Source organism: Commensalibacter melissae, assembly GCF_009734185.1.
GTDB lineage: Bacteria > Pseudomonadota > Alphaproteobacteria > Acetobacterales > Acetobacteraceae > Commensalibacter > Commensalibacter melissae.
Map to the genome: position 1 here is coordinate 1,628,943 of NZ_CP046393.1, position 115,343 is coordinate 1,744,285.

Sequence of the window (115,343 nt, forward strand, 5' to 3'; positions counted from 1 at the left end):
AGCAAATGTTCCGGTTGGGGCAAATAGGGATTTGTTCTCTCTTTCTGCATTCTTTGGATATCAATACGGTTACTTTCTGCACGACTAACAGCTGTTCTCCATCCACCACTACTACCAGCCGGAATCATGTGCCAATCCGTTAACTCATCATCATATTTTCGATTTTGTTCCAAAGAATCTGTTTGTGAATTTTGAGCATGAACAATTAAATTATTATTTTCTAATTGTATAAAAATAACAATTAAAGAAAAACATAATAATTTAAATATTTTTGATAATAAAATATCTTTATTAAATATTTCTTTCATGTTTTCCCATAATTTATTTATTTTTTATTACATTTAATAATAAATAAATATTATTTTTCAATATAAAATACTTGGTATGTATTTTAATTTTAAATCAATGTATTTTATTTACAGCTAGTTTAATATTAATTCTTGTTTTTTTCACATTTCATATTTAGAATTTAATAATAAATATTTTAAATTTATGAATTCTAACGGTAAATTTTCACTATAAATCAAATATCATCACTAAATATGTCAAACAGAATATGTCTTTTTGCCTCTTATAATTTAACAGATGAACTTCTTCCCGACACAAAACATTTTTTAAGGCAACTTTATTTATGCGGATGGGAAACACATTTAGCCCTTTCCGGGAAAGAAAAAATTTCAAAGGATATACACGATTTTTGCCAAAAACATTTAATAACACCCCATTCTCGTCCTAATCAGGGACTGGATTTTGGAGCATGGCAAGATTTAATAATAAAAAAAGTTACCGATCATGCTGATTATATCCTACTAACTAATGACAGCATTTTTGGCCCCATATATCCCCTACAGCCTGTTTTTAAAAAAATGTTTACCAAAAACTTGGATATATGGGGGATGGTTGATAGTTTTGAAGTGAACTGGCATTTCCAATCATGGTTTCTGTGTTTTAACCATACCACATTTTTTAATCCAGCAATTCAAGACTTATTTATGCAACCATTCAAACAAATGGACAGACAGGCCATTATCCAGCAAGGTGAATTAAAGCTAGGACGCATTTTGCAATCAAATCCGGAAATTAAATGCAAGGCAGCCTGGTCACCAACAAAAACAAGACTTTTTAGAAATAAAAAAAACGTCAATCCCATGCACCTGGATTGGTATACTATCCTGCATTCTGATAACGTCCCTTTTATTAAAAAAGAGCTCATCCGTGATAATCACTTTGGAATTTTCTGGCTGGACTATTACCGTACACTTCTGAAACACAATCAATTTTTCAAATTAAACTATATTGACACCTATTTAAACGACCATATTAACCGACCGATGATCCCCCATACCGTATGGTGGAAACGGTTGAAATATCTTGCCATAACTTATGATACAAAACTTGCCTGGACATATTTCATAAAACAGGGTGTTTCTTGTTCTCCGCCACTTTAACACTGTTATAGATTTCAAATAATTCATCAGCCTGTTGTTCATAAGTCATAATATGATCCTTATATGGATTAAGATAGGCATCCAAAAAGGATGGTTGTTTCAGAAATCCTTCAATAACCTTTTTTAATTCTTCCGAACCATCATATAATGAAATATAGGTACCATTTATACCATCTATAACATCCTCTGACTGACCACCAGGATGGGTACACACAACCCAAACATCTCGTAGCAAAGCTTCCCTGACTGTCAGCCCATAGCTTTCTTTCCATTGGGAAGGAAAAAGCAATATATCTATTTCATTAAAGAAATCATCCTTTGAATTTTCATCATAGGGTGGAATAATGATAACCTTATCCTGCCCCTTCCAGGAATCTATATCAAATGATGAATATCCAAGATTGCTTTTGCTATCTACAATCGTCAATTTCCAGTTTTCATGTTTTAATGATGTAAATACGTCAAAAATGAGATTATAGCCTTTTATTATCTCATTTCCGGCAACGAAACCAAACCTCAAGACAGAACCTGCCATACGCTTTTTACGCAATTTTCTTGGACGGGAAACTCCGTTACGATTTACTATAATTTTATCGGGATCAACATCATTCACTATATAAAGCTGACGATGTGTTTCACTTGGACTTAATAATAACGAGGCTCCTTCGAGTGATTTTTTCATCATTTTCATTCGTTCTCTTAAATAGAAAACCTGGGGTTCACATGCCTGACAAATATTCAGGTCTATTTTTTCCTGAAAACAATATTTATGATTATTTTTGACCATAAATGTACGGTCACAAAGCCACCACGTGTCATGAAGAGTAATAATATAAGGAATATCTTTCAGTTGACATGAAGCAATCAAATGCAGTCCAAGATTTTGAATTGCATGAAAATGTACAATATCTGGTTGAACAGCCTGTAAAACCATTTCAAATGGATCCACAATTTCTGTATTATTGAATTCTTCCGATGGATATGATTGCGGTGAAATCTCTACTGAATAGACCAAGAATCCATTATCACAATAACGCCTTAATCCTTTATGTTGTGAAAAAGGTCGGGAGGTAAAAATTGTTATTTCAGTATTATCTTTTTTTTGTATCCGACGGGACATTTCCTCTGCAACCATGGTGGCACCACCGTAAGAATATGGTGCATAATAAAGATTAACCACCAAAATCTTTAATTTATCCCTGACTTGTTTATTCGGTATTCCAAAAATAGGTTCAACCTGTTTTTTTAAAATTGTATCGGGAGAATAATCCTTTAAGACATCATAATAAGCCTGTCGTCCTAAACGTTGACGTAACTGGGAGTTCCCTGCCAGTAAACATATTTTTTCCTTCCATTCAGATGTCGAATTAGCAATAAAGCCATTTTCACCATCCCGAATTATTTCTTTGAAATTTTTTCGGGGAGAACAAACAGAGACAATACCTAAAATGGATGCCTCTAAAAATTTAATATTGCTTTTGGCATCATTAAAGGCAATATCTTCCAACGGTGCTATAGCTATATCAGCATGTGCCAATAATTTCATGTATTGATCATAGGACCGAAAAGAAAAATAACAGACCTGATTTTTGAAATCCCCAAATTGATTTGGTAATTCAAGTTCCCCTATTATCCACAATCTTAATTTTTTTTCATGAATAAGTGCCGAAATAATTCCATCGGCCGCAATCAGAAAATCAGCATTATGAGTTTTAGTCCCTGATCCATAAAGAACAATTATTTCATCTTTTTTCTTAAGATCACCATCTATTTCCAATTTACGTGGATAAAGGTCTGAAGCAATTCGTAAAGTATTTTGATCCAAGGCATTTTCTATAACCTTAACTTCATAAACTCCAACCTGTCGTATATTTTGTGCCAAAGCGGATGTAGAAGCAATTGCATGATCACAAGCCAATAACGCTTTACGGAATAATCCTGATCCAAAAAGTAATAAATCCAACTCCCCTTTGGGTAAATACTTCATAAACCCGCATTGTAAATATAATTTTTTGTCAAATATTAAATCATCAACTTCCCACCAGGTTTTTAAACCCAATCGTTTAGCCTCAGAAATCTGATCCAAAACATTTTGAAAAGCAGGAACCCTATAAAAAATCACTTCTTTACAAATTTGTAAGACTGATAAAACCTCACTTTGATTTCTCCAGTCAACAATTCTGCATTGCCATCCCAGTTTTTCAAAATATTCTTTTTTTTGCTGTACGCGATATTTATAGCATTGTGGTAACGTGACTTCCGCAACAATTAAAATTAAATGTGATTGATTAAACTGTTGGTTCTCAAAAAATTTGTAATGAAAAATAAAATTATTTTTTTCATTTATTATAAATTGTCTACAATTAATTTTTTTAAAAATTTTTTCAAATATATTTACACAACGATCAATTCCAAAATAAACGATCTTTATAAACTTTTTTACTGGAATAATATTTTCCAGCCGATCTATGACTTTCCTATAATATTCTATACGAGCATGTAAATTTGAAATACGATTTTTATAATGCTGTAATTGAGCAATTTGTAAATTCAATATCCTGAAGGTTAAATGATATTCATCAATAAGCCGGTTTTTTTTTTTAATTTCAGCCTTTAGATATTCAATATCATTTTCTTTTTTATACATAAATTACAACTGGCTAGTGAAAATAATGATCATTATAACAGAAAAGCTTACTATTTATAAAATAGCAAGCTTTTCGAAAAGACCAAATATAGATTTAGTCTTTTATTTTTTTACTGGATCATTGATATAAGTAAACTGTGTTCCATTAAGATCCTTAACTGAAACACCTTGCAGAATCAATTGATGGTTACCAAGATCAAGAACAGCATTTCCTTTATCATCCTGATGCGCATTCTGAAGAATACGATCAACATCACTTCTATTAAATCCGTAGTTGAGGAATTCAACCATATTATTTTTGGATTTGGAGAAGTCAGTAATTAATGTCTTACCACCCTGATCTGTATCTTTAGTAAAGATAAACAAGTTGTTACCTTCACCACCAGTCAATGTATTTGAGCCAACACCACCAACCAAAGTATCATTACCAGCACCACCAACACCGAGCAGTTGTGTTGTAGCACCCTTGGTTGAATCAGAGTAAATCAAGAGATTCGAAGAAGATGTCGAACCATCCAATGTCTGGTTTCCACCACCACCAGCGACAAGTAGAACTGGATTGTTTGGATCATTAACATCTTTTGCTGTCAGGTGGAAGTTTAATCCATCCGCACCAAATATTTGAGTTTGTGTAGTTATATTCTGCCCACCAGTTAGGGTAACATTCGTATTGCCTGTACCATTGAAGAACTTGAAACTACCATTGATATTGAATGTATTGTTAACACCATGAATTACATCAAAATTATCCGTAGAAGCTGTAATCGTGTTATTTTGACCACCCAAAAATTCGTTGCGGTTATGATTGTTATTATGGCCATCATTAGAAGCGGCATTAAATGTAACATTGCCTGCATTACCACCAATAACGGTACTTCCACCCCCAACAGTGATAACGTTATTGCTACTTACATCATTGATAAGACTGTTGTCACCAATATTGATCAATGAATGACCGCCACGAATGGTAATAGAATTAAAACCACCATTAGGCGCGGTGATTGTATCCTGTCCATCCGAAGTAACCTGGTTATTACCTGTTCCCAAAGTTATCTTATTCTTGCCGGCACCCGCATTTATGACATTATTTCCTGAACCGGAGGCAATGGTATCATCTCCGTCACCAGTTGCTATTTGCCATCTACCACCCTCTTGATCGTTACCGATAAAATTGATTGGATGATCCTTGGATCCGCCAGCAAATTGCCCACTTTCCTTGCCCGCCTTATAAGTGACTTGAGCATCAATCCCCGCCAATACACGAACGTACTGATTGGCGCTCATTGCTGAATTTACCGTTACGGGTTCATTTAGGAATCTAAAGTTATTTGCATCAAATTTATCATTGGCATCAAGTTTCTGTCCGTCCTTGATTAGCGTTCCAACGGTAATGAAATTAACGCCATCCTTAACGTTATAAACACCTCCGTTCCTGATAACGCCGTCAAATAAAAGATTTGATCGTGATGCTAATGGAGAAATATCATCCCCGTTATAAAAATTAGTAACATCAATATCTCTGTCAGTTTTATAATAATGACTTACAATATCATCTCTGATTTGATTAGCCAGTGCTAAGGCCTGAGAACCATCTACAGTCACAGCTATAGAAGAATCTGAACCACCTGGAACCGTTATAATTGCCATCTCTACTTTACTCTAAAATATCCAAATTATTATAATTTATCAAAATTAATTCTACTTTGTTAAAAAAGTAAAATATTACTTAAAAATTGTCAAATTTATTTTTTACTTGCAACATTGTATGTTGTAACAAAACACTAATGTTAAATCAAACTTAAAAACAAATCGTTTATTCAATTTTATGATAGGATTATGACCTTAAAATCATACTTTGTATACTTCAAATATACAATATTATTATAACATAATTCATATAGTTAATCAATTCCAGGCTTATATATCATGATAAAAAATCAACCTTTACAAGAAAAAGAGACGAGTTCATTAAAAGATCTCTTAAAAAACGATAATGAGAATCTGTTTTTTCATATTCCCTTTCTAAAAAATGAAATTCATCACCATTATTCTATTCTCGTATGGTTGATAACAAACCTAAAACCAAAAAAAATTGCAATATTTGATAATGATATTGAAAGAATCATTCATAAGAATATATGCGAAATTATTGATAGTTTTGAACTATCCAGTCAATGTTTCAGTGAAAAACAAAAGAAAGAAAGCCCCTATTCATATCCGAACACCTTGCTACCCATCAAACCTGATATTTCCGATTACGATTGTATTTTCATCAACAGTCTGAACCAATCCCTTAAAAAAGCACCCATTATAAATTCGCTATATGAAAAACTTCCTGAGAATACCACGATTGTTATTGATAATATCTTTAGCGATCATTCAATTGCCAAGGAAAACTCCTCGATCATAACAGCATGGCAGACACAATATCCCCATTTTGATTTTTATCATTATTCTGGACTGACCATTCTCTACACTGGTACAGCGGTTCCTTTTTCGTTAAAAAATCTCTTTGACCTCAGTTACTCACCTGTTCTGGCACAACGATTCCAAAAAAAATGTGCTTTTTTTGACCAATATTGGTCGATGTATAACTCATTGGATAAAAAAAACGAAGCATCAACGCCATCTCTATTTCTGGAATCAAAAATTGAACAAAATTTATTGGGCAGAAAACTTCAATATTCTGAAAAGGAAATTGCAAATCAAACCCAAAAAATCAGGGAAAAAAACAAGATATTAAAAGATTTAACCAATCAGGTTGCCAAAAATGGATGTAATAAAAAATTAATATCTATTAAAAATTTATATCCAAAAAGTATATCGGAAATAATCTATAGACAATTAAAAAGAAAAACTCCTGTATTCGTCAAAAAATATATCAAAAACAAAATAAAAATGTATATAGATGCTCCTAATTTTATAAATGTAATTAAAAGAAAATTTTATAAAGAAGATAACATTATCGGAAATTCCCCTCAAAGTTCTAATTCTTTACATTCAATGGATAGCCTGAATTACTTTGCCAGGCCTGATTACAATTCCTATAATCCCATAAGAAAAATTCTTTTTGTTGCTGGAGAACCCGATACACCGGGTGTAATTTATCGTTGTTATCGTAATGCCAAAGCTTGCATTATGGCCGGTCATGAAGCTAAGGTTTCAAACGCAGCTGATGTTAGCGTTAACGATATACAATGGGCTGATATCATCATTTTATGGCGTGTTGAGTTTAGCGGTCACATTGATGGAATTCTGAAACTAAGCAAGGAATATAATAAATTAACCGCCTTTGATGTCGACGATATTGTCTTTAAACCCCATTTTGCCCATATTGAGATCATAGATGGTATACGTACCATTGGTACAACCGAGGCAAAAACGGCCCATACATTTCACAACATGCGTCAAACCCTCATGCGTTCAGACTTTGCGATTGCAACTACAAAGGAAATGCGTGAACATATGGCGCAGGAACTTATTCCTAGACATGCCGGCCCATTAGTATATACCCTACCCAATATTTTTGATGATGAATGCGTAAAATTATCACGATTTGCCGCCCGTATTGTTCAAGCAACAAAAAATGATGATTACATCCGGATTGGCTATGCAAGCGGCACCCGAACACATCAGCGTGATTTTGCCCTTGTCATACCTGCACTCATTTCAATTTTTCAACAACGTTCCAATGTACGCCTTGTTTTATTCAGGGAACCCATAAATCACCGTCCCATTTTGCATATGAATGAATTTCCAGAACTGAAAAATTATGAAAATTTCATCGAGTGGCGCGATACCGTACCCCTGGAAAAACTTCCCCAAGAGTTGGCAAGATTTGATATCTCAATTGCCCCATTGGAAATTGACAATGTTTTCTGCAATGCAAAAAGTGAGCTTAAATATTTTGAAGCTGCATTGGCAAATGTCTGTTCAATCGTTTCACCAACCCAACCATTGAAACGATGCATTCAACACGGTGTTACTGGATATCTGGCATCTACCGCGAAAGAATGGGAAGAATATTTACTATCGCTTATTGACAATAAAACACTTAGAAAAGAAATGGCGCAAAATGCATATCATGCCGTTTTATGGAATTTCAGTTTGCAACGTCAATCCAAACTTTGCGATACAATGCTTTTAAGTTTGGTTAATGAAAAAGGCGCAGCACAGGCAGCGGAAACTATTATTTCACGCAAAAACTATAACCTTCGCAATTTACCCGTCATTCCACACAGCAACATTCTTTTTGAACATGATAACTTGCGGGAATCTGAGGTAACGGTTGTCATTACTTCCTATAACTATGAGCAATATATACTGGAGGCACTCGAGTCCGTTTTTATTCAGACATTAAAGGATATTGATTTGATTATTGTTGATGATGGTTCGTCTGACGAATCAATCACCCTAATTCTTGAATGGTCAATAAATCACAAGCATCGATTCAATCGATTGCAAATCCATCAATCAGTAAATAATGTCGGTTTGGGAGGCGCACGAAATATTGGTATTGCAGCCAGTGAAACACTGTATTCCATGCAATTGGATGCGGATAATCGTTTAATGCCTGACACATGCGAAAAATTATTACAGGCCATACAGAATACGAATATTGGTTATGCCTATCCAGAAATACAGCATTTTGGCGCAGGAGAGGCCATTGGAGGGCACGTTCCCTTTAATCCCCTACGCCTCACCGTTGGAAACTATATTGACGCAATGGTTCTTATTGCCAAATGGGCCTGGGCTGCAGCTGGTGGATTTTATGTAAAACGGGATGCAATGGGGTGGGAGGATTTTGATATGTGGTGCTCCCTTGCTGAAATGGGTATCAGCGGAAAACAGGTAACCAATACTATTGCTGAATATAGGGCACATTTTGCATCAATGACCAATGTACTCACTGAACAAAATACCCACAAACCCAAGGTTGTTTCTCATCTTGAAAATAGACATCCTTGGCTTGACCTGGTTTATCCCGAAATTTCACCCTGGAATAAAAAACAATAATTTCTTAAACTCATTTAATATTATTAATAAATAGTTAGTAACTACATTAAATTACTTTATAATATTTTAATATAAAATCACTAAAATAAAATATTACATTTTAGTGATTTTAAAACAACAAATAAAAAAAATAAAATTATTGAATAGATAAGATTTTTATTTACGCTAATATTGTTTTTAATAAATAACTATTAAGGAGCGTAATAATGGATTATCAAAATAATAATATAAATAAAAAAAGAATATGCTGGGGAAGTATTATTGCTGGTATTTTTACAGTTATGGCAGTATTTTTTCTTCTTTTTATTTTGGGAAGCAGCCTGGGTGTTTCAATGCTGTCTCCTAAATCCGATGATATTATTAATGGTGCAGGAACAACAGTTTTAATCTGGACTGTAGTTTCAATTATCCTCAGCCTTGCATGTGGCGCTTTTGTGACTGGACGCTTGGCTGGCGTAAATGGCCTCATTCATGGATTCCTTGTTTGGGCCACTTCGCTTATTTTATCCATTATTATTGGATGCATGATTTTAAGTTCCATCCTTACCATGATCGGGGGAACAATCGGAACAGTGACCTCATCTACAGGTTCCCTATTAAGCGGCATTGGTTCTGCATCACAAAATGGTATTTCAGGAATTTTTGATCTTAGCAAAAACACTCTGAAAAATTTTGATTTCAAATCAAATGCGAATAATCAACAACTTAATCAAAATGTGATAGAGGCTTTGAAAAAAAGTGATATTCCAGCTTTACATCCAGACTATCTATCCTCACAATTTAAGGAAGTTAAAAAAGAAGCCAAAAATGCTATCAAGGAAATTAGCATCAACCCAAATAATTCCGACAAGATTCTTTCTGATTTAATAAGCCACCTTAAAACCCGTACCGAAAACATCTATCAGTCCATTGATCGTAATGATGTAGAAAAGGCAATTGCCAATAATACTAATTTAACCCCTAAAGAGGCAGAACGTTCGGTTGACAATATTATTGCCATGCATAACCAGGCAGTACAAGAAGCAAACAATAAATTGAATGATTTGCAAAACAATCTTCAGGAAGCAAAAGAACAATTAAACACATGGAAAGAACAGGCTAAAGAAAAAGCGGATATGACTGTCAAAGCCATCGCACGTCTTTCATTCTGGTCTTTTATCGCCTTGCTAGTTGGTGCACTGGTTAGTACCGCTTGTGGATTATTGGGGCAAAGAACCGTTTGCAGAAAACTAGAAAATCAAACTACTGATAATGAGCATCATAATTATAATCACTAAATAACAATATCGCTTAATCTTTAAAAAATAACCAAAAAACTAGTATTTCCAAAAATACTAGTTTTTTTACTTTTTAAACCTTTTGAACAAAATCAATCGAAAGGAACATTTTCAAGTTCTCTTAACCATATATTCGCATTTCCATCTGAAGGGGCACGCCAATCTCCCCGTGGAGAAAGACTTCCTCCTGCAAGAATCTTGGGACCATTTGGCATGGCTGATCGTTTGAATTGGCTAAAAGCAAAAAACCGTTTAATGAATATTTCCAGCCAATGCCTAATTTCACATAAATTATAATCGGTTTTTTTTGTATCAGGATAACCTGCAGGCCAGCTCCCCTTGCATGAATTTGACCATATATGATAGGCCAAAAAAGCAATTTTTGAAGGTTTTAGACCATATCTTAGAAAATAATATAAATTAAAATCTTGCAATGCGTATGGTCCAATTATCGATTCAGTACTTTGAATGGATTTTGCATCTTTTGCAGGAATGAGTTCTGGCGAGATTTCAGTATTCAAGATTTCCTGCAAAACCCTGCCAGTTTCCTCTGAAAAAAATCTGGATTGAACAACCCATCGTATCAAATGTTGAATTAATGTTTTGGGTAATCCAGCATTGACATGATAATGGGACATTTGATCCCCTACACCATAAGTACACCATCCCAGCGCCAGTTCTGATAGATCCCCGGTCCCAACAACAATACCATTATGCAGATTGGCCAAACGAAACAGATAATCTGTTCTTAATCCCGCCTGGACATTTTCAAAGGTGATATCGTATACAGGCTTATTTTCTGCATAAGGATGTCCTATATCTTTTAACATTTGTCTGGCTGTATCAGAAATATCCAAGCATTCCCAATGAATACCAAGGCTTTTCATCAATGATTCGGCATTATTTTTCGTCTCTTTGCCTGTTCCGAATGCCGGCATTGTATACCCATAAATAGACTGTCGATCCATTTCGAGATCGTCAGCAGCCTGTACAGCAACCAGCAAAGCCTGCGTCGAATCAAGTCCTCCAGAAACACCAATGATCATTCGCTGGGCTTTGCTGGCTTGAATACGTTGTTTCAACGCTGAAACCTGAATCATGTAGGCTTCATAACAGTCCTGTTCCAACCGATGGACTTCCGAAGGGACAAAGGGAAAACGTTCCAAGGGACGTTGAAGCCCTATGGTGTCATTTGAAGGTTGCAATTTGAATGCAATCAAACGATAAGGTGGGTGTTTTGCATAGTACTGATGAAATGTTCCTCGTTGCAACCGTTCCTGACGTATCAAATCAAGATCAATATCTGCATATAGAAAATTATCGCCTTTTGGAAAACGTTCTGTTTGCGCCAGAAGTTCACCATTTTCAAAAATTGACAGTTGTCCGTCCCAGGCAAGATCCGTTGTAGATTCACCATTTCCTGCAGCAGTATATAGATAAGCGCAAATTCCACGTGAAGATTGCGTTTGACACAACAAAGAACGCTGATCCGCTTTACCTACAGTTATGTTACTTGCCGAAAGATTAGCAATCACGGTGGCACCAGCCATACAGGCATAACTACTTGGAGGAATTGGTACCCACAAATCTTCGCAAATCTCCGTCCCTATAAGCAAATCGGGATAATCCTCTGCTTTAAAAAGCAGATCAACACCAAAAGGAACATTCTGTTTGTTAAAAACTATGGACTCATTGACAATTAATTGCCCATCAACAAATTGCCTGGCCTCATAAAATTCCCGGTAACCAGGTAAATAGGATTTGGGAACAACTCCCAGAATCTTACCTTTATGAATAACAACCGCACAATTATACAAAGCACCCTTAAAAACAACAGGAGCTCCAAATATGAGAACAGGCATAAGTGATTGGCTTGCATCACATATCAGTTCAATAGTTTCCTTAACAGCATTTGACAGGCTGTCCTGTAACCTGAGATCCTCAATTGAATATCCCGTCAGAGACAATTCAGGAAAAACACAAAGTGCAACGCATTCCTGATGGGCCTTTAAAGCCAGTTGAATTATTTTCTCGCTGTTCGAATAAGGATCTGCCAAACAGACTGTAAAATTGCATAGTCCCACCCGGGCAAGGTTATGTTCATACAACGAGTAAAAATTTTTCAAGAAGAATCTCACATACTAAATATAATTTAAGGATCTAGAAATATATTCTACGATTATGTCTTTCTTCAACCAACCGCCAAATCAATATAGCAAATAGAAAGAGGGAATATAATCCGTTTAGCATTGTCAATGAAACTGGCAGCCAAGAAAAAGGATAAGAAGCGATATCACAGGGTTTGCCTGGACGATCCGGCATAGCGCCAAGTCGATCGGCAAGATTGTCCGTTGCGATAAGATTGGCGTTACACTCAGGTAACGGACTGACCCACCATCCCTGTTCTACCCCAATATGTAAACAGGAAATACCAATACTCATTAACAAAACCATAAATCCAACCCATAAAATCAAGGTCAAATATCGTGTTGGAATAAAAATACCCAAAACACCCAAAATAATCAGAAAACGATATGGCCATCTTTCCAATAAACATAAACCACAGGGAACCATATGCAAAACATGCTGTAAAAACCATGCCGCACCAATAGCGAATGCGCCTGCCAATATAAAGAAAATTGCGGTAATCGTTTTCATATAATATTTATTATAATTGGTCACGACTGATACCTAGACTGGTTTATATATGAATAATAAACGGTTAAATATGAAATAAACTTTATAAAAAAGCGAGTTTACCATATTTTTTTTAATGTTGCGATTGCAAAGACTTCTCTAACGAATTTTCAATTGATTCTGAAGATTGCTCAACAGGGTGCTGTATATTTTTTTCCTCTTTTTTTTCAACCTTTTTGGGATCATTCATTGGAGTACCCGCACAACCAACAACACTTATATTATATAGAGGATGCTCAAAAACAGCTATTCCAGGTTCAGATAAAAACATCCATGAGGCAAAATGAATAGATGTTAATTTTGTATCTGTTACTTGAAGAAAGGCGGCACTATCAAAAGGTGTTGAGGGAGGACGTATTACACAATTAAGAGCCTCGATTGTCAGGGTCTGGTATCGCACTGATTGTCCAACCGGTATATTTAAAATTTCAGTATGAGCTTCAAGTTTATTCAAAATTCGAACAACAGCTTCGGATTGTCTTATCCACTGTTCAGCAACATTGGAATTTTGTTTTGCTGATTTACTGGTTTCAGCCAAACTGTTTGAAATATTACCTATTCCCAGTATGGCAACAGCTAAACAGCAAAAATATTTTTTCATTTTACCGGACTCCGTAATTGATCAACCATATCTTTTAGAAAATCCCGCATGAATTCTTCGTTTACTCCAATCAGCAATGCGTCCTCAAATACATCCTGCATAAATTGTGTTAACTCGGTTTTATTTTCTTCCAGAATTTTTAATTTTTCTTTGCAGGTTACAGGTTTTCCATCAGATTGAGGCCAGTTTAATGAAGATGTTTGCGCTTCTGTTTTCATCTTAACCAACCCTTAAATTCTTAAACTAGTCAATGTAATTCATTATTATGAAATTGATCAGCAGAATTGTCCGCCTTTTTCTTTTCATTCTTACTCATATTATCTGTAACAGAGAAAATAAATTTGCTTAAAAGCTGTTGCAAACTGATAGCCCCTTGGGTATGGGTCAGAAACTGACCAGGTTTAAGAACTGTTTCATCACCACCTGGAGAAAGATCAATATATTTTCCACCTAGCAAACTATCACTTGTAATAATTGCCGCCGTATCAACTGGTAATTTTACATCTGGCCGAACCGTAAAAGTTACAACTGCATTAAATTTCTTTGGATCAACCTTTTCCTGAATAACCTGACCTACGCTCACCCCTGCCAATTTTACGTCTGAACCAACTTCCAGTCCGTCAATCTGGCTAAACGATGCGCATAACGGATATCCCCCAACATTTTTCTGCCCATGTCCAATAATAGCCATGATAACAGCAACAACAAAAACAACCAACACTATCAAACCTGTGACAAGTTCAATTATTTGTTGTGTTTTTTGAGAGGGCGTCAATACCATGAACTATCTTTTCAACTAAACCTCAGGAATCCAGCTTTCATAATCACCCGTAGCCTTGGCTCGTTGACCACCGGCATAATCGCTCCCTTGTGGATGATAAGCCTTGGCTGTTCCGGTTAAATTGGAATGATAGGGAATTTGCCAAGGATGACGCTTTGATACCGGAACTGGTGCATCCGCCTCATAATGTAGCCAGACCCACCACTCTGGGGGAACTGCAGAGGGATCATCACCTTTTTTATAAATAACCCACCGCTCACGACGACGTTCACCTCCGCCAAGACGGTTTAGTTTGCGAGATTCATAATAGGAACGTCCATCAGAATCTTTCCCGACCAAACGTCCTTTTAAAAGTGTGTGTAAACGCGTTCCAAGTGTTGTCATAATATAATTCAAACAAAATAATTATGTAGTATCTTTATCAAATAACTTCTAACAACCATATACCTTTTTTCCATAAAAATCACAAAAAAAATTAAATTGGATTCTAATTAAAGCGAACAATCAAAAGATTACATCCTAAGATAAATAAAAAATTGAAAACAAACTAAACCGGAATTTTATCCACAATATCCACTGAATACAGATACCTGTATAACTTTTTACCTATTTATTCAGCTTATCGACATTCCAAAAAAAATGTAAACTTGATTATTATGAACACAAGACATATTTGGAATGGCGTCAGGATGCGTAATCTGCAAGCCGCGATTGATCCCGACGCATCTCTTTATTCAGTAACCATGCCCGCTCGATGGGAGGATCAAACTGCAACAGCGATCCTACAGTTATGCTCATCCTATCAACTGGGATCCTCCTCTGTTAAAACAGATCAAATCACTGCCAACTGGTTACTGCCTCTTTGTGATCATGCGGCAAATGCAGGGATCAAAAATTGGACAGTTTATGACTGGGAAACAATTCTGCTAAACCAACAGGCCTGTCCCAATCAACGTATTTGGCAAAATGACAACAGTCAAAAACCCGCCTTTACCATAAATTTGGCTACCTTTGCGTCAACTGAAACAGGGTTTGACGCGCATTCTTATCGGAAAGTTCTGCAAATTGTTATCGATAGTATCCGTATTCTCTATAAGCAACAGTTCAATTTCATTAACAGTGAACTCCCCTTTCCAGATTTGCAGATTTCCCCAAAGCAAAAGCCTGTAAATTCTGAAAATGTAGAATCATATCACAATATTGCCGGGACAATTTATCTTACCAATTTAGATGCCTGTCTTGCACAACTCGGTCTGGAATATGACAGTATCCAAGGACGGGATGTGGCTTGTTGCCTTACCTGTTTTGCAACCTTACTCTCAACTGCAGGTTGTGGATCTGATTATCTTCCCTTGTCACCAGACTGGAATGCATTACCAGAATTAACTACCCTTGCTAAAGAAATATGGAGTCTTGCTTCTGAGGAAAAAACTTTACCTCTACCCAGAATAGAAACCAGTTTCTCAATCCCCGGACCTGAAGACCTATTTCTAGGATCAGAAGCATGTGGACTTGCCCCCATATTTTCCCCTGTTACCGAAGACGGACATCTGGCAATAAGTACTATTGCACGAATGGCAAAACAAAAACTAACTCCTGAAAGTGCACTGGCTGCAACCCTATCGGGAAATTTGATACTTCAACCCCCTTCTCATCAGGCGCATTGCGCAATGCATCAGGCATTGATCGGTTTTACAACTTCAATGCCCCCCCGTCCCCATCCAATGGAATATCCCCTCGCTTCAAAAACCATATTACCCCGGGGAATTCGAGAACCTCTTCCACCACGTCACAAAGGAATTACACAAAAAGCGAGCATTGCTGGACGTGGATTGTTTTTGCGTACAGGTGAATACGAGGATGGCAAGCTTGGTGAGATATCAATTACGCCTTTAAAAGAAAATGCCATGGTTAAAGGTTTGTTAGACAGTCTTGGCCAGGCTGTCAGCATTGGTCTGCAATATGGGGTTCCTTTAAAGGAATTCGTTTCCGCATTTGCCTATAGCCGCTTCGGCATTGCCGGAACCGTTGAAGGGGATCCAGGAGCGATTTACGCGACCTCGTTTCTGGATTATAGCTTCCGGCTATTATCAGATGTTTATTTAAAGCAGCCTTTACCTGACGCACCTAATAATTTACAGTCTGATGAGGAAAAACTCCCCATGCTGCCTTTGGATCTACCAGAGGAAGAAATGAATCAATCTCACTCTTCCCCACGGAAACATTCAAAATTCAAACTTGTAAGCTGAGAAAGGATCAAGACATGTCATCTATTGAGGAACGCATTGCCAAACTTGGAATTCAACTTCCTACCCCGACAGCCCCTGTTGCAAATTATCTTCCTGCAATCAAAACCAATAATTCCCTGATTATTTCTGGTCAACTTCCTTTTATAGACGGGAAACTTTTTGCAACCGGAAAGTTGGGCGCTACCATTGACCTTAAAACTGGGCAACAAGCAGCCCGCTATTGCATGATCAATATTTTAGCACAGGCCAAGGCCGCTATTGGACAGTTAAATGAAATCAGCAAATTAATCCGCCTGGGGGGGTTCATTGCCAGCATACCGGAATTTACCCAGCAGGCTGTTGTCATGAATGGAGCATCAGATCTAGCTGTAGAAATTTTTGGAGACAAAGGACGACATGCACGTTCTGCCTTTGGTGTAGCATGTTTACCAATGGATGCCTGTGTTGAGGTTGAAGCTTGGTTTGAATTGAAATAAATCTATTCTGCCAGTTAATCTACACGAGTATAATAGTTAATGATACTCTGTATATATATCTAGTATGCATTTAAATATATTATCCAGAGTTTCTTGCAAGTATCATGTTTCTGTTTTTTTCTCATCAAACAGGATTATACTTATATTTAAAATGCAATCAGCATACCGATTTATGAATATTATCTAATAACAATATCAAAATAACTTTTTATATCTCGACATACAATTCTTTTTAGAGCTACAATTTGCTGAGAGATTACCTTTTAAATATCGAAACAATTCATTATTCATTTTATCAGGTGCATCTAAATTTGCAAAAAATCTATATACCCTGCCATTTGCAAGAATGACTATACGAGCTTCCGTTACTGAAAAATACCGTGAAGTTGTGAGGCCTGTATTTATATTAAGATCATCGCCAATTTTTTACATTCAATTAAAATTTGATTTTTTTCATCTTTTAAGGTCACAAAATCCATCTTTTCATCCATTTTAACACCGTATCTGCAATTATATTCTGGCGTAACCCCAAGATGACTGAATACGTCATGCTCCTGAATCATCTGGGCAAAGGGAAGGATAAAAAAGTTTTTAGCGAGTTCTTCTGTCTGCGTTAATAAACCCTGCCACTTAATTTTATTCACATTCCATTTTTAATTTTCTCCATTTAGATCATTTGAATGCAACATTTAATAATCATAAACTATTAAATTTATCAATTTCTATACAACAAATTGATAAATGAAGAAAATTAACAACTATAACTAGCTATCTCACAAATCATCAGTGCCGATAGCCATATCATCCATCGAGCCTTCACCAATAATACCAGAATGCTCACGAATACGTTGCTCAATAACCTGACTTATCTCCGGATGCTCTCGCAAGAACTGCTTTACATTTTCCCGTCCCTGACCAATACGCTGACTGTCATAAGAAAACCATGAACCCGCTTTTTCAATAATCCCTGCTTTTACACCCAGATCTATCAATTCTCCCATCTTACTAATTCCTTCTCCATACATAATGTCGAATTCAACCTGCTTGAAAGGAGGAGCCATTTTATTTTTAACCACCTTAATCCGCGTCTGGTTTCCTGTGATTTCGTCCTTTTCCTTCACCTGACCGATACGACGAATATCCATACGTACAGAAGAATAGAACTTCAATGCATTTCCGCCTGTAGTTGTTTCTGGCGATCCAAACATAACACCAATCTTTTGACGAATTTGATTGAGGAAAATCAGACAGGTATTAGAACGAGAAACAGATCCGGTCAATTTTCTTAAGGCCTGGCTCATCAAACGGGCATGTAATCCAACATGATTGTCCCCCATATCCCCTTCCAACTCTGCACGGGGAACCAATGCCGCCACACTGTCCACTACCAAGACATCAATAGCGCCAGAACGAACCAAAGTATCCGCAATTTCCAATGCCTGTTCCCCGGCATCAGGTTGAGAGATGAGCAAATTATCAATATCAACGCCGAGCTTACGCGCATAAATGGGATCAAGAGCGTGTTCGGCATCCAAAAATGCACATGTACCACCTTTTTTTTGAGCCTCGGCTATAATATGCAACGCCATTGTTGTTTTCCCGGAACTTTCTGGACCATAGATTTCAACTATACGTCCACGAGGAACACCACCAATTCCTAAAGCAATATCCAGACCAATCGAGCCTGTTGAAATTGCTTCCACTTGAACGACAGACTGCTCTCCCATCTTCATGATTGAACCTTTACCAAAGGCACGTTCAATCTGAGACAAAGCTCCTTCTAATGCTTTATTCTTGTCCATTATTTTTAGAATTTCCTTATAAATAAATAACGTGGGGACCGTAAATCCTCAGATTAACCCCAGTTAAACATTTATTGCTGCTTTTGAAGATTTTAAAAGATAAAAATACAATATTTACATTTACAATATTGGTATTTTTATCAAAATATCAATGATCCATAACAGCAATAATTATCTTAACGGCTAATTGCCAATCCCATACCGTTTGGATCTGTATAAGCATGACATTGCCTGTCATTTCCTGGCAACCCATCAGAACAATAAACGGCATTTACCCGTCCTTTTGAGCCGCTCGAATTCGGTAATGAAACACCCTTTTCCCGTTTATTTCCTTGTTTGTTCAAAAAAGAATTCATGGTCACGGCAGCCTCTTGCGCTGCATCATTCTGTCCAGAGGCAGAAACTCCTGCAATAAAACGCTGTTTATATGTTGAAATCGATCCCGTTAACAAAGGTGGCGGCAACTGGCGAGGAGACGCAGCCATAACTATACCGGTTGTTCCAGAAATACGTCCTGTACCAAATAAATTATTCATGGTTAAGGCACAAGAAACGGCTCCCCCATCACGATCAACAACTACAAAAGATGTAGATGCAGGCAATGCTGGCAAACTGCCGGTGCCCGCCTTCCCATTATCAAGCCAGTCTTGAGCTTTTTTTGTCATTCCTTCAATGGATGACTTCAAATAAGTAGAACTGTTTTCTGCACGCCATTTTGCAACTGTACCCTGGGCAACATTATCCATATTTTGTCCATTATGCATCGCCATTGCCATACCCAGACCTCCATCTGCAGGAGGAGATAAAAAATATGTAATATTTTGTCCTTGTGTCAAAGACAAAGCTGAGGTTTGAACAGCCAGGGCATTTCTAAAGTCCTCGTTATACAGACCACCCCCAGCAATCTGGGATCCCAAGGCATAACTTCTTGCAAGAGAACCAATATAAAGATCTGCAATACCTGCACTAATCAATCGGTCATAAATAATCTTTAAACGAGGCTGATATAGAATATCCCCAGCCTTAAGAGGAAGTCCATTTGCGTTTGTAAATGCTCTCTGCATGGCAGAATCTTCAAATAAGGGCTGCTGAACAGCTGCCAGATCACTCGCCAACGTGTCAGAAACAGGAGCACCATTTCCTGCCAAATTACCAACCAACCGTAAAATATCATTAATATCTGACTTGCCGTAACTTGCTTGTAATAAATATAATCCTCTTGCCATCATTGGAATCGCAGCTGGACGATCACTATTACTGGAAGGTTTTCTTCCTGCCTGAGGAAGGAAAATAATTGACTGTGCCGGCTGTCCTGGATGATACGCCAGACATGCTCCACCTCCTCCCAGCGAGGCACGGGAAGGCAATGTTACTGTCAATGCCATACCTAGGGCCGTAGCTGCATCAGCCGCATTTCCCCCACGAATCAGGATATCCCGCGCCAACATGGCGGCTTGTGGTTCATCTGCAGCAACGCTCCCCACATATCCTGTTACACGATGATTCAAATTTGCAGATTTTGATAGTTTTTTCTCGTGATGATCCCCACCACATGCCGTTATTGAAAATGCCAAGGCCAAACCACAAACAGCCTTCTTAAACAAAACTATCTTTTGCCTTGATCCGTCCCTGAATTTTTGAGTAAATTTTGTTGTCTTTGCCTCAACACGACCTTTTGAAATTTGATAACGTTTTGACACGTGGCAGCGCTCCACTTAAAAAATCAATAATACCATAATAGGGTTCGAAAGTTATATTTAACTCAAATTATCAAGCCATACTCTATCGAGATTCATTTTATATCACAACAATTACAATTCTGTATAATATTATCCATCCATATGATAAAATCCCAATTTTACCAATCGGAAAACGCTTTATGAAAAAATTATCCTTTCGTCCTTTGATGACAGGTTCATTACTCTCCTGTCTTATCTCTTTCCCTGTCATTGGTCATAGTGAAGATCCAGCAGCAACTTTCTCATCCCAACAACGTAAAGAAATCATTTCCATTGTCAGACAGGCTCTAAAAGATGATCCAACCCTATTAGAAACTGGAATTCAAACCCTGATGAAAAAGAAAGAGCAACAACGCGCTTCACTTTCTACCCAGACAATAAAAGAGAAAAAAGGATTACTGTTACGTCAGCTACCCACTGACGGACTGATGGGCGATCCAAACGCAACTACAACCATTACTGAATTTTACGATCCAAATTGTGGATACTGTAAAAAAATGCTGCCTATTTTAATCGATCTGGTCAAAAAACATAAGGATGTCAAGATAATCTTAAAAGTCATTCCCATCCTTTCTGAAAACAGCAAATTGCAGTCTCAGGCCATAATTGCGGCAACTAGACAAAACAATTATGTTGCAATGATGCGCTCCTTGATGACCAGTCAAGAAGATATCAACCTTAATACAATCAAATCTATTGCACAGAAACTTAAACTGAACGCCGATCAATTGGTAATCGATATGAAAGCGGATTCCGTCACCAACGCTTTAAACGGCAACCTTCAATTAACTCATGATCTTGGTATTGAAGGTACTCCAGCCTTGATCATTAATGGTGAACATATCATTCAAGGTGCAATAAGCTATGACAATCTTGAACAAGTTATTGATAAACTTAATAAATAATATCATAGCCAAACTAAAGGCGACCCGCAAATCGCCTTTAAAATTCATTTTTTAGGTAACAAAGCTTTCAAGGCATCTACCATATCATCCATCATTTTATCCGTATGATAAGGATTGGGAGTCAATCGCAATCGTTCCGTTCCTTTGGGCACGGTTGGATAATTTATTGGTGGTGCATAAATTTTGTATTCATCCAATAAACGTTGACTTATTTTTTTGCATAACTCAGCCTCTCCAATAATTACGGGTACAATCTGGCTTTTTGTCTCGATAAAAGGAATATTGGCCTGTCTCAATTTTTCCTGAAACGTATGAATACGCTCAAACAATTTTTCACGACGCCAATTCTGCTGACGAACCAAACGAACACTTTTTAATGCCGCTGCCACAACAGATGGGGGTAGGGAAGTCGTAAAAATAAATCCAGCCGCAGCCAATCGTAAATACTCAATAATTTCACGTTTCGCCGTTACATATCCCCCATGTACACCAAAGCCCTTTGCAAGGGTTCCTTCAATGATATCAACCTGATTCGCTACACCATCCCTTTGAGAAACACCTCCACCCTCTTTTCCATACAAACCGACAGCATGTACCTCATCTAAATAAGTTAAGGCATTATATTTGTGTGCCAATGCACAGATGGCCCCGATATCCGCAATATCGCCATCCATAGAATAGACACTTTCGAAAGCAATCAGTTTGGCAACATTTTTTGGAGCATTTGCAAGTTTATGTTCAAGATCCTGCAAATCATTATGTTTGAAAACCACACAATCAGCATTTTTAGCTCCTTTTATACCAGCAATCATAGAATTATGATTTTGCTGATCGGAAAAGGTCATCCAGTTCCCGGACATACTCGTTAGGATAGTTTGCAAACTCGCCTGGTTTGATACATAACCTGATACAAATAACAAACCCGCCTCTTTACCATGCAAGTCTGCAAGTTCAGCCTCGAGCGCTTCATGCAAGGGATGGGTTCCGGCAATATTTCTTGTCCCACCTGCACCTGCACCATATTTTTGAATAGCCATAATGGCGGCATTCATGACTTCAGGTTCAATTCCCATACCCAGATAATCATTGGCTGACCAGGCTATAATCGGGGTCTCCTCTTTTGCATTAATCTTTCTATCATAAACAGGATAATGCATTGACTGACGACTTAATGGGGTAAAACGCCGATACCGTCCCTGTTTCTCTATATCTCCAAGCGCCTCTTTGCAATAGGCATAAAAAGGATGTGAAGATATTATGGGTTCTGACACAATCTATTCTCCTATTTTAAATCCCTCGGGATTTAAATGATTCAACATGACAAAACATTGTCTGAATAACCAATCCATTACGTCCTCATATAGAACATATTAAAAATTATCCAATAACCTTATTGTATAGTGACTTGGACAACATTTTTCTTGACTCCACCATCTGCCTTGGCATTCATTTGAATTTGCTCCGCCTTGGCACCCGCTCGGATTATTTCATTTGCAATTGCCCTGCCTTCTTGCGCTGCAATATTAGTCATTTGCTCCTGCTGCATTACAGGATCAGATGAAATTGGGGTGACAGAAGTAATAACAAACAAGGCATCCGCTTTTCTTGACAACGCATCCTTTACCAAATTTGTCAAAGGTTTTTCCCATTGATCCTGGGGCGTTCCCTCTACAATTTCGATCGGTGGTGCGGGCGGAGGAGGTGGAGGTGGAGAAGGCGGGGGAATATAAGGAGCGGGCCTACGTCCTGCACTCGGGTTAAAAGTCCTTTGATCAACCAGCTTACAAGAACTTAATAAAAAAAAACCACTTAATAACAAGGAAACATAACGCAAATGACTGATCATAAAATTGACTTAAAGTGCAAAGTTGGAAAAGAACGCTAACAATCTCAATTAAACCTTAATAATTGATTTTACAATATAAAGAAATCCTTTACCCTTATATTTCTGTTATTCAATAATCGAATTTATTCAATTACCCGAAATAAACCGTAAACTAAGGCTGCTATTAACATGAAAATTTCATTAAAAAAATTTGATCCTACACTTGATTCATATAAAAGATTGATAATTCTGTGCAATCACAACCTCATTTAGCATATTGTTAAAAAAGCTAACAAAAGATCAAATTTGTGGTAAATTATTAAGATTAATATTCACGTTATCAAAAAAACGTGATTAAATAGAGTTAAAGACGAAGAAAAGTTTTTATATTAATTTTCACAAGACGATTCGCCTTGGAAAATCTTTTTAACCTTAAAGGGAGATTTAACAATCATGGCTATTAAACTTGCAATTAACGGTTTTGGACGTATTGGTCGCTTGGTACTACGCAGCATCATTGAAACCGAACGCACTGATGCGGAAGTCGTATTGATTAACGACCTTGGCAGCCCAGAGGCCAATGCTCACCTTCTCCGTTATGATACGGTTCACGGTCGTCTTCCTGCAGATGTTAAAGTCGAAAATAATACAATGACCATTACAACACATAATGGACGTAAAATTGGCCCAATCAAAATTACAGCCGAAGCAGATCCAACAAAACTTCCATTACAAGGTGTTGATGTTGCAATGGAATGCACAGGACGTTTCACAAGCAAGGAGGCCGCAAGTGCATTGCTTCAGGCTGGTGCCCGTAAGGTTCTTGTTTCCGCCCCCGCAAAAAATGTTGATGCAACCATTGTTTACGGTGTTAACCACAAAATTATCAATGGCAACATGACTGTCATTTCCAATGCATCATGTACCACAAACTGTCTTGCTCCTATCGCAAAGGTTCTTCAGGATACAATCGGAATTGAACGGGGCAGCATGTTGACCATCCACTCTTACACAGGTGATCAACGCACGGTTGACACATTACATAAAGATCTCCATCGTGCCCGTGCCGCTGCACAAAACATCATTCCGACAACAACTGGTGCCGCAAAAGCCGTTGCATTGGTTATTCCCGAATTAAAAGGGAAACTGGATGGAATTGCCATTCGTGTTCCAACACCTAATGTTTCTTATGTTGCTTTGGACTTTGTTCCCACCAAAACACCCGCCTCTGTTGAAGAGTTAAATGCCTATTTCAAAAAAGCGGCCGAAGGCGAGCTAAAGGGTATTCTTGGCTATAATGATGAACCACTCGTAAGTTCTGATTTCAACCATTGCTTTAACTCCTCAACCTTTGATGCAACACAAACCGGATTTATTGACAATGGTAAATTGATCCGTGTTGCTGGCTGGTATGATAATGAATGGGGTTTCTCAACCCGTATGACTGATACAGCTGTTGCCCTTGGGAATGCAAAATAATGGTTGAACAGAAAACTTTCAAAACCCTTGATGATCTTGATTGCAAAGGTAAGAAAGTTCTCTTGCGCGGGGATCTGAATGTCCCCATGCATGATGGCAGAATTACCGATACAACGCGTCTGGATCGTTTGGTCCCCACCATCAAGGAACTGGTTAAAAAAGGTGCAAAGGTTATTCTGTGCAGCCATTTTGCCCGTCCAAAAGGCAAGGTGGTTCCAGAAATGTCTTTAAAACCAGTCGGTGAAGCTTTATCCAATATCTTAAAACAGCCTGTGGCTTTTGCTGATAATTGTGTTGGCCCTGATGCCCAGAAAGCTGTCACGTCAATGAAAGACGGTGATATTCTCTTACTTGAAAACACCCGCTTTCATGCTGGTGAAGAAAAGAATGATCCAACGCTTTCTAGAGAGCTTGCTTCTTTGGCAGACGTTTATGTTGATGATGCTTTTTCAGCCTCCCATCGTGCCCATGCATCAACCGAGGGTGTTACCAAATTCCTGCCTTCATTTGCAGGTCGTCTAATGGAGGCTGAATTAAATGCATTGAATGCCGCCCTGGAACATCCTGACCGTCCAGTTGGTGCCATTATCGGCGGGTCAAAGATTTCCACAAAGCTTGATTTGCTTTCCAATATGATCAATAAGGTTGATGTATTGATTATTGGTGGGGCTATGGCCAATACCTTTCTTGCCGCTCAAGGTGTCAAGACTGGTAAATCCCTGCAGGAAGCCGACATGCATGAAACAGCTCGTGACATCATGGAAAAGGCAAAAGAACAAAATTGTAAAATTCTATTACCTGTAGATGTTGTTGTGGCCGCTGAATTAAAAAATAATCCAGCGACACAAACTGTTGATGTCCATGCCGTTCCCGATAACCAAATGATTTTGGATGTTGGGCCAAAAACGGTGAAATTACTTAACAAGTATCTAGCTGAGCTCAAGACCTTGGTATGGAACGGGCCTTTGGGTGCTTTTGAATTCACACCTTTTGATAAGGCAACCAATGAAGTGGCTCAAGAAGCTGCCAAATTAACCAAGGCTGGCAAGCTTAAAAGTATTGCTGGCGGCGGTGATACGGTTTCTGCCTTAAAACATGCTGGCGTTATCAATGAAATGTCTTATGTTTCAACCGCTGGTGGCGCATTTCTTGAATGGCTGGAAGGTAAAGCTCTTCCAGGTATTGTCGCCCTAACAACATTAGCTCAAGAAACAATGCCTTTATAGGTTTTTTAAAAAAACTTTTGAAACAAAAAAGGCTGATTTTTCAGTCTTTTTTGTTTTTCTACTTGAAATATGACAATCATATTCCCGATGAATTTTTTAATATCAATAGCAGTTTTATATTTTTCATAAGTATAAGTATAGGTTTTATAACTATCAACATCTGTTAAACCTCTATGAAAATTATGCCATTTTAACATAACAAAAATATTTTGTTTTCCATGAATTGGAAAAAATGGAAATATAAATAATCCTAAAATAATTTTTGCGATCTTGTTAACTGAAATCTTTTTACTTAAATCTATTGACTAGCCTTGGTTAACCCTAAATAATCTGCCAAACGATTAAATGCATTCAATCTTGCCTGATAACCATTTTGGCCTCCATTAACTTTACGTGTTACGGCCTTGACTGTAGCATCTGCTGAAATTGCAAGATCATGAACATTTGCAATATCAAACCAGTAAACAAATGCTGTCTCCACAGCATATTCATAATGATTTCTATCTGCAACCAAATCAGGATTGTTTAATAAATTATTAATATCATCGGGAAATTCTTGATGATGATAATCCTGCATTCTTCTATACAGATTTTTGCCTGTTATTTGAAGAAACCCCCTGCCTCTATATCTATATCCATCGCCACTTGCTTCATCACCATTCCCCATACGATCAGCATATACATAGTTACCTAATGCTTGTGGATGATGAGCATAATGAGAAGTTTGTGTCCACAATTTATCTCTTCGGACTCTTATTTTTTTGCATAATTTTTTTTTACACATCCGTAATGCTTGGTAACCAAATTTATCGCGCATTGCACTTACACGGTAATTTAAATTTTCCGCTATTGGTTGAAGTCCACTTTCAGCAGATATCTGAGATAGGAAATAAGCAATTTCCCGCTTATCTGTCATATTAAAATGATTGGCATTTCTATTAAGGTAAGGCAATGCTGTAGCGTTAACTCCATTCTTTCCTTTACCTGATGGATTTACAGCATCCAGCATACCAATCGTTATAATTTGAGGATAAACGGCATTATTGTTGCCTCACTTGCGGAGCCCTTTTGCTTTTCTCCTTCTTTTTGCCAGGGTTGAATAGATGACAGTTTCCTTTCAGCATGATTTATTGCAAGCGAGGTTGAAGAATCTTGGGTCAGCAAACCCGTAAAATTATTCAAGTATATTGAAGTTTTTTTACCGGGTGTTATAACACCATCAGGATGTGTATAAAATTTACTCTGAAACTCAATGATTGCCTTTTTTGTAAGCGAACCACATATTCCATCAACATCAATATATGATGCACCATGCCGTTTGAGTAACGACTGTACAATTATAACATCTTGACGGTTATTTACAGCATTACGCCCAACCGAATGACGAATGTTACGCATTTTAATTACTCATTGAATCCATTGACATTCATAATGATTTCTTTGGCGCTGCCTTCACAAACTCCAAATTCTGGATGATATTCAAAATAAACATCAACCGAGCAAACATCCTCATATTGATCTTCCGCATTGACAAATGAACTTTCTATGGTTACTTCATCGCTATAAAGAGGAAAAAATGGCGCTTTATATTGCTCAAACTGATCACTTGCCCAGGAATCATTAAATCTGACTATAAACGACTTGGCCATTTGCAGTGCTGGAACATATTCGTTTCCGACGAACATCAGGGTCATTGTAATCTGCGATCTTGACCTGAAAATCTTATGACGCCCCCGATAATAGCTTTCATTACTTGAAAGACGGTTTTCGTCAACGATATTCATGAGTATATAGGGTGCTTTGGGGGTTGAAACTCGGTTGCCGCGACCTTGTATAATCGTTAATTCAGTTCCTTTAATAGGGATAGCCTTTTTTATGAATTTTCCTACCAAATTATACATTTCTTTATAACTTAAAGTGTATAATTCTGGAAATTCTCCATCTTTGGGAGCAACAACCATGACTTTGACATGTTTATTATCCTTTTTACTCATAGAATTAAGGCTTTCTTAAATTTTTTGTTTTGGAAATTAATTGGAATATTGATGCTATTGTTTTGGCATCTATTGAAAAAATTCTATTGATAAAAAACAAAAAAACGACCTACTATCAAGGTCGCTTCATCAAACTATAATAATACTAACTTACTAAAATAATCTCAAAATCTGACAGAAAATTCAATAATGTTTGACTGTTTGTATCAATTTTTTTAGATATATTTAAGTGGCTTTTACAAATATAAACTATCAATCCGTTATCTCTAAAACCTATCCTTTTACAGATAACACATGATATATTCCAGAACGGCGATATTTTCAAAAATTAATCTAATAAGTATATTATATTTAAAATTACCAATTAATTTGTTTATAATGAAACGATATTTTTCAATAAAGTTGATAGCATAATACCAAATTGAATGTAGATAATCTTGCAACAATCGCTATCTACACGACCAAAAACTTAAATTGGGCTTAAATCTGCACTATCATCAAATTTTGCATAAAAAATCCGCCAAAACAAATATACTAAAACACCATATCATAACTGACCTAGTTTTTTCCTATATTCAACAATAATGAGTTCATTAAGAACAGTCTGTCTAGAATATTACTGACATTGACTACATATAAAATCATCAACAGAGCAATGACGGTAGAAAATTATAAATCCAGATGGATATTGGCTCCAAATCATTTGTAAAGGTAAAAATTTATATTGATAAATGATTATAAAAATAAATGATACTATAATTAAAATAGTGGTTAGGGCTCTAAATTAAAAAATTCTTTTTTTAAAAACATCTTCTACTAACATAAAAATACTGCCAACAAGAATTTGTGATAGTAAACCATAAATTCGCAATTTTGTTTTCAAATATTATGGAGCCATCAACGATATCCCTAGAAACCATTTATTATAGCAATAATCAAAATAATAGCTCAGTTATCAACATTAACTTCTGTAGTGGAAAGTTGAACTGTATCTCCCACCAATCCCTTGGCGAATTCTTCTGCAGAAAAATCGCGAAGATCTTCCGCCTTTTCACCAACTCCTACTGCATGGATTGGCAACTTAAATTTTTCAGCCAAGGCAATGACAATTCCTCCTCGTGCCGTACCATCCAATTTGGTAATGATTAATCCACTAACATCAACCATTTCCTTAAAGATACGAACCTGTTCAATTGCATTTTGACCTGTTGTGGCATCCAAAACCAATAAAACAGAATGCGGCGCCGTTTCATTAAATTTACGCATGACACGAATGATTTTGGCAAGCTCCTCCATCAGAGCACTTTTATTATGCAAACGACCTGCCGTATCAATCAACAGCAAATCTGTTTGCTCATTTTTTGCACGTTTCAGGGCTTCAAAAGCTAAACCCGCCGCATCTGCTTGCGGTTTTCCTGATATAACCGATACACCAACCCGATCACCCCACACTTGCAATTGTTCCACTGCTGCCGCACGAAAAGTATCCCCGGCAACCATCATCACCTTAAGCCCCTGATCAGTAAAAAACTGTCCCATTTTTCCAATCGTTGTCGTTTTTCCTGTCCCGTTTACGCCAACCATCAAAACAACATGGGGTTTCAAATCAGGATTGGGCTGAAAGGGTACGGTAACTGGTTTTAGAATCTTGGAAATTTCTTCTGCAAGAGCCTGTTTTATTTCCTGATCCGTAACTTCCGAACCGAACCGGGTCTTACGAAAGGATTCAATAACATTTTCCGCTACTTCTGGCCCAAAATCAGCAGAAATTAGAATATCCTCCAATTGTTCAAGTGATTCATCATCCAATCGTCGTTTTGTAAAAACAGATGTTAAGTTGTTTCCCAATTTTTGTGTTGAACGGGAAAGCCCCTGTTTAAGACGAGAAAAAAAACCAAGCGCCATTTATATTCTTTCTACTATAATACCATCAGAATTACCCGAAATTACACGGGCTGTAATAATTTCACCGGGAATTGCCTCCTTACCTGTTAAGGTTGCTGCGGAAAATTGTTCACTGTGACCACGATCAACCGTTTCCATCAAGATGGAAACCGTTTTATTAATAAAATATTCATGATATGAACTGGCTATTTTTGCACCCAAATTTCGCAACCGGGCCGCACGCTCTTTCCTTACGGAAACTGCAATGGCTGGCATCTGGGCCGCAGGTGTGCCCTTTCTTTCACTATAGGGAAAAACATGAAGATAGGGAATGGCAACTGTCTTTAGAAAATCGTATGTCTCCTGAAAATACGATTCATCCTCCGTCGGAAAACCTGCAATAATATCGGCACTTAGTCCGATATCAGGGCGTATTGAACGAAGTTGTTCAACCAATGACCCAACATCTTTGGTTTGATGACGTCGCTTCATCCGTTTTAATATCATGTCGGAACCTGCCTGAAGCGACAAATGAAGATGGGGCATAAAACGAGATTCACTGGCCATTAAATCCCACAAAACCGGATCCATACCAATTGGATCAATTGATGATAATCTTAACCTTTTTAATTCCGGAACATCTTTTAGAATAGCCTTACACAGATCCCCCAACCTTCCTTTATGTTTCAGATCCCTTCCCCATGAAGCGATATCAACTCCTGTAAGAACAATCTCATTGTATTGCTGTTGGGTCAAAGCTTTTACCTGATCAACCACTCCCTTAACAGAAACAGACCGGGAAGGTCCCCGCCCAAAAGGGATAACACAAAAAGTACAACGGTGATCGCATCCCTGCTGAATTTGAACAAAAGCCCTAGTCCGACCGGTAAAATCAGTTACAATCCGTCCCACGGTATTTTTCACCGTCATGATATCGGAGACCTGATTTCCTTGAGATAAAGCTGCCTCTGTCCAATTTTCCCCTTTTAACTTGTCTTCATTCCCCAATATTTGCTTCACACCCGGTAATGAAGACCATTGTTCAGGATTGATTTGTGCGGCACAACCTGTGACAATAATACGTTTTTCGCTATCTTTTCGGTGTAGCCGACGAATTGCCTGTTTTGCCTGCCGTTCTGCCTCAGCTGTCACGGCACAGGTATTGACAATAACGACATTATCAAGTTGCTCGGCATGCTGGCTCATTACCTCACTTTCATAACGGTTAAGCCTGCATCCAAAGGTAATGATCTGCGGTTTGTCCTTTTGGGTCTTTGACGTCATAAAGGGTAATGATCCAAATTAAATTGCCCGGTAAAAGAAAAATGAACAGGACCTGTCATCAATACATCATTAGAGGCTTCATCCCATTCAACAATCAAATTCCCACCATCCATTCTTACCTCGCAATAACGATCAGCCAAACCTCGCCGAACCGCATTCACAACAGAAGCACATGCACCGGAACCACAAGCCAGTGTTAACCCTGCACCGCGTTCCCAAACACGAACCCGCATGTTTTGACGATCCAGCATCTGTACAAACCCTATATTTGCCCCTTCCGGAAACAAGGGGTCTTTTTCCAGAACCTGACCGCAAAATACAGGATCGACCGTAGATAAGTCCTCAACGAAAAATGTTACATGGGGATTTCCCATAGAAACCGCTGCTGGTTCCCCGGATAATGGCAAATATAAACTATCAACATCACGTTGTAGTGGAATATCACGCCAATTCATTTTTGGCTGTCCCATATTTACTTTTACTGTAAAAGCATCAATGACCTCGGTTGGCAATAACCCAGCGCTGGTTTGTAAGGTAAAATTCTTACGTTGAAATTTATCATGCAACCATGCCGTGACACAGCGTGAACCGTTTCCACAGGCACCGGCCTCATCACCACCAGGATTGAAAAAACGAACATAAACATCGGCTTTTTTATCTTTTGGAGCAGATAATATAATCAACTGATCACAGCCAATCCCATAACGACGATCACATAGTTCGGCAATACGATTATTATTTAGCTGAATTCTGTTGACAGAATTATCGATAATGACAAAATCATTACCGATACCATGCATTTTACTAAAAGAAATATCCATTATTATTCTAACGTAACTATTGGTACTTAACTTGACTTAATTTATCAATGTAACACAAAAAACGCCAATTTTTTATGCCCATGACCGAATTAAACAATTTCCATCCCCATTCTTTTGATATTGCTGGTACAGAAAATGATCTTGAATATTATACGCATCATAAACCTGCACCTCTTATCGACCAAGGGGGATATAAAACTATTGAAGCCTTATATCATACTCTCATACAAAAAGGCGATACCATCCTTGACCTAATGTGTGGATCAAACAGTCATATTCCCGCGAATGTTCCATACCAAGATTTAATCGGTATTGATATCGATAACAATGCCTTGCAACAAAATCATCAATTAACAAAAAAAATTCTTCAGGACATTAACCAAAATTTATCCCTTCCTTTACAAGATAACAGTGTCGATTATATTTGCCTGTGCTCAGTCATTGAATATTTGCGAAATCCTTTCGCTATTCTTGAGGAATGCTATCGGATATTAAAGCCTCAAGGCAGAATAATCTTTTCTTTTTCCCCCCGATATTTAGCGACCCGCACCATTGCCTTATGGCAGGCACTTGATAACGGGGAGCGCCAGCGCCTTATCAAAATTCTTCTGAAACGATCAGGATTCAACAATTTCGATCAGGGAGAAGTGCATCCACCCGATAATCAGCCTCTCTGGAAAAGCAGCATATATAGTGTTGTTGCCAGTAAAATTTAATTTATGCTAATCATATTGGAATGAATCTGTAATGCGTCAACCCGTTTGTTATCTTCCCCATGGGGGCGGTCCGTGTTTTTTTATGGATGATCCTTATAATATATGGACCAATATGGGTGATTTTCTACATAAATTCCCTAAAACATTACCTAAAAAACCAGATGCCATCGTTGTCATTGCGGCTCATTGGGAAAGCGATCCGATCAAAATCCACCATCACCCAAATCCATCCTTGTATTATGATTATTATGACTTTCCCGAACATACTTATCAATTACAATATCCAGCATCAGGGTATCCGCTTCTTGCCGAACAAATCCATACCCTTTTAACAGAACAGCATATTCAAAGTGAATTTGAAGAAAAAAGAGGATGGGATCATAGTGTTTTTATTCCCTTAAAAGTCATGTTTCCTGATGCCGATATTCCAATTGTGGAAATATCGCTACATAATAACCTTGATCCGGCATACCATTTTAATATCGGTCGGGCCCTTTATCCGCTACGCAATAAAAATATTTTAATTATGGGAAGTGGGATGAGCTATCATAACCTGCCCTTTTTATTTTCTGGTCAAGGCACTAGAGAGGCATATGCTTTTGATAACTGGTTAACCGATGTCATTTCCCTCCCCGCTTGTGATGATCGTGATAGATTATTGATTGAATGGGAAAAAACCGCCGGCGCACATTCGGCTCATCCACGTACAGAACATCTTCTACCCTTGATGGCGGTTTCTGGCGCAGCAAGACAAGATCATGGAAAATGTATATTTAAAGATATAATTTTACATAAACCAATTTCTGCTTACCAATTTGGTTGATTATTATCAAAACAGAAAATATTCCCTTAATCATGCTTTAGTTTTTAACATATTCTACAGTATTAAATAATACTGACATTAATTTTCTTTTTTTATAAAAATTGTTTCATGATAATACAAAATAAATCCTTAAATATTTATTTTTAAGTTTGAAAAAATTTGTATTTAGAATATTTTATAAATATTGTAGATATGTTTTAACCTAATAAATATTGATAAACCGCTTTATGATATTATATCAACCTTGAATGTATCTGATAATACCCCCATTTCACTCATTCTGTTTTTACAATTTCCCACAAAACCTTCATTTATTTAACAAAATCCACTTTGTTATATAGTTGATTTTTTGTTTAGATTTATAACCTACGTTTCGGATTCCTATATGCCATTTACTCAAATTCATTCCTCCCTTGCAAAAGCTATAGAAAATAAAGGCTATACAGCCTTGACTGCTGTTCAACAGGCTGTTCTTGAACAACAGAATAATGAACAAGATTTACTTGTATCTGCTCAAACCGGTTCAGGTAAAACCGTGGCTTATGGAATTGCCATGGCAACAACATTACTTGCTAATAAAGATCAGTTTGCTGCTGCAAAATTACCGCTAGCCCTGATTATCGCTCCCACTCGCGAATTAGCGTTACAAGTTCACCAAGAATTATCCTGGCTATATACAAATACCAAGGCCAAGATTGTAACCTGTATTGGCGGAATGAATGTTCGTAAAGAAGCTTATGCACTGGAAAAAGGCTGTCATATCGTTGTGGGAACACCCGGACGACTTTGTGATCACGTACGGCATAATCATCTTGATCTATCTGGCCTGGACACAATTGTTCTTGATGAAGCAGATGAAATGTTGGACTTGGGTTTTCGTGATGAACTGGAGGAATTATTATCCGCATGTCCATCAAATCATAGAACCCTGCTTTTTTCTGCAACCATTGACAAAGATATTGAAAACCTGGCCCGACGATATCAGAAAAAAGCATTGAGAATTAATACAGTTCCCACCAATCAGCATAGAGACATTGAATATCACGCTTCTTTGATTCACCCAAAGGAGGTTGATAACGCCGTTATTAATTATTTACGTTTTATTGACAGCCCCACAGCAATGGTTTTCTGTGCCACCCGAGAACTCGTTCGTCATATGCAATCAACTTTGATTGAACGGGGTTTTTCATGTGTTGCCCTTTCTGGCGATCTTGGACAGGAAGAACGAAATCATGCCATTAAAAGTCTTCGTTCTGGTCAAATACGAGTCTGTGTTGCCACTGATGTCGCTGCCCGTGGTTTGGATCTGCCCACTCTGGATCTTGTCATTCATGCTAGCCTTCCAACCAATTCCGCCACCTTATTGCATCGTTCAGGAAGGACTGGACGTGCCGGAAGAAAAGGTCGGTGCGTGTTAATTGTTCCTTCAAATCAACGCAATCGTGCCGAACGCCTATTGGCTCACGCTAAAGTAACAGCAAGTTGGGAAAACCCGCCTGATATGATGGCCATCCGTGAAAAGGATAACCAGCGTCTTCTTTCCAATCCTGTACTTTTAAGCAGCAAGGATATTATGGAAGAAGATCAACCTTTGATTCAGCAGTTGATTGAACAGTTCAATCTTAATGAACTTGCGAATGCTGTCATTTCATTTTATCGTTCAATTATTCCTAATCCCGAGGAAATTACAAACATATCCCTGCAGAAACAGCGCTCCGCCCCTTACAATAAGGAAAATAGAAGACAAAAATCATCAGAAAAATACGCATTTACAAACGGGGTCTGGTATGAAATTCCAGTTGGTCGAAATGAAAAAGCAGATCCTAAATGGCTTATTCCAACCATTTGCAAATCTGGTAATATCCAGAAAAAAGATATTGGAAATATTCGTATTTTTGATAACGCCACAAAATTCGAGATTTCCTCGGAAAAAAAAGATATTTTTAACAAAAATATTGCAAATGACAAATCCGTAAACATTTACCAAACGTCAGCCCCGTCTATTGGGGAAGGTGATAAAAAACCGGATTACAGGCGCAAAAGAAAAAATGGGTCGGATTTAAAAAAAACAAGAACCAGAAAGAAAACCGATTTTAAATACAAAGATAAATCGGGTCCATCATCTTCATCAAGAAAACGCAAAAAATAAATAAAGGGGCTTATGCCCCTTTACCAAATTCGTGTCACAAATTAAAAATTTAATTTGAAAATGGATGTGTCAAATCATGTATATCCTGTTTTGTATTATTTTTTAAATCTTTCCATTCCTGACGTCTTTGTTCCTGACGATATTTCATTTCTCTTCTGGGTTCATTCAGACGATCCTTGAAATCCTGCTTTTGTTGATTCCAACGTTCTCTCTGATCCCTTTGATAATCCCTATAACGATCCATACGTTCCTGTGCTTCTCTTCTGGGTTCATTCAGACGATCCTTGAAATCCTGTCTTTGTTGATTCCAACGTTCTCTCTGATCCCTTTGATAATCCCTATAACGATCCATACGTTCCTGTGCTTCTCTTTTGGGTCCATTCAGACGATCCTTGAAATCCTGTCTTTGTTGATCCCAGCGTGCTCTCTGATCCCTTTGATAATCCCTATAACGATCCATACGTTCCTGGTTTTGCTGCATACGATCGCGAATTGCCTGATTATGCTGTGTAACACGGTTATGAAAATTATCTTCCTTTTGTTGCAAATTCTGTATTACATCCTGAGCATGAACCTGAGAGACCAAATTCCCCATCATAAATACACTTAAAAAACTTGCAGAGATAATTAAACGTTTTGACAACATTTTCTTTCCTTCTTTATGAATCTAATCATCTTAAATCAAAACAAAATTCGGGCTATATTAAGGCATTAATGTAACAATAAATATCATAAACAGCTCCTGAACTGAATGAAACAAAAGGATGAAAAGTTATTAAATACCATCAAACCGATCCATAGCCGATGTTACATGTTTATTGTCATTTCACGAAATTGACAATAAAACCGCTTCCAACCTTTGCCAATCTGCTTGCCTGTATAACAATCCAAAACGCAACCAATTGGGATTATAATCAAATTTGCGTACCCAAATCCCATGAGAGGCCAAATGTTTCCATATATCATTCGCAGACCGATGATAAAATAAGCGAAATAAAAGCGTCCCACCCACAAGATTAAAGGAATGACTTTGCAAAAAAGCATCCAGACGTTTTTGTTGAATTCTCAATTTTTTTTCAGTTTCAATTTTCCACAAACCATCTTGTAAGGCCTCAGCAGCTATATGCAAGGCGGGTCCATTTACAGGCCATAAACCAAGCATATATCGTATTCTTTGAACAATTTCAGGTGAAGCCAGCAAAAATCCAACCCTTAACCCAGCCAAACCAAAAGTCTTTCCAAAAGATCGCAATACCAACAATCCTGGTGAAGGTAATAAATAAGCCATACTCTGCCCTGAAAAATCCATATAAGCTTCATCAAGGATAAGATGATTACCGGATGCACTCCATTTTTTTATCAGGGACTCTAACCTGGCCATATCAATTTTCCGACCATCTGGATTATTTGGATTACAAATAACCCCCACTACATTTTTTTGGAGGCAAAGCGTCTCAAAATCTTCAAAATTAACGACCCGTGTTACTTTTACCCCAGCCTGCCACCAAGATGAAATATACTCTTCATAGGTGGGATATAAAACATAAACCTCTTTTGCATTAAGCACAGTCGGCATTAACGATATCAAGATTTGGGTACCAGGCGCAAGCGCAACACAAGATTTATTCTTGCAACCATAATAGTCTGCAGCAATCTGCCGCAAATTTTCTTCATGAGAATAAGAGGGCAATTTTTCATATAAAGATATATCTAAAGAGGAAAATGGATAGCTGTAAGGGTTAATTCCTGTTGATAAATCCAGCCATGATCCCGTAACCTCCGGAAAAAGCTTTTTCGCTTGGTCAAGGTTCCCCCCATGTTGAATATTCATATATTTATCTATATCCACTTTATTTAATTTATAGTTAAAACCATCTAAATTATGAAAATATCAATAAATCCACATGGCAGATTATGACAATTTAAATGATAAAGATTTTAAACATATTTTACAGAAAACGTAATATTGAAATCATGATTATTGCGCTCATGATTGACATGATATGGGGCGATCCAGAGAAAATTTATAAAAAAATTCCGCATCCGATATGTTATGTTGGAAAATTAATTTACTTTCTGGAACTTAAGCTCAATAAAAAAAATAAAAATGCAAATATTCAGAAAAGAAATGGTTTCATCACTTTATTTTTTAACTTTCTAGTCCCGGGATTAATAGCCCATCTTTTCCAAAAATTTGTATTTGCCTTTTTTCGTCCGTCTTTAGCAACTTTTTTATCAGGGATTTTAGGCAGTATTTTCATTGCACATCGCTCACTTTACGAACATGTTCACGCAGTTAGGGAAAAAATTGATCAAAATGATCTGGCAGGTGCTCGTATTGCGTTGAGTCACATTGTTGGAAGAAAAACAGATAATCTCAATATGTCGGAAATCTGTTGTGCAACCATTGAAAGTTTGGCTGAAAATTTTTCGGATGGTGTAATATCTCCTGTTTTTTGGGGATATATTGGAGGATTACCCGGACTACTTGTTTTTAAATCAATTAATACTGCAGATAGCATGATCGGGCATTTAACAGAGCAATATCGGAATTTCGGCTACGCTTCAGCCAAAATGGATGATTACATGAACCTTGTTCCAGCACGACTATCCGCCCTTCTGATTTTACTTACAAATCCTAAAAAATTATTCCATAATCTAAAACCCGTTTGTAAAGATGCGCGAAAACACAATTCACCCAACGCTGGATGGCCAGAAGCAGCCATGGCTTACACTCTTAATATTCAGTTATTATGTCCACGCCACTATAAAGACCATATTGTTGAATCCCCACGAATAGGCCGAGAACGTAGTCAATTATATTCCGAGGATATTTGTAAAGCCTGTAAAATTTATTATTATGCAAGTTTTATAAAATTAGTTGTTTTAATAGCATTATACAAAATAATGACGTATTTTAAATAAATAATAAAGGATTTTATATTGCTAAATTATAATTACATATGATATAAATGTTCAGGTTTTTTAGAAAAAATAATTATATTAATATTTTATATTTATTAAATCGATAAAACCCTACTTGCAGAGATTATTATAATCTCTCAAACCACCTAGCTACTTAACTTTATACTTAACCTTCTCAAATATTTGAGGAGGTTCTTTTTATACGATAATAATAATTATTACAACGAAATTAAATTGTCAACTAAAATATTATCATTTATGAAATTCGCCCAATTATTCATCACCGAATCAAGCTGTTGTTCATACAATATTCCATCTCCTGATGAACCGAAATATGACAATAAATAATCCCTTACTTCATCACAATGAAAAATTCCGTGAAGATAGGTTCCAATCACTTGCCCATTGTCAGAAATGGCTCCCTCAACCCGAGAATCATCCAAATAGGCAAAAGGCTTGTAGGTGCCATGATGTTTTGTCTGCCCTACATGCATTTCATAGCCTTCGCAGTCAATATCTTTTAAAGCCAAATGACCTTTAACCGCCTCTAATTTTTTTTCTGAGGACAGAATCGTGTCACTTTTAAAAAAACCCAGCCCCTTTATCCGACCATTACTCGATTCTTCAATGCCTAAAGGATCAAGAATCTGTTGTCCCAACATTTGATAGCCGCCACAAATTCCAAAAACATATCCCCCTCTCCTGACATGCGCCTTTATATCGATATCCCAACCAGTTTGATATAGAGTATTCAAATCTGAAATAGTATTTTTCGATCCGGGAATAATTATCACTTTGGTAAAAGCCGGGACAACTGATCCCGGAGAAATAAATTCAAGCAGAATATGCGGCTCATTTTTCAGAGGATCAAAATCATCAAAATTTGCAATATTTGGCAACAATAAAACAGAAATATGCAACTTGCCATATTGATATGATGATTTATCTGCTTTTAAGTCTGCGGCATCCTCAGCAGGCAATTTTCTCAATTCATCAAAAAAAGGCAACAAACCGCAATTTTTCCATCCTGTCTTATGGCTTATCCACTCCATTGTTTCCGTAAATAGGGAGGGATCCCCACGCATTTTGTTTACGATAAACCCTTTAACCAATTTTAAATCATTTGGCGGTAAAATTTTATGCGTTCCAATCAAACTGGCAATAACACCACCACGATCAATATCACCAATTAATATAATAGGTGCTTTCACAGCCTGCGCAAACCCCATATTGGCAATATCGTTTTTCCGTAAATTTATTTCAGAGGCGGATCCAGCCCCCTCGATTAATATGATATCTGCTTTCCGTTTTAATAAATTAAAGCTTTCCGTAACATAGTCCAATAATTGCGGCTTAATTTCCTGATATTCCCTTGCCGATGCCTGCCCCCATATTTTGCCCTGAACAACTATCTGTGACCCTTGAACATTATGCGGCTTAAGCAAAACCGGATTCATATGAACAACAGGATCAACCCTACAAGCAAAAGCTTGCAAAGCCTGTGCCCGTCCAATCTCACCCCCGTCTACCGTTACCGCCGCATTGTTCGACATATTCTGTGGTTTAAAAGGTAAAACATTATATCCTTTATTTGTCAGGGCCCTTGCAATTCCAGCAACCAGAACCGATTTTCCCACGCTTGAACCTGTTCCCTGAAACATCAGGATTTTAGCCATTAGTACTCTATCCCTTTTTGTGCCTTGATACCAGCATTGAATGGATGTTTGATTAATTTCATTTCTGTGACCATATCTGCTGCATCAATAAGCTTTTGGGAAGCATTGCGACCTGTTATAACAACATGCTGCATTTTGGGGCGCTGTTGTAAATCCCTTATAATCTGGTCAGGGTCAAGATAATTGTAACGTAGAGCTATATTCAATTCATCCAAGACAATCAGCGATATATCTTCACGGTTCAAATAGTCCAACGCCAACGACCAGGCCGCCTGACAGGATTCAATATCCTTTTGTTTATCTTGGGTGTTCCAGGTAAAACCTTTACCTAAAGTATGCCATTCAAGCAAATCAGGAAAAAATTCAACCATTCTTTGCTCACCCGTTTTCCACTCAGGTGCTTTGATAAATTGAATAACAACACTTTTAAATCCGTAACTCAAATGACGAAACAAAAGACCGAAAGCAGCCGTTGACTTGCCTTTTCCCGTTCCGGTATGCACCATCAACAGCCCTTTTTCTTCTGTCTTGGAGGCAACAATGGTTTTTTGCAATTGTTGCCTTTTTTGCATTTTTCGTTTGTGATGAAGCGCATCATCATTCATATCAATTTTCCTGTTTCAACTAAATTTTAATATTCAGGGGACATCCGGCAACAACCATCGTAAATTTATGAGCAATGGCTGCCATTTTCTGATGTAAAATTCCCGCTTCGTTAATAAATTTTCTCGCTAACGCATTATCTGGAACAATACCCTGTCCAACCTCATTACTGACAATAATAATATTTCCATGAAATGTCGTTAATGCGGAAAGAAATTTATCAGTCTCCTCTTTTATATTTCGGTTATCCATTAATAAATTGGTCAACCATAAAGTTAGGCAATCGACCAGAATTGAATGAACATTATTCGTATTTATAATATCTGCAAGATTGATGGATTCCTCTATGGTTTGCCATCCCTGTCCTCTTCTTTTCTGATGAACGGCAATTTTTTCCTGCATTTCATGATCCATGCAACGCGCCGTTGCAAGATAAATCCACGGTGCCGGATAAAGCATAACCTGATTTTCGGCAAATCTGCTTTTCCCCGATTTCGCCCCACCCAATACAAAATGAATCATGATTCCATTACTTTTTGTAAATATACCTTTCTTCTAAAAAGATATACCATATTCGTACACGTATCACCTGCTTAAACCCCTTGTAAAAAGGAAAAACTATGAAACCTCAAATTCTCCAATTAGTACCTGTCTGCAAAAAATTCCAGGAACAAATCAATACTCGATTCACCAATCATATTAGCCTTAATAAATTGCCTGATTCTCCTGAAATTCTCAAAAAAATCGAGGCTGTAATTACAAATGGTGTTATTGGTGCTCCATCAGATATGCTGGATCAACTTCCTAATCTAAAACTCGTGACAGTGCATGGGGTGGGATATGACAATGTTGACTTGCAGAAATTAAAAGAACGTCAAATCAAACTAAGTATTGCTACAAATGCACCAACTCAGGACGTGGCAGACATGGCAATCGCATTATTATTGGATGTATCCCGTCAAATAACCCTGCGTGACCAATATGTACGCAAAAATGAATGGGAAAAAGGAAACTATCCTTATCAAGGAAGTTCCATTTCCAATAAGAAAATAGGAATCATGGGAATGGGTCATATTGGTCAGGCCATTGCCCAACGTTTACATGCATTTGATAATGAAATTGCCTACACAGCAAGACATCAGCGTCCTGAAGTAAAATGGAAATTTATTCCCTCCTTGATCGAATTGGCCAAAATATCAGATATCCTAATAATTGCCGCCAGCGGTGGTCCCTCATCAAAACACGCTGTTAATCGCGAAATACTTGAAGCACTTGGTGAAAGAGGGTTCGTCATTAATATCGGGCGCGGCAGTATCATTGATGAAAATGCATTGATAGACTGTCTGAAAAACAAAAAAATAGCTGGAGTCGGACTGGATGTTTTTGAACATGAACCTCATGTTCCAGAAACCTTACGTTTGTTAAAAAATGTTATCATGACCCCTCATTCAGCAGGCGCGACTTATGAAACCTCAAAACGTATCGGCGCAAAAATCCTAAATTCCCTGGAATGTTTTTTTAAAGGTGAAAACCTCCCTGATGAAGTGCATTTTTAAAAATCAATTTTTCAAAAATTGAAGAAATACAAAAACATGTAACTCAACTCTATCTAATGTTCACTCTTTCCTGACCCTGTTCTTTAATGGATCAGGAAAGATATCCCTCTTCCCATAATTATTTTCAAGTTAGCATTTAGGTTTGGCTAGGCATTTTCTACAAATAAATATTTTTTTCAACACCTCCATACCTTTTCACCCAACTTCTCTTGGACACATCCATCCACTCAATCACCAATTCCACCTCTGTTCGATTATTTTCGATTAACCGGGCATTCGGTTCATCCGTTTGTTCAACCCAGGTCTTTGCCTCTTTAGGCGTACGACCGAAATAGCAATGCCGATTGATTAAACGTTGCTGCCGTTCCTGTTGAGGTGCCATAACAAACCATTTCTCATCAAACAATTCAACCAGATTTTGCCAGTCCCCTTGTGTCAAACATAAATAATTACCCTCGGTAATGATCAACTCTGTTTCAGGAAAAACGGGAATGGAACCGGCAATTGCCTCTTCAATGGTTCGATCAAATTCCGGGGCATAAATGACTTCATCATGCTTTTGATTTCTCAGTCTCTGAAGTAAGGCAAAATAGCCTTTCACATCAAATGTATCCGGTGCCCCTTTACGTTCTTTACGACCCAATCTTTCCAATTCTTTATTTGCCAAATGAAAACCGTCCATCGGAACAAGAACCGAGCAGTCTGGTAAGGCTTGCTGCAAAAGACGGGCAACCGTTGACTTTCCCGATCCTGGAGCACCTGCGATGGCCAAAATTTTACGCATTCCCTCTGCACAAAGCGCCTTTGCCCTTTCTACATAAGAAACAGGCAAAATTAAGTCTTCCAATGGTGTCTCACTTTTATACTGCATTTCAACCTATTCTATCAAAACAAGGAATCTCATAATATTTAATAATATATCGTGACGTTGTATTTCAACAAACGTCTCTTGCCTTGGTTTTGTAAAAATCGTAAATTCAATCTTTCACAACAATTTATGTAATTTCCGATTAAAGGTTTTTTATGCAACCCTCTCGCATCCCGGCAACCATTATTACAGGTTTTCTTGGTTCAGGAAAAACAACCCTATTGCGTTCAATCATGAAAAAAAACGTCAATAAGCGAATAGCCATTATAGTTAACGAATTCGGCTCTCTGGGTATTGATGGTGAGATCCTAAAAAAATGTGCTGTTCCAGGATGTGAGGAGGAAAATATTGTTGAACTGGCAAATGGATGTATCTGCTGCACAGTTGCGGATGAATTTCTACCAACAATGGAGTCATTATTAAACCGTCCGTCTCCACCTCAACACATCATTATAGAGACATCCGGACTGGCATTACCAAAACCTTTAATCAAGGCGTTTAACTGGCCTGATATCAAAACCAAAATGACTGTTGATGGTGTGGTTACTGTTGTGGATTCCCCCGCTGTTATTGCTGGACGTTTCGCGGATGACCCAGAAAAAATCGCTCAACAACGTCAGGCTGATCCATCACTCGATCATGACAATCCCCTGCAGGAAGTTTTTGAAGATCAGCTTAACTCCGCAGATCTTGTCCTTCTCAATAAGGTGGATCTCATTACCTCAGAACAGCTTGAGTATCTAACTGATGAAATTAAAAAACAAATTCCAAAAGCCGTGAAAATTCTGCCTCTTTCACACGGAAAAATCGAGCCAGAAGTGATCCTGGGTATTCACGCCGAGGCTGAAAATGATTTACAGACACGTCCCTCTCATCATGATAGTGTGGATGAAGATCATGAACATGATGACTTTACAAGTTTTGTTGTCGATATTCCTCCAGTATCGAGTCCAAAAGCCTTGGAAAACAAACTCCTTCAACTCACAAACCTGCACGATATACTACGCATTAAGGGTTATATCCAAATTATCGATAAACCGATGCGCCTTGAAATACACGGGGTTGGGGAACGCTTTAGTTATCATTTTGACCGTCCATGGTATCAAGATGAACATCCTCAAGGAAAATTAATCATCATTGGACAGAAAAGCATCAATCAAAAGGCCATTCAGGCAGCCTTGGAAACACAAATTTAATAATGCATATCCTGGTTCGAGAAATTACAAGTCTGGATGAACAGGCACCGGCTGAAGATTTGCAACATGAACCAGCCGATATTGTCTTTCTGTCCTTTTCCGATAATGACCTGAATGTGATGGCGAATTGCATAGCGCAGCAACCTGAAAATTCTCCATCAATACAGCTAGTTTCTCTTAACCGTCTTCGTCATCCAATGTCTGTCGACCTCTATCTGGATCAGACAATCAGCAAGTCCAAATTCATAATTTTAAGATTATTAGGAGGAATTGAGGCATGGCGCTATGGTACGGAAGAAATCCACAACTTATGTCAGTCCTATCACATTCCCCTAGCCATTATTTCTGGTGAAAATTATGAAAATCCCCATCTTGATAATCTTTCCACTATTCCCAGAAACCTGTTAAATCAATTCAAGGAGCTGTTCCTAGCTGGTGGAAAAGAAAATTACAGTCACATCCTAAATCTTGCCGCCCATCATCTTGACCATAAAATAGGGCAATCAATTACCCCACACATTTTACCGATGGTTGGGGAATATCCCTTACCTTATCCATTTCATGCCCATCAAAATCTAGCGGTAATATTGTTTTACCGCTCTCATTTGCTGGCCAACAATATCAAACCTATTCTTTCCCTCGCACAATCCTTATTCAGAAAAAGCATAAATATCAAGGCTGTTTATCTAACCTCTCTAAAAGACCCAGAAATTTCCCATTGGATTGGACAATATCTCTACCAAAATCACCCAACAATAATTTTAAACGCCACATATTTTTCTATACAGCAAGATTATAATCATTCCCTTTTTAGAACATTTAATGTGCCAGTCCTGCAAATTCTTCAGCCTAGTAACAGTAAACATTTATGGAAAAAAAGTTTTCGTGGCCTATCCCAAACCGATCTTGCCATCCAGGTTGTTTTACCTGAACTTGACGGTAAAATCTCGACAACTGCCATAGGATTTAAAAAAGAGAAAAATAACCAAACACGGTATGAACCTTATCAAAAAGGAATAGATCTCGTTACAAACCGTGTTAACGGATGGGTTAATTTAAGAAAAAAAAACAATCATGACAAGAAAATTGCTATTATCCTTTCAAATTACCCGGGTGTCAGCGGACAAGAAGGGCATGCCGTCGGTTTGGACAGCTTTGCCAGTCTTGAACATATTTTACAATGGTTGAAAAAGAATGGATATCAAACAGGATCCGTAATTCCCGACTGTAAAAATTTAATCCAGATTTTATGTCAGTCAGGTACCAGGGCCACTTTATCCCTGACTGATTATAAACAATATTTTTCCACACTTTCGACGACATTCAGAGAAAGAGTTTTGGCATACTGGCCAGAATTTGAAAAAGATGAAACGCTGCAAAAAGAAAATTTTACCATACGATATATTCAATTAGGCCATATCATCTGCGCGATCCAGCCTGAAAGAGCTGATTCAAAAAATCATAAAAACACTTATCATGATCCAGATATTCCACCATGCCATGGTTATATCGCTTTCTATTTATGGTTACGCCATCATGAATCCATTGATGCCATCATTCATCTGGGAACACATGGTACACTGGAATGGCTACCAAGCAAGGCAACCGCAATTTCCGATCATTGTTCCCCTGCTGTGTTGCTAGGGGGCTTACCCGTCATCTATCCCTTTATTGTTAACAATCCAGGTGAGGCAGCCTGCGCAAAAAGACGTCTCGGTGCTGTTACCATCGGACACTTAACGCCTCCTGTCAATAAGACAATCCTTAGCGGCGATGCCGCAGAACTAGAACGGTTAATCGATGATTATGCTGAAGCTGATGGTTTGGACCATCGACGCAGCAAACTTCTTCTCGGGACTATTCTGGATAAAGCAGAATCCTGCGGTTTATTGGCTGAAACAGGCATCAACCGCAAGGAAAGCGGAGATGAGGTCGCCCTGAACCATCTGGATGCCTATTTATGTGATGTCAAGGATTTGCAAATACGGGAAGGGTTACATATTTTTGGTAAACCTCCAATTCAATTCCAGCATCTTCTAGAAACAATAAAACATTATGCCCCCGATAAAATATCAGAGATTGAATCAAATCTTTACCAATGTGCCGAGCATGAAAAACAATCTCTCCTAAACGCTTTGAATGGAGAGTTTATTCAGCCTGGCCCTGCTGGGGCACCCACAAGAGGAAAACTGGATGTTCTCCCAACCGGACGTAATCTGTATACGGTTGATCCACGTGGTATTCCCACTCGTACTGCCTATCTTCTGGCAGAAAAGATGGCAGGACAGCTTTTGCTGAAATTTATACAGGAAAATGGTGATCACCTGCGACATATTGTTATTGATTTATGGGGAAGCACCAATCTTAGAACAGGCGGTGAGGACTTGGCTCTGGCTTATATTCTCATGGGGGTCAAACCCATCTGGGATACAAGTTCAAATCGTGTTACTTCAATTGAAATCATCCCATTGGCAAAGTTGAACCGACCGCGCGTCGACGTAACACTCCGCATTTCAGGATTTTTCCGTGATGCGTTTGAAGATCAGATCACATTGTTTGATCAAACGGTTAAAACCCTTGCCCAACGTGCCGAAGATAAAGATTGGAATTACTTGGCATATCTCTTTCAGAATACCCCCCCCGGAAGCCATCATTCCCGGCTTAACCGCATTTATGGTACAGCCCAACGTACATATGGAACGGGCATAGAATATGCCTTGAATACTGGAAATTGGCGTGAACAAGCGGAACTGGGCGAAAAATGGCTGGAAAATTCAGCATATAGTTATGGAAACGGGCAAGATGGCATTTACGATAAACAAGGGCTTTCAGAACGTTTAAAAACAACACAGGCTTTTTTTCACAGTCAAGACCATGCCGAAATTGACCTTCTGGATAGCGCTGATTACGCTGCCCATGAAGGTGGTTTTGCGGCAGCTGCAAAACTCTTTGACAATACACCCAACTTATATCACGGTGACACTTCAAAAGCAGAAAATCCAAAAATCCGTTTATTGGTTGAGGAAGTCAACCGTATAGTGCGTGGACGTGTTGCCAATCCCATGTGGATAAAGGCAATGATGAATCACTCCTATCGTGGAGCCGCGGAAATAGCCCGTTCTGTCGATGCACTTTTCAGTTTTTCAGCAACGCTTTCCCATTGTTTTGATCAACAGTTTGAACTCATCTTTGCAGCAACGCTTGGAAATGATACTGTTAACCGATTTTTACAAAATTCCAATCCAGCGGCAAAAAAATCCATTCAAAATCGCTTCAATGAATCCCTTAAACGTGGCTTGTGGCATCCAAAATCAAACAGCGTTTTCATGAAACTGGAAGAAAACGATGAATAATATACGTCGGGGATGGTGTCCATCGCTTTATCATCCTATGAAGACAGGAGATGGATGGTTATGTCGAGTTAAGCCTCCTTTTGCAAAATTAACCAGTCGACAGGCACGTTTTATTGCAAGATCAGCATCTGATTTGGGAAATGGCTTTATTAATTTATCACAAAAGGCCAATCTGCAACTACGGGGATTTACCCGGGAACATATCCAACAATTCATACCTTTAGTCAAAAATGAGAATCTATGCAGTCCCGATGCATTGGAAGAAGGTAAACGCAATATTCTTATTTCACCCTTGGCCGGTATCGACCCTTCTTGCCACCAAGATACCATGCGCTATGCCCAGTGTATACAACATGAAATCATTGAAAATGAGACTGTAAAATTTCTGACTGGCAAATTTAGTTTCGTTATTGACGGGGGCGGGTTATTCCCCTTAATCCGTCATCATGCCGATATTAATCTACGTATCCATCATGACCAATGGATTTTGCAATTAGGTCATGCGAAACAGGTAATACCCTGTAACTTGGATAATTGTGTCAAACTGCTTAAACAGATTTTGCAATTTTGCAATAAACACAATTATTTCCGCCTGCTTCATCAAGACTATGCTGATCAATTTATAAGGGAAAATTCATGTTCCAAACAATCCTATACCTATCCAACTTCAATTGAAAAACTTTCGATTGGTCAATTTCCACATGGTTATCATCTCGGCATTCCCTTTGGATTGCTTCATAATCAAGATTTAAGTCTACTGGCAGACATCTCTGATCAATATGGAAATTCCACCCTGCAGCTCACCCCCGATCGGACAATTATACTGCCCTATTGTTCAAACGCAGCTCATACCCATTTGAAATCATTTATTACCGATAAACAGGATCCTCGTTTAAATATCATCTTATGTCCGGGTAAACCCTATTGTCTTCAGGGAATGCAACCCGTGATGAAAGATGTTAAAAAACTTATACGCTTCTGGCATTCCAAACTACAGACACTGCATATATCTGGCTGTGCGAAAGGATGCGCATCTCCCCTGAAAAATCCTTTAACCCTGTGTGCAACCCCCAAGGGATATAATTTTATTTTACACGGCAGGGCAAATGATGAAAGCCTTTACAAAAATCTAGACTTGGAAGAAATCAGCGCTAAACTCATTACATATTCTGAAATGAAATAGGAAAAACATTCATGCCTCTTTATGACTATATCCATGATGGCAAGATTATTTATCAAAATTCCTTCGCAACCATTCGCAAAGAAGCTGACCTATCTAATTTTACAGAAGATGAAGCCAGAATTGCTGTCAGGGTTATCCATGCATGTGGACGGATCGAGATAACAAAAAATATCGTATTCAGTCCCGATTTTATTGAAAAAAGTGAACAGGCCCTGTTCATGGGTTCCATGATTTTTTGTGATTCAGAAATGGTTGCGCATGGAATTACTCGACGTAGACTGCCCGCCAATAATAAAATTATTTGCACCCTGAACCATCCCGATACAGTCAAGATTGCCCAAGATATAAAAAACACACGTTCAGCTGCTGCCATCCATTTATGGGGGGACACCCTGAAACAGGCGGTTGTGGTCATTGGTAATGCACCAACAGCCTTGTTTCATTTGATCAATTTATTAGACCAGAAGAAAATCCCCCAGCCTGCAGCAATTATCGGCGTCCCTGTAGGTTTTGTGGGTGCGGCTGAATCAAAACTGGCATTGCAAGAATGGGGAAAAATTCCATATATGATCATAACGGGCAGACAGGGTGGAAGCGCCATGGGTGTTGCCGCATTGAACGCTTTGGCCCAAAAACAGGAAATATAAAATGAAAGGCACATTATTTATATTGGGTATGGGACCGGGCGATCCTGAATTGGTGACAAAAAAAGCCGGACGCATTCTAAATTCCCTTTCTTTTATCGCTTATTTTTGTAAAAAAGGTGAAATGGGTCATGCACGTCAAATTGCCACACCATTCCTTATCCATGAATTAACAGAATTACGTTTTGAATACCCCTTGACTACAGAAATCCCTCATTATGCTCCTGAATATAAAGAAACGTTAGAAACATTTTATGATCACTGTGCCTATAAGATTCAAAAAAAACTCGATGAAGGACAAGATATAGGATTGTTATGTGAAGGCGATCCATTATTGTATGGATCTGCAATTTATATATTGGAAAGATTACAAGAACAATATACCATAGAGACCATTCCAGGCGTTATGGCAATGAATGGTTGCTGGAGCCGATTACATTTACCGATTGTTCGCAATGATCAAACCTTAACCATTTTGTCCGCGACTTTACCCCTCGACAAACTTTTGGTAAAATTGAACCAGTGTGAATCCATCGTCATCATGAAAATTGGCCGCAATCTTGCAAAGGTTAAAACCGCTTTAAAGCAGACCCATTTGCTTGAACAAGCAACCTATATTGAACGTGGCACCCAAAACCAGGAACGTATCTTGCCATTATCACAAATGCAGGATGAAAAAGCGCCCTATTTTTCACTGATCCTTATCGCCGGTAAGGAGAATTGAGATGACGGGACATCTATACATCATAGGCCTTGGTCCTGGAGATCCTGATTTACTGACGATTGAAGCATCAAAAATTTTGCCAACCTTAACAGACCTGATTGGCTATGGTCCTTACCTTGATCGCATCCCTGATAGACCATCTTTACGAAAACATAAATCAGATAATCGCGAAGAACTCGATCGTGCCGAACATGCGTTAACACTTGCCGGAAAAGGCTATAAGGTTGGGGTTGTCTCTTCAGGAGATGCCGGCGTTTTTGCCATGGCCAGTGCTATTTTTGAAACCATTGATCATGGAAAACCAATATGGAAAGAGATTGAAATAACTGTCTTACCAGGAATTTCCGCCATGTTTGCGGCTGCTGCAAGACTAGGGGCGCCTTTAGGTCATGATTTTTGCGCCATTTCCCTTTCCGATAACCTGAAACCTTGGAAACTTATTCTGCACCGTTTAAAGCTTGCGGCTCAGGCTGATTTTGTCATAGCCCTTTATAATGCCGTTTCCAAAGCGAGACCATGGCAACTTGATAAAGCTTTTGAATTATTGAAGGAAATTTTACCTCCCTATATTCCAGTGGCTTTTTGTCAGGCAATTTCCCGAAAAAACGAACATATTCACCTAACCACCCTGGGCGATGCCAAAGGTTCCATGGGAAATATGCAAACCCTGGTCTTGATTGGCAACCGTTATAGTCAATTAATTCCCCAGTCACGGGAAAATATACGTCCCTGGTTCTACACACCTCGTTCGATTATAACCGAATTTATCCCTGAAGATGACTCATCAACCATTGATAAGCCTTATCCGTAGTTGAAACAGAAGGAAGTTGAGGCATAACAGGTCTTTGAATCATGATCACAGGAATTGACAATTTTCTTGCCGCATCAATTTTCGCATAAACAGTCTGACCACCGGAGTTTTTCGTAACAATACATTCAATATGGTATTGTTTTAAAAAATCATATTCGCTTTGCACATCAAAAGGCCCTCTAGCAGTAATGACCTCGGCATGACTTGGCAAAACCGTATCATCAGGCTTATCAACACTTCTTATCCAATAATGATGCTGGATAATATTCTCTTTAAATAATAATATATCTTTACGACCGATAGTTAAAAATACCCTTAACGTTCTATGACCCAAAATTTTTACAGCTTCAGGAATTGAATTTACCTCATACCAATGATCACCATCCCGCTTCTGCCATGCCGGACGTTGCAAATTCAAAAAGGGAATTCCGCAAATCTTCGCTGCCTTCCAGGCATTATTAGTCATCTGTAGGGCAAAAGGATGTGTTGCATCAATTAGGAAATCTATTTGATTATTCTTTAACCACATTATCAATCCGGTGACACCACCAAACCCACCCACACGTGATATCACATTTCTGGGTAATACAGGATTTTTTGTCACACCTGCTAGAGAAAAAATAACTTCTATGGAATCATTATTTTGCAGACAGTGTACTAATTGGGAAGCCTCACTTGTGCCACCTAAAAGCAAAATCTTTTTTCTTTTTTGTCCCACTAAAGATACCTATAAAAATTTGTCATTACATAAATAGATTACATGATTTTTTCAATTACCCCAGCTATAATTCATTTCCGTTACCTGATAGAATTAATAAGTGATTTTTGTAAATAATATGACTTACCCTTTTCTTAGCATTATTGGTATTGGCGAAGATGGTATCAACTCCCTTTCCGATCAGGCTCGTAGATGTCTAAAAAACGCATCTTACGTTTTCGGTGGTAAGCGTCATTTGAGACTGGCAAACACCCTTATTCAAGGTCAAACAGAAATATGGTCGTCGCCCATTCAAGAATCCATAAACAAAATCAATAACCTTAAACCTGAATCAGTTGCAATTCTTGCGTCAGGTGACCCGTTCTGGTATGGGATTGGTCCTTTAGCCGTACAATCCTTGGCTATCAATGATTGGCAAAGTTTTCCTACCCTTTCATCCTATAGCCTTGCCTGCAACCGGTTAGGTTGGTCAGGACAAACCATTGAGACAATCTCCTTATGTGGTCGCTCATTGGAAACCTTGCGCCCAGCCTTAATACCAGGTCGTAGAACACTTATTTTATCCGAAAATGAATCAACACCTCATAACGTCAAGGCATATCTGGAAAAATGGCAAATCCCATATAAATTATTTTATATTCTTGAAGCACTTGGTGGACCGCGGGAACGGATACGTTCTTTTTTATTAAAAGAATCCCTGCCCGGAACAATTGACCCTTTAAACATGATTGCCCTTGAATTAGACCGGTTTGAAGGGCTTCCCTATTGCCATGGACGAAAAGATTCCTATTTTCGACATGATGGTCAATTAACAAAGCAATATATCCGCACGGCAACTTTATCAGCATTGCAACCTTTTCCTGGCGCTTTGTTATGGGATATTGGCACGGGATCCGGTTCCATTGCCATCGAATGGATGTTAACCCATCCCGGCTGTAAAGCCATTGCCATTGAATCACGTCATGATCGGGCTGTAAGAGCAAGGGAAAACGCATATAGTCTGGGTGTCCCATCCCTGAAAATCATTGAAGGCAAGGCCCCTGAAGTTTTAGATAAACTGCCACGTCCTGATGCCGTTTTTATCGGAGGTGGATTAACAGCACCTGATCTTTTAAAAACTGTATGGAGAAACCTTCATCCTTATGGACGGCTGGTTATTAATTCCGTAACGACCGAAAGCGATCAAATCCTTTTTCAGACTCAACAACAATTGGGCGGAACAATCAGCCGCCTTCAAATCCAGCATTATGAATCTTTAGGGAATTACCATGGTTTCAGACCCGACCGCACCATTACCCAATATTGCGTCATGCGCCTCCCCTGACACTTTATTAATTGGTCTAGGCAGTCAAAAAAAAACAAATGCCAAACATATATATTGTACACTGCAAGAAATTAAACGAAACTATCGGGCTTCTATTTATTTAATTGCTGCGCCTGCTTTTAAACAAAAAGATAGCACTTATCTAATCCTGCAACATCATTATAAACTACCCATTCAATTCATTGCATTGGACACGCTCAAAAATCTTCAGTCCCAATGTCAATCTTATTCAAACAGAATTTATGAACTAACCGGTTTTGGTGCTGTTTCAGAAGCCTGTCTTTTAGCCATTATGCACAAAAAAGATCATTTACTGATACGAAAGATGATTTATAAAGGAATTACCTTATCTTTAGCCTATAAAGGATCCTCAACACCATGACCGTCCATTTTATCGGGGCAGGCCCAGGGGCTGCTGACCTTATAACATTACGTGGGAAAAAGCTTTTGGAACAATGTCCAGTATGTCTTTACGCCGGATCTATTATTCCTAAAGATATTCTGAAATTTTGCTCTTTTGATACACAATTAATTGATTCGGCCCCACTAAATTTGGATCAGATTGAAGCTGAATTTGTAAAGGCAAATCAAGCGGGAAAAGATGTTGCCCGTTTACATTCAGGGGATCTCTCTGTTTATAGTGCTGTTGCCGAACAAATCCGCCGACTTGAAAAACACGTCATTCCCTATACACTTACACCCGGTGTACCCGCTTTTGCAGCCGCTGCTGCAATCATAAAAAAAGAATTGACTATTCCAACAATAGCACAATCCATTGTTTTAACACGCATTTCTGGACGTGCATCAGTAATGCCAGAAAAAGAAAAATTAGAAACCTATGCACAAACTGGCACTACACTGATTATTCATCTCGCCATTCATCGCATTGAAAAAATTGTTCAGCGTTTGGTTCCTTTTTATGGAAAAAATTGTCCAATCGTCATCGCTGCGCATGTAAGCTGGCCAAATGAAAAAATTATACAGGGAACATTGGCCACTATTTTAAAAAAAATAAACGCCAATCCAATCCAGCGTACTGCGTTAATTATGGTTGGTCCTGCTATGGATAGTAAAAACCATATGGAAAGTGCCCTATATAATGTTAACTATCAACGTCGTTTTAAAAATCAATAATATTTATTCTATTCAATAAATATTAAAACCTTTTTCGATCATTTTTCAGTCCTTTGATTTTTATCACGTGTAATTATAAAAAAACAATTCATTCAGAATGAAACCATTTTTTAAAACATATCACTTACCATTACCAACATTAATTCCAGTTATTGTGAACAGTAAATGCATTAAAAAAAATTTTAACAAACCTATTTTCATACAAAAATAATTTGTGACAAGAAATTGCAAGATTTAACCCAGCAATCTGGATTCATATTACCCCTGAAATCGTATTCAGGAACTAAAAAAAATCATAATAATATATTATCTCAAACTAACAACATATTTCGTTGAATCACATTCCCATACAATACTTTATGAAAAATTGAGTTAAACACCTTCGATCCTAAAACACTTAATCAAAATGCATAACATAAAAAAGGCACGACTAATAACCTTAACACATGTCAAAATTATTTTAATTAATTATTAAGAATTAGGTAAAACAAATATATAAAATTTATCTTTACCTATTCTTGAAATTAACTTGATATAAAATTTAGTTCTAAATTTTTACCTTTCTTTTCAATAAAGTATTCCAATATTCTTTAGTGGTTGTTTTTTTTCTAAATTGCAGCATTTGTTCCCTAAACTTACTTTGTTGCAAAAAGATATATAAATAATTTTTAATAAAAAACATAATATAAAAAATTAAATGTTTTCTCTCAAAAAAATGTTTCTCACCACATTGTTTATGAAAATCATATACAATTACTTCACGTTTTCTTATAAAATCAGAAGGTCTACGATTAAATCCTTTTTGTGAAACACCTTGTTCAGAAGGTGAAAGAATAAAATTCAATAAAAATAACAAAATCTTTTTTCTTAACCTGATATGCGTATATTGATTTTCATAATAAACAAACCCTTCTACACTACTTTTCTTTTTAACAGAATTATAAACATTGACAATTCTTTGATGATTTTCATATGGATTTGCTTCATATCTACCTGAAATAAAATCCTCAACAGCCATCATATTCATTTTTAAGGCTACATAATTCCAAGTCGTAATATTTCTAATGAATTTATTACGAAAAAAACGCATGCCAAATTCGATTAAATTTTGAGGCGTAGAAAATGAAAAAATCAATACATTACGCAGGAGATAGTAATCTTCCATAATTTCAGAGTATTTTTTGTAAAAAGGCTCATGCCAAACACAAATTCCAGGCAATGACAATATTTTAGCATTACAACGTCGAGAAAATTCGATATCATCACCACGGATAAAAATTGGCAACGGCATTCCATAATCTTTTAAATGCTGGGTTGAAAATGCACAAAACCACCAACCAGCAACACCATTAACCAATCCACAAGTCGCATTTTGTAAAATTTCCCCATACAAACGCAGGTCTTGACAATGACCCTGATGATGCATGCCATAATTGTCAATGATTGTATTTCTTTCATATTGCAACCATTTTTCATCTAAAGAAAACATGGAGCCAGAAAGAAAAATATTCTTATATTTACTGGCTATAAAACTATAAAAAGCATAAGTTCTAAATACGGACTCAAAATTTAACTCGATATCATCATCCATGAATATAATATGAGTACAGCCCATCTCAGAGGCCATTAATGCAGCTCTTGTAAAACCGCCCGCCCCACCATAATTATCGCTATTTTCCAAATGAATTATATCATTATTTTTTATATTTATTTTTTTTCCATTATTAGAAATAAAAATTAAACTATTTATTTGTGAATTAACAATACCTTCATGAATTTTCTTAACATTTTTTGTTATATAATTTTCTCTATTATATGTACAAAAACAACATCCTAATTTTACATCCTGTGTCGGTTCATCTTTGGTATAAAAAAATATTTTTTTCAAAACAACAACATCTTCACATGAAGCCAATCGACAATAAACAGCGTCATATTTTGACCAGTTTTCAATTGTTAAATTCACTTCATTAGTAAAATAATGCGATAGTAAGTTAACTTCATAGGAATGTGCCAATTCTTGTTTAATCCCATATACTTCTATCTTTGCTTTACCTTTTACAACCACCCCAACATTTAAATCTTTAATATTCGTATACTTAACATATTGTTTGGAAGGAAAGATATTATAATAAGTGTTAAAAGACACATGTGAAAAAGCATCAATATAAATATTACCATCCTGTATAACAACATCTTTTGGGCATCTGAAAAAAATTTCATTTTCTGCAACATATGGAGTTTCTACGCCCCAAGAAAAATTATGTAATATGTGCTTTTCCATTAAAATTGTTCCTTTCTTTTTAAATCATAATTATTTAAAAAAATATCAAAAATCAATTTACTTTCTTATAAGAATAATTTTAAGCTCAATATAAAAATTTATTGTTTTTATATTTTTAAACACATTATTAGGGTTAATATAGTAATGATTTATGTTTCTTTGCTCGTTCATGAAAATATTGATGTAATCATTAATCAAATTGATAATTTAAACAAATTTTATTCTAACTGCATCATAATCATACATATTTCCAAAATTTCAAAAATAACAACAAATAATTTAAATGAAAAAATAAAAAATTTAAAAATCAAAAATGTTATTATCAATAATAACCAAACTGACACATCATGGGGAAATGTAATAGCAGGGCATATTGCCAATATTGAATATATTAAAAATATGAAAGAGAGAGGCATTATCGTATTTCATGCATCAAATGATATGCTTATTTCCAATAAAGTTGAAAATTACGTTTCTACCACAAAATCTGCCTATAATTTAAGATTGGTTTTACCCGGATCTTATTGGTGGCCTGCACATATGGTTTTACAGGATAAGATTTTCACTAACTTTGTTAACTCTTTTAATTCAGGCGCTATCTTTGCATCACAAATAGAAGGATCCTTTTATGAAACAGATGTTTTATTCGAAATTATAACCCTTATTAACAAACACAATTTGCTGGATACTAACTATCACTATACTAAAGAAGAAATATTTTTTTCAACGCTAGCTCATTGCATAGGATATCAACCCAATGGATTACCCTATATTTTTTCAGAAGTTCATGATTTTGATAGGATACTATGGAGTAAATTTACAAAAATAGACAATAACAAATTTCTTAATCCATTCATTAAGAATAAATTAAAAAAAATCTTAAATAATAAACTGTTTAAAAAAGGTGATTACAAAATTAATATTAAAACGGTTCTATCTCTCCTAAATAAAGATACAGATTTCCTTCAAAAAAAAGAATACCTTAATGATGGCAATTATATTTGGCAAATTTATGATAAAAACCATTTATATGGGGTTAAAAGAATTAATAGAAATATTTGTGATCCTGTCAGGAAGTTTATTTCTAATTTGTAATTAGATTACAATCTATCATTAAATCAACAGTGAATTTGATTATGATCATTAATTATTTTTTTTGATATAACTTTTATTTAACATCAATTAAGGTTAATGTATCGAAATATAAATCTTCATATATGTTCAAAATATTAAATTTTCATAAGATTTCTACATCAGTTTAACAATTAAAGACATTAAAAATAATGATGCAAAAAATATGGTTTCCTTCTAAAGTTTTTGACTTAGGAAAAGAAAATACAATTGATACGCTTCATATCAATAACTTTAATAACAATGATATCAGTATTCCTTTATTTTCAATATTCTTATCTAACAATAACCAGGATTGGGTATGTTATTATACACAACCCAGTCATCATTGGGATAATCCAACCGAATTTGATATTCATTTAAGTAAAAAGGTTCAAGCACAGTATATTAAATTTCAATTAAATTCTAAAGGCAATTTAGATAAATTGGAAATAACACTGGACAATAACCACATCGACAATAATGAAGAAATAATAAATATCTCCTCTTTTATAGAAAAAACAAAAAAAGAGGCAGCTAATAGCAGGGTGGTTATTAGTACATTATTCAATGAATCTGATGATTATTTAATGTTATATATTAATAACTTTCTTTTTTTTACACCAGAAAATGTTATTTTAATATTAAATTTTCCACATAATAGACCCATTCCTAAGGCTGCTTTAACAATTAGTGACCGTATTATCATCATTAATGGAGGATTTAAAAGACACAAATGGGGAAATACTCTATTATTAGGACATCTTGAAACGTTGGAATACGCAAAAAATAATCTTGTTTTTGACTACTTTTGTACAATGGCTTCAAATAGTCTTTTTGTAAGACACCTTACAATATCCTCCATACTAAATCAATTGAATCAAAAAACTTTAACTCCAATTGCCTCACAAAGATCTTACGATTATGATGTTGATCTTGACGCTGAAATCACTACTAATCATGGCACTTGGATGTGGCATCACTATAAATCTCTTCCCCAATTAAAAGAACATATCATTAATGAAATCGGACTTACCCGTATTTCAGCAACCCAAATCGAGGGATTATTTGCCCATAAAAAGGATTGGTTTTTAATTCTTGAAAAAGTTGAAGAGATAAAAAACTTGGCACCTTTTTTATCCTCTCATTTTTTCGTTGCACTTGAAGAAGTCATTCCTATTTCCATTTTCAACCAGTTCGGCTCTGGATATTATACTCATATCTGTTTTATGTTATGGACAAAACCTAACTATTTAATAGAAATCAAGGAAATTTTATCTATAGGATCACAATTACCAGATCATATTTCATCCATTAAATGGTTTCCGAGAGATTGTTATGCATCAACAACCTTGGCTGTTTGTACATCATGGGGAAGACAATTAATTGGACTAGAAAAAAAAGAAAGATTGCCTAACAAATTACAAGCTTCAATCATCCTTAATGATTTTTTGCAAGCCATTAAATCCAGAATACAGACATTGCCACTGACTGAAAAATGGAAACCGGATAAAAAAAAATTGGCTTTAGATTTTCACTGGAATTATAATAATTATCCAGTGGAACGACAAAGATTTTATTTAGATATAGGTCAGCCCTTCACAGATTCAGAAGATCCAGAAACAGGACCTGCACACTTATTTTTTGAAAATACAAATCACCTTGTTGATTTATCCCTTTTTCTCATCGAGAAAAAAAATACCTGTAATATTTTACGCTATTTTTGTCTCTCCTTTGATGCCCAGAAAAAAACTTTGGTTTCTAATATTTCCGAATTGGAGGGATATTTGTATTTATCATCACAGCAAAAGAATAAATCAATAAAAATCTCAATCGATAAAAATAAGATGAATAACTATCATCATTATCAAAAATTATTTGAACGTTTTGTAGAACATACAAATATTGAAGGGCCTCATAATTATTTTGTAAGAAATTGGGATTTAAAGGAAGAAAATGAAAATAAAATAGATTACTATTTTCTTAATTGCCAATGTATTGGTACCCCAATTATTTCAAACAATTTAATTGAAGTTGAAATGTCAATTTTTTAACATTTATATATAATTTTATACATATTAATAATGAATTGAATATTTATATGAAACGTTTGGTTTTCGACCTTGATGATACCTTAACTATTAATACTTCGGGTGTTTCTTATGCTGACAAACTCCCGAATCTACCAGTTGTTCAAAAATTAAGGGAATACAAGAAACAAGGATTTGAAATTATTATTCAAACAGCCAGAAATATGTATACTTATAACTGTGATATTGGAAAGATTAATGCCAATACTTTACCAATTATCATTGAATGGTTAAAAAAACATGAAATTCCATATGATGAAATTTATGTAGGAAAACCATGGTGTGGAAAAGAGGGATTTTATATTGATGATCGTGCCATACGACCGTCTGAATTCATTTCAATGTCTTTTGATGAAATTACAAAATTAATTGAAACAAAAAAATGACTTCATCTTGCGTAAATATTATCACTTCTGCTGCATATGTGAATCAAGAACTGGCAGCCGAATTTGGTTTAATTCCCCCTTCCTTTCTACCTTTGGGAACGGGAAGATTATTTGAAATACAGGTTAAAAATTTTAGAAAAAACTTAATTGAAAATTCACTAATCTATCTGACTTTGCCTGATAGCTTTATTGTTACTCCCTATGATCAACATGCTTTAAAAGAAAAAGGTGTAGTAATCGTTTCTGTCCCGGATGACATGTCTCTAGGAAATTCCCTAGTATATACGATTAATGTCATCAATGCATACAATTCGAACATACGTATTTTACACGGTGATACAATTCTTGATGATATTCCTCAAGAAATGGATATTATTGCAAGTTATCCTGATGGTGACGATTATTCTTGGGCAGTTATCAATCAAGCTGATGATAAATATATTAAAAATCTTGAAACCATCAAATCAACCAAAGATGAAAATAATTACCGTCCAGTAGCTTGTGGCTATTTTTCTTTCTCAAAGGGGAATGAACTGATCAAGTCCTTATGTCAAGCACGTGGAAATTTTATTGAGGGAATAAACTTATATAACAAACATCAGCCCTTAAAAATAAAAGCTATTAAAAACTGGTATGACTTTGGACATATTCAGACTTATTTTCAATCAAGACGTTTGGTTACAACTGCAAGGGCCTTTAATTCACTCCAAATTACCTCAAATACAGTTAAAAAAATTTCTTTTGATTCTTTTAAGATGCTTGCTGAAGCAGAGTGGTTGGAATCAACTCCACCAAATCTAAAACCCTTCACCGCTCGTCTTTTCGAATACGGACAAGATAATGACAAAACATTCTATTCCACTGAATATCAATACACACCAACGCTAGCTGAATTATTCGTATTTTCAGATATTGGAAAAGCTACATGGAACAAAATTCTGGCCTCTTGTACTGATTTCCTGAATTTATGCGCAAAACAAAAAGGTAAAAAAAAGCGGGACGATTACACTGCACATTTAGTAGGTAACAAAACCTTTGAACGTTTGAAACTCTTTTCAAATCAAACAGGTTTTAATATCATGCATGACCTCGTTTTCAATGGTAATAAATATCCATCATTATTAACTATTGCAAATAATTTGTCAGATTTTATTACAAAAAATCCTGAAGAATTATGTACAATCATGCATGGCGATTTTTGTTTCAGTAACATTTTATATAATTCACGCAATCGTCGTATTACAGTGATTGATCCAAGAGGATATGTATTTCCCCATATAAAGGAAAAATATGGTGATTTACGTTATGATATGGCCAAGCTATCCCATTCAATTAACGGGTTATATGACTTTATCATAACAGGACGCTATAATCTTATTAACAATAATCAATATGATTTCGAACTAAAATTTGATTTATCATCTTCCCATAAATGGCTACAGACATATTTTAATAAAATAAATATTGCAAATATTACGGTTTCAAGCAAAGAAATCCAAGCTATGACCATAGCATTATTTTTGTCGATGTTACCTTTACATGCTGATCGCCCTGATCGACAAAAAGCATTTATTGCAAATGCCTTACGTTTATATTCGATATTTGAAAGAAAAGATTAATGATAGTTATTCCAATGGCGGGACTGTCCAGCCGTTTTTCAAAAGCAGGATATACGCAACCTAAATACATGTTGCCTTTAAATGGAAAAACAGTTTTTGCCCATTCAGTTGAAAGTTTCAAAGCATATTTCCAAGATACTCCATTTCTGTTCATTGCCCGTTCAACTATGAATACGGAAAATTTTATACAAACTGAAATTGACAAGCTTGGTATCAAAAAAGCAAATATAGTCATTCTAGATCATCCAACCGCTGGACAGGCAGAAACTGTAGAATATGGAATTCACAAAGCCGGACTTGAAAATAACATGGCACTGACAATATTCAATATTGATACCTTTAGAAGGGATTTTCATTTTCCCCAACAAGAATGGTTTAAACATTCTGACGGATATCTAGAAGTATTTAAGGGTAATGGTGAAAACTGGTCTTACGTGGAACCAGATTCTGAAAGTCAAGAGCCTATCGCGCTAAGAACCGCAGAAAAAAAACCAATATCCGATTTATGTTGTAACGGTCTTTATCACTTCAAGAAATCCGAAGATTTCCTATATGCTCTTCAACAAGAAAGAAAAACGCCTTCTACATCCGAATTATATATAGCGCCTTTATATAATTATTTAATTCAAAATAATAAAAAAATTCACTATAAACTTGTTAATAAAGATTGCATAACATTCTGTGGAATTCCCGCGGAATATGAAGCTTTATGCAAAAACTCTTAGCTTTGATATAAAACTGGACTAATGTCCAGTTAACCAATCATCTCTTGAATTGATAAACCTTTCTCCAAAATTTTTCTGTCATGATTTTTGGAACCACTTGTCTATATTCTCTTTTTAATTTTTTGAATCTAACAGCAAATTGAATCATCAATTTCAAACCTAAAAACAATTCGGAAAAAAATTTTTTTTTATTATATATCGCTACATAACCTTTATTATATTCACTTGAATAATATAATATATTCCTCTCTAGAAATATTTCATATGGAAAATGTTTTATTTCCTTTTTACTCAGAATAAGTCTGTCTCTAATAAAAAAATCAGGAAGAAAAAAACCATTGAAGGTCATAATAATAATGATTTTTTTCAATATAGGAAAACGAACTTGCCTGATACTTGGTTTTAGTTGATCTATATCAACATCATCCATTTTCTCTGCCGACAATACATTCGAAATGACAGGATATATATCCGTTAAGGATAAATAGCGTGTCCAGAATTCTGGACCTCGCATAACATGTTGCAAAGCAATGCTAGTAGCTCGGGCAGAAGCATAACGATAGGTTAAAATGGAAATAAATATCCAACGTATATAACGCCAGACATAAATCCATAAAGAACAATCTGAATATATCAAAGCCAAAGCAAAATTGGCCCTTACGCTTAAATATCGGGGTAAGGGGCCATCCTTGTAACGGAAATCCTCTCCAAAAACACATATGCCATTCACAGTAATAATATTGAAATGATTCATTAATCCGAAAAGCATATCATCTCCCTTAACAAAAAAAGGAAATGGAAAATAATTTACATCTTCAATCTTAAAGGCAAAATGCCACCAAGCACCATATTCAATTTTCTTTTTATCTAAATCAGTCGCTATAATTGTTTCAAATTTCGATATATCAAGACCACAATATAGCTGTATCAAGCTTAAGGGCTTATACTGGGCACCCTTCTCATGAATGATTGTCGATTCTTTTTCATATAACATGGTTCCAGCTATTGCCAATCGCTCCACGACTGAATATTGCAATAATCTGAAAGTCTTGATTATAGATTCAATTTCACAACTGGCATCATCATCCATAAAAAGACAATGTGTATAATGATGATCTTTCAAATACAGTAATCCGCGTGTAAATCCCCCGGATCCTCCATAATTGAGATTAGAAATAACAATCGCCTCCCCTGCCTCTTCTGAAGAAACATCTCGAGAATTATCTACAATAATAAGATCAATGTTGTTTTTAAAAGATTCATTAGATAAAAGCTGCGTTTCTATCCGCCGAATGGCAGGGATCAGATATTTTTTACGATTATAGTGCGTAATAACTATTCCTAATTTTACATAGTTAACAGGATCTGTTTTGGTGCAAAAAGAACCACCCTGTATGAAACATTCGCCCTTTGTATCTATTGTAAAATGAAGAATGCCTTGTTTTTTCAATAAAAATGAGCAATCAATGCAAAAACAATTTTGATCTTTATTTAAATAAACTTGTTTTTCAATAACACGCTTTGATGAAGAAGGCTGGTAATTTTTGTCTGTCAACCAGAACCTCAATACAAATTCACCTTTTCCCTGTAACTGAAAATGAAGATCTTTGAGTTGGCAATATTTACGCCATGTATTTAAGGAAAAATAATTGAAATATGTTCCAAAAGAAATTCTGCAATTTTTTTCAAGAATAATTCCATCATTTTCCGATAACGGTTGTATACCGCCTTTTTGAATATCAAAATATAATTTTTCTGAAATATCTGATAAATGATTATTAAAAAGCAGATTTTGAAGAACATACATATAATATCGGACCCGCTTTCATCTAATGATTGATCTAAACACTTACCTTATTTTAGCAATATTTTCTAATAAAATATGATAATCTAATAATTAATCAGAAATCCAATATTTGATATTATTAATACATTATGCAAACGCCCTCCCAAGACAATTACCCTTACGATCAACCATCAGAATTTCGATTTTAAAAATCACGGGATCAAGCGTTTCTTTTACAACTGCCAGTGCCTTTTCTGCAATAAAATCAGCCAGTGGCAACCGTTTTACATGACAGTTCCTGAAAACCCCCAGGGCAGTATTAGCCAGCCTGACCTTCTCAACAAAACTATCCTCCGCCCCCAATTCCGCAACCCATTCTGCCAATTGTGCAAAATCTACCTGTGAACGGCCAGAATGAAGATCCAGATGACCTTGTGCCAATTTTGTAAATTTGGCAACGCCTCCTGCCAAGGTTAGCCATTGAACTGGATGTGTTTTTAGATATTTCAGAACTCCCCCGACAAAATCACCCATTTCAATAAAGGCGGATTCGGGCAGTGTATAAATTTTTTTAGCCGTTTCTTCAGATACATTCCCGACAGAGGCAATCAGATGCGTCAAATTTGCAGCCCGTGCCACATCTATCCCGCGATGAATGCTCGCGATCCATGCTGCGCAAGAAAACGGTACAACAATGCCTGTTGTTCCTAAAATCGATAATCCACCCATAATACCCAGTCTTGGATTCATCGTTTTTTTTGCAAGCTCCTCTCCATTCACAACGCTTATTTCCACCTCTACATCAGGGGAAGGAAATACCTCGTTCAATGCATACCGGATCATTTGACGAGGTACTGGATTGATTGCAGGCTGACCAACAGGCAATTGTAATCCCGGTTTAGTAATTGTCCCCACACCTTTTCCTGCCTTGAAAACAATTCCACGATCAATGGACAAGATTGTTATTCTTACACGGATTTCCGCTCCGTGGGTAACATCAGGATCATCCCCCGCATCTTTGATAACCGAGGCAATGGCACAGTGCCGATCCAGAATTTTGTGATTAAAAATCCTAAATGAAACCTTTTTCCCCTGTGGAAGAGTAATTGTAACACGATCCGAAAAAAAACCACGTTTTAAAGCCAAATAAGCCGCTTTTGCAGCTGCTGTCGCACAAGCCCCCGTTGTCCAACCATATTTTAATTTTTTGACATGTTCCAATATTCCTCCTTTTCACGAAATAGTAATTTTTTTAATTTAATTCTAAATCAGGGAAAATTGATCTATGATTGCTATTCTTCAAATGGCTTGTATTTTACAGGTTATTTCAATCATCAATAAACTTTTTTTCATTCAAGTTCAAATATTTATATGAACAATCAACCGCATTCTATCAAAGCATTTATGATCGCCGCTCCCAAATCGGCAAGTGGAAAAACAACCATTACCCTAGGATTATTAAATGCTTTACGCCGTAAAAACATACATGTTCGTGCGGCAAAATCAGGACCAGATTATATCGATCCCGCCTTTCACGCCATCGCAACGCAAAACACATCCTTTAATTTAGATAGCTGGGCCATGCCTTTTCCTTTACTTGACCATTTATTTAATGCCTCAACAAAAAGCGCAGAATTATTCATCATTGAATCCTCAATGGGGTTTTTGGACGGCATCGAAAATGAAGAAGGCAAAAGAGGATGTGGAGCCGATCTGGCAATACGCTACAAGATTCCAATCATATTGGTTCTGGATATTACTGGTCAGGCGCAATCGGCCGCTGCTATTGCCTATGGTTTCGCCAATATAAACCCGAAATTCAAGATTCTCGGTGTAATTTTAAATAATGTGGCATCCCCCCGTCATTATCAAAATACCAAAGCTGCCTTTGACCGGATTAATATTCCGATATTGGGCAGTGTTCCCCGTAATTCAAAACTTCATTTACCGACAAGGCATCTGGGATTAATTCAAGCCGAAGAACATGAGGATCTGGATAATCACCTTGATTTTCTGGCTGATTTTATTGAAGAAAATATAGATCTAAATAAATTATTGTCATATATTCCTCAGCTTTCCATCCCATCAGACAATTCAATTATTGCCCTACCACCCCTTGGTCAAAGAATAGCAATTGCAAGAGATCTCGCTTTCAGTTTCATTTATCCCCATATTCTTGATGGATGGCATCGGCAGGGAGCTTCCATCCATTTTTTTTCTCCACTGCAAGATGAGGCACCATCAGAAAAATGTGATAGTTGCTGGCTACCAGGAGGATATCCAGAGCTATATGCGGAAAAAATTGCCAATGCCAATCAGTTTTTACAGGGTTTACAAAACTTTGCCCAAACTAAAACTGTGCATGGTGAATGCGGGGGATATATGGTTATGGGGAAAAGCCTCATTGACAAAAACGGGCAAGCACATAGAATGAGTGGGCTACTCAGCCATAGCTGCAGTTATGCAAAACCTAAAATTCATTTAGGATATCGTATAGCGAGGTTACCTAACCAAAACGGGGATCTTACAATATATGGTCATGAATTTCATTACGCAACCCTTTCAGATCCAGGATCTGACCAGCCATATGCTTTACTGAGCGATGGAACAGACAATTATCTTGGCCCGGAAGGTGGAAGACGTAATAAAGTTACAGGCTGTTTTTTCCATAGTATTGCATTAAAATCATGAAACACTTTAAGTCTATTACCGAATTAAGAAAATTGTGCCTTGTACTGCCCGAAAAGGATAAAAAAGCTGAACAGGCCACTTTTATCCGCCAGAATAACCTTTTAAAACCTCCTGGCAGTTTAGGAGAACTTGAAAATCTGGTTGCATGGCTAGCATCCTGGCAAAAAAAAGAAATGCCCAGCCTCGATAAGGTATGTATCATGATTTTTGCTGGAAACCACGGCATTACCGACGAAAGTGTCACACCCTACAGTGCTGTCGTTACGGAATTGATGGTCACCCAGATCGAACAGGGACATGCAGCCATTAATCAGCTGGCAAAAACTGCGGGAGCAGAACTGCGAATTATCCCTCTAAATCATTTTGAGAAAACCAAAAACTTCTGTCATGAAGCGGCCATGTCAGAACATGATTTCATTAAGGCAGTCGAGACGGGATATAATGCCGTAACACCCAATATCAATCTGCTTTGTTTAGGGGAAGTTGGAATTGGCAATACAACAATAGCTGCCGCTTTGAGTGCCGCCCTGTTTGGTGGAAATGGCGCCCAATGGGTCAGCAAAGGCACAAGTCAATCGCCTGAATATATCCAGAACAAACAACGTGTTGTTGATAAGGCTCTAGCCAAACATCAGGATATTCTCGATGACCCACTTGAAATTTGCCGACACTTTGGTGGATATGAAGAAGCGGCTTTGTTGGGGGCCACTTTGGCTGCTCGTTATCTCAATATTCCGGTATTATTAGATGGTTTTGTTTGCACCAGCGCTGTTGCTGCATTGCAAAAGCTAAACCCGTCAGGTCTTGATCATGCAAAAATCAGCCATCTTTCTGCAGAAAAAGGGCATTTGTTATTGGCCGGAAACCTGAACCAATATCCTTTGATAGCCTTTAATATGCGATTGGGAGAAGGCAGCGGATGCGCAATAACCATTCCAATTCTTCAAGGTGCCCTAGCCTGTTATAAAGGTATGTCCACCTATGATGAGGCCGGATTACCTTCTCCTAAATGATTTTTCTTTTCGTAAGGAAAGTCATAACTGATTTTTTCAGTAGTCTTTCCTTTTTTTCACGATTGCCAATTCATTATATTTATAATGATTTTCATTTCTTTTCATTTGCCAGATCCATATGGATTTGGCCATTTATTTCCGCTTTTATCGGTGGACTTGAAGGATGTTTTATTTATACCCTTTCTTTCACCACTCTATCTTCGTCAATTATCGCCTTTTCAGCATTAGGATTTCATCTATTGCTAACCGGCTGTTTACACGAGGATGGATTGGCAGATTGTGCAGATGGATTTGGTGGCGGACATAATATTGATCAAAAATTGACCATTATGAAAGATAGCCGTTTAGGCACATACGGGGTTCTAACATTATTAATTGTACTCGGAATACAAATCACCTCCGTGATCTCTCTAATGACACTTCATCAGAAAATTATTCCGCTTTTAACAGCCATTGCGGTTTTATCCAGATCATCCATGTTGATCCCCGTTTTTATCCTTTCCCCTGTTCAATCAAAAAGTATGGCCAGTCAGCTTGATCATATTCCATTTATTCCCAGTTTCATTCATTTCACCGTAACGATAAGCATATGTCTCTATCTCTTAAACTGGAAATTTACAATCTTGTATCTTTTGGTTTCCTTTATAACCGGTTTTTTATTCAGCTTGATTATCAACAACCATATTAAAAGATATAACGGGGATTGCCTGGGCGCTGTTCAGGTATTATCCACAACCGCTTTACTCGTTACAAGCAATTTGTTGTTTATCTAAAGCATGTTTTGAAAAAGTAAATAATTCAATTCGACCAAAATCTGGTAATGGACCTAACAGTTCAATTGATTTTTCTAACGCAATCTGCCTTAAAAGCCGTAAAGGGCCACCATGTGAGACAATCAAAATATTTTGACCCTTTTTTTTAATTTCATGCCAAATTTCAATAACCCTAGCAAGAAGTAACCGACCTGTTTCCCCTTCCGGAATCTGCCAATCCCAAGGATTTTCTGCCCAGGCATCAATGAATTCCTTGGGGATTTCATCCCATTTTTTTCCTTCCCATAAACCGAAATTCAATTCAATCAAGCGCCTATCTTCCTGATATGGAATCTGATATTGCAATGCAATGGCACGGGCCAACTTGAGACAACGTGACAAAGGGGAAGTATAAATCTGATCAATTGCAAACCCTTCTGGAATCGAAACATATTGTTCCCATCCATTTCGTAAAGGTATATCTGAATGCCCGTAACATATGCCAGCAGGAATCTGAACAGGTGGATGACGCATTAAACCAATCTGGAAATGATCATTTATGCTCATAATAATGAATCAACCTGTCCTTTCATTCATCAAAATCATTAAGATCCTGTTGAAAATTTTTTTTCTGTTCTTCTCTGCTCCAACGCCCCAATATCACATCCCATAACGCACAGATTATGGAATACATTACCAGTAAAACAATACAGGTTGATAAGAAAATAATTGCTGCCGCCATATTCTTTTCCTTTCTTACCAACCTGCCATCAGAAAATTTAATAAAAAAATTAATGTATTCTATTCTTTAAACTATAATCCAGATTGTCATAAAATCCGACCGTTTGTAAACTATACGTTTTTTTTACATGAAATAGAATTCTTAATTTTCAAACCACATTGTTATTATGGTAAATTTTCCTTAATATATGGCGGGAGACAAAAAGATGCCATATGAACATCTGGAGACCAGTACCGTGTCAATCCTTCAAGTTTTGCCACCTTTGCTCGTTGCTTAATTATATCAACTGTTTGATTGGTTGGATTTTCTTTTTTTCCTGCAATCCCTAGCGTCATAAATCCACCCACATAGGTTGGAACCGCAGCGACATAAGCCGATACATATGAAAAGAATTTTTTACGACGCAAACTAGTTTCCCGCAATTCCTCGGCTTGCATAAACGGAACACCACATTGATTCACAATCAGGCCGTCTCCAGTTAAAATTCTGGCTGCATTTCGATAAAAATCATCCGTAAATAAAACTTCACCAACACCAATTGGATCAGTGCTATCCACAATTATAACATCAAAACTTTCCTTTGGCGCATCGGCAACATACTGGATACCATCCCCAATAATCACTTCCGCACGTGGATCATTCCAGCAATCTTTTGAAATTTCAGGCAGAAATTCCTTGGACAGAGCGATAACATCCCCATCAATCTCCACCATAACCGCCTTTTCAACTGTTTGATGCTGTAAAACCCGACGTAAAACCCCACCATCTCCAGCACCAATAATCAGAACACGCTTTGCATTGCCATGTATCAACAAGGGAACATGAACAAGCATTTCCTGATATACAAATTCATCTTTTTCAGTAATCTGGGTCACGCCATCTAGGAATAAAACCTTGCCATATTCTTCATTTTCAATAATACGTATATCCTGAAATAAAGATTTTTTATGCACGATTTCCCTATCAGCACGGAAGCTCTGTTTCCAGGCCGGATACAACGTTTCATCAACCCATTTAAAAGACATTAAATTCTGCTTTCACCTTTATTGAATGACAAAAAAAACTGGACAATATTCTTTTGTCCAGTGTTTGTTACTGCTATAGAAATATCGTTTTTCTATAAATTTTCTTTCCCACGCCTCTGTTCGTCCAGTACAATTCTTTCAGGTTTAAAGAAATGTTGTAAAACAGGAATGGCAAGATACGGATCACAAGAACCACACATGAAAATGTCCAGAGCAGCAAAATTCCGTTCTGGCCAGGTATGAATGGAAATATGGCTTTCCGCCAAAACAACAACACCAGAAACCCCACCATTCGGTGAAAAATGATGAAAATGACTGTGTAATATCGTGGCCCCAGCTACAACAGCAGCTTCACACAAGATGCGATCAATCTCTTCTGGATTATCCAGATTGGTTGCATCCCACAAATCAACAAGAAGATGCGTTCCTGCAAAACGCATACCATCTTTAACAATAAAATAATCTTTACGATCTTCCATATTTTCTGAAAAATCAATTGAAACCTGGTTATTTCTCGGAGTTTCCGAGACCATCCCCAGTTGAGCAAGTCCGTTCATCACGTACCCCTAAACCAGTAGACGGCCTGTTGGGCAATATGCCCCCTTGGGCCAAAGAATAAAGTGAAACTAGAACATACATAAACTTCAATCAGAAACGAACCCTGTTCTAGTAATCAAACAGAATTTGTCCTAATCAATAATATATCATATATTCCGCGAAATAACGACCACCGTTATATTTAGGTTAGTATATGACCCCTTCACTGACGAATCTCAAGTTTTTTTTTATATTTTTTCAAAAAAATATATTTTTTACATTTTTAGACTCAAAATCTTGTTTTTATTAATTTACCCACTATTTTTTAAAATTTATTTTTTTTACTTGGCGAAATAGTTACTCGCTATTATAAAGCTCTAATAAAAGTAATTTAGGCTACTTTATTATTCCATATCTATAGCAGGTGCATAATGAATACGTTACCGCTTGATAAAAACTATCGCCCTTCTGAAGATGAGGAATTCATGAATCCTCGTCAGCTTGCATATTTTAAAAAGAAATTGGAAGATTGGCGGGATTCTCTTTTGCAAAATTCAACTGAGGCCCTTAATCATCTCTCAGAAGACAAAAATGTTGATATTGATCTCAATGACCGGGCCAGTTCTGAAACAGACCGCGCAATTGAGCTGCGTACTCATGACCGGGCCAGAAAACTGCTTGCAAAAATCAATAACGCACTTCAGAAAATTGAAGATGGTTCTTATGGCTATTGTGAGGTAACAGGAGAACCCATCAGTTTGAAGCGGCTAGAGGCCCGCCCCATCGCCACTCTTTCCATTGAAGCTCAAGAACAACATGAGAGAAAGGAACGCGTTTATCGAGATGACCAACCAATTGACTAAACCATGACTTATTTTCCATTTCAATTAAATAAATGGAAAATAAATTTCATATATTATCCAATAATCGTACACTTCCCAGTTTTACCGCTGCAATAAGACGTGCATTATCATTCCACTTGGTTATTTTCTGTAGAGAATTTCCATCAACCGCACAAAAATAATCCACTTTAAACTCTTTTTTTTCCAATGCCTCTATTGCGTTTGATAAAATAAGTGAAATATTACCTCCACTTTTTAACTTTAGATAAGCCTCTTGTAATATTTTATACAAAAACGGTGCTCGCGAACGCTCTTCACTCGTAAGAAAACGATTCCTGGATGATTTTGCAAGACCATCTTTTTCACGCACGATTGGCACATTCACCAAAGTAACAGGTAAAAGCAAATCCTTTACCATTCTGTGAATCACCTGAATTTGTTGCCAATCCTTTTCCCCAAAGCAGGCAAATTTAGGTTTGACTAAAGAAAACAATCGATAAACAACGGTTGCAACGCCTGAAAAATGACCTTTACGCAATGCACCTTCCCATTGTAAAGCTGGTCCACCTATCTCAATACGCGTGTCAAAACCTCTTGGATAGATATCCTCGACTTTTGGAAACCACACTATATCGACCTGATTTTGTTCAAGCAAATGAACATCCTCTTTTTCAAGTTTAGGATATCGAAGAAAATCCTCTTTCTGATCAAATTGTAAAGGATTGACAAAAACACTTACAATGCAATGTTTGGCTATTTTCTTGGCTTTCTTTACCAAAGCAAGATGACCCTCATGTAAAGCTCCCATCGTTGGAACAAAGGATACATCAATCATGTCCAAATGCCCTCTCTCCCTTAAAAACTCGTTCAAATCATGGGTAATAATCATATCTTCCCCTATTTCCCTGGTATATTTATGTAATACGTTTTTTAATAATAATTTTAAAATTCATGACAGTTTAGTCAGGATAACAACGATTCCTTTCCTTATCGTAAAATGAAGATGTTTTAAAGCCACAGTTTGTTTTGAATAACATTATTTACGAAAGAAAAATCATTTCAAAAAGACTAATTATCAGAGATAATATATTCATTTCTTAATCTTTTTAACATTCAAGATGATTTATTAAAATGATCCGTAAAATTATCTCGGTTTTTTTCCTTACGTTTCTTGTCGCCTGTGGTGGACCACCAAATAACCCCCGTATAACACCAACTCAACAAACAGCATCATCGCAAAAACCGGTCGGATATTATTATAATGACCGTGTTCCAGATTTTGCAGTTAGAAATTATGAACCTTTTTCCCGCCAGGAAGTAGTAGCGTTAACTTTACGCGAATGGCGCGTATTTAACCAACCCATTGCCGATGAAGATCCCCTTCAGCGTCCTGAACCAACAAGTCCGGATGTAAAGGCTGAACGTTCATCTGGTTTATGGCAACGGGTGGGTGAATATTGGTGGATCGGTATGGATCCCGGCATGAAAGAAGGAAGTTATACTGGAAAACATAATAGTAATGGAACCGTTTTCAACTTTATCAACGATGGAAATTATGCCTGGTCCGCGGCTTTTATCTCTTATATCATGAGAATTGCAGGTGCAAATGACCGTTTCCCCTATTCACCCAATCATTCAACCTATATTAATGCAGCCGCTTCTGGAACATCTCCTGTCTTAAGGGGGCATGATCCAGCCACTTATGCACCAAAACTGGGTGACATGATTTGTACCGCCAGAGGTAAAAGCCGGAACACTATCCGTTTTAATACACTTCCCACAACATACGGATTTCCTGCACATTGCGGTATTGTCGTTATGACAAACCAGAACATGCAACCTTTTGGCAAGGAAATCAGTATTATTGGCGGCAACGTAAATGATTCCGTTGCATTGACCCATGTACCTGTTGACACTCAGGGCATGATATCCAATGCAAATGGTGAAAGCTATGACTATCGTTATCCCTGGTGTATTGTCATTGAAATCGTATATGATGCAGAGGCAAGCCCTTCTACAAATATGTGAAAATTATTTAAGATTTTTTCGTGAAAGGTAAATTATCTGCTAGCCAACCAGCAATTGTCCCCCTTACTCCATTGACATTTGCTGGCCCTTCAAAACCTTCTTTTATATTATAAACATTTTTATAGCCTTCATCTTTTGCCAAGATTGCAGCGATTCGACTTCGTCCTCCCATAAGACATAAGAATAATAAAGGCCGATCTAATTGCGTTACGGTTTTTTTCAACTTCCGTATGAAATTCACATTTCTATTTCCCATCCTGTCTTGTAGGCTAATCTTAATAACTTCCTTGCCTAGAGATGATAACTCTGGATAGCCGACCTGTTCCCACTCCTCCGGCGTTCTTACATCAATTAACAGAGCCTGCCCATCCTTTTTTAACAAATCCCAAGCCTCTTTAGGCTTTATTTCTGGTATCATGATAATCTATCCTCTACTTTAATTTAATTGATTTTCACTATAAAATGGTTTCCAAAAGAAAAAACATCATTACTCAAAGTTTTGTTAATAAATAATATTTGCCTTTAATCACGTTATCTATTCTGACCAGATTTTAACTTTTCTTGTTTTTGATATCTTATGGAACAAACTATACATCTTTTAATAATTGATGATGATCACGAAATTGTAGATCTGCTCTCTCAATTTTTGCAAAAACATCATTTCAAGGTTTCCTATGCATATAATGGGGAGCAAGTGCGCCAAATTTGGAAAAACAATCATTTTGACCTTGTGATTCTCGACCTTATGCTACCTCAGGAAAGTGGTTTCGAGATAGCCCATTGGTTAAGAAAAAAAGCTGATATTCCTATCATTATGTTAACCGCTATGGGAGACGAAGCAGATCGGATTATCGGGCTAGAACTAGGTGCCGACGATTATATGGCAAAACCTTTCAACCCAAGAGAATTACTGGCCCGTATCCATGCCGTTTTGCATCGTTCACAACGTAAACAATTCGCTCACAACCCCTACATACAGAAAATCATCCAGTTTGGAGACTGGAAGGTCAATTTACTTCACAGACAGCTCTTGAATCCTCAAAATGTTGAGGTTTCCCTGACAAGCAAGGAATATGACCTGTTAATTGCTTTAATCGAACATGCTCCAGAAATTGTTACCCGGGAAACTTTATCCGAAATTCTATATGGGCATCAGCTTCCTTCCACCGATCGTACAATTGACGTTACACTAAGCCGATTGCGTCGAAAACTGCAAGATGACAGCCGCCAGCCAAAAATAATTAAAACCGTTCACCGAGGGGGCTATTTGTTGGCCCTACCCATTCACTATGTCACAACATAAACCAAGAAAGTGGCATTTATGGCCCTATTCTCTAGCAGCTCGTACAGCCTTGATCTTAATCATTGGGATGGGTTTGATCGAGGCATGTGGCTTGTTAATCAATACTTTGGATCGACTAGATTTCAATCGCCTCACCCAAGAGCAGGAAGCTGTAAATCGCGCAACAGCTATTTATCGTGATATTTCGGAAGTCGATAGCAAGGATCGGTCCGATGAGATTAATGATCTAGATCCAATACATGGATTTACCATTTTTCTTTCAAACGAACCCAATCTTAAAAATGTCAATCTCCCTTCCCCTAAATTGGAACAAACTGTTTCCCACCTTCTTACAACAATCTTGTTCCCACCCGAATTACGTCCAACCAAAATTATTGCCACCTCTGATCCAGACAAACATAAAAATGCAATCGCATTTCAGTTACCAGATGATAAACAATGGTTAAACATCATATATGAATTAACCACACCAAACCCTTTCAAATCAGCAACGTTTCCGATCAGCTTTTTTATCATGGCAACAGCAACAAGCCTGCTTACTTTGTGGAGTGTTCGACGATTAATTGCCCCTGTCAGTACATTAGCCGCAGCAGCGGGAAGGCTGGGACAAGATGTCAATGCCACTCCTCTTGTTGAATCTGGACCAGAAGAAGTTGCCCAAGCCGCACGGGCATTTAACGATATGGCACGGCGTATAAATCGTTTTGTAAATGATCGTACACAACTTCTTTTGGCAATTGGTCATGATCTGCGCACACCGATTACACGATTGAAATTAAGATCTGAATTTATCAATGATAAACATTTACAAAAAAAATTTATCTCAGATCTTGATGAACTTGAAAAAATGATTGATGCGACCCTGGCATTCGGACGTGACAATACACATCATGAACCTGTTATCAATCTTGATTTAACAAGCCTGATTGAAACCCTTATCCATGAATTACAGGAAACCCATCCGGATAAAATTGATCAAATCCGTCTTCACCATCCCTTACCCAATTATACAATCAAGGCTCGTCCGATCAACCTAAAAAGAGCCCTACAAAACCTAATGAATAATGCGCTTAATTATGGAGGGAATGTTACTGTATCGCTAACCTCAAAACCTCCCTTCCCATCACTTTATAACCAGAAAGACAAACATATCTTCATATTGATCGAAGATGATGGACCCGGATTAAAACAGGAAAATCTTGAATATGTTTTTGAACCCTTTGTCCGTATGGAAACAAGCCGCAACCGTTCTACAGGAGGGACTGGACTGGGACTTTCAATCGCAAGAAATATTATTCGCGGACAAGGTGGAGATATTACTTTACATAATCGTATTCCTCATGGATTATGTGCAGTCGTTATGCTTATAGAATAACTTTCCCGAAACGAATTTCGTTACATTAACCTCAATCTATACAAATATAAAACATTTATTTATTTTATGCTCAAACATCTTTATGCACGCGCCTTACAACTCGCCGCAAGTCAGTATGCGATATTCTGGCTTATGCTTACCGCGTTTTCCGAGGCAAGCTTTTTCCCAATACCGCCGGATATTCTCCTTTGTCCAATGATTCTCGCTAAACGATGCAAAGCATGGCTATATGCAACAGTTACAACTTTAAGTAGTGTTGTCGGAGGGTTATTGGGATGGATAATAGGTGCTTTTTTACTTCATTATCTTGCAATGCCCATCATTCATTTCTATCACGCAGAACAGCAACTCATCAATTTGCAGGATAAATTCAATACATATGGCGTATGGATTATTCTAATCAAAGGATTAACACCGATCCCCTATAAATTCATCACCATTACTGCCGGTGCGGCACATTTTGCCCTGATACCCTTCCTGCTCGCAAGTTTAATTACCCGAGGCTCCCGTTTTTTCCTGGAAGCTGTTCTACTTTATTTTTTTGGATCATCTATTCAGGATTTTATTGAAAAGCGATTAATATGGGTAACCAGTTTTATCTGCTTATTGCTTATATCGGGTATCATCGCTTTTAAATATATCTAACTATAACATTTATTTCTTAATTTTCAGACCTTTTTGTAATGCCTTGACATATTCCTTAACTTGTTGGTCAGATAAAACAAACCCAAGTGGACCAAACCCTGGATGTTGAAAAGCAAGCAAAGTTTCTGCTTTTTCAATATTCTTCTGAATTGCCCATTTGGTTTGATATGCAGGTTTGATCTGCGCCCCGGTTATTTCAGCTATTTTTTGACCTTCTGCCATCATCCATCGAACAGATCCCAAAGCTTGAATAAGATTGTCCAGTTCCAGCTGATTTAATTCTAATTGACCGGTTACGCCACTATCAGGTGAAAAAGTTAAAATTGTTTTTTTACGGTCTTCCGTAATCCGTATATTCACATCAATAGCCATTTGTAACCCTCTTTATCCCTCTAAAATATTTTATATCTATAAAATTTAAATTAATGAATAGCTTTCCCCCCCCATATCCACCAAGAATATTTTGAGGATAAAATCTCCGCCGCTTTTTGTGCTTGCTCAACCGTTTCAAATAATCCAAAACAAGTTGCACCCGATCCACTCATTCGTGCCAAGCGACAGTGGGGTAACATCCTAATTTCTTCCAAAACTTTTTCAATTTTAGAATTTAGTAAAATAGCAGGCTCCTGTAAATTATTATCATAGGTCGTTATATCATGAATAAATGAATTAACATTATCGAAACTATTTTTCAAATTAACTTTGTCAAAAATAGAAGATTGACGCTTCTTAAACACTTCCGCCGTTGACACCCCTTCTCCATGATTCACTAAAATCATGCCAAAAGAGGGAATTTCTATATCCCTTGAAATGACTTCACCAATTCCCTGCATGCGTTGTGTGACCGGATTAAGACAAACGGGAACATCTGCCCCCAATTGTAATGCAATCTTCTGTAATAAATCATTGTCAATTACAAGATTCCAATAACGCATCAATAACCGTAAAGTAGCCGCTGCATCTGAAGATCCACCACCAATTCCTGAGGCGACAGGAAGATTTTTAATCAGTTGGATTTTAACAGGCTTTAAAGGTTGTTTTGTACATGCTGCAAGTTTATAGGCTGCTTTAACAATCAGGTTATCGTCCTGATTTTCCTGAGATAACTGCGATACAAATTGCCCCGTTATTTCAAGCTCGACAAGTCTGTCCTCTTTACCTGAAACTGGAAACAGGATCAATTCATCCCCTACATCAGGAAAAACAACCAGACTATCCAGAATATGATATCCATCAGGACGTTTGTCCGTCACATGCAAAAAAAGGTTTATTTTGGCGTACGCTTTTTCTATAAACATTGAATCTTTTTTCAAATAGTGAAATTACCTAGTGGTGAGAGGACAAGAATTTATTTTTTTTGGCTTTTTGTAATGCATTCAATATTAAATTTCTATTTTCAGGATTTGGATTGCAAGTCAAGGCTACATTCCATTGATTAATCGCCTCTTGATAGCGTCCAACCTTCCAATAGGCAACCCCTAGATGGTAATTTAATTCAGGATCCTGTGGAATGGTCTCGGCAGCCAGCTCCAACTGTTGTATGGCTAAAGCTGTTTGATTATTCAAAACCATAATCCAGCCTAAACTATCACGGATTGCCCCTTCATCCGGTGCAATATCAATGGCTTTCTGTAGCATTATCTGGGCTTTCTGCAAGTTTTTATGTCTTAGTGCCCATGAATAACCCAGATAATTCAATAAAATTGGCTCATTTGGTGCCAATTTTAATGCCATTTGTAGATCCTGTTCAGCTTTTAACCATTGTTTTTGTTTTTCATAAGCAACCCCTCTTATGAAAAACATTGTCCAATCATATTTAGTTTTGTTTTTCTTTAACTGAATGACTTTACTGTAGATTTGAATGGTTTTTGGATAATTTTTCTGATCAAAATAAATATCACCCAACGTTTGCCATAAACTAATTTCTTGTGGGTAATCCTTTAACAATTCTTCCAAGGATTTTTCCGCCCGAGAATAATGTTTTAATAATGCATCATAACGGGCAAGTTGTAATTGTATATTGGTCTTTAACGGATCATCCGGATTAACGGGAAATAAGATTTTACGGGCCTGTTCAGGGTGTTTTTGTTCCGCAAGAATGCCCGATAACATAATTTTGGCTTCAGAAAGATTTGGATTGAGCTGTAAAGCAAACCGTAAAAATATCTGTTCAGTATGAAGGGCAACCTTATACGAAATTTTAGCCTCCCTGTCATTTTCATCAACAGTCTGATTGGCCAAATCCTGCTGAATCAGGGAGGCCATTGCCAAGTAAACCTGAGCAACCGCCCCTTGAGCATCATGCACTGGAAATTGAGAAAGATTGCGACGTAAATTATTTTTTGAAATGGATAAAAAAGGCAAAATATCAGTCAAATTATCGACCATTGCCTCCGCTTTTCCAGCCCGATGATGCTGATAAAGCCAATTTCCATAAGCCCGCATTAACAGCAAATCCGCCCCGGGAAAAACCCGGTAGGCTTTTTCAAATAAAATGCCAGCTTTTTTATCATGATGTGATAAAGTTTCCGCAACGCCATAATGAATTAGAAAAACTCCACTAATAGGCGTATTAATTCCTTTTTCAAACAGAGCATTTGCCTGATCAATCTGACCAGCACCATATAGGCACCATGCTTGCAACAATAAAAACGTCATCTGACCCAATGGATCACCAGGAGGAGAAGTAAAATATTTTAATGCCTCTTTCCAGTTTCCCTTAACAATTGCATCATTTCTTAATACCAGAGCGGAAATTGGATCTTTATCTTCTTGTTTTGCCAAATTTACTGCGGCTGGATTGCCGGCGATCACACTATAGTAAAATGCCCTTTCACGTGCATCCGTGTTTTTTAGATCATGATTAAACACATTATTATAAAATTTTGCAGCGGTCACATTATCATCGGTCTGCGCCGCATAATAGGCAGACAGATAATCCCCATACCCGCCCCTTTGATGCACCAAGGGAATAACAAGCTCTGGATCCTTTACAATTACGGACGCTTTAGATGTCGAGCTCATCCCAGCAATTAGAGAAAAAGATAAAAGCATGGTGCGTAGAAAGCGTGGGCATTGCATAATCACTATCTTCTCAATAAACTGAAATCTTAGTATATAAGGTTTCGTTAACCATCATTATATTCATCGTAATCTAAAATGTATGACCATTTATCATTGTTACAGCTATATTCTGAATGGGGTATAGATGAAAATTTAACTTCAGTAAGTATCAACCATTTAGAAAATAGAAAACCTATTCCTACTCTTCCTTTACCTAAAAAACAATCTGTTTCAACGAAAATTATAACAAAAACAAATCGACACTCCGCTTTTCAAACCAATAATTTACAAGAAATAAACCAGGCTATCTTGGAATTCAAAGACTGTTCGCTTAAAAACACAGCCATGAATACAATACTTTCTGTTGGAGATCCAAAATCCCATATTTACATTATCGGGGATGTTCCCGATGCCGATGAAGATCGTAGCGGAAGGGTTTTCGCAGATACGGGAAATTTCTGGCTTGAACAGATGCTTGATAACATCGATATTTCTCTTGATGCTTGTTTTCGTATTCCGCTTGTTCCATGGCGCCCCCCAGGTGGACGACAAATATCAACGAATGAATTAGAACTTTGCCTACCTTTTTTATATAAATTACTAATCCTGTATCAACCTAGATATATCCTGACAATTGGACAATTACCTGCTAAGACCTTACTAAAAACCCCAGTCAATTTTAACCAGCTAAAAAATCAATGGCATTCATTCACATACTCTGGAATTCCTAACCCCATCCAACTTTTTCCATTACACCATCTTTCCCAAATTAACATTAATGCCAAGATCCGCCAGGTAACCTGGAAAAATCTCCTTTACATTCGTGCCACCATAGATAAAAACACTTGATTGAAACATTATATATATTTCAGCGATAATATTTAATTACCTAAAATAAATAACTCTTGAATTACATGACACTCTTTCCTAATTAATATGTATTATGCAAGGGACAAACATTCTTTCCCCTTTGGCTGTCCGGGCTTTATTGGCAAGCGCAGCCTTGTTTGCAGGCGTATCAACTGTATCCATACGGGCAACTACGCCGAAACAGTTAGATCAGCGTGAAGAAACAATCATTACACAAGCTAGAAATATTATTCAAAATGGTAATGGTCGTGTCAGCTTTCCTCGTCCGTTAAATTCAATGGATGAACAGCGTATTCGCTATATATTTGATCTACAACGCAAAGGGGATTTCACAACGGCTCAATCTGAAACAATTCAGATTTCAGACAATTTGTTGCTCGGCGATATTCTTGCCGAGCGTTACCTAAACCCACATTTTTTACCAAATACAGGGCAATTAAAGTTATGGCTAAAAAATTTTGCATCTTATCCTGATTCACCTGATATTCAAAAGCGTCTGAACAATCTTGGCGCTATTAAAGTATCAATTCCCCTCAATCAGAATCTACCTATTGATAACAACAATAATGTCATGGCTTATTTGCAAAGCCTTGATCATCTTAATTTCGAAACCAATTCCTTTAAAAGAAATCCTTTGTTGGATCAAACTGTTCGTGAACGCAGCGCATCAGGTTGGCAAGGAGCGAAAAGTGCCTTACAGCTTATTCAACAGACACGCGGAATGAATAATCTATATGCCGCACAATTACAGGCAGAAATAGCTCAACAGCTCTTTGCAATGAATTATTCAGATCATGCCTATCAACTGGCTAAAAATGCGTTTAAATCATCCAATTACCGCATTGGTTTGGCTGGATATGTCGCTGGATTAATTGCCTGGAAAAATAATGATCTTGATCAATCCTTGAAATTTTTTGCACAGGCTTCAAAGGCAGATATTATCACTACCAATATTAGAGCAGGTACTTATTTCTGGGCTGCACGTTCATGTCTAAGAAAGGAAAATAAACAGGAATATATTATCTGGTTGCGCAGATCGGCTTCGTTTGTGCATACCTTTTATGGTATTTTGGCCAACCAGATTCTAAAAGAAAACGATCATGATACTTCAACAGAGAAGACTGATTTTCATCCTTTACTAAATTTCCTTAAATTTTCTTCTACAACACTTTCTCAAGTGGATATCAACACTATTGAAGCCACTGCTGAGGGAAAAAGGTTTTTTGCCTTACTACAAGTGGACGAAAAAAAACGGGCTGAGATTATTTTAAAACAGATATGGATGAAAAATAGAAAGAATCTTGCCCTTTTGCATTCCATTCAATTGATTGCAAAAACCATAGGCGCAAACGATTTATCTAAACAGCTTGTTGAGATAATTGCACAAAATGAAAATCTTCTCGATCACAATAAAAGCTTACCCTTACCCAATTTACATCCAAGGAATGGCTACAGAATCAATCCGGCACTTATCTATGCGTTGATTCGTTTAGAATCAAATTTCAATAGCAAGGCTGTTTCAAATACAGGGGCACGTGGCCTAATGCAAATCATGCCTATGACAGCAAAATATATTGCAAAACAAAAAAATAACGTATCGATTCATCGTTTGGATGAACTGCAAAATTCCGCTTTAAATTTGGAAATCGGTCAATTATACCTTATCCATTTATCAGGACTTTATAATAAGAAAAGCTATGATATGCTTCCAAAAGGGGGAAGCCTTATTCATATGCTGGCCAGTTATAATGCCGGACCTGTAATAACCTCAAAATGGTTGAATTCAGCTGAGAATAACCAAGATCCATTACTGTTCATGGAAACAATTCCCATCAAGGAAACAAAAAACTATTTGCATAAAGCACTGACTTTTCTTTGGATTTATTCTGATAAGCTTGATTTACCCTCTCCTTCCTTAAAGGCTCTGGCTCAAAACAAATGGCCTAAATTTACAAATGAAGTAAAATTGGCCCAAGCCATTACATTACATTAAAAAAAAAACCTTTTCTTTTTTTTAAGAAAAGGGATTTTTAAATACCTACTAGTTTTTTGCCACAGGTTGTCGGCTTGCCTTTACACGAGTAACCCGACGATTTTCCATCTCCAAAACCTCAAAAAGCCAACCGGAAAAAACAACCTTGTCACCTGTAACCGGGACTCTTCGTAAAAGTGCCAAAATCAATCCGGCGACTGTGTGATAACTTCCTTCCGCAGGTAAATTCCCTAAATCCAGCTGATCCCTTACTTCATCGACCTGAGTCGTCCCTTCCAGTAAATATTCATTACTTATCCCTGACTCAAGACGGGGGGCATCCAGAGACTGATTGATTTCACCTACAATTATTTTAAAAATATCCGAAACTGTTACAATTCCCTCAAACGAGCCATATTCATCAAGAACCAGTAATATTCCTAATAAATCACCCCGTAATCGTTCCAGAGCGTCCAATGCAGACATACTATCCGGAACAACAAGAGGACGCTGTAAACAGGCATTAATTGACAAGCTGTTTTTATGTAAAAGCTGGCTGAACAAATCATTAACCAAAACCACACCAACAGGATTATCAATTCCATTCTCACAAACAACCAATCGTGTATGTGAAATATTGTACAAAGCCTGTTTCAATTTGTCCCCTGAAATAGAACGATCAATCCATATAATTTCATTCCTTGGACGCATAACAGCCCTGACAGGTCGGTCAGCCAGTCGTAACAAACGTTCAATCATATCCCGTTCTTCAACTTCCAGCACACCAACCTTGGCCCCCTCGGCAATGTAGGCCCTTAATTCCTCTTCTGTTACAGAAACAGAAATTTTATTATGTTTTCTTAATAATTTCAAAACGCCTTCAGAGGATTTACTAAGGACCCAAACTGCAGGAGAGGCAATTTTTGAAATTATTATAAATAGCCAGGACAGGCGGACAGCAATGACCTCAGGCTCTAGTAACGCTAACTGCTTTGGAACCAGTTCCCCAAAAATTAGCATAAAAAAAGTAATAACCAAAACAACGATAAGAATCGACAAGTCATCTGCCCAGATTTTGATTAACGAAAATTGTTCAAGCCAATGCCTTAGAAAATTTTCAATACGGGATCCGCCAAAGGCTCCCTCAAATATTGAAACCAGCGTAATACCAACCTGAATAGTGGGTAAAAAACTTTGTGGTTTATCGATTAATCGTAAAGCCCCTTCAACACTCTTCATCCCTTGATGTTGCATCGCAACCAACCGGGCTTTTCGGCTTGATATTAAAGCAAGCTCGCCCATAGCGAAAATACCATTCAAAAAAATCAAGCATAAAATAACAATAATTGAAACAAGCATTTACTTAAATCCAATAAATGTAATCATAATAAAAAACAGAAATTACAAAAATAATCTAACAAAATTGTTACTAATAAAAAATAATAAATCTGTTATACTTATTTTTACTTTGAGTATGATTTAACATTTTTATTTTTATTTCTGTAATAAATTTGTTCCTTACACAACTATTAAAAAAGGCAAGCTTGAAAAACTAAGCTTGCCTTTCCTTTTATTCCACAAAAGATACCAATGTATAATCAGGCTTCCTGAACAGCCACCTTTTTAACACGACGAACTGCTGTCCGTTTTTTAACTGAATCTTTAGGCAGTTTCTTCATTAATTCCGCCACCTGTTCATTATAATCATATTTTGCCTGTCTCTGTTGTGACAAATCTATTTCGGGTGCCATCACACCTTCAACCTTGGGCCCTGTTAAAGCAACCTGAGCAATATGCCATGGACGTTTGATCGCATCCTTAACAGCGGTAGCTTCATATCCGGAATGAACCATGCAATTGGCGCATTTTTCATAATTACCCGTACCGTACTGATCCCATTGAGTTTCATTCATCAATGCTTCAAACGTCGGTGCATAGCCTTCTCCCAACAGATAGCATGGACGTTGCCATCCAAAAACTGTTCTTAAAGGCTTACCCCAAGGAGTACAGTGATATTGCTCATTTCCAGCCAGAAAATTCAGGAATAATGGTGATTGCGTGAAACGCCATTTATGTCCCTTTCCCAATCTGAAAATTTCACGAAATAATTTTTTGGTATTTTGACGGTTCAGGAAATGTTCTTGATCTGGCGCCCTTTCATAGGCATAGCCAGGAGCAGTCATAATACCATCAACCCCCAACTCCATAACACTGTCAAAAAATGCCGCTACACGATATGGATCGGCATTATCAAACAGGGTGCAGTTGATTGAAACCCTGAACCCTTTAGACTTGGCAAGTTTTATTGCTGCAACGGCACGATCGTAAACACCCTGCTGACAGACAGAAGCGTCATGCATGGACTTGTCACCATCCAAATGAATATCCCATGAAAAGAATGGAGATGGTTTATAATCGTCAATCTTTTTTTCAAGCAACAATCCATTAGTACACAGATATACATACCGTTTACGAGCGATCAATCCCTCAATAATCTGTGGCATTTCCTTATGCAACAAGGGTTCACCCCCTGCAACTGCCACGACAGGGGCGCCACATTCAGCATCAGCATCCAAACATTCCTGCACACTCAATCGCTGATTCAATATCTCAGCAGGATAATCAATCTTTCCGCAACCAGAACAGGCCAAGTTACAACGTAATAAAGGCTCCAACATCAAAACGAGTGGATATTTTTCACGTCTTTTTAGATGTTGTTTAACAACGTAGCTACCGACTCGTACTGCCTGCATCAGAGGAACAGCCATTTATCTAAGCTCCCAAACCGGTTTAACCGATATTAACATATAATAAATGCGTCATTCATAAGATAAATGACCCTTAACAACAAGAAAAAAATATTATTAGTAAAAAACGTACTTTACGACAAAAACGTTTTATTTTAAATTTCAAAAGCCTTGCCGTCTCTCTTTTTCCTTCTTTAAAGTAACAATTTACTTTATAGATGTGTTCCTCAAGCAACAAATTTAATATCTCGTTTGAAAAAAAAGATAAAATCAGCCATAAAAGCTTAATAAAAAAGTGTAATATATTGTTCGCTTTTTATCCTTTTTTATTCATGAAAGGTGATAGATTTTACATAACGTGTATTTGAATATCATCTAAACTCGAGTATAAGCTAAAAAACTTAACATTTATATTAAGCTATTATGTAACAGTTACGGACGAAATATAACATGGATGAACAAACCGAAACGCCTAAGAACAAAGAAAATCTTATGGAAAATGAATCGGCCAATCATTTAAAATCCATTCCTACTTATGGACGTTTCCCTTTATTAGACCGCGTTCATACCCCAACAGATCTCAAAAACCTTTCCATTGAACAGCTAGAACAGTTAGCCAAGGAATTACGTGCCGAAACAATTGATGTCGTTTCCACAACAGGTGGACATTTAGGAGCCTCTTTAGGTGTGGTTGAACTTACTGTTGCATTACATGCCGTTTTTGATACACCAAATGATTCACTAATATGGGATGTTGGTCATCAGGCTTATCCCCACAAAATATTAACTGGTCGTCGTGAATTTATTCGTACATTACGTCAACCTGGAGGATTATCAGGCTTTACAAAACGTTCAGAAAGTATATACGACCCTTTCGGAGCCGCCCATTCCTCAACCTCGATCTCGGCAGGATTGGGTATAGCTGTTGCAAACCATTTTAAGGCCAAAAAAGATCCAACATATGATGAACGCAGTGTTATAGCAGTAATCGGTGACGGATCCATTTCAGCTGGTATGGCCTATGAGGCCATGAATAATGCTGCCGTTGCTGGGCCAGGTGCAGAACGATTAATTGTTATCCTGAACGATAATGAAATGTCCATTGCCCCACCTGTCGGTTCAATGTCCGTTTATCTATCGCAGCTTCTCTCATCACGTCATTTCTTGGGGCTAAGAGATCTTGCCGCCAGAGTCGCCAGCAAATTACCCGAGAGTCTTGAAAAAAAAGCAAAACGGGCCGAAGAATATGCCCGCGCTTTAATGACGGGCGGGACATTGTTTGAGGAACTAGGTTTCTATTATGTGGGACCAATTGATGGACATAATTTACAACAACTGGTTCCTGTCTTAAGAAATCTGCGCGATGCCGAACATATCGGTCCAGTGCTTTTACATGTCGTAACCCAAAAGGGACATGGATATAAACCAGCTGAATCTTCAGGCGATAAATATCATGCTGTCTCCAAATTCAATGTCATAACAGGAAAACAGAATAAAGGACCGCCCGGACCACCATCGTATACCTCGGTTTTCAGTAATGAACTACTGAAATGCGCTGAAAAAGATGACAAAATTATTGCCATAACCGCTGCGATGCCATCTGGTACAGGATTAGACAAATTTGAACAGAAATTTCCCGAACGCTATTTTGACGTCGGCATTGCTGAACAACATGCGGTTACATTTGCTGCAGGTCTGGCAACCGAGGGGTTAAGACCTTTCTGTGCTATATATTCCTCTTTTCTGCAACGTGCCTATGATCAAGTCATGCATGACGTTGTCCTGCAGAATTTACCTGTTCGTTTCGCCATTGATCGCGCTGGACTGGTTGGGGCTGATGGGGCAACCCACGCTGGTACCTTCGATATTGCATATTTGGGGTGTCTACCAAATATTGTTATCATGGCTCCCAGCAATGAAGTTGAATTAGTTCATATGACAGCAACCGCCGCAGCTTTTGATGAAGGTCCAATCGCCTTCAGATATCCGCGTGGCCCTGGTATTGGTCTTTCTTTACCGGCAGAAAGCCAAATTCTTCCAATTGGTAAAGGAAAAATCATTCAGGAAATGGGAGAGCAGACTGGTGATGAAAAGGGGGGAATTGCCATCTTGTCTTTCGGAGCCCGTTTGGCAGAATGTTTAAAAGCTGCCGAAACCCTTAAACAATATGGATTGCCCCCTACAATTGTCGACGCTCGTTTTGCTAAGCCTCTCGACAAAGGATTAATTGATCAGCTGGCTAGAAACCATAAGGTTCTTATCACTATTGAGGAGGGATCAACAGGCGGATTTGGGGCATTTGTCATGCAACATCTTGCCCAGAACGGTCTTTTAGATCATGTAAGGTTCAGGCCCATGGTTCTACCTGATTATTTCATTAACCATAATACCCAAACCGCGCAATATATTGAGGCAGGTTTAGATGCTCCATCTATTGTCAAAATCGCTTTAAAAGCTTTAGATGTACCTTTGGAAATTTAAATATAAAAAGTTTAGGTAGATTCAACTATGAAATTTCATCGTTATATCCTGTTATGCAGTGTTACAGCCTTTATAGGCTTTAATTCTCCAATCGCAATTCATGCAAATGATACTGCCGTCCGTCCTGTTTCTGTAACCGGATCTGATACAGAAAATTCCATTAAAACACCTGTTGTCAATCTGTATCGCATCCTAAGCCAACTTCAACAGTCCAAGCAAGCCCCTGCTGAAAAAGGTATGACCGCTCTTAGAAAAGTTTTAAATGATTCCTATGATTTCTCTTCAATTTTAAGCAGTACAGTTGGTTATCGCTACGATTCATATTCCGAAGCTGAAAAAGAGCAGCTTTTGCAAGCTTTCACTAATTATACAGTTGCACGGTATTATTCCAGTTTTGCCAAAGAAAAAGGTACGGGATTTAAAATTTTACCAAATGTTAAAAATGCAACGACAAACGATGATAAAATTATTAAAACCAGGGTTGGAGACGCAAATGATATGGGATCAGCAACAGAAATCAACTATCTGTTGCGTAAAACCCCACAAGGATGGAAAATTGTCGATGTGTTGCTGAATGGTCATATCAGTCAAATAGCCATTCAACATGGTGACTTTAGTTCGACCTTGGCAAAAGGTGGCAGTCAAGGATTGATTGAAATGTTAAACAAGAAAACACAATCCTTCATGTCAAAAAACAACTCCTAATCTAACAGTCTATATGTTTTGGTCCTTACAAACGAAAATTAAATTAACACGAATTTTATCCATTTGTACATTACTGGGGTGCATTCAATCTGGAATCAGCTGTCTGCTTATCTATTTCTTTAAAAAAAAAATCAAAAACCAAAAAAAATATACAGCCCCCTCTTCCCTTCCCCCAGTAACAATCTTAAAGCCTTTGGCTAATACAGAACCCCTCCTTTATGAGGCTTTACAAAGTTTCTGCGAACAGGATTATCCAGATTTTCAATTAATTTTTGGCGTTCAAGATAAAAAAGACCCTGCAATTGAAATTGTTCATCATCTACAGAATCAATATCCCAATCGCAATATTAAACTGGTTATCAATCCAAAAATTCATGGGGTAAACCGCAAAGTATCAAATTTAATAAACATGTTTGCCTACGCAATCCATGACTGTCTACTTATTTCAGATTCCGATATTCACACACCGCATCAGAATTATTTAAGAGAAACCATTCCCTTATTGGATAATGACAATGTTGGACTGATAACCTCTTTATATAGTGGATTACCTTATGAATCCTCTATTGTCCAAATGCTGGCCAGTGCTCATATCAATTATAACTTTATGCCGGGCGTGATACTTTCACGCTATCTGGGCCGTCAGGATTGTTTTGGTGCCTGTGTTGCAATCAAACGGTCCATACTTATGAAAATTGGCGGATTAAAAGCTCTGTTACCCTATATTGCAGATGATGCAAAACTTGGAGAGCTTATCAGAAAACAAAATTTAGAGGTTGTTCTTTCACCTTCCATCGTTAAGACAACTGTTTCTGAAAATACTTTTCAAGCTTTATATAAACATGAGTTGCGCTGGAATCGTACCGTTTTTACAGTGGAACCCCTTGGTTTTACATGCTCTTTCATCCAGCTTCCCCTATTCTGGATTTCTCTTGCTGTTTTACTAAACCCTTTGAAAAAAAAATCATGGATTAATTTTTTAAGCTGCTGGATTTTTCAATCTATTTGTTGTTTAGTGATCAATAAAAAGATTAAACTTGACCTTAAGTTAATTCCTTTCCTGTTACCCCTAAGGGACTGGATCTCGGCTTCTATTATGATGAGAAGTATTTTCAAAGAAGATATTGAATGGCGTGGACAAAAAATGACTTTTAAAAAAAACCAAGGTTCCAATAGTTAAACGATAGTGATAGATAATTGAACCAATTAAGTATTTTTAAACAACCATAATAAAATAGAAAAAATCAAAGGATTAGTTCCATCATGATGAAGACTCTGTTTCTACAACCCCCCTCCTTTGAAGGTTTTGATGGAGGTGCAGGTTCCCGCTACCAAGCCAAGCGCGAAATTAAATCATTCTGGTATCCAACTTGGTTGGCCCAACCGGCAGCCCTTATCCCGAACAGTCGCCTGATTGATGCGCCCCCTGCAAGAATGACGATGGAACCCATTCTTGCTGATGTTAAAAACCGTGATCTGGTAATCATGCATACTTCTACCCCATCCTTTTCATCGGATGTCAAGGTTGCAAAAATGCTCAAGGATGCAAATCCTTCCCTCAAAATTGGCATGGTCGGTGCGAAGGTTGCTGTTCAACCCCAGGAAAGTCTCGAAAAGAGCGATGTTATTGATTTTGTAGCCCGGAATGAATTTGACTTTACATTGAAAGAAGTCGCAGAAGGTCGCGATTTCAAAGATATTGACGGCATATCCTGGCGGGATGCAAATGGCAAAATTGTTCATAATAAAAACAGGGCAATAATTGAAAATATGGATTCCTTGCCTTTTGTTACCGAAGTTTACAAAAGGGATCTTCATATTGAAGATTATTTCATTGGATATTTAAAACATCCATATCTTTCCCTATATACTGGCCGTGGATGTAAATCACGCTGCACGTTCTGCCTGTGGCCACAAACAGTAGGTGGACATCGTTATCGTACACGAAGTCCAGAACATGTCGCGGCAGAAATTCGTTTGGCTCAACAATATTTTCCACAAGTTAAAGAATTTTTCTTTGATGATGATACATTTACAGATGATCTTCCTCGTGCGGAGGCAATCGCTCGTGAATTGGGAAAATTAGGGGTGACCTGGTCCTGTAACGCCAAGGCGAATGTTCCCCGTAGCACCTTGAAAGTGTTAAAGGATAATGGGTTGCGCCTATTGCTGGTTGGTTATGAAAGCGGAAATCAGCAAATCCTGCATAACATTAAAAAGGGAATGCGAATCGAGGTTGCACGTGAATTCACAAAAAACTGTCATGAACTTGGAATTAAAATCCACGGCACCTTTATTCTCGGTTTACCAGGAGAGACCAAGGAAACAATCCAGGAAACAATCAAATTCGCCACTGAAATCAACCCTCATACTTTACAGGTTTCCCTAGCCGCTCCATATCCAGGAACATTTCTGCATCAACAGGCACTTGAAAATGGATGGCTAGATGAAAATAATGCGGAATTGATTGATGAACATGGCGTTCAGATCGCCCCTTTGCATTATCCTCATTTATCTCATACGGAAATTTTTGATAGCGTTGAAACATTTTACAAGAAATTTTACTTTCGCGCTCCCAAAATAGCATCTATTGTAGGAGAGATGATCACCAGCCCACAAATGATGAAACGTCGCTTACGCGAAGGCGTCGAATTTTTCCAATTTCTCCGAGATCGCCATACATCATAATAAACAATAAAGAAATTTTGTGACAAGAAAAATTCTTATTTCAGCAGATGATTTCGGTTTATCTGTCGAGGTCAATGAGGCAATTGAAATTGCACATCGGCAAGGGGTTCTGAGTACCGCGAATCTTATGATTGCAGGCGATGCAGCTGAGGATGCAATCATAAGAGCCAAAAGAATGCCAAATTTGCAGGTTGGATTGCATGTTGTTGTCATTGAGGGAAAATCAATTTTGCCAAAAAGTGAAATTCCACTTCTTGTCGATGAAAATCGTCTTTTCCCCTCACAACAACTTAAAATGGGAATCAACTACTTTTTCAATCAACACATCCGTAGACAACTGGAAAAGGAAATCAGGGCTCAATTCGAAACCTTTAGAAAAACAGGACTGGCTCTTGATCATATCGATGTGCATAAACATATGCATCTTCACCCAACCATTGCTCAGCTTATTATAAAAATCAGTCATGATTATCGGTTGCAACGAATAAGACTTCCCAAAGAACCCGTTAAGACTCTCAGATCCATTGATCAGACAACCAATCTAGATAATACAAATAACTTGCTGGTTTATTATTGGTGCAAACTTCTTGAAGAACAGATCAAAAAAGCCGGGATGAAATCTTTTGATTGGTGCTTTGGCTTATCCTGGTGTGGGCATATGACATTTGACCGTATCCAGAAATTAATCCCGTCCCTACCACAAGGTAATTCTGAATTGTTTTTCCATCCTGCAACCACAAAAACGGGATTATATAATCAACTTATGCCTCAATATGAACCTGAAAAGGAGCTGGAGACCCTCTGTCACCCAGACTTCCCCAAGCTGCTTCAGGAACATGGCATTCATCCAATTACTTGGAAAAACATTTAAAATATCTCAACGGATAGCTGTTTCAATCCAGCCTTTCAATTTTTCCTTTGGTAAGGCTCCTACCTTGGTTGATAAAGGCTGTCCATCTTTGAACAAGATAAGGGTTGGAATTCCCCTAACTCCATAATTTGTTGGCACCTCAGGGTTTTCCTCGACATTAACCTTGGCAACAACTAATTTACCTTGCATTTCTTTTGCTAATTCTTCCAAAACTGGAGCAATCATTTTGCAAGGTCCGCACCATTCCGCCCAAAAATCAACCAGGACGATTTGATCGGATTTCAATACATCCTGTTCAAAACTTTGATCTGTTACTTTTTTAGTAAATTCGCTCATTTCCACCTCATAACTTTTAAAATAATCTTCATATCTACTAAATAGATGACTGTCCTTGATGTCAAATATTATTAAGATTGTCTATATCTGTGCCGGCAAATATTTTTCAAGTAAAGCAATGGGCAATTTCATTATTTTTAGAGCATCTGTCCAAATCAGTAACGGCTCAATTTGATGATATGGATAAATTTCCTTTAATAAGATCCAATAAGATGCCATCTGCCTTAAATAAATTTTGGATACCATCTCAACAGTATCCGGCACTTTTTGACCGGATTTAAAATCACATAGTAAAATTTTATCCGATAAAATACGCATACGATCAATCTGACCCGTAATGACAAGATCATTGACAATACCTGTTACAGGTTGTTCAACCAAACTATCAGAATCAAACAATTTTTGTAATTCTGGATTATTAATCAACTGGATAACTTGATGAACAATTTTATCCAATTCCTGACCGGATAGTTTAACATTTTCTCGCTTGAACCATTGATATGCCAAGTCATAACGCTTTTCACAAGGGTAATTTGGCAAATATTGTAATAAGGCATGAATGACTCGACCACGATAAAAAGGATCTTTTTTCTTTCTTGTTTTAACCGGTGATATTTTAGAAGGAACCTCACCAAATATTATCCCGTCTGGTCGACTTGGAATATAATGGGGTAATATGACATTTTCATCAGGTAACGCAACAGCCTTTCCTTTTTGTTGCAACCATTTGGGCAAAATTATTGATTTGCTGGATTGATTTCCAAAATCATCCGGTGAACAATTCATATTGTATGAAAGGGAATTACTTTTATTTTCTATAAAATGATGTGTTCCTTCCCAAATTTCTTGGAAAAAACAGGCCTGCAAATCAGGCAACTGCTTCATCGCCTTTTCACAATAATCATACCAAGTGTTTTCAGTTTTTTTATTTTTGGATTTTTGCCAGCCACAAACCAATAACCATTCACTTGCACGCGTTAAAGCAACATAAAGCAGACGATTGCTTTCTTCGGTATCCAATTGCAATTTAAATGACCTATATTCTTTACTTTCCCTAATATCGCAATTTTTATTTGGAACATATAAAGGGATTTTGATATTCTTTTCCGCATCCTCTTTCCAAACCAGAACCTGATCAGATTGAAATCCGCCCTGTTTAGATACGGGATTCACGGTATCAGGTAAAATGACTAAACGCCCCTGCAGTCCTTTCGCACCATGTACCGTCATAATCCTAACCATATCAAGGTCTGCTTCCGCCTCGTTTTTTATGGTACGTTCGGATTGTTTCAACCAATATAAAAAACCCTGTAAAGATGGGATATGATTATCTTCATATTGCATTGCCTGGAAAAGTAATTCATCAATCGCCTCAAGTGCCTCTTCCCCCAAACGGGCGAGAAATCTTTCCCGTCCACGATGTTCCCCCAAAATCTCAACCAACAAGGCATAGGGCGTAACATAATCCACTCTGACAAACAATTTTGAGAGCATTAACCATGCCTCCTGCCAGTCTTTCCTTTCCAAATGCCGAATAAACAAGGCATTCCACAAAGTCTGGCCTTTTATTCTTGATCCGGCAAGCTCCATAAGACTTTCTTCATCCAATCCCCCCAAAGGTGATTTTAAGACACATGCCAAGGTCAAATCATCCTGCGGCAATAAAAGCACCTCACAAAGTACCAATAGATCCTGTACGGCTATTTGATCAAGCAATTGTGTTTTAACCAGATTGACCAATGGAATATTTTTCATTTTCAGAGCCCGGATCAAGGCCCGTGAAAAATCAGATCGTTTCCGGATTAAAATAAGAATATCACCTGCCCTGATGGGACGCCCACCATAAGGTGGTACCCTGCCGATCTGTCCCTTAATCCAATCGGCAAGACATTCAGCCAAAATCATGTCAGGTGTTGAATGATACTGATTTTTCCTCAATGGTTTCCATAAGGTTTCCAAATCCTCCTTTTCCATATCATCCATCATCGCTAATGGCCATATATCAACCCGCCCGGGAGCAGATATCTTCGCCGAACGATGCTGGCGAAACTGATCCATTGATAAATTATCCCAGACGCCTGTTAATCCATTTTCAGGCAAAAAAACCTGATCTACGAAATCAAGAATAATCTGACTGGAACGAAAGGAAACCCGTAATTGGGGATCCGCCCATAATTCACCTGCCTCTTTTACCTTTTTTGATATTTTTTCACGAAAATTAAAAAATTCCTGTGGCTTTGCCCCCTGAAAAGAATAGATGGATTGTTTGTAATCTCCAACGGCAAAAATCGTTCTGGAATGATACGAAACAGGATCCTTACCCATTCCCGCAAAAAATTCAGACAAAATATTATCTGCAATCCGCCATTGTTCAGCCGAATTATCCTGTACTTCATCCAACAAAATATGTTCCAAACCGCCATCGAGCTTGAACAAAACCCAAGCGGCACCAGGATTATCAAGCAAATCCAAAGTGTAATTAATCAAATCACTGTAATGCAAAACCCCTTGGGCACGTTTAATATCTTGATAATGTTGCCAAATTAATGAAAAGACATTCAAAAGAGCCCCTGTATATTCATAAATGTCATAGCGATTGATTGTTTCAGCAATCTGATACATATAGTCAGCCTGTTCATTCAACAAAACTGCAATCGCGTTATTTTCCCCCTTATTGACAGTAAAATTTTTAACTTGACCATTTTTTTTAAGCAAGGTCTCCTGCATTATATTCCATTGGACAATTCGTTGATCGCTCGAAAGATCAAACCATCGAATACAGGATTCTATTGCCGCTCTAGATTTTTTATTTTTAATATCCCGATTCAGTTCCAGACATTTTCTAATGTCCTTTTCTGCTGGCCAGATTTCACATACACGAGCTAAATAATCCTGTTTATTGGAAAAATCCAGCTTTAAACATGAACGTAAATAAGCGGAAAATTGTCGCTGTTGAATCAAACGTAAAACTGGCTGTAAATATTGCTGATTTTGTTGTAGTTCCTGTAAAAGCTCCAAAAAATGATTATTATTGATTAATGGGCTTAAGACCTGAATATCATGATCAGAAATTTCATCAATTTTTTCGTTAAAAGCCCTTTTGAAAGTTAATAAATTATCACCCTCCTCAATAACCTTGAACTGAGGAATAATTCTGGCCTCCAAAGGGAAACGCTGCAGGATAGATTGACAAAATGCATGATTGGTTTCAATCCGCATACCCCCTGGTAAATCCAAAATTTCTGCAAACAATGCCCGAGCCGCTTTGCGCATCTTATCGCACGGATTGATTTGTAAATCGAGCAAAGCCCTATCCAGTTCTTGATTCGTATAGCCAACCCATTCACTTAATTTTTTTTGCAACCGAATTGCCATTTCGGCAGCCGCGGATTTGGAATAGGTTAAACATTGGATCCGCTGCGGTTGTATACCGGGATGAATTTTACCCTTTTTATCAGTCCATGGCATCATTAACCGTAATAAACGATCAACAAGAAGTTTTGTTTTACCGCTTCCTGCCGATGCGGATACAAAAACTGAATAATGCGGATTAGAGGCATCTCTTTGTTGCCTGTTCGCTTCTTCAACAGGATCTGAAAAAGAAAACTGCCGCTGCATCATGATCCCCCAGTTCCCAATCCCCATTCAAGAAAACGAGCCAAATGCTTATAATCTCCAAAAACAGGCAGGGTTTGTACATATTCTTTTATTAAATGAGGACGTGGACGGGATAAATAAGGCTGTTCCTGGTCACAATAGGCAATAATCAGCTTTTGAAGAACTTGCCAGTATCTTTCGCTTAAATTTGTGGCATCCCCTTCTTTTTGAATATTATCTATATGGATTTCCTTACCTTCCTCTATTCCCCCCTTTAACTCCCAATATGTAAATTTTGAAATTTCATGTTCAGCCAGACTTTTATCAAACCCGCCATAATAAGCCATTGCCGCTTCCAAGGGTAACTGTGGAAACAATCCGTTCTTCACATTTATACACGCAGGGGTAACACCTGTTTTGTAATCATATATTTCTACAGTTCCATCCGTGTTTAGCTGTATTCGATCCGCAATACCCCGTAAGGTGAAGTCAATTCCTGCGGTCAACTGAAAATAATGATGGCCTTCTTTTTCAAGATAAAACTGAGGAAGCATTCGACTATTACGACGTGACTTTTCCTGCTGGTAAACCCAATGGGCAATTTTTAATAACCGTGCATGCCACCATTTTTTATAAGAAATTAAGATATCCTGACGTTTATCCAGTACATCCAAAAGAGTCTGCTCTATTCCGCTTAGCGTCCATTGTTTGCTATAATTTTCATAAACATTCTTTAACCCTTCATGAACTATCAACCCAAAAATACTGGTTGATCGATCTTCCTCCAAACCAACAATTTTTCTTAAATTAAGTATTTTTTTCGCATAAATCTCATAAGGATCCTTTATCCATCGCTCAACATCAGTTATGGAAATGGATTTTGGACGCAACGCCGGCAAAGGTTTCGGAGAAGGACATTCCATTGGGGTTGGAGATCCATCTGGTTGATCAAGATATTTTGTCCACAACAAAGCCGGATGCTGCTGAATCACACTCTTACGCCCCTTCAACCACGCCTTAAGACGGACAATCCAACGTGATTGCACAACTGGCGCATTTTCCTGTCTTAACGGTGAAGACAAAATCACTTCTGGTATCGAACAACACAAAGCCATAAAAGCATAGGCTGTACGACCTATTTCAATATCCGGCAGTCCCATCCCCATTTTTTCACGCATCGGGCGGCTTAGCCAAGAACCAGAATCAATGGAGGGTGGCCATACCCCTTCGGATAATCCCCCTAAAATTACCATATCAACATTCTGCAACCGTGCTTCAAGCAATCCCCAGATATATACCCTTGGATGAAGCTGTCTAACTTCTCTCCCTTGTAGGGCACGGCGCGTGTGAACAATTAATCCTTGAAACGATGCCCTGAAAATGCTGGCAAATTCAGATAAAGTAACCACCTTTATATATTCAGTTTCAACAATAAGATCTCTCAAATGCTCGGCAAGTGCATTTCCCTCTTCAGCCTTCCATAGAATATCCTCTCCATTCTGTTCTTGATTAGAGGCAAGCTGTTCCGCAGCTCTTGCCAAATACGTCACCCATTCGCCAACCGTATATTTTGTAGTTTTTCCCAACAGAGTTTGCACATTCTGTTTCAATCGATCCAGCAAGCTGACCAATTCAGATGAGTTGGAAAAAAAATATGCGATATCGGTTCTTAGGGTATCCTTATCTAACAGCTTAATTTCTTCGATTTTCCGCTTCAATGCTGCTTGAATGACTGATAAACCAGAGGCTGCAAATTGTCTTAGAATAAAGATCTCCAGCAAACGGCTATAATCACGGCATAAACTGGCAGGCAATCCACAACAAGCAAATGGATGTTTAAGTAAGGATAATAAAGATAAAGGGGTAAAATCCTCGACACAAGCTTGCAAAATCAAATTTAAAAAGACTGTGCCGGCCGTTTTATAAAGTGGTTCACCAGCACTATCATCCGCGATAACCCCCCACCGTCCCAGTTCCAGAGAAACACGCATTGCCAAATTACGATCAGGTGTAACAAGTGCAATTCTTTTCTGTGGAATTTCCAGGGCATCTCGAATCATTAACGCAATGGCTATTGCCTCTTGCTGCTGATTGAGCGGTTCAATTAAAAAACATTGATCCAAATGTACAGGACGCCGGTTTATTAACCAGCTTTCCAAACGGTCAGCAGGTAATAAAATTTGCTGAAATGCTGATATACGCTCTTTACAAATTGGTTGAACACATATATGATCCCAGTATTGAAAATCAGAACGCTTAATACCTAATGCCGAAAACATTTTGACAAGTTCGGCGTAGGGATGCGTGATAGGCAAAGCATTCCAGCTTTCCTCTGACAAATCCTCCTGTAACCCGGAAACAATCAAACGTCCGCGTGGCAATTGAACAACCGTGGACAGAAATTCAACAATAACGGGCCTTGCATCTGCAAATCCGACCACCCAAACTGGATCCTGGCATCCAGAATTCCGCCAACTTTTAGCCTGGGCTTTTAAAAGAGCTATTACCCTTTCTACGGGATTCATCAATTGATTATCCTGTAACCATTGAGGCCATATCTCGGTTATAATTGATAGAAATTTTAGAATATTTTGCCAGTGCTGTGCATATTCATCCTCAACCGCTTTTGATAAAGCCGTCTTTAAATCACATCCAATCCATTCCGCCTCATCCATTAAATCAGCCAGGGATTTAGCCAAGTTCCAAGCTTCACCAGCCTGAATTTGATTACCAAGCTCATGATTCATTTGTATAATTAACGATGTCAGAATTGATAATCTTTTTACAGGATGAACTGCGGGAAAAAGTATCAGTTCCTCTTTGCTATTAAAAGATAATCCTGCCTCATCTATAGTGCCAATGGAAATAATTTTGGGTAAAAGCAGCGGTTTCCCTTTATTAACTTTAATAAAACTATTAATTAACGCTTTTACGGTTCTCTGATTGGGAACAATAACCATTCCACACGGGTAACCCCCTTGAGAATGCATTTCCTCCATCCATTTTTGAGCAATCGTATCCAAAAATACTGCATTAAAGGGGATCGTGATATATTTAGACATTTTCAAATAATCATGAAGGTCATTTTATTATTCAAGCAAGTTTAGCCGTTCATCCCAGCCTGAAAGGACAACACGACGCCCGGAATCAGAATGTAGGGAAAAATCAATATGCAAAGCCCCGTCAGGAACAAAATCCTGCAAACGCTCTGGCCATTCGACCAAGACAACACCCTCCATCGCATCATCCCAATCCAATTCGATTAAATCCTGTTCATTTTCCAACCGCCACAAATCATAGTGATATAAAGAAAATTTTGGGCTTTCATAATGTTGTACCAAGGTAAAAGAGGGACTGGGAACTTCCATTTCAGAATCTTCACAAATAAATCGCAAGAATGACCGAACAAAAGCAGTTTTACCAATACCCAAAGGACCTGATAATAAAATGGCGTCACCTATCTTTATTAAACGGGAAATTTTTACAGCCAAATCATTTGTTGCTTGCAAATTTGGTAAATCATACATTTTTATAATCATGATTACATAAAACTTAACTGGTAATAAAACGATTTAATAATAACTTACAGAAAGTTAACATTTCTAGATTACAGATATGTCTTGATAATAAATATATTCAATAAAATTCATTTTATAACAATTTTTTTTCAAACTATTATTTTATGCTTATTTTAATATGTAAACTCTTTGCAATCATCCTTATAATTCTATTTTTTTCTTATATTAAAGGTCAATATAATGATTGGAACCTCTATCACGACTGATATTGCCATAATTGGTACGGGTCCGGCCGGCTTATTTGCCGCTTTTGAATGCAGTATGCTAAAAATGAAGTCTATCTTGATTGACACACTGGATACAGTGGGAGGACAATGTTCAGCCCTATATCCAGAAAAACCAATTTATGATATTCCCGCTCATCCAAGTATTACCGCACAATCTCTTATTGATTCTCTAGAAAAACAAATTGAACCTTTTGATATTCCACGCCTTTTATCAAACAAGGTTGTAGAAATGGAAGGTCAGAAAGGAAATTTCACTTTAAAAACCGATAAAAACAATATCATTCATGCCAAAGGCATAATCATTGCCATTGGTGCAGGGTCTTTCGGTCCGAATCGTCCACCGTTGGAAAATATAGAAGCTTATGAACAGGCCAAAACCGTTCATTATTACATCCGAAAAAGTGATTCATTTATAGACAAAAATATTGTCATTGCCGGTGGAGGGGATTCAGCGGTTGACTGGGCACTGACCTTAAAAGATAAGGCCAAATCCATCACTTTGATTCATAGAAGAGACCGTTTCCGGGCTTCACCGGAAAGTCTTGCACGTCTTGAAACGGCGATTTCAGAAAAAAAAATCAATAAACTTGTCCCCTACCAGCTTCATAAGCTGCATGGAAAACAAGGCGTTCTAGAATCAGTTGATATTATTTCACTAGACAAACAAATTAGATCTCTTCCAGCCGATCATTTACTGGCCTTTTTTGGCCTGACCACTGATCTTGGCCCTTTACAATCCTGGGATATTGACATTATTCAAGGGAGAATTCCGGTAACTCCATCGACCTGTGAAACAAGTCTGGAAGGAACATTTGCCATCGGAGATATCGCTTTTTATCCAGGAAAATTAAAACTTATATTACAAGGATTCAGCGAGGCCTCTATGGCTGCTTATGCGTTATATAATATTGTTAATCCAGAAACACCACTGCATTTTGAACACTCAACAACACACGGAATTCCAGTAAAACCATAGATCCCAGTTTCCAAGGTCTTTATAATGATGCAACCCTATATTTCCATAAACCCCGATCTTTTTACCAAAAATGCGGGGGCAACTTTATCTATTGATTTAAATGCGATTATAAAAAATTATGATTTGCTCAATAACAAAACAAAAATGGCACGATGTGGGGCTGTCGTCAAGGCAAATGCTTATGGACTGGGAATGTTACCGGTGGCAAGGGCATTACAAAAAACAGAATGCAAGAATTTTTTTGTTGCTTATCTAGATGAAGGAATTGCACTTAGATCAATATTGGGAAATGAATACGCAATCTATGTCCTGAACGGTTTTTATCCATATGATGCCAAAACATTTATCAATTACAATCTGACCCCAGTTCTAAATGACCTGAAACAGGTAAAGTTATGGGTACAAATATGTAAAGATGCCAATTTTAATTATCCTGCTGCCTTGCAATTTGATACAGGCATGTCTCGTTTCGGTATTGACATAAATGATTTAAGAATCATCCAGGATGAATCTATATCACCTTTCATTCCTACCCTGACCATCAGCCATCTAGCCTGTGCCGATGATCTAAATCATTCATTAAATCTTATTCAATTGCAACGGTTTAAGGCTTTTATCCATCACTTTCCTTCCGTACCGGCCAGTTTATCCGCTTCAAGTGGTATTTTTCTAGGTGAAAATTGGCATTTCGATCTAACACGTCCAGGAGCAGCATTATATGGGATCAACCCTGTTCCTGGACACAAGAATCCCATGTATCCTGTTGTGACATTACGAAGTAAAATCTTACAATTAAGGGAAATTCCCAAAGGGGCCACTGTCGGTTATGGTGCAACGTTCACAGCAGACAAAGCGTTAAAACTGGCTATCGTTTCAACGGGCTATGCAGATGGTTTTTTTCGATCGCTCAGCAACAAAATCTGCGTCAAACATATTGATCACCCTGACATTCCCTTGCCCGTAATTGGGCGAATTTCGATGGATTGTTTATGTATCAATATATCACCCCTTGCCAACAAAAAAGTTATGATTGACGATGAAATAGAAATTATTGGCCTCAACTGTCCAATTGAAACAATAGCCAACGCAGCAAATACAATTGGTTACGAAATTCTTACTGCCTTGGGAAACCGTTATCGGCGTATTTACAATTAAATAAAAAAGACAGGGTGGTACAATACAACCCTGTCTTGAACAACTAATTAAACGGAATAATTAGTTAGCAGCTGGAGTTGCTGCGTCTGTTGCTGGAGCTTCAGAAGCTGCTGCTTTTTTAGCATGGTGTGCTTTTTTACCATGATGCGCTTTTTTACCGTGATGCGCTCTTTTACCATGATGAGTAGCTGGAGCTGCTGCGTCTGTTGCTGGAGCTTCAGAAGCTGCTGCTGGAGCAGATGCTGGTGTTTGAGCTGCTGGTGCAACAGCGGCAGGAGCAGGAGATGCTGGTGCAGCTTCTTGAGCGAAAGCTGGAGCTGCAAAACCTAATACAGCTGCTGTTGATAGAGCGAAAGAAAGACGACGAGCTAATAATTTCATTTTATTCCCAATCAAAATTATCAATTAAAATCGTATCGAAAATCTATATCCGATATGTGAAAAAGTTAGCATAACCTGATGGGTTTGTCTTACATTATAATTGCATTATTTTTGCTATTTTTTACAATTATGCCTTAATTTGGTCTTATTTCATTTCTTAAAAGAAAACAGAAAATCAGCAATCCTTGCAATCGTGTTAATTATAAAATGACCTGTTTTAAAATCAAGTTACAAATTGTTACATACAGGATCATATCCTATTATAATCCTGTATAAATTTATGTATAATCAGCTTTCAGCTCTTTGTCTGACGTGACGTTTCCGCTCATGTGGATCAAGATATAATTTGCGAAGACGAATGGCTGACGGTGTAACTTCCACCAATTCATCATCCTCAATATAAGCAATAGCCTGTTCCAATGACATTTTTCTTGCCGGAGTCAATAAAAGTGCCTCATCTTTACCCGCAGCACGCATATTGGTTAATTTTTTTTCTTTGATTGGATTAACATCCAGATCATTTTCACGAGAATGTTCACCAATAATCATTCCGACATAAACCTTGTCAGAAGGTTCTACAAACAAAACCCCTCGATCCTGTAAAGAGAAAAGGGAATATTGAACGGCAACACCATTTTCAGCAGAAATCAACGAACCATTACGACGCCCAGCAATGGGTCCAGCCCAGGGACCATAACCTGAAAAAAGCCGGTTCATGATCCCGGTTCCCCGTGTATCCGTCAAGAACTCGCTATGATATCCAATCAAACCCCGGGAAGGAATTGAGAAAGTCAATCTCACTTTTCCGCCACCAGATGGATTCATATCCTGCATTATACCTTTTCGTAGGGACATTTTTTCAACAACAACCCCAGAATAAGGTTCATCAACATCAATAAGAACCTCTTCATAGGGTTCTTCTTTTTCACTTGTTTCCTCGTTAATACGGGTTAGAACTTTTGGACGGCCAATAGTCAGTTCAAATCCTTCCCGACGCATCGTTTCAATCAAAACACCGAGCTGTAGCTCTCCACGTCCAGCCACTTCAAAAGCATCATTTTCAGCACTATCCGTAACACGAATAGCAACATTACCCTCAACCTCGCGATACAGGCGTTCACGGATTTGACGAGAGGTCACCTTTTTTCCTTCACGTCCACCCAAAGGACCGTCATTAATGCGAAAGGTCATAGATAGGGTTGGAGGATCAATCGGGGTAGCATGTAAGGGGTCCGTTATTTCTGGAGAAGCAATGGTTTCTGAAACCGTTGTATTGGATAAACCTGCCACAGCCACGATATCACCAGCCTGGACCTCCTCAACAGGAACACGTTCCAGGCCTCTGAAGGCTAACAATTTTGTTAGACGGCCTGTCTCAATAATTTTACCATCATGTTGCAAAACACGAACAGGCATATTTACCCTTGCTGTTCCCTGTTCTACCCGTCCGGTTAATATACGTCCAAGGAAATTGTCATATTCAAGGATAGAAGCAACCATTGCAAAAGGCGCATCAAGGTTAACCGTTGGTGCAGGAACATGTTTGACGATAAGATCAAACAACGCACTTAAATCCTCTTTATGGTTTTCAATTGTATAATCAGCCCATCCCTGACGCCCTGACGCATAAAGCATTGGAAAATCCAGCTGCTCATCATTGGCACCCATCGCTGCAAACAGGTCAAAAATTTCATTATGCACTTCATCCGCACGAGAATCTGAACGGTCAACCTTATTCACCACAACAATGGGGCGCAAACCACGATTCAAAGCTTTTCCAACTACGAATTTAGTTTGTGGCAAAGCTCCCTCGGCTGCATCAACCAAGACAACCGCCCCATCAACCATTGATAAGATACGTTCAACCTCCCCCCCAAAATCCGCATGACCTGGGGTGTCAATAATATTAATTCTTACATTATTCCATACAACAGAGGTACATTTAGCAAGAATCGTAATTCCTCGTTCACGTTCCAAATCATTACTATCCATTGCACGTTCAACCACATGCTGATTTTCACGAAAAGTTCCGGACTGTTGTAATAACTGATCAACCAACGTTGTCTTGCCATGGTCAACATGTGCAATGATGGCAATATTTCGGATCTCCATGATGTTTTTCATTCTCCAACAATACAAAATATGTATGTTTCGCATTATCTACAAAACATACATATTATTCTTCTTTTCAATAGTTACGTAAATTAATAACAAAAGTTATTTTTATCAAAAAAGCCAAAAAATTAGAAATTCATGACTTCTTTCAATTCCGGTAATGGTCTGGCACCCACATGGGAAATAACTTCCGCAGCCACAACACTTCCTAGGCGACCACATTCGGCATAAGTCCTGTCAGTAGTCCAGCCAGCCAAAAATCCAGCAACATAAGCATCACCTGCCCCTGTCGTATCCACAACAACCGTTGGAACACTAGCAACCTCTATCCGCTCTGAATTGGCAAGAATAACACTGCCCTTTTCACCACAGGTTATAACAGCGATTTGAATATCCTGCGAAGCATTTTGAATGGCTTTTTCCAAATCTTCCGTTTCGTATAGTGCACAAATTTCAAATTGGTTTGCGAAAACCATATCCACGTGATTTGATACAAAATCCTTAAACTGTACCAGATGTCGCTTTACACAAAAAGGATCGGACAAACTCAACGCGATTTTCCTTCCTGCTTTGTGCGAAATATCTGCAGCCTGATAGAATGCCTTTTGTGCAAGTTCACCATCAAATAAATATCCCTCCAATAAAGTTATTTTGGCATGACTTATGACATCTTCATCAACATCATCTGGTGTAAATTGAGTGCAAGCCCCCAAATAAGTATTCATGGTTCTTTGTCCATCGGGCGTTACAAAAATAATTGACCGAGCTGTATATAGATTTGGATGCAGGGATGATTTTAAAGGGGTCGATGGAAAATAAACACCACCCTGCTGAATATCTTCTGCAAAGCGTTTTCCGACGGTGTCATCCGCAACTTTTCCCAAATAAGCCGTTTTTGCCCCCATCAGGGCCGCAACAAAACAGGTATTTGCCACTGATCCCCCACTCATTTGTTTTTCCGGCTTTATCAGGCTTTTCAAGGCCTTGACCCGTTTTGCATCAATCAAACTCATACTTCCGGGTATCATTTCCTGTTTTTCGAGAAAATCATCATTAACTCGTGTCAATATATCAACAATGGCATTCCCTATTCCTGCAATATCAAATTCAACATCATCCTCTTTCTTCCGACCAAGTAAATTTTTAAAACCACGCATAAAAAACTATTTCCTTTCCATATAATTATAAAAATTATATTCACTAATCTTAAATGATGTTATTTCTTTTTCTTGCCAGCATACTTAAAAAGTAATTAATATATTTAAAACATTTACTAATTTTTCAAAAATCTTCAATCTGTTTTGACTAAATGTCATTTTTCCCTAGCAGGTCTGTTATACTTTGCTTTACAAACTATACAAGAAGCCATTATTAAACAACAAAAATAACCCGTAACCTAACGTTACCCGATTTTACTTTGTTCTTTAAACGAAAGTCTTATCTTACAATGAATAATCTAACCCCTATTCTTGAAAAAAAACTTATTAACCGAAATACGCTTTTAAACAATACAGAACATACATATTCAAATGACGCATCCCTAAATCGCAGGGCTCTTGTCGTTGGTCAGGGTATACACATACAAGGTACGTTTAATGACGTTGAAACACTCATAGTTGAAGGAACGATTGAAACCTCTTCAATCAAGTTGAAAAAACTTGTCATTCAGCAATCTGGAGTTTTCCGTGGAACTGTTGAATCCCAGGATATTGAAATAACCGGTATACTGGAAGGCAATATTACCGCTCAAGGAAATCTTACAGTCACTGCAAGTGGCAAGCTCCTTGGCAAGGCGAAATGCCGACGCCTTAAAGTTGAAGATGGTGGACAAATCACCGGACAGGTTGAAATGATTACCACGGACAAACTGAAACAAACGTCAGCTGTCGATTATAGCAACGATAAAGAGGAAGTGGTGACAGAAGAAGTTAAATCTTCAGCAACTTAGTCGAAATAATAAACAAATATTTATGTAACCATATCTTCTCTCATCAAAATTCAATTTTATGAGAAAAGATAGATTTATTAGGCAACGTTATTCTTACGATCTTTCAATTTTACATAGGCGATCTGAACATGTTCCAAACAGTAGGGTTTACCCGGAACGATCGGCGCCTTGCAAAAATGAAAGTCTTTTTCGCCTGGATCACCTATCGGCCAACAGCATTCTGAATTTGATTTTCGATAAGAAGGCAGCTCTTTTGGTGATATAAATTCAAGCTTTTTAGGTTTTTTAGTCCTAACCTCAAGCTTCTCTTTAACTGATTCGTCTTTGACAGCATTAATCTCTTTTGATTCTATAACAGTCTGTGTAACGGTTTTATTTTTTTTAGACTCATCCTTTTTTGATATAGCATTTTTTTGAGATTTTGTTTCACCCACTTTATCTTTTGTTACACTCGCCTTGCGAATCGGGGAAGGTCTTCCCTCAAGTCCCAATCGATGCGCTTTACCAACAACAGCGTTTTTCGTTACATTAAGCTGTCTGCCAATTTCCGCTGTTGAAAGACCTTGTGCCCATAATTCCCGTAGGCGGGCAACGATTTCATCAGTCCATTCCATACATTTTCACCTTAATTACATCACTTTATAAATAACAAATAATTTTTTAAAAACAAAATTCAAACTTTTACAAATTTTAATGTTTTATCTTGAACGGATATCATGAGTTTCCCTTCACATAGATCAATGGCATCTTTTCCAAAAACCTCATGACGCCAACCTGTAAATATTTCCAAATCTCGATAACCCAAAGCTATTTTTTCAATATCCTTACTACTGGCAACCAGCTTAGGGGCCACTTTATAAATTTCACATTTGGCCAATAACATTACCTTTAACAACGAAACCAGAGCTTCTGATGGTTTTTCTACAGGATTTTTATAGATAAAAGGGGTTGGCAATGATTCAGAATCAATCTCTTTCGTTTTTTTTATAATTTCTAAGACAGATTGACCATCTTGGCCGTTGGCAAAATCTCTATTAATACCTCTTATTTTTTCCAAGGTTTTTACAGTATCGGGTAAAGCCACGGCAATAGCAATAAGACTTTCATCCCTAATGAAATGATGCCTTGGGATATTCACCTTTTGAGCTTTCTCTTCACGCCATTGTATTAAATAAGATAAACAGGCCAATGATCGACCATTACGAATTTTTGCCCCTAATTTTTTACAGATTTTTTCAATAGGAGGTAAATAAAAATCTGGATTGGACAAAAGTTCCATTTCAGAAGCAACCCAACTTAAGCGATTATCCAATCGTAATTTTTCATATAAAATTGGAAAAGCACTCCACAGATAGGTTACATCTGCAACTGCATAATCCTGTTGTGCTTTTGTTAAGGGACGTATTGACCAGTCACTAAACCGATAGGATTTATCAACCTTATGGTTCAGTAACGATTCAATCAATGAATCATAACCGATTTGATTTCCAAACCCTGCAACCATTGCAGCAATCTGCGTATCAAATATCGATACAGGCAAAAAGCCAAATAAATGCAAAAAAATTTCCAAATCCTGCTGAGCGGCGTGAAAAACCTTAACAATCTTTGGTTCAAGCAATAGAGGGGTTAATAAGGATAAATCAATTGTCTTGGAAAGAGCATCAACCAAATAAACCTGATGACTGCCTGCAATTTGAATTAAACATAATTCCGGCCAATAAGTCGATTCTCTTACAAACTCAGTGTCCATTGTTACATAGTTTTCTACCAACAATGAATCAACCATTTGTCTCAGAGAATGACTGTCTGATATTAATTGAGGTACAGGAAATTCCTTAAATGATTTCATAAACAATTAAATTAGTTACACTGAAAATCGTTATAAATAATATGATTTTCAAGGTAATTTAAATTTCCTCCAATTTCCTATTTCTGTGTTTTTACAAGATAACTCTGCATGATTATAAGCACGATTTATAAAATAATTTGACATTAATCTCAAAGTATCAATAGACAAAAAAGATTAATTTAACAAAATTGTATCCATTAACAATTCCAAAACACTCGTTGATAAGAGACCTGATCCAGTACGCTTCCCCTATATTGGCAAATGCTTTTGTTTCAGTCAGATTTTTTATTTTATTTTCCATTTTTGATACGATCAAACCATTTTCAATATAGGAATCATTTCCCTGAACATATAATAAAAAACAATCAAATTCCTGATAGACAAAAATATTATCCAGACTTGCATAACAATCAATTTCAACATCAATATATTTGCAATAGATAACAGAAACGAAAAATGTCTGATTGCATTACTGGATAAATACAGCAACCCTGAAATAAATTAGCAAATTCAAAAAGATAATATTGCTTTATAAAATCATAAGATTGATCAAAATCAAAAAAAAGTAACCACGTAATCGTTATTGCATTTTGTTTATTTTTTGAACAGATTCCCCCATGTTGGCTTGCAAATGATAATCGCGCCAAAAAATATAATCTTTTTTTCCACAGGCAATTTTGATCTGCCTGAACGCCATTCTGATCATCAACTATATTAAAATATTGGGCTTTCAAATATTTTGGCAATTCCGGCATTGGCGTGTAACAATATTTTAAATTTTGCCGCCTGTTTTTCTTCCTCTGTAAACATCTTGTTTTTTCTATCCTATTGTAATACCAACGTCACTAAATCCTGTTTCCGTTTTCATAGAATATGATTAAAGTAAATCCAATATAAACTTAATCGATATTATGAATTCAAAAATGTTATATTCAACCTTACAGTAAAAGGTAAAACAATGAATGATACCAAAGAACTTAAAAACTACCTGACCCAGCTTGGGGCAAATACCTCTTTACCTCAATCTCCATCCGAAGCAAAACTTGAAAAAGTGCCTGCCCCTTATCCTGAATATGATTATACTATTCGTTTTACCGCACCAGAATTCACATCATTATGCCCAATTACCGGACAGCCAGATTTTGCTCATCTTGTAATCGACTATATTCCAGATAAATGGATTGTCGAAAGCAAATCACTAAAATTATATTTGGCAAGTTTTAGAAACCATGGAGCTTTTCATGAAGCTTGTACAGTTGAAATCGCAACCACACTGACAAAATTACTTGACCCAATATGGTTACGAATTGGTGGATATTGGTATCCAAGAGGGGGAATGCCTATAGATGTTTTTTGGCAAACCAGCACACCTCCCGAAAATGTATGGATTCCTTCACAAGATGTTCCTGCCTATCGTGGCAGATAATATCTTTCATTACTAAAGGGTTTGGTTATGTTTATCTGAAACAGCCAAATCAATAATAGCATTGGCTCCCTGCATTCTGTCAATCAACTCACGTTGCTTATCAGTATCATTGGTACCTGAAACCCTATTATACTCTTCCTGCAATTTTGCCAAACGCTTGATCCCTTCCTCTTCAGAAAGTTCATTCAATTTTCTGACTTGTTTGGCAAGAACAGTACAACAACTTTCTTGCATTTCGGCAAACCCGTCTTCAACAAACAGACGATGGATAACCTTATTGTCCTGATAAAGATCAATCACTCCAGCACGAAGAAGAAAAATCATGGGGACATGACCTTCCATTGCGGCAATATCCCCCTCTAAAGCAGGTAAAACAGCCATATCCACTGTCTGAGAAAGAACAACTTTCTCGGGACTAATAATTTCAAGTTTGATTGACATTATTATTTTCCTTTATGGCTTTTAACCGTTTATTTTTCTTCTTGTTTCATTTTTTCGGCTTTTGCAACTGCCTCTTCAATAGTGCCTACCATATAAAAAGCAGCTTCTGGCAAATCATCATGTTTTCCATCGACAATTTCTTTAAAGGAACGAACTGTATCCTTTACTGCCACCAATTTACCTGGCATTCCGGTAAAGATTTCAGCAACATGAAAAGGCTGGGACAGGAAACGTTGAATACGTCGTGCCCGTGCAACAATCTTTTTGTCTTCTTCAGAAAGCTCATCCATACCAAGAATTGCAATAATATCCTGTAAAGATTTATAGTTTTGCAGAATTTCCTGTACCCGTCGCGCAACCTCATAGTGTTCTTCACCAACGATACGAGGATCCAAGGAACGTGAAGTTGAATCCAGAGGATCTACAGCAGGATAAATACCCAATTCAGCAATTGAGCGGTTTAAAACTGTTGTCGCATCCAAGTGAGCAAATGTTGTTGCTGGCGCGGGATCCGTCAAGTCATCCGCAGGCACGTAGATAGCCTGAACAGAAGTGATAGAACCTTTTTGCGTAGAGGTAATGCGTTCTTGCAATGCACCCATTTCAGTTGCCAATGTCGGTTGATACCCCACGGCGGAAGGAATACGACCCAGCAGGGCAGACACTTCAGAACCAGCCTGGGTAAAACGGAAAATATTATCAACAAAGAATAATACGTCCTGTCCAGCTTCATCACGAAAATATTCTGCAACCGTCAGACCGGATAACGCCACACGCGCACGGGCTCCAGGTGGCTCATTCATCTGGCCATAAACAAGAGCAACTTTTGAGCCGTCAGTTTTACCCTCATTAATCTTGATAACACCTGCATCAATCATTTCATGATACAGGTCATTTCCTTCACGGGTTCGTTCACCAACGCCAGCAAAAACTGAAACACCACCGTGACCCATCGCAATATTATTGATCAATTCCTGAATCAAAACGGTTTTACCAACACCGGCACCCCCGAACAGACCAATTTTACCACCCCGTAAATAAGGGCAAAGAAGGTCAACAACCTTGATACCGGTTTGCAGGATTTCAGTTGTTACACCCTGTTCCTCGAATGAAGGAGCCTGGCGATGAATTGGCATCCGCTTGGCAGAATGAACAGGACCCATTTCATCAATCGGTTCACCAATAACATTCAAAATACGACCCAGTGTTTCAGGCCCGACAGGAACGGAAATCTGGCTACCCGTATTAATCACTTCCATTCCACGAACCATACCATCTGTTGAATCCATGGCGATACAGCGCACCTGGTTATCACCGATTTCCTGTGCAACTTCCAATACAAGCGTACGATCCCCGACCTTACATGTTAACGCATTTAAAATATAAGGAAGCTCCCCTGTAAACTGCACATCAACAACAGCACCCTTGATTTCTGTAACTTTTCCCACAGAATTACTTTTAGACGCCTGATTTTCTTGATTCCCCGCTTCTGAATCACCCATTGTTGCATTACTTTCATTAATTGCTGTATCCGACATAATAAGGTCAGCTCCTAGCAGTATAGTATAATTTATAATAACAATCAGGCAGCATTCGCACCCGATATAACTTCAGTAAGTTCATTAGTAATATTGGCCTGACGCGTCCGATTATAATATAAACTCAACTTATCAATAGCCTTTCCGGCATTGCGTGTCGCACTGTCCATTGCAGTCATTCGAGCACCCTGTTCACCAGCATTTGTTTCAAGCATTGCCGCAAAAATCTGAACTCTCAAATTTTCCGGAAGCAAACGATGCAATACATCTTCCGCCTCAGGCTCAAACAGATAATCTGCCTGATCTCGCAATCCTGAACTATTTTTTTGCTCAGCACCGTCTTTACGATCCGTATCCTTTACGGCAAGCTCCAATGGAATAAGCTGCAACTCCATTGGTGTTTGAACCATCACATTTTTAAATTTATTGTAAATGACAGTACAAACATCAAATCGCTGTTTTTCTAATAAAGACTCGATATAGGCAGCGATCTGGTCTGCGGACTGATATTCAACGTTACCCAAACGATAATCGACATGTTCAGGTCCGATGATAAGATTGGGGAACTCACTACGGCAATATACATACGTTTTCAAACCAACAGGAAAAATCTTAACAGTCTTTCCCTGTTCTTGTAGACGTTTGACCATATTGCGTAATGTACGATTTATATTACTGTTAAATCCACCTGCCAAACCCCGATCACTGCTCATTGGAACAATAAGATGAACCTTGTCTTTACCAGTACCTGTTAACAATGCAGGCAAACTAGGACGACCATCCAAAGACTGCTTCAAACTAACCAGAATACGCTGCATCGCCATAGCGAAAGGCTGAGCCTGACGAGAACGTCGCTCAGCACGATGCATTTTGGCTGCCGCAACCATTTTCATAGCACTCGTTATTTTTTTTGTCGATTTGACACTATTTATACGAGCACGCAATTCTTTTAAAGAAGCCATTCACAAAGTTCCCTAAGCCTGTTTGAATTGTGCAACAAAATTTTTCAGGAATGCTGCCAATTTTTCTTCCAATTCCTTAGTGATCTGGCGTGCATCACGAATTCCATTAAGAATTTCGATACCGGTAGAACGCATTGATTCAATATATTGATGCTCAAATTCCTGAATCTTGTTTACTGGAATTTCATCAGTGTAACCACGGGTACCCGCATATAAAACAACGACCTCTTCTTCCATGGTATAGGGAGAATTTTGGGGCTGTTTTAACAATTCTGTTAATCTTGAGCCACGTTCAAGCAACTTACGGGTCGATGCATCAAGATCGGAAGCAAATTGAGAAAACGCTTCCATTTCACGATATTGGGCAAGCTCCAGCTTAATACTGCCGGCAACCTGTTTCATTGCTTTGCTTTGTGCTGCTGACCCAACACGGGAAACTGAAGTCCCCACATTAACCGCAGGACGAATACCGCGATAAAATAATTCGGTTTCCAAGAAAACCTGACCATCTGTAATGGAAATAACGTTGGTAGGAATATATGCAGAAACATCACCAGCCTGTGTTTCAATAACAGGCAAGGCAGTTAATGAACCTGCACCACGTTCATCGGACATTTTTGCAGAACGTTCCAAGAGACGAGAATGCAAATAGAATACATCGCCAGGATAAGCCTCACGTCCAGGAGGACGACGCAATAAAAGGGACATTTGACGATAAGCTACAGCCTGTTTTGACAGATCATCATAACTAATCAATGCATGCATACCATTGTCACGAAAATATTCACCCATTGCCGTGGCGGCATAAGGTGCAATATATTGCATTGGCGCAGCATCTGAAGCGGTTGCGGCCACCACAATGCAGTAATCCATTACACCCTGCTCCTCCAACGTGCGAACAACCTGTGCAACAGTAGAACGTTTTTGACCGATAGCCACATATACACAATAAAGAGTCTGCTTAGGATCCTTTAAAGCATTCATGGTTTTTTGGGCAATCATCGTATCAACCAAGATTGTTGATTTGCCAGTTTGACGGTCACCGATGATTAATTCACGCTGTCCACGCCCGATTGGAACCAGAGCATCAATAGCCTTGATCCCGGTCAACATTGATTCACATACGGATTGACGCGGAATAATTCCGGGAGCCTTAACATCTGCCAAACGACGTTCGACATCTTTTAAGGGCCCCTTTCCATCAATCGGATTTCCCAATCCGTCAACAACACGACCCAACAATCCCTTACCAACAGGCACATCCACAACCCGATTTGTACGAGTAACGTTGTCCCCTTCACGAACTTGACTGTCGTCACCAAAAATAACAACACCAACATGGTCGATTGACAGATTTAAAACCATCCCGGTCAAATTGCTGTTGACAAAAGAAACCAATTCCCCCGCCATAACGTTTTGCAGGCCATAAACCAATGCAATACCGTCACCAACAGACAGAACAATTCCTGTTTCCTCAATGTCAGATTCTTTATCAAAGGACGCAATTTGTTTTTTAAGGATGTCCGAAATTTCTGCGGGACGGATTTCCATCACGCGGCTCCCTTCATAACATTGTATAGGCGATTAAGACGTGATTGAAGACTAGCATCGTAGAGCTTTGACCCAATACGCACGATAATTCCACCTAGTATCTTTGAATCAATACGCTCTTGAATATCTACTTTATTGTAACCTGCTTGGGAAAAACGATCCTTTAATTGGGCACGTTGCATATCCGTTAAAGGAGAAGCTGTAATCACTTCAGCTACAGTAATGCCACGACGAAGATTAACCAAAGCAAAAAATGCCATTAAAAAAGATTTTAAATCAGCAAGCCTTCGATTATTTGCAACCACACCTACAAAATTCTGCAAAATCTGACTGAATCCACAATGATTCATCAACTCAGC

General features: G+C 37.7%; 101 protein-coding genes (2 of these 101 cut by a window edge). 46 read left to right on the forward strand and 55 right to left on the reverse strand.

What is annotated here, in order from left to right:
- Nucleotides 1-308, reverse strand: partial view of a carbohydrate porin gene (locus GN303_RS07230; RefSeq protein WP_110438482.1) — the beginning only. Its footprint begins 1,264 nt before the window's first position; 308 of the gene's 1,572 nt are visible here — the first part of the coding sequence; the start codon lies at nucleotides 306-308; its stop codon lies off the left edge, out of view.
- A gap of 234 nt (nucleotides 309-542) precedes the next feature.
- Between GN303_RS07230 and GN303_RS07235 the strand changes: the two genes are divergently transcribed.
- Nucleotides 543-1,448 (forward strand): rhamnan synthesis F family protein, encoded by a 906-nt coding sequence (locus GN303_RS07235; RefSeq protein WP_110438483.1) that lies wholly within the window; start codon nucleotides 543-545, stop codon nucleotides 1,446-1,448.
- Here the strand turns inward: GN303_RS07235 and GN303_RS07240 are convergent.
- On the reverse strand, nucleotides 1,411-4,095 hold the full coding sequence (locus GN303_RS07240) for a glycosyltransferase (protein WP_110438484.1): 2,685 nt from the start codon (nucleotides 4,093-4,095) through the stop codon (nucleotides 1,411-1,413). The two genes, GN303_RS07235 and GN303_RS07240, sit on opposite strands and share 38 nt — an antisense overlap.
- Nucleotides 4,096-4,197: 102 nt before the next feature.
- A complete protein-coding gene (locus tag GN303_RS07245; protein WP_110438485.1) occupies nucleotides 4,198-5,742 on the reverse strand; it encodes a calcium-binding protein in 1,545 nt (514 codons plus the stop codon).
- Nucleotides 5,743-6,021: 279 nt separating this feature from the next.
- Between GN303_RS07245 and GN303_RS07250 the strand changes: the two genes are divergently transcribed.
- Complete coding sequence (locus GN303_RS07250) at nucleotides 6,022-9,111, forward strand: glycosyltransferase (RefSeq protein ID WP_110438486.1); 3,090 nt, start codon at nucleotides 6,022-6,024, stop codon at nucleotides 9,109-9,111.
- 206 nt (nucleotides 9,112-9,317) lie between these two features.
- Nucleotides 9,318-10,388 (forward strand): TIGR04086 family membrane protein, encoded by a 1,071-nt coding sequence (locus tag GN303_RS07255; protein WP_110438487.1) that lies wholly within the window; start codon nucleotides 9,318-9,320, stop codon nucleotides 10,386-10,388.
- A gap of 92 nt (nucleotides 10,389-10,480) precedes the next feature.
- On the opposite strand, the gene GN303_RS07260 is transcribed toward GN303_RS07255, so the two are convergent.
- The 6 genes from GN303_RS07260 to GN303_RS07285 all read right to left on the reverse strand — a co-directional run bounded on the left by GN303_RS07260 (nucleotide 10,481) and on the right by GN303_RS07285 (nucleotide 14,851).
- On the reverse strand, nucleotides 10,481-12,514 hold the full coding sequence (locus GN303_RS07260) for an NAD(+) synthase (RefSeq protein WP_110438488.1): 2,034 nt from the start codon (nucleotides 12,512-12,514) through the stop codon (nucleotides 10,481-10,483).
- 34 nt (nucleotides 12,515-12,548) lie between these two features.
- Nucleotides 12,549-13,070: a disulfide bond formation protein B gene (locus GN303_RS07265; protein WP_231504018.1), complete on the reverse strand. Its 522-nt coding sequence runs from the start codon at nucleotides 13,068-13,070 to the stop codon at nucleotides 12,549-12,551.
- Nucleotides 13,071-13,158: 88 nt separating this feature from the next.
- On the reverse strand, nucleotides 13,159-13,686 hold the full coding sequence (locus GN303_RS07270) for a DUF2155 domain-containing protein (RefSeq protein WP_110438489.1): 528 nt from the start codon (nucleotides 13,684-13,686) through the stop codon (nucleotides 13,159-13,161).
- Nucleotides 13,683-13,904 carry a hypothetical protein gene (locus GN303_RS07275; RefSeq protein ID WP_110438490.1) on the reverse strand — a complete coding sequence of 74 codons (222 nt, stop codon included), beginning with the start codon at nucleotides 13,902-13,904 and terminating at the stop codon, nucleotides 13,683-13,685. Before GN303_RS07275 ends, GN303_RS07270 begins: the two co-directional genes overlap by 4 nt.
- A gap of 29 nt (nucleotides 13,905-13,933) precedes the next feature.
- Nucleotides 13,934-14,467, reverse strand: coding sequence for an outer membrane lipid asymmetry maintenance protein MlaD (gene mlaD / locus GN303_RS07280; protein WP_110438491.1), 534 nt, complete (start codon nucleotides 14,465-14,467; stop codon nucleotides 13,934-13,936).
- Nucleotides 14,468-14,482: 15 nt separating this feature from the next.
- The gene (locus GN303_RS07285) at nucleotides 14,483-14,851 is read right to left on the reverse strand and encodes an NADH-ubiquinone oxidoreductase subunit NDUFA12 family protein (protein ID WP_110438492.1); all 369 of its coding nucleotides are present in this window, start codon (nucleotides 14,849-14,851) and stop codon (nucleotides 14,483-14,485) included.
- A gap of 305 nt (nucleotides 14,852-15,156) precedes the next feature.
- Between GN303_RS07285 and GN303_RS07290 the strand changes: the two genes are divergently transcribed.
- Complete coding sequence (locus GN303_RS07290; RefSeq protein WP_110438493.1) at nucleotides 15,157-16,716, forward strand: TSCPD domain-containing protein; 1,560 nt, start codon at nucleotides 15,157-15,159, stop codon at nucleotides 16,714-16,716.
- Between the two features lie 14 nt (nucleotides 16,717-16,730).
- The gene (locus GN303_RS07295) at nucleotides 16,731-17,192 is read left to right on the forward strand and encodes a RidA family protein (protein WP_110438494.1); all 462 of its coding nucleotides are present in this window, start codon (nucleotides 16,731-16,733) and stop codon (nucleotides 17,190-17,192) included.
- A 401-nt stretch (nucleotides 17,193-17,593) separates the two neighbouring features.
- Here the strand turns inward: GN303_RS07295 and GN303_RS07300 are convergent, their stop codons facing one another.
- The 3 genes from GN303_RS07300 to GN303_RS07310 all read right to left on the reverse strand — a co-directional run bounded on the left by GN303_RS07300 (nucleotide 17,594) and on the right by GN303_RS07310 (nucleotide 20,694).
- Entirely contained in the window at nucleotides 17,594-17,836 is a 243-nt protein-coding gene (locus GN303_RS07300; RefSeq protein WP_110438495.1) for a hypothetical protein, read from the reverse strand.
- 129 nt (nucleotides 17,837-17,965) lie between these two features.
- Entirely contained in the window at nucleotides 17,966-18,994 is a 1,029-nt protein-coding gene (gene recA / locus GN303_RS07305; RefSeq protein ID WP_110438496.1) for a recombinase RecA, read from the reverse strand.
- Nucleotides 18,995-19,170: 176 nt separating this feature from the next.
- Nucleotides 19,171-20,694 (reverse strand): gamma-glutamyltransferase, encoded by a 1,524-nt coding sequence (locus GN303_RS07310; RefSeq protein WP_231504019.1) that lies wholly within the window; start codon nucleotides 20,692-20,694, stop codon nucleotides 19,171-19,173.
- Nucleotides 20,695-20,873: 179 nt separating this feature from the next.
- On the opposite strand from GN303_RS07310, the gene GN303_RS07315 reads away from it, so the two are divergent.
- Nucleotides 20,874-21,638, forward strand: coding sequence for a DsbA family protein (locus tag GN303_RS07315; RefSeq protein ID WP_110438497.1), 765 nt, complete (start codon nucleotides 20,874-20,876; stop codon nucleotides 21,636-21,638).
- A 44-nt stretch (nucleotides 21,639-21,682) separates the two neighbouring features.
- Here the strand turns inward: GN303_RS07315 and hemA are convergent, their stop codons facing one another.
- Nucleotides 21,683-22,909 carry a 5-aminolevulinate synthase gene (gene hemA, locus GN303_RS07320; protein WP_231504020.1) on the reverse strand — a complete coding sequence of 409 codons (1,227 nt, stop codon included), beginning with the start codon at nucleotides 22,907-22,909 and terminating at the stop codon, nucleotides 21,683-21,685.
- A gap of 119 nt (nucleotides 22,910-23,028) precedes the next feature.
- Nucleotides 23,029-23,484, reverse strand: a complete 456-nt coding sequence (locus GN303_RS07325; RefSeq protein ID WP_110438498.1) for a hypothetical protein — start codon at nucleotides 23,482-23,484, stop codon at nucleotides 23,029-23,031.
- Between the two features lie 432 nt (nucleotides 23,485-23,916).
- Here GN303_RS07325 and gap point away from each other — a divergent pair, with 432 nt between their 5' ends.
- Both gap and GN303_RS07335 read left to right on the forward strand, forming a co-directional pair.
- Nucleotides 23,917-24,942 (forward strand): type I glyceraldehyde-3-phosphate dehydrogenase, encoded by a 1,026-nt coding sequence (gap, locus tag GN303_RS07330; protein ID WP_110438499.1) that lies wholly within the window; start codon nucleotides 23,917-23,919, stop codon nucleotides 24,940-24,942.
- Nucleotides 24,942-26,168, forward strand: a complete 1,227-nt coding sequence (locus tag GN303_RS07335; protein ID WP_110438500.1) for a phosphoglycerate kinase — start codon at nucleotides 24,942-24,944, stop codon at nucleotides 26,166-26,168. The genes gap and GN303_RS07335 overlap by 1 nt, the downstream gene beginning before the upstream one ends.
- 298 nt (nucleotides 26,169-26,466) lie before the next feature.
- Here the strand turns inward: GN303_RS07335 and GN303_RS07340 are convergent, their stop codons facing one another.
- From GN303_RS07340 to dapF, 6 genes are all read right to left on the reverse strand, one after another.
- A complete protein-coding gene (locus GN303_RS07340; RefSeq protein ID WP_110438502.1) occupies nucleotides 26,467-27,177 on the reverse strand; it encodes a glycoside hydrolase family 19 protein in 711 nt (236 codons plus the stop codon).
- Nucleotides 27,178-27,185: 8 nt separating this feature from the next.
- Nucleotides 27,186-27,566 (reverse strand): peptidoglycan-binding domain-containing protein, encoded by a 381-nt coding sequence (locus tag GN303_RS07345; protein ID WP_110438503.1) that lies wholly within the window; start codon nucleotides 27,564-27,566, stop codon nucleotides 27,186-27,188.
- 5 nt (nucleotides 27,567-27,571) lie between these two features.
- Complete coding sequence (locus tag GN303_RS07350; protein ID WP_110438504.1) at nucleotides 27,572-28,162, reverse strand: phage neck terminator protein; 591 nt, start codon at nucleotides 28,160-28,162, stop codon at nucleotides 27,572-27,574.
- Nucleotides 28,163-29,110: 948 nt separating this feature from the next.
- The gene (gene ftsY / locus GN303_RS07355) at nucleotides 29,111-30,067 is read right to left on the reverse strand and encodes a signal recognition particle-docking protein FtsY (RefSeq protein ID WP_110438505.1); all 957 of its coding nucleotides are present in this window, start codon (nucleotides 30,065-30,067) and stop codon (nucleotides 29,111-29,113) included.
- The gene (gene mtaB / locus GN303_RS07360) at nucleotides 30,068-31,330 is read right to left on the reverse strand and encodes a tRNA (N(6)-L-threonylcarbamoyladenosine(37)-C(2))-methylthiotransferase MtaB (RefSeq protein WP_110438506.1); all 1,263 of its coding nucleotides are present in this window, start codon (nucleotides 31,328-31,330) and stop codon (nucleotides 30,068-30,070) included.
- A complete protein-coding gene (dapF, locus tag GN303_RS07365; protein WP_110438507.1) occupies nucleotides 31,327-32,151 on the reverse strand; it encodes a diaminopimelate epimerase in 825 nt (274 codons plus the stop codon). Before dapF ends, mtaB begins: the two co-directional genes overlap by 4 nt.
- An 80-nt stretch (nucleotides 32,152-32,231) precedes the next feature.
- Here dapF and GN303_RS07370 point away from each other — a divergent pair, with 80 nt between their 5' ends.
- The 3 genes from GN303_RS07370 to GN303_RS07380 all read left to right on the forward strand — a co-directional run bounded on the left by GN303_RS07370 (nucleotide 32,232) and on the right by GN303_RS07380 (nucleotide 35,839).
- Entirely contained in the window at nucleotides 32,232-32,867 is a 636-nt protein-coding gene (locus GN303_RS07370; RefSeq protein WP_110438628.1) for a class I SAM-dependent methyltransferase, read from the forward strand.
- A gap of 31 nt (nucleotides 32,868-32,898) precedes the next feature.
- Entirely contained in the window at nucleotides 32,899-33,690 is a 792-nt protein-coding gene (locus GN303_RS07375; protein WP_110438508.1) for a DODA-type extradiol aromatic ring-opening family dioxygenase, read from the forward strand.
- Between the two features lie 385 nt (nucleotides 33,691-34,075).
- On the forward strand, nucleotides 34,076-35,839 hold the full coding sequence (locus GN303_RS07380; RefSeq protein ID WP_110438509.1) for a DEAD/DEAH box helicase: 1,764 nt from the start codon (nucleotides 34,076-34,078) through the stop codon (nucleotides 35,837-35,839).
- Between the two features lie 49 nt (nucleotides 35,840-35,888).
- On the opposite strand, the gene GN303_RS07385 is transcribed toward GN303_RS07380, so the two are convergent.
- Together GN303_RS07385 and cobD are read right to left on the reverse strand one after the other, a co-directional pair.
- Nucleotides 35,889-36,485, reverse strand: a complete 597-nt coding sequence (locus tag GN303_RS07385) for a hypothetical protein (protein WP_110438510.1) — start codon at nucleotides 36,483-36,485, stop codon at nucleotides 35,889-35,891.
- 180 nt (nucleotides 36,486-36,665) lie between these two features.
- Nucleotides 36,666-37,670, reverse strand: coding sequence for a threonine-phosphate decarboxylase CobD (gene cobD / locus GN303_RS07390; RefSeq protein ID WP_110438511.1), 1,005 nt, complete (start codon nucleotides 37,668-37,670; stop codon nucleotides 36,666-36,668).
- Between the two features lie 95 nt (nucleotides 37,671-37,765).
- Here cobD and cbiB point away from each other — a divergent pair, with 95 nt between their 5' ends.
- Complete coding sequence (gene cbiB / locus GN303_RS07395) at nucleotides 37,766-38,764, forward strand: adenosylcobinamide-phosphate synthase CbiB (protein ID WP_110438512.1); 999 nt, start codon at nucleotides 37,766-37,768, stop codon at nucleotides 38,762-38,764.
- A 218-nt stretch (nucleotides 38,765-38,982) separates the two neighbouring features.
- Here the strand turns inward: cbiB and GN303_RS07400 are convergent, their stop codons facing one another.
- Genes GN303_RS07400 through cobU form a run of 3 tightly spaced genes read right to left on the reverse strand, consistent with a single transcriptional unit; the run spans nucleotide 38,983 to nucleotide 41,565 of the window.
- The gene (locus GN303_RS07400; RefSeq protein WP_110438513.1) at nucleotides 38,983-40,440 is read right to left on the reverse strand and encodes a cobyric acid synthase; all 1,458 of its coding nucleotides are present in this window, start codon (nucleotides 40,438-40,440) and stop codon (nucleotides 38,983-38,985) included.
- Nucleotides 40,440-41,045 (reverse strand): cob(I)yrinic acid a,c-diamide adenosyltransferase, encoded by a 606-nt coding sequence (cobO, locus tag GN303_RS07405; RefSeq protein WP_110438514.1) that lies wholly within the window; start codon nucleotides 41,043-41,045, stop codon nucleotides 40,440-40,442. Before cobO ends, GN303_RS07400 begins: the two co-directional genes overlap by 1 nt.
- Before the next feature lie 19 nt (nucleotides 41,046-41,064).
- Nucleotides 41,065-41,565: a bifunctional adenosylcobinamide kinase/adenosylcobinamide-phosphate guanylyltransferase gene (cobU, locus tag GN303_RS07410; protein ID WP_110438515.1), complete on the reverse strand. Its 501-nt coding sequence runs from the start codon at nucleotides 41,563-41,565 to the stop codon at nucleotides 41,065-41,067.
- Nucleotides 41,566-41,663: 98 nt separating this feature from the next.
- On the opposite strand from cobU, the gene GN303_RS07415 reads away from it, so the two are divergent.
- Complete coding sequence (locus GN303_RS07415; RefSeq protein WP_110438516.1) at nucleotides 41,664-42,599, forward strand: 2-hydroxyacid dehydrogenase; 936 nt, start codon at nucleotides 41,664-41,666, stop codon at nucleotides 42,597-42,599.
- Between the two features lie 157 nt (nucleotides 42,600-42,756).
- Here the strand turns inward: GN303_RS07415 and GN303_RS07420 are convergent, their stop codons facing one another.
- Complete coding sequence (locus GN303_RS07420; RefSeq protein ID WP_110438517.1) at nucleotides 42,757-43,470, reverse strand: nucleoside/nucleotide kinase family protein; 714 nt, start codon at nucleotides 43,468-43,470, stop codon at nucleotides 42,757-42,759.
- Between the two features lie 152 nt (nucleotides 43,471-43,622).
- On the opposite strand from GN303_RS07420, the gene cobW reads away from it, so the two are divergent.
- From cobW to cobJ, 6 genes are read left to right on the forward strand one after another with little or no spacing between them, the layout of a single operon-like run.
- Nucleotides 43,623-44,663 carry a cobalamin biosynthesis protein CobW gene (gene cobW / locus GN303_RS07425; RefSeq protein ID WP_110438518.1) on the forward strand — a complete coding sequence of 347 codons (1,041 nt, stop codon included), beginning with the start codon at nucleotides 43,623-43,625 and terminating at the stop codon, nucleotides 44,661-44,663.
- Between the two features lie 2 nt (nucleotides 44,664-44,665).
- Entirely contained in the window at nucleotides 44,666-48,016 is a 3,351-nt protein-coding gene (gene cobN / locus GN303_RS07430; RefSeq protein ID WP_110438519.1) for a cobaltochelatase subunit CobN, read from the forward strand.
- Nucleotides 48,009-49,199 carry a hypothetical protein gene (locus GN303_RS07435; protein WP_110438520.1) on the forward strand — a complete coding sequence of 397 codons (1,191 nt, stop codon included), beginning with the start codon at nucleotides 48,009-48,011 and terminating at the stop codon, nucleotides 49,197-49,199. The genes cobN and GN303_RS07435 overlap by 8 nt, the downstream gene beginning before the upstream one ends.
- Nucleotides 49,200-49,210: 11 nt before the next feature.
- Entirely contained in the window at nucleotides 49,211-49,846 is a 636-nt protein-coding gene (locus GN303_RS07440; protein WP_110438521.1) for a precorrin-8X methylmutase, read from the forward strand.
- A 1-nt stretch (nucleotide 49,847) separates the two neighbouring features.
- On the forward strand, nucleotides 49,848-50,567 hold the full coding sequence (gene cobI / locus GN303_RS07445; protein ID WP_110438522.1) for a precorrin-2 C(20)-methyltransferase: 720 nt from the start codon (nucleotides 49,848-49,850) through the stop codon (nucleotides 50,565-50,567).
- A 1-nt stretch (nucleotide 50,568) separates the two neighbouring features.
- Nucleotides 50,569-51,378, forward strand: a complete 810-nt coding sequence (cobJ, locus tag GN303_RS07450; RefSeq protein ID WP_110438523.1) for a precorrin-3B C(17)-methyltransferase — start codon at nucleotides 50,569-50,571, stop codon at nucleotides 51,376-51,378.
- On the opposite strand, the gene GN303_RS07455 is transcribed toward cobJ, so the two are convergent.
- A complete protein-coding gene (locus GN303_RS07455; protein WP_110438524.1) occupies nucleotides 51,332-52,096 on the reverse strand; it encodes a cobalt-precorrin-6A reductase in 765 nt (254 codons plus the stop codon). The two genes, cobJ and GN303_RS07455, sit on opposite strands and share 47 nt — an antisense overlap.
- Before the next feature lie 118 nt (nucleotides 52,097-52,214).
- Between GN303_RS07455 and cbiE the strand changes: the two genes are divergently transcribed.
- The 3 genes from cbiE to cobM are packed head-to-tail and all read left to right on the forward strand — an operon-like array spanning nucleotide 52,215 to nucleotide 54,554.
- On the forward strand, nucleotides 52,215-53,420 hold the full coding sequence (cbiE, locus tag GN303_RS07460; protein WP_146206655.1) for a precorrin-6y C5,15-methyltransferase (decarboxylating) subunit CbiE: 1,206 nt from the start codon (nucleotides 52,215-52,217) through the stop codon (nucleotides 53,418-53,420).
- On the forward strand, nucleotides 53,365-53,802 hold the full coding sequence (locus tag GN303_RS07465; protein ID WP_110438526.1) for a cobalamin biosynthesis protein: 438 nt from the start codon (nucleotides 53,365-53,367) through the stop codon (nucleotides 53,800-53,802). The genes cbiE and GN303_RS07465 overlap by 56 nt, the downstream gene beginning before the upstream one ends.
- Nucleotides 53,799-54,554: a precorrin-4 C(11)-methyltransferase gene (gene cobM / locus GN303_RS07470; protein WP_110438527.1), complete on the forward strand. Its 756-nt coding sequence runs from the start codon at nucleotides 53,799-53,801 to the stop codon at nucleotides 54,552-54,554. Before GN303_RS07465 ends, cobM begins: the two co-directional genes overlap by 4 nt.
- A gap of 547 nt (nucleotides 54,555-55,101) precedes the next feature.
- Here cobM and GN303_RS07475 read toward each other — a convergent pair.
- Entirely contained in the window at nucleotides 55,102-56,838 is a 1,737-nt protein-coding gene (locus GN303_RS07475) for a glycosyltransferase family 2 protein (protein WP_110438528.1), read from the reverse strand.
- A gap of 144 nt (nucleotides 56,839-56,982) precedes the next feature.
- Here GN303_RS07475 and GN303_RS07480 point away from each other — a divergent pair, with 144 nt between their 5' ends.
- The 5 genes from GN303_RS07480 (at nucleotide 56,983) to GN303_RS07500 (ending at nucleotide 62,768) form a co-directional block, all read left to right on the forward strand.
- On the forward strand, nucleotides 56,983-57,933 hold the full coding sequence (locus GN303_RS07480) for a hypothetical protein (protein ID WP_110438529.1): 951 nt from the start codon (nucleotides 56,983-56,985) through the stop codon (nucleotides 57,931-57,933).
- 188 nt (nucleotides 57,934-58,121) lie between these two features.
- Complete coding sequence (locus tag GN303_RS07485; protein ID WP_110438530.1) at nucleotides 58,122-60,002, forward strand: discoidin domain-containing protein; 1,881 nt, start codon at nucleotides 58,122-58,124, stop codon at nucleotides 60,000-60,002.
- A 47-nt stretch (nucleotides 60,003-60,049) separates the two neighbouring features.
- Nucleotides 60,050-60,424, forward strand: coding sequence for an HAD-IIIC family phosphatase (locus GN303_RS07490; RefSeq protein ID WP_110438531.1), 375 nt, complete (start codon nucleotides 60,050-60,052; stop codon nucleotides 60,422-60,424).
- The gene (locus GN303_RS07495; RefSeq protein ID WP_110438532.1) at nucleotides 60,421-62,043 is read left to right on the forward strand and encodes a capsular biosynthesis protein; all 1,623 of its coding nucleotides are present in this window, start codon (nucleotides 60,421-60,423) and stop codon (nucleotides 62,041-62,043) included. The genes GN303_RS07490 and GN303_RS07495 overlap by 4 nt, the downstream gene beginning before the upstream one ends.
- Nucleotides 62,043-62,768, forward strand: a complete 726-nt coding sequence (locus tag GN303_RS07500; protein ID WP_110438533.1) for a glycosyltransferase family 2 protein — start codon at nucleotides 62,043-62,045, stop codon at nucleotides 62,766-62,768. Before GN303_RS07495 ends, GN303_RS07500 begins: the two co-directional genes overlap by 1 nt.
- Nucleotides 62,769-62,805: 37 nt before the next feature.
- Here GN303_RS07500 and GN303_RS07505 read toward each other — a convergent pair whose 3' ends face one another.
- Complete coding sequence (locus tag GN303_RS07505; protein ID WP_110438534.1) at nucleotides 62,806-64,575, reverse strand: glycosyltransferase family 2 protein; 1,770 nt, start codon at nucleotides 64,573-64,575, stop codon at nucleotides 62,806-62,808.
- 126 nt (nucleotides 64,576-64,701) lie between these two features.
- On the reverse strand, nucleotides 64,702-65,778 hold the full coding sequence (locus GN303_RS07510) for a cobalt-precorrin-5B (C(1))-methyltransferase (protein WP_110438535.1): 1,077 nt from the start codon (nucleotides 65,776-65,778) through the stop codon (nucleotides 64,702-64,704).
- A gap of 147 nt (nucleotides 65,779-65,925) precedes the next feature.
- On the opposite strand from GN303_RS07510, the gene GN303_RS07515 reads away from it, so the two are divergent.
- From GN303_RS07515 to GN303_RS07525, 3 genes are read left to right on the forward strand one after another with little or no spacing between them, the layout of a single operon-like run.
- A complete protein-coding gene (locus GN303_RS07515; RefSeq protein WP_110438536.1) occupies nucleotides 65,926-67,245 on the forward strand; it encodes a cobyrinate a,c-diamide synthase in 1,320 nt (439 codons plus the stop codon).
- Nucleotides 67,242-68,258, forward strand: a complete 1,017-nt coding sequence (locus GN303_RS07520; protein WP_110438537.1) for a nicotinate-nucleotide--dimethylbenzimidazole phosphoribosyltransferase — start codon at nucleotides 67,242-67,244, stop codon at nucleotides 68,256-68,258. The genes GN303_RS07515 and GN303_RS07520 overlap by 4 nt, the downstream gene beginning before the upstream one ends.
- The gene (locus GN303_RS07525; RefSeq protein WP_110438538.1) at nucleotides 68,255-69,031 is read left to right on the forward strand and encodes an adenosylcobinamide-GDP ribazoletransferase; all 777 of its coding nucleotides are present in this window, start codon (nucleotides 68,255-68,257) and stop codon (nucleotides 69,029-69,031) included. Before GN303_RS07520 ends, GN303_RS07525 begins: the two co-directional genes overlap by 4 nt.
- Here the strand turns inward: GN303_RS07525 and GN303_RS07530 are convergent.
- The 4 genes from GN303_RS07530 to speD all read right to left on the reverse strand — a co-directional run bounded on the left by GN303_RS07530 (nucleotide 68,999) and on the right by speD (nucleotide 71,334).
- Nucleotides 68,999-69,577, reverse strand: a complete 579-nt coding sequence (locus tag GN303_RS07530; RefSeq protein ID WP_110438539.1) for a histidine phosphatase family protein — start codon at nucleotides 69,575-69,577, stop codon at nucleotides 68,999-69,001. The two genes, GN303_RS07525 and GN303_RS07530, sit on opposite strands and share 33 nt — an antisense overlap.
- 22 nt (nucleotides 69,578-69,599) lie before the next feature.
- Nucleotides 69,600-69,752, reverse strand: coding sequence for a hypothetical protein (locus GN303_RS07535; protein ID WP_155565898.1), 153 nt, complete (start codon nucleotides 69,750-69,752; stop codon nucleotides 69,600-69,602).
- A 164-nt stretch (nucleotides 69,753-69,916) separates the two neighbouring features.
- The gene (gene speE / locus GN303_RS07540) at nucleotides 69,917-70,777 is read right to left on the reverse strand and encodes a polyamine aminopropyltransferase (RefSeq protein ID WP_110438540.1); all 861 of its coding nucleotides are present in this window, start codon (nucleotides 70,775-70,777) and stop codon (nucleotides 69,917-69,919) included.
- A 92-nt stretch (nucleotides 70,778-70,869) separates the two neighbouring features.
- On the reverse strand, nucleotides 70,870-71,334 hold the full coding sequence (speD, locus tag GN303_RS07545) for an adenosylmethionine decarboxylase (protein WP_110438541.1): 465 nt from the start codon (nucleotides 71,332-71,334) through the stop codon (nucleotides 70,870-70,872).
- A 411-nt stretch (nucleotides 71,335-71,745) separates the two neighbouring features.
- On the opposite strand from speD, the gene dksA reads away from it, so the two are divergent.
- The gene (dksA, locus tag GN303_RS07550) at nucleotides 71,746-72,177 is read left to right on the forward strand and encodes an RNA polymerase-binding protein DksA (RefSeq protein WP_110438542.1); all 432 of its coding nucleotides are present in this window, start codon (nucleotides 71,746-71,748) and stop codon (nucleotides 72,175-72,177) included.
- A gap of 46 nt (nucleotides 72,178-72,223) precedes the next feature.
- Here the strand turns inward: dksA and panC are convergent, their stop codons facing one another.
- The gene (panC, locus tag GN303_RS07555; RefSeq protein ID WP_110438543.1) at nucleotides 72,224-73,045 is read right to left on the reverse strand and encodes a pantoate--beta-alanine ligase; all 822 of its coding nucleotides are present in this window, start codon (nucleotides 73,043-73,045) and stop codon (nucleotides 72,224-72,226) included.
- Between the two features lie 242 nt (nucleotides 73,046-73,287).
- Between panC and GN303_RS07560 the strand changes: the two genes are divergently transcribed.
- Nucleotides 73,288-74,184, forward strand: a complete 897-nt coding sequence (locus GN303_RS07560) for a DUF2272 domain-containing protein (RefSeq protein ID WP_110438544.1) — start codon at nucleotides 73,288-73,290, stop codon at nucleotides 74,182-74,184.
- 7 nt (nucleotides 74,185-74,191) lie between these two features.
- Here GN303_RS07560 and GN303_RS07565 read toward each other — a convergent pair whose 3' ends face one another.
- Nucleotides 74,192-74,602 carry a rhodanese-like domain-containing protein gene (locus tag GN303_RS07565; protein ID WP_110438545.1) on the reverse strand — a complete coding sequence of 137 codons (411 nt, stop codon included), beginning with the start codon at nucleotides 74,600-74,602 and terminating at the stop codon, nucleotides 74,192-74,194.
- A 159-nt stretch (nucleotides 74,603-74,761) separates the two neighbouring features.
- On the opposite strand from GN303_RS07565, the gene GN303_RS07570 reads away from it, so the two are divergent.
- From GN303_RS07570 to GN303_RS07580, 3 genes are all read left to right on the forward strand, one after another.
- Nucleotides 74,762-75,487 (forward strand): response regulator, encoded by a 726-nt coding sequence (locus GN303_RS07570; protein WP_110438546.1) that lies wholly within the window; start codon nucleotides 74,762-74,764, stop codon nucleotides 75,485-75,487.
- A complete protein-coding gene (locus GN303_RS07575; RefSeq protein ID WP_110438547.1) occupies nucleotides 75,474-76,862 on the forward strand; it encodes an ATP-binding protein in 1,389 nt (462 codons plus the stop codon). The genes GN303_RS07570 and GN303_RS07575 overlap by 14 nt, the downstream gene beginning before the upstream one ends.
- A 66-nt stretch (nucleotides 76,863-76,928) precedes the next feature.
- Nucleotides 76,929-77,507, forward strand: coding sequence for a YqaA family protein (locus GN303_RS07580; RefSeq protein WP_110438548.1), 579 nt, complete (start codon nucleotides 76,929-76,931; stop codon nucleotides 77,505-77,507).
- 9 nt (nucleotides 77,508-77,516) lie between these two features.
- Here GN303_RS07580 and GN303_RS07585 read toward each other — a convergent pair whose 3' ends face one another.
- Genes GN303_RS07585 through GN303_RS07595 form a run of 3 tightly spaced genes read right to left on the reverse strand, consistent with a single transcriptional unit; the run spans nucleotide 77,517 to nucleotide 80,588 of the window.
- A complete protein-coding gene (locus tag GN303_RS07585; RefSeq protein WP_110438549.1) occupies nucleotides 77,517-77,879 on the reverse strand; it encodes a hypothetical protein in 363 nt (120 codons plus the stop codon).
- Between the two features lie 50 nt (nucleotides 77,880-77,929).
- The gene (locus tag GN303_RS07590) at nucleotides 77,930-78,805 is read right to left on the reverse strand and encodes a 4-(cytidine 5'-diphospho)-2-C-methyl-D-erythritol kinase (RefSeq protein ID WP_110438550.1); all 876 of its coding nucleotides are present in this window, start codon (nucleotides 78,803-78,805) and stop codon (nucleotides 77,930-77,932) included.
- A 28-nt stretch (nucleotides 78,806-78,833) separates the two neighbouring features.
- The gene (locus GN303_RS07595) at nucleotides 78,834-80,588 is read right to left on the reverse strand and encodes a tetratricopeptide repeat protein (RefSeq protein ID WP_110438551.1); all 1,755 of its coding nucleotides are present in this window, start codon (nucleotides 80,586-80,588) and stop codon (nucleotides 78,834-78,836) included.
- Nucleotides 80,589-80,666: 78 nt separating this feature from the next.
- On the opposite strand from GN303_RS07595, the gene GN303_RS07600 reads away from it, so the two are divergent.
- Both GN303_RS07600 and GN303_RS07605 read left to right on the forward strand, forming a co-directional pair.
- Nucleotides 80,667-81,419 carry a uracil-DNA glycosylase gene (locus GN303_RS07600; protein WP_110438552.1) on the forward strand — a complete coding sequence of 251 codons (753 nt, stop codon included), beginning with the start codon at nucleotides 80,667-80,669 and terminating at the stop codon, nucleotides 81,417-81,419.
- A 94-nt stretch (nucleotides 81,420-81,513) separates the two neighbouring features.
- Nucleotides 81,514-83,433: a lytic transglycosylase domain-containing protein gene (locus GN303_RS07605; RefSeq protein ID WP_110438553.1), complete on the forward strand. Its 1,920-nt coding sequence runs from the start codon at nucleotides 81,514-81,516 to the stop codon at nucleotides 83,431-83,433.
- A 48-nt stretch (nucleotides 83,434-83,481) separates the two neighbouring features.
- Here GN303_RS07605 and GN303_RS07610 read toward each other — a convergent pair whose 3' ends face one another.
- A complete protein-coding gene (locus GN303_RS07610) occupies nucleotides 83,482-84,771 on the reverse strand; it encodes a hemolysin family protein (protein ID WP_110438554.1) in 1,290 nt (429 codons plus the stop codon).
- Between the two features lie 239 nt (nucleotides 84,772-85,010).
- On the reverse strand, nucleotides 85,011-86,180 hold the full coding sequence (gene hpnH, locus GN303_RS07615) for an adenosyl-hopene transferase HpnH (protein ID WP_110438555.1): 1,170 nt from the start codon (nucleotides 86,178-86,180) through the stop codon (nucleotides 85,011-85,013).
- A gap of 471 nt (nucleotides 86,181-86,651) precedes the next feature.
- Between hpnH and dxs the strand changes: the two genes are divergently transcribed.
- From dxs to hpnK, 5 genes are all read left to right on the forward strand, one after another.
- On the forward strand, nucleotides 86,652-88,640 hold the full coding sequence (gene dxs, locus GN303_RS07620; protein WP_110438629.1) for a 1-deoxy-D-xylulose-5-phosphate synthase: 1,989 nt from the start codon (nucleotides 86,652-86,654) through the stop codon (nucleotides 88,638-88,640).
- A gap of 27 nt (nucleotides 88,641-88,667) precedes the next feature.
- Entirely contained in the window at nucleotides 88,668-89,345 is a 678-nt protein-coding gene (locus GN303_RS07625; RefSeq protein WP_110438556.1) for an MlaC/ttg2D family ABC transporter substrate-binding protein, read from the forward strand.
- A gap of 13 nt (nucleotides 89,346-89,358) precedes the next feature.
- Nucleotides 89,359-90,525, forward strand: coding sequence for a bacteriohopanetetrol glucosamine biosynthesis glycosyltransferase HpnI (gene hpnI, locus GN303_RS07630; RefSeq protein ID WP_110438557.1), 1,167 nt, complete (start codon nucleotides 89,359-89,361; stop codon nucleotides 90,523-90,525).
- Between the two features lie 83 nt (nucleotides 90,526-90,608).
- The gene (gene hpnJ, locus GN303_RS07635) at nucleotides 90,609-92,033 is read left to right on the forward strand and encodes a hopanoid biosynthesis associated radical SAM protein HpnJ (protein ID WP_110438558.1); all 1,425 of its coding nucleotides are present in this window, start codon (nucleotides 90,609-90,611) and stop codon (nucleotides 92,031-92,033) included.
- A 19-nt stretch (nucleotides 92,034-92,052) separates the two neighbouring features.
- Nucleotides 92,053-92,904: a hopanoid biosynthesis-associated protein HpnK gene (hpnK, locus tag GN303_RS07640; RefSeq protein WP_110438559.1), complete on the forward strand. Its 852-nt coding sequence runs from the start codon at nucleotides 92,053-92,055 to the stop codon at nucleotides 92,902-92,904.
- 6 nt (nucleotides 92,905-92,910) lie between these two features.
- Here hpnK and trxA read toward each other — a convergent pair whose 3' ends face one another.
- From trxA to tsaE, 4 genes are all read right to left on the reverse strand, one after another.
- Entirely contained in the window at nucleotides 92,911-93,240 is a 330-nt protein-coding gene (gene trxA / locus GN303_RS07645; RefSeq protein ID WP_110438560.1) for a thioredoxin TrxA, read from the reverse strand.
- 81 nt (nucleotides 93,241-93,321) lie between these two features.
- Nucleotides 93,322-96,885: a double-strand break repair helicase AddA gene (addA, locus tag GN303_RS07650; RefSeq protein ID WP_110438561.1), complete on the reverse strand. Its 3,564-nt coding sequence runs from the start codon at nucleotides 96,883-96,885 to the stop codon at nucleotides 93,322-93,324.
- Entirely contained in the window at nucleotides 96,858-99,899 is a 3,042-nt protein-coding gene (gene addB, locus GN303_RS07655; RefSeq protein ID WP_110438562.1) for a double-strand break repair protein AddB, read from the reverse strand. Before addB ends, addA begins: the two co-directional genes overlap by 28 nt.
- A gap of 27 nt (nucleotides 99,900-99,926) precedes the next feature.
- Entirely contained in the window at nucleotides 99,927-100,364 is a 438-nt protein-coding gene (tsaE, locus tag GN303_RS07660) for a tRNA (adenosine(37)-N6)-threonylcarbamoyltransferase complex ATPase subunit type 1 TsaE (RefSeq protein WP_231504021.1), read from the reverse strand.
- A 231-nt stretch (nucleotides 100,365-100,595) separates the two neighbouring features.
- Between tsaE and GN303_RS07665 the strand changes: the two genes are divergently transcribed.
- Nucleotides 100,596-101,618, forward strand: a complete 1,023-nt coding sequence (locus GN303_RS07665) for an NAD(P)/FAD-dependent oxidoreductase (protein WP_110438564.1) — start codon at nucleotides 100,596-100,598, stop codon at nucleotides 101,616-101,618.
- Between the two features lie 24 nt (nucleotides 101,619-101,642).
- Entirely contained in the window at nucleotides 101,643-102,773 is a 1,131-nt protein-coding gene (alr, locus tag GN303_RS07670) for an alanine racemase (RefSeq protein ID WP_110438565.1), read from the forward strand.
- A gap of 60 nt (nucleotides 102,774-102,833) precedes the next feature.
- Here the strand turns inward: alr and GN303_RS07675 are convergent, their stop codons facing one another.
- The 3 genes from GN303_RS07675 to GN303_RS07685 form a co-directional block, all read right to left on the reverse strand.
- Nucleotides 102,834-103,154, reverse strand: coding sequence for a hypothetical protein (locus GN303_RS07675; protein ID WP_110438566.1), 321 nt, complete (start codon nucleotides 103,152-103,154; stop codon nucleotides 102,834-102,836).
- A 288-nt stretch (nucleotides 103,155-103,442) separates the two neighbouring features.
- Nucleotides 103,443-105,266 (reverse strand): translational GTPase TypA, encoded by a 1,824-nt coding sequence (typA, locus tag GN303_RS07680; protein WP_110438567.1) that lies wholly within the window; start codon nucleotides 105,264-105,266, stop codon nucleotides 103,443-103,445.
- 131 nt (nucleotides 105,267-105,397) lie between these two features.
- Nucleotides 105,398-106,426 (reverse strand): adenosine kinase, encoded by a 1,029-nt coding sequence (locus GN303_RS07685; protein ID WP_110438568.1) that lies wholly within the window; start codon nucleotides 106,424-106,426, stop codon nucleotides 105,398-105,400.
- Nucleotides 106,427-106,716: 290 nt separating this feature from the next.
- Between GN303_RS07685 and GN303_RS07690 the strand changes: the two genes are divergently transcribed.
- Nucleotides 106,717-107,217: a bactofilin family protein gene (locus GN303_RS07690; RefSeq protein ID WP_110438569.1), complete on the forward strand. Its 501-nt coding sequence runs from the start codon at nucleotides 106,717-106,719 to the stop codon at nucleotides 107,215-107,217.
- Between the two features lie 77 nt (nucleotides 107,218-107,294).
- Here GN303_RS07690 and GN303_RS07695 read toward each other — a convergent pair whose 3' ends face one another.
- Nucleotides 107,295-107,831: a GcrA family cell cycle regulator gene (locus tag GN303_RS07695; RefSeq protein WP_110438570.1), complete on the reverse strand. Its 537-nt coding sequence runs from the start codon at nucleotides 107,829-107,831 to the stop codon at nucleotides 107,295-107,297.
- Nucleotides 107,832-107,890: 59 nt separating this feature from the next.
- Nucleotides 107,891-109,066: a ribonuclease D gene (gene rnd, locus GN303_RS07700; protein WP_110438571.1), complete on the reverse strand. Its 1,176-nt coding sequence runs from the start codon at nucleotides 109,064-109,066 to the stop codon at nucleotides 107,891-107,893.
- Between the two features lie 958 nt (nucleotides 109,067-110,024).
- On the opposite strand from rnd, the gene queF reads away from it, so the two are divergent.
- A complete protein-coding gene (queF, locus tag GN303_RS07705; RefSeq protein ID WP_110438573.1) occupies nucleotides 110,025-110,492 on the forward strand; it encodes a preQ(1) synthase in 468 nt (155 codons plus the stop codon).
- A 12-nt stretch (nucleotides 110,493-110,504) separates the two neighbouring features.
- On the opposite strand, the gene atpC is transcribed toward queF, so the two are convergent.
- From atpC to atpH, 5 genes are all read right to left on the reverse strand, one after another.
- Nucleotides 110,505-110,933, reverse strand: a complete 429-nt coding sequence (gene atpC, locus GN303_RS07710; protein WP_110438574.1) for an ATP synthase F1 subunit epsilon — start codon at nucleotides 110,931-110,933, stop codon at nucleotides 110,505-110,507.
- A 29-nt stretch (nucleotides 110,934-110,962) separates the two neighbouring features.
- Complete coding sequence (gene atpD / locus GN303_RS07715) at nucleotides 110,963-112,435, reverse strand: F0F1 ATP synthase subunit beta (protein ID WP_110438630.1); 1,473 nt, start codon at nucleotides 112,433-112,435, stop codon at nucleotides 110,963-110,965.
- An 80-nt stretch (nucleotides 112,436-112,515) separates the two neighbouring features.
- Complete coding sequence (locus GN303_RS07720; RefSeq protein WP_110438575.1) at nucleotides 112,516-113,433, reverse strand: F0F1 ATP synthase subunit gamma; 918 nt, start codon at nucleotides 113,431-113,433, stop codon at nucleotides 112,516-112,518.
- Between the two features lie 12 nt (nucleotides 113,434-113,445).
- On the reverse strand, nucleotides 113,446-114,984 hold the full coding sequence (atpA, locus tag GN303_RS07725) for a F0F1 ATP synthase subunit alpha (RefSeq protein ID WP_110438576.1): 1,539 nt from the start codon (nucleotides 114,982-114,984) through the stop codon (nucleotides 113,446-113,448).
- On the reverse strand, nucleotides 114,984-115,343 hold the 3' portion of the coding sequence (gene atpH / locus GN303_RS07730) for an ATP synthase F1 subunit delta (protein WP_110438577.1). Its footprint extends 228 nt past the window's final position; only the last 360 of its 588 coding nucleotides appear in the window; the start codon falls outside the window, past its right edge; it ends in the stop codon at nucleotides 114,984-114,986. The genes atpA and atpH overlap by 1 nt, the downstream gene beginning before the upstream one ends.

Bases quoted from the DNA above. Each gene is read 5' to 3' on its own strand.
- cbiB (WP_110438512.1), top strand. From the start codon at position 37,766: ATGATAAAGATTTTAAACATATTTTACAGAAAACGTAATATTGAAATC.
- GN303_RS07375 (WP_110438508.1), top strand. From the start codon at position 32,899: ATGCGTCAACCCGTTTGTTATCTTCCCCATGGGGGCGGTCCGTGTTTT.
- GN303_RS07295 (WP_110438494.1), top strand. From the start codon at position 16,731: ATGTCATCTATTGAGGAACGCATTGCCAAACTTGGAATTCAACTTCCT.
- recA (WP_110438496.1), bottom strand. From the start codon at position 18,994: ATGGACAAGAATAAAGCATTAGAAGGAGCTTTGTCTCAGATTGAACGT.
- speD (WP_110438541.1), bottom strand. From the start codon at position 71,334: ATGAACGGACTTGCTCAACTGGGGATGGTCTCGGAAACTCCGAGAAAT.
- hpnH (WP_110438555.1), bottom strand. From the start codon at position 86,180: ATGGCTGTTCCTCTGATGCAGGCAGTACGAGTCGGTAGCTACGTTGTT.
- GN303_RS07400 (WP_110438513.1), bottom strand. From the start codon at position 40,440: ATGGCTAAAATCCTGATGTTTCAGGGAACAGGTTCAAGCGTGGGAAAA.
- hpnI (WP_110438557.1), top strand. From the start codon at position 89,359: ATGTTTTGGTCCTTACAAACGAAAATTAAATTAACACGAATTTTATCC.
- GN303_RS07485 (WP_110438530.1), top strand. From the start codon at position 58,122: ATGATGCAAAAAATATGGTTTCCTTCTAAAGTTTTTGACTTAGGAAAA.
- GN303_RS07350 (WP_110438504.1), bottom strand. From the start codon at position 28,162: ATGAGTAAAAAGGATAATAAACATGTCAAAGTCATGGTTGTTGCTCCC.
- GN303_RS07570 (WP_110438546.1), top strand. From the start codon at position 74,762: ATGGAACAAACTATACATCTTTTAATAATTGATGATGATCACGAAATT.
- GN303_RS07515 (WP_110438536.1), top strand. From the start codon at position 65,926: ATGAACAATCAACCGCATTCTATCAAAGCATTTATGATCGCCGCTCCC.
- GN303_RS07560 (WP_110438544.1), top strand. From the start codon at position 73,288: ATGATCCGTAAAATTATCTCGGTTTTTTTCCTTACGTTTCTTGTCGCC.
- cobO (WP_110438514.1), bottom strand. From the start codon at position 41,045: ATGAATGATGATGCGCTTCATCACAAACGAAAAATGCAAAAAAGGCAA.
- GN303_RS07315 (WP_110438497.1), top strand. From the start codon at position 20,874: ATGAAAAAATTATCCTTTCGTCCTTTGATGACAGGTTCATTACTCTCC.
- GN303_RS07610 (WP_110438554.1), bottom strand. From the start codon at position 84,771: ATGCTTGTTTCAATTATTGTTATTTTATGCTTGATTTTTTTGAATGGT.
- GN303_RS07675 (WP_110438566.1), bottom strand. From the start codon at position 103,154: ATGAAATTATTAGCTCGTCGTCTTTCTTTCGCTCTATCAACAGCAGCT.
- GN303_RS07625 (WP_110438556.1), top strand. From the start codon at position 88,668: ATGAAATTTCATCGTTATATCCTGTTATGCAGTGTTACAGCCTTTATA.
- GN303_RS07580 (WP_110438548.1), top strand. From the start codon at position 76,929: ATGCTCAAACATCTTTATGCACGCGCCTTACAACTCGCCGCAAGTCAG.
- panC (WP_110438543.1), bottom strand. From the start codon at position 73,045: ATGATTATTACCCATGATTTGAACGAGTTTTTAAGGGAGAGAGGGCAT.
- cobW (WP_110438518.1), top strand. From the start codon at position 43,623: ATGCAACCCTCTCGCATCCCGGCAACCATTATTACAGGTTTTCTTGGT.
- GN303_RS07525 (WP_110438538.1), top strand. From the start codon at position 68,255: ATGATTTTTCTTTTCGTAAGGAAAGTCATAACTGATTTTTTCAGTAGT.
- rnd (WP_110438571.1), bottom strand. From the start codon at position 109,066: ATGAAATCATTTAAGGAATTTCCTGTACCTCAATTAATATCAGACAGT.
- atpA (WP_110438576.1), bottom strand. From the start codon at position 114,984: ATGGAAATCCGTCCCGCAGAAATTTCGGACATCCTTAAAAAACAAATT.
- speE (WP_110438540.1), bottom strand. From the start codon at position 70,777: ATGTCTTTTAAATGGGTTGATGAAACGTTGTATCCGGCCTGGAAACAG.
- GN303_RS07240 (WP_110438484.1), bottom strand. From the start codon at position 4,095: ATGTATAAAAAAGAAAATGATATTGAATATCTAAAGGCTGAAATTAAA.
- GN303_RS07575 (WP_110438547.1), top strand. From the start codon at position 75,474: ATGTCACAACATAAACCAAGAAAGTGGCATTTATGGCCCTATTCTCTA.
- GN303_RS07440 (WP_110438521.1), top strand. From the start codon at position 49,211: ATGCCTCTTTATGACTATATCCATGATGGCAAGATTATTTATCAAAAT.
- GN303_RS07270 (WP_110438489.1), bottom strand. From the start codon at position 13,686: ATGAAAAAATATTTTTGCTGTTTAGCTGTTGCCATACTGGGAATAGGT.
- atpD (WP_110438630.1), bottom strand. From the start codon at position 112,435: ATGGGTGATTCAGAAGCGGGGAATCAAGAAAATCAGGCGTCTAAAAGT.
- GN303_RS07665 (WP_110438564.1), top strand. From the start codon at position 100,596: ATGATTGGAACCTCTATCACGACTGATATTGCCATAATTGGTACGGGT.
- cobU (WP_110438515.1), bottom strand. From the start codon at position 41,565: ATGATTCATTTTGTATTGGGTGGGGCGAAATCGGGGAAAAGCAGATTT.
- GN303_RS07325 (WP_110438498.1), bottom strand. From the start codon at position 23,484: ATGATCAGTCATTTGCGTTATGTTTCCTTGTTATTAAGTGGTTTTTTT.
- GN303_RS07285 (WP_110438492.1), bottom strand. From the start codon at position 14,851: ATGACAACACTTGGAACGCGTTTACACACACTTTTAAAAGGACGTTTG.
- GN303_RS07480 (WP_110438529.1), top strand. From the start codon at position 56,983: ATGATTTATGTTTCTTTGCTCGTTCATGAAAATATTGATGTAATCATT.
- GN303_RS07420 (WP_110438517.1), bottom strand. From the start codon at position 43,470: ATGCAGTATAAAAGTGAGACACCATTGGAAGACTTAATTTTGCCTGTT.
- GN303_RS07695 (WP_110438570.1), bottom strand. From the start codon at position 107,831: ATGGAATGGACTGATGAAATCGTTGCCCGCCTACGGGAATTATGGGCA.
- GN303_RS07245 (WP_110438485.1), bottom strand. From the start codon at position 5,742: ATGGCAATTATAACGGTTCCAGGTGGTTCAGATTCTTCTATAGCTGTG.
- GN303_RS07385 (WP_110438510.1), bottom strand. From the start codon at position 36,485: ATGTTGTCAAAACGTTTAATTATCTCTGCAAGTTTTTTAAGTGTATTT.
- cobM (WP_110438527.1), top strand. From the start codon at position 53,799: ATGACCGTCCATTTTATCGGGGCAGGCCCAGGGGCTGCTGACCTTATA.
- GN303_RS07605 (WP_110438553.1), top strand. From the start codon at position 81,514: ATGCAAGGGACAAACATTCTTTCCCCTTTGGCTGTCCGGGCTTTATTG.
- gap (WP_110438499.1), top strand. From the start codon at position 23,917: ATGGCTATTAAACTTGCAATTAACGGTTTTGGACGTATTGGTCGCTTG.
- cobI (WP_110438522.1), top strand. From the start codon at position 49,848: ATGAAAGGCACATTATTTATATTGGGTATGGGACCGGGCGATCCTGAA.
- GN303_RS07520 (WP_110438537.1), top strand. From the start codon at position 67,242: ATGAAACACTTTAAGTCTATTACCGAATTAAGAAAATTGTGCCTTGTA.
- GN303_RS07250 (WP_110438486.1), top strand. From the start codon at position 6,022: ATGATAAAAAATCAACCTTTACAAGAAAAAGAGACGAGTTCATTAAAA.
- GN303_RS07370 (WP_110438628.1), top strand. From the start codon at position 32,232: ATGACCGAATTAAACAATTTCCATCCCCATTCTTTTGATATTGCTGGT.
- addB (WP_110438562.1), bottom strand. From the start codon at position 99,899: ATGTCTAAATATATCACGATCCCCTTTAATGCAGTATTTTTGGATACG.
- mlaD (WP_110438491.1), bottom strand. From the start codon at position 14,467: ATGGTATTGACGCCCTCTCAAAAAACACAACAAATAATTGAACTTGTC.
- dapF (WP_110438507.1), bottom strand. From the start codon at position 32,151: ATGGATATTTCTTTTAGTAAAATGCATGGTATCGGTAATGATTTTGTC.
- GN303_RS07465 (WP_110438526.1), top strand. From the start codon at position 53,365: ATGGTTTCAGACCCGACCGCACCATTACCCAATATTGCGTCATGCGCC.
- GN303_RS07585 (WP_110438549.1), bottom strand. From the start codon at position 77,879: ATGGCTATTGATGTGAATATACGGATTACGGAAGACCGTAAAAAAACA.
- cobJ (WP_110438523.1), top strand. From the start codon at position 50,569: ATGACGGGACATCTATACATCATAGGCCTTGGTCCTGGAGATCCTGAT.
- tsaE (WP_231504021.1), bottom strand. From the start codon at position 100,364: ATGTATGATTTACCAAATTTGCAAGCAACAAATGATTTGGCTGTAAAA.
- GN303_RS07380 (WP_110438509.1), top strand. From the start codon at position 34,076: ATGCCATTTACTCAAATTCATTCCTCCCTTGCAAAAGCTATAGAAAAT.
- addA (WP_110438561.1), bottom strand. From the start codon at position 96,885: ATGGGGATTGGGAACTGGGGGATCATGATGCAGCGGCAGTTTTCTTTT.
- GN303_RS07530 (WP_110438539.1), bottom strand. From the start codon at position 69,577: ATGAGCATAAATGATCATTTCCAGATTGGTTTAATGCGTCATCCACCT.
- queF (WP_110438573.1), top strand. From the start codon at position 110,025: ATGAATGATACCAAAGAACTTAAAAACTACCTGACCCAGCTTGGGGCA.
- cbiE (WP_146206655.1), top strand. From the start codon at position 52,215: ATGACTTACCCTTTTCTTAGCATTATTGGTATTGGCGAAGATGGTATC.
- GN303_RS07690 (WP_110438569.1), top strand. From the start codon at position 106,717: ATGAATAATCTAACCCCTATTCTTGAAAAAAAACTTATTAACCGAAAT.
- GN303_RS07490 (WP_110438531.1), top strand. From the start codon at position 60,050: ATGAAACGTTTGGTTTTCGACCTTGATGATACCTTAACTATTAATACT.
- hpnJ (WP_110438558.1), top strand. From the start codon at position 90,609: ATGATGAAGACTCTGTTTCTACAACCCCCCTCCTTTGAAGGTTTTGAT.
- alr (WP_110438565.1), top strand. From the start codon at position 101,643: ATGATGCAACCCTATATTTCCATAAACCCCGATCTTTTTACCAAAAAT.
- GN303_RS07590 (WP_110438550.1), bottom strand. From the start codon at position 78,805: ATGTTTATAGAAAAAGCGTACGCCAAAATAAACCTTTTTTTGCATGTG.
- GN303_RS07600 (WP_110438552.1), top strand. From the start codon at position 80,667: ATGTATGACCATTTATCATTGTTACAGCTATATTCTGAATGGGGTATA.
- GN303_RS07495 (WP_110438532.1), top strand. From the start codon at position 60,421: ATGACTTCATCTTGCGTAAATATTATCACTTCTGCTGCATATGTGAAT.
- GN303_RS07275 (WP_110438490.1), bottom strand. From the start codon at position 13,904: ATGAAAACAGAAGCGCAAACATCTTCATTAAACTGGCCTCAATCTGAT.
- GN303_RS07595 (WP_110438551.1), bottom strand. From the start codon at position 80,588: ATGCAATGCCCACGCTTTCTACGCACCATGCTTTTATCTTTTTCTCTA.
- GN303_RS07235 (WP_110438483.1), top strand. From the start codon at position 543: ATGTCAAACAGAATATGTCTTTTTGCCTCTTATAATTTAACAGATGAA.
- GN303_RS07340 (WP_110438502.1), bottom strand. From the start codon at position 27,177: ATGCTGGATGCTGTAAATCCATCAGGTAAAGGAAAGAATGGAGTTAAC.
- GN303_RS07505 (WP_110438534.1), bottom strand. From the start codon at position 64,575: ATGTATGTTCTTCAAAATCTGCTTTTTAATAATCATTTATCAGATATT.
- cobN (WP_110438519.1), top strand. From the start codon at position 44,666: ATGCATATCCTGGTTCGAGAAATTACAAGTCTGGATGAACAGGCACCG.
- cobD (WP_110438511.1), bottom strand. From the start codon at position 37,670: ATGAATATTCAACATGGGGGGAACCTTGACCAAGCGAAAAAGCTTTTT.
- GN303_RS07415 (WP_110438516.1), top strand. From the start codon at position 41,664: ATGAAACCTCAAATTCTCCAATTAGTACCTGTCTGCAAAAAATTCCAG.
- GN303_RS07535 (WP_155565898.1), bottom strand. From the start codon at position 69,752: ATGGCGGCAGCAATTATTTTCTTATCAACCTGTATTGTTTTACTGGTA.
- dksA (WP_110438542.1), top strand. From the start codon at position 71,746: ATGAATACGTTACCGCTTGATAAAAACTATCGCCCTTCTGAAGATGAG.
- GN303_RS07335 (WP_110438500.1), top strand. From the start codon at position 24,942: ATGGTTGAACAGAAAACTTTCAAAACCCTTGATGATCTTGATTGCAAA.
- GN303_RS07475 (WP_110438528.1), bottom strand. From the start codon at position 56,838: ATGGAAAAGCACATATTACATAATTTTTCTTGGGGCGTAGAAACTCCA.
- dxs (WP_110438629.1), top strand. From the start codon at position 86,652: ATGGAAAATGAATCGGCCAATCATTTAAAATCCATTCCTACTTATGGA.
- trxA (WP_110438560.1), bottom strand. From the start codon at position 93,240: ATGAGCGAATTTACTAAAAAAGTAACAGATCAAAGTTTTGAACAGGAT.
- GN303_RS07345 (WP_110438503.1), bottom strand. From the start codon at position 27,566: ATGCGTAACATTCGTCATTCGGTTGGGCGTAATGCTGTAAATAACCGT.
- GN303_RS07290 (WP_110438493.1), top strand. From the start codon at position 15,157: ATGCGTAATCTGCAAGCCGCGATTGATCCCGACGCATCTCTTTATTCA.
- typA (WP_110438567.1), bottom strand. From the start codon at position 105,266: ATGGAGATCCGAAATATTGCCATCATTGCACATGTTGACCATGGCAAG.
- GN303_RS07255 (WP_110438487.1), top strand. From the start codon at position 9,318: ATGGATTATCAAAATAATAATATAAATAAAAAAAGAATATGCTGGGGA.
- GN303_RS07685 (WP_110438568.1), bottom strand. From the start codon at position 106,426: ATGCGTGGTTTTAAAAATTTACTTGGTCGGAAGAAAGAGGATGATGTT.
- GN303_RS07720 (WP_110438575.1), bottom strand. From the start codon at position 113,433: ATGGCTTCTTTAAAAGAATTGCGTGCTCGTATAAATAGTGTCAAATCG.
- GN303_RS07500 (WP_110438533.1), top strand. From the start codon at position 62,043: ATGATAGTTATTCCAATGGCGGGACTGTCCAGCCGTTTTTCAAAAGCA.
- GN303_RS07435 (WP_110438520.1), top strand. From the start codon at position 48,009: ATGAATAATATACGTCGGGGATGGTGTCCATCGCTTTATCATCCTATG.
- mtaB (WP_110438506.1), bottom strand. From the start codon at position 31,330: ATGACGTCAAAGACCCAAAAGGACAAACCGCAGATCATTACCTTTGGA.
- atpC (WP_110438574.1), bottom strand. From the start codon at position 110,933: ATGTCAATCAAACTTGAAATTATTAGTCCCGAGAAAGTTGTTCTTTCT.
- GN303_RS07565 (WP_110438545.1), bottom strand. From the start codon at position 74,602: ATGATACCAGAAATAAAGCCTAAAGAGGCTTGGGATTTGTTAAAAAAG.
- ftsY (WP_110438505.1), bottom strand. From the start codon at position 30,067: ATGGCGCTTGGTTTTTTTTCTCGTCTTAAACAGGGGCTTTCCCGTTCA.